This window comes from Chromobacterium sp. CCUG 30098 (genome assembly GCF_059916605.1).
Genome location: NZ_JAUCGS010000007.1, coordinates 141,009 through 252,670, shown reverse-complemented (window position 1 = coordinate 252,670; position 111,662 = coordinate 141,009). Strand labels below are relative to the sequence as shown.

At 65.3% G+C, this 111,662-nt stretch carries 111 protein-coding genes and 3 tRNA genes; 79 read left to right on the top strand and 35 right to left on the bottom strand.

From position 1 onward, the window contains the following. Positions 1–84 precede the first annotated feature (84 nt). From QUG03_RS17080 to QUG03_RS17070, 3 genes are all read left to right on the top strand, one after another. Complete coding sequence (locus QUG03_RS17080; RefSeq protein ID WP_019103838.1) at positions 85–612, top strand: RNA pyrophosphohydrolase; 528 nt, start codon at positions 85–87, stop codon at positions 610–612. A gap of 131 nt (positions 613–743) precedes the next feature. Beyond that, entirely contained in the window at positions 744–2,708 is a 1,965-nt protein-coding gene (gene parE, locus QUG03_RS17075) for a DNA topoisomerase IV subunit B (protein ID WP_107800332.1), read from the top strand. Positions 2,709–2,825: 117 nt separating this feature from the next. After that, positions 2,826–3,500, top strand: a complete 675-nt coding sequence (locus tag QUG03_RS17070) for a transporter substrate-binding domain-containing protein (protein WP_500820467.1) — start codon at positions 2,826–2,828, stop codon at positions 3,498–3,500. Between the two features lie 64 nt (positions 3,501–3,564). Here the strand turns inward: QUG03_RS17070 and QUG03_RS17065 are convergent, their stop codons facing one another. Beyond that, positions 3,565–4,164, bottom strand: a complete 600-nt coding sequence (locus QUG03_RS17065) for a short chain dehydrogenase (protein WP_500820465.1) — start codon at positions 4,162–4,164, stop codon at positions 3,565–3,567. A 106-nt stretch (positions 4,165–4,270) separates the two neighbouring features. Here QUG03_RS17065 and QUG03_RS17060 point away from each other — a divergent pair, with 106 nt between their 5' ends. The 4 genes from QUG03_RS17060 to QUG03_RS17045 all read left to right on the top strand — a co-directional run bounded on the left by QUG03_RS17060 (position 4,271) and on the right by QUG03_RS17045 (position 7,245). Next, complete coding sequence (locus QUG03_RS17060) at positions 4,271–5,149, top strand: LysR family transcriptional regulator (protein WP_500820464.1); 879 nt, start codon at positions 4,271–4,273, stop codon at positions 5,147–5,149. A gap of 95 nt (positions 5,150–5,244) precedes the next feature. Then, the gene (locus QUG03_RS17055) at positions 5,245–5,802 is read left to right on the top strand and encodes a chromate transporter (protein WP_235087073.1); all 558 of its coding nucleotides are present in this window, start codon (positions 5,245–5,247) and stop codon (positions 5,800–5,802) included. Continuing rightward, complete coding sequence (locus QUG03_RS17050; RefSeq protein WP_227104672.1) at positions 5,799–6,314, top strand: chromate transporter; 516 nt, start codon at positions 5,799–5,801, stop codon at positions 6,312–6,314. The genes QUG03_RS17055 and QUG03_RS17050 overlap by 4 nt, the downstream gene beginning before the upstream one ends. Before the next feature lie 85 nt (positions 6,315–6,399). After that, complete coding sequence (locus tag QUG03_RS17045) at positions 6,400–7,245, top strand: substrate-binding periplasmic protein (protein ID WP_199225917.1); 846 nt, start codon at positions 6,400–6,402, stop codon at positions 7,243–7,245. On the opposite strand, the gene QUG03_RS17040 is transcribed toward QUG03_RS17045, so the two are convergent. Further along, a complete protein-coding gene (locus QUG03_RS17040; protein ID WP_107800327.1) occupies positions 7,233–7,913 on the bottom strand; it encodes a Dph6-related ATP pyrophosphatase in 681 nt (226 codons plus the stop codon). The two genes, QUG03_RS17045 and QUG03_RS17040, sit on opposite strands and share 13 nt — an antisense overlap. A 108-nt stretch (positions 7,914–8,021) precedes the next feature. Between QUG03_RS17040 and hemE the strand changes: the two genes are divergently transcribed. The 28 genes from hemE to QUG03_RS16900 all read left to right on the top strand — a co-directional run bounded on the left by hemE (position 8,022) and on the right by QUG03_RS16900 (position 33,405). Then, a complete protein-coding gene (gene hemE / locus QUG03_RS17035) occupies positions 8,022–9,089 on the top strand; it encodes a uroporphyrinogen decarboxylase (protein ID WP_227104671.1) in 1,068 nt (355 codons plus the stop codon). 567 nt (positions 9,090–9,656) lie between these two features. After that, complete coding sequence (locus tag QUG03_RS17030) at positions 9,657–11,831, top strand: primosomal protein N' (protein ID WP_500820463.1); 2,175 nt, start codon at positions 9,657–9,659, stop codon at positions 11,829–11,831. A gap of 7 nt (positions 11,832–11,838) precedes the next feature. Continuing rightward, complete coding sequence (dacB, locus tag QUG03_RS17025; RefSeq protein ID WP_500820462.1) at positions 11,839–13,230, top strand: D-alanyl-D-alanine carboxypeptidase/D-alanyl-D-alanine endopeptidase; 1,392 nt, start codon at positions 11,839–11,841, stop codon at positions 13,228–13,230. Positions 13,231–13,328: 98 nt separating this feature from the next. Continuing rightward, the gene (grxC, locus tag QUG03_RS17020; RefSeq protein WP_107800323.1) at positions 13,329–13,586 is read left to right on the top strand and encodes a glutaredoxin 3; all 258 of its coding nucleotides are present in this window, start codon (positions 13,329–13,331) and stop codon (positions 13,584–13,586) included. A 132-nt stretch (positions 13,587–13,718) separates the two neighbouring features. Next, positions 13,719–14,171 (top strand): protein-export chaperone SecB, encoded by a 453-nt coding sequence (secB, locus tag QUG03_RS17015; protein ID WP_500820461.1) that lies wholly within the window; start codon positions 13,719–13,721, stop codon positions 14,169–14,171. Positions 14,172–14,184: 13 nt separating this feature from the next. Further along, positions 14,185–14,628, top strand: a complete 444-nt coding sequence (locus tag QUG03_RS17010) for an SH3 domain-containing protein (protein WP_500820460.1) — start codon at positions 14,185–14,187, stop codon at positions 14,626–14,628. A 9-nt stretch (positions 14,629–14,637) separates the two neighbouring features. After that, a complete protein-coding gene (locus tag QUG03_RS17005) occupies positions 14,638–15,642 on the top strand; it encodes an NAD(P)H-dependent glycerol-3-phosphate dehydrogenase (protein ID WP_227104668.1) in 1,005 nt (334 codons plus the stop codon). A 148-nt stretch (positions 15,643–15,790) separates the two neighbouring features. Next, positions 15,791–16,489: a class I SAM-dependent methyltransferase gene (locus QUG03_RS17000; RefSeq protein ID WP_235087086.1), complete on the top strand. Its 699-nt coding sequence runs from the start codon at positions 15,791–15,793 to the stop codon at positions 16,487–16,489. A 141-nt stretch (positions 16,490–16,630) separates the two neighbouring features. Continuing rightward, positions 16,631–17,359: a beta-ketoacyl synthase chain length factor gene (locus QUG03_RS16995; RefSeq protein ID WP_500820458.1), complete on the top strand. Its 729-nt coding sequence runs from the start codon at positions 16,631–16,633 to the stop codon at positions 17,357–17,359. Next, the gene (locus tag QUG03_RS16990; protein ID WP_235087090.1) at positions 17,346–18,128 is read left to right on the top strand and encodes a lysophospholipid acyltransferase family protein; all 783 of its coding nucleotides are present in this window, start codon (positions 17,346–17,348) and stop codon (positions 18,126–18,128) included. The genes QUG03_RS16995 and QUG03_RS16990 overlap by 14 nt, the downstream gene beginning before the upstream one ends. After that, positions 18,125–18,385 carry a phosphopantetheine-binding protein gene (locus tag QUG03_RS16985; protein WP_488906350.1) on the top strand — a complete coding sequence of 87 codons (261 nt, stop codon included), beginning with the start codon at positions 18,125–18,127 and terminating at the stop codon, positions 18,383–18,385. The genes QUG03_RS16990 and QUG03_RS16985 overlap by 4 nt, the downstream gene beginning before the upstream one ends. Positions 18,386–18,387: 2 nt before the next feature. Further along, complete coding sequence (locus QUG03_RS16980; RefSeq protein WP_166451946.1) at positions 18,388–18,633, top strand: acyl carrier protein; 246 nt, start codon at positions 18,388–18,390, stop codon at positions 18,631–18,633. Between the two features lies 1 nt (position 18,634). Then, complete coding sequence (locus QUG03_RS16975) at positions 18,635–19,201, top strand: COG4648 family protein (RefSeq protein WP_500820457.1); 567 nt, start codon at positions 18,635–18,637, stop codon at positions 19,199–19,201. Beyond that, the gene (locus QUG03_RS16970; protein WP_488906349.1) at positions 19,198–20,529 is read left to right on the top strand and encodes an AMP-binding protein; all 1,332 of its coding nucleotides are present in this window, start codon (positions 19,198–19,200) and stop codon (positions 20,527–20,529) included. Before QUG03_RS16975 ends, QUG03_RS16970 begins: the two co-directional genes overlap by 4 nt. A 19-nt stretch (positions 20,530–20,548) precedes the next feature. Further along, positions 20,549–20,908 (top strand): 3-hydroxyacyl-ACP dehydratase FabZ family protein, encoded by a 360-nt coding sequence (locus QUG03_RS16965; protein WP_166451949.1) that lies wholly within the window; start codon positions 20,549–20,551, stop codon positions 20,906–20,908. Beyond that, the gene (locus QUG03_RS16960; RefSeq protein WP_235087101.1) at positions 20,905–21,654 is read left to right on the top strand and encodes a glycosyltransferase family 2 protein; all 750 of its coding nucleotides are present in this window, start codon (positions 20,905–20,907) and stop codon (positions 21,652–21,654) included. The genes QUG03_RS16965 and QUG03_RS16960 overlap by 4 nt, the downstream gene beginning before the upstream one ends. Further along, on the top strand, positions 21,651–22,559 hold the full coding sequence (locus QUG03_RS16955; protein ID WP_500820456.1) for a lysophospholipid acyltransferase family protein: 909 nt from the start codon (positions 21,651–21,653) through the stop codon (positions 22,557–22,559). Before QUG03_RS16960 ends, QUG03_RS16955 begins: the two co-directional genes overlap by 4 nt. A gap of 48 nt (positions 22,560–22,607) precedes the next feature. Then, positions 22,608–24,146: an HAL/PAL/TAL family ammonia-lyase gene (locus QUG03_RS16950; RefSeq protein WP_500820471.1), complete on the top strand. Its 1,539-nt coding sequence runs from the start codon at positions 22,608–22,610 to the stop codon at positions 24,144–24,146. Next, a complete protein-coding gene (locus QUG03_RS16945) occupies positions 24,146–24,592 on the top strand; it encodes an acyl-CoA thioesterase (RefSeq protein WP_043590872.1) in 447 nt (148 codons plus the stop codon). The genes QUG03_RS16950 and QUG03_RS16945 overlap by 1 nt, the downstream gene beginning before the upstream one ends. A gap of 2 nt (positions 24,593–24,594) precedes the next feature. Further along, a complete protein-coding gene (locus QUG03_RS16940) occupies positions 24,595–25,224 on the top strand; it encodes a LolA family protein (RefSeq protein ID WP_166451951.1) in 630 nt (209 codons plus the stop codon). Further along, complete coding sequence (locus tag QUG03_RS16935) at positions 25,224–27,569, top strand: MMPL family transporter (RefSeq protein WP_500820455.1); 2,346 nt, start codon at positions 25,224–25,226, stop codon at positions 27,567–27,569. The genes QUG03_RS16940 and QUG03_RS16935 overlap by 1 nt, the downstream gene beginning before the upstream one ends. Beyond that, positions 27,563–28,114, top strand: a complete 552-nt coding sequence (locus QUG03_RS16930; RefSeq protein WP_488877947.1) for a DUF3261 domain-containing protein — start codon at positions 27,563–27,565, stop codon at positions 28,112–28,114. Before QUG03_RS16935 ends, QUG03_RS16930 begins: the two co-directional genes overlap by 7 nt. After that, on the top strand, positions 28,111–29,292 hold the full coding sequence (locus QUG03_RS16925; RefSeq protein WP_500820454.1) for a beta-ketoacyl-[acyl-carrier-protein] synthase family protein: 1,182 nt from the start codon (positions 28,111–28,113) through the stop codon (positions 29,290–29,292). Before QUG03_RS16930 ends, QUG03_RS16925 begins: the two co-directional genes overlap by 4 nt. Next, on the top strand, positions 29,289–29,747 hold the full coding sequence (locus QUG03_RS16920) for a hotdog family protein (protein WP_488906340.1): 459 nt from the start codon (positions 29,289–29,291) through the stop codon (positions 29,745–29,747). The genes QUG03_RS16925 and QUG03_RS16920 overlap by 4 nt, the downstream gene beginning before the upstream one ends. Then, complete coding sequence (locus tag QUG03_RS16915) at positions 29,744–30,469, top strand: 3-ketoacyl-ACP reductase FabG2 (protein ID WP_166451956.1); 726 nt, start codon at positions 29,744–29,746, stop codon at positions 30,467–30,469. The genes QUG03_RS16920 and QUG03_RS16915 overlap by 4 nt, the downstream gene beginning before the upstream one ends. Further along, positions 30,469–31,692 carry a beta-ketoacyl-ACP synthase gene (locus tag QUG03_RS16910; RefSeq protein ID WP_500820453.1) on the top strand — a complete coding sequence of 408 codons (1,224 nt, stop codon included), beginning with the start codon at positions 30,469–30,471 and terminating at the stop codon, positions 31,690–31,692. Before QUG03_RS16915 ends, QUG03_RS16910 begins: the two co-directional genes overlap by 1 nt. Positions 31,693–31,711: 19 nt before the next feature. Continuing rightward, entirely contained in the window at positions 31,712–32,179 is a 468-nt protein-coding gene (locus QUG03_RS16905) for a hypothetical protein (protein ID WP_500820451.1), read from the top strand. A 2-nt stretch (positions 32,180–32,181) separates the two neighbouring features. Continuing rightward, positions 32,182–33,405 (top strand): beta-ketoacyl synthase N-terminal-like domain-containing protein, encoded by a 1,224-nt coding sequence (locus tag QUG03_RS16900; protein ID WP_166451959.1) that lies wholly within the window; start codon positions 32,182–32,184, stop codon positions 33,403–33,405. 15 nt (positions 33,406–33,420) lie between these two features. On the opposite strand, the gene QUG03_RS16895 is transcribed toward QUG03_RS16900, so the two are convergent. From QUG03_RS16895 to QUG03_RS16845, 11 genes are all read right to left on the bottom strand, one after another. Continuing rightward, positions 33,421–33,852 carry an excinuclease ATPase subunit gene (locus QUG03_RS16895; RefSeq protein WP_227104641.1) on the bottom strand — a complete coding sequence of 144 codons (432 nt, stop codon included), beginning with the start codon at positions 33,850–33,852 and terminating at the stop codon, positions 33,421–33,423. 243 nt (positions 33,853–34,095) lie between these two features. Next, positions 34,096–34,371, bottom strand: a complete 276-nt coding sequence (locus QUG03_RS16890; protein WP_227104639.1) for a hypothetical protein — start codon at positions 34,369–34,371, stop codon at positions 34,096–34,098. A gap of 232 nt (positions 34,372–34,603) precedes the next feature. Next, positions 34,604–34,981, bottom strand: coding sequence for a hypothetical protein (locus QUG03_RS16885; RefSeq protein WP_500820450.1), 378 nt, complete (start codon positions 34,979–34,981; stop codon positions 34,604–34,606). A 118-nt stretch (positions 34,982–35,099) separates the two neighbouring features. Further along, positions 35,100–35,189 (bottom strand) — tRNA-Ser (locus QUG03_RS16880). 114 nt (positions 35,190–35,303) lie between these two features. After that, a complete protein-coding gene (locus tag QUG03_RS16875) occupies positions 35,304–36,536 on the bottom strand; it encodes a dicarboxylate/amino acid:cation symporter (protein WP_107800317.1) in 1,233 nt (410 codons plus the stop codon). Between the two features lie 354 nt (positions 36,537–36,890). Continuing rightward, the gene (locus tag QUG03_RS16870; RefSeq protein WP_107800316.1) at positions 36,891–37,169 is read right to left on the bottom strand and encodes a barstar family protein; all 279 of its coding nucleotides are present in this window, start codon (positions 37,167–37,169) and stop codon (positions 36,891–36,893) included. Further along, positions 37,160–37,612, bottom strand: coding sequence for a ribonuclease domain-containing protein (locus QUG03_RS16865; protein ID WP_235087120.1), 453 nt, complete (start codon positions 37,610–37,612; stop codon positions 37,160–37,162). The genes QUG03_RS16870 and QUG03_RS16865 overlap by 10 nt, the downstream gene beginning before the upstream one ends. Beyond that, positions 37,609–38,391, bottom strand: a complete 783-nt coding sequence (murI, locus tag QUG03_RS16860; RefSeq protein WP_235087122.1) for a glutamate racemase — start codon at positions 38,389–38,391, stop codon at positions 37,609–37,611. The genes QUG03_RS16865 and murI overlap by 4 nt, the downstream gene beginning before the upstream one ends. Positions 38,392–38,401: 10 nt before the next feature. Further along, positions 38,402–39,493 carry an iron-sulfur cluster carrier protein ApbC gene (gene apbC / locus QUG03_RS16855; protein WP_107800313.1) on the bottom strand — a complete coding sequence of 364 codons (1,092 nt, stop codon included), beginning with the start codon at positions 39,491–39,493 and terminating at the stop codon, positions 38,402–38,404. A gap of 150 nt (positions 39,494–39,643) precedes the next feature. Then, positions 39,644–40,981: a CoA-disulfide reductase gene (locus QUG03_RS16850; RefSeq protein WP_500820449.1), complete on the bottom strand. Its 1,338-nt coding sequence runs from the start codon at positions 40,979–40,981 to the stop codon at positions 39,644–39,646. 143 nt (positions 40,982–41,124) lie between these two features. Next, positions 41,125–42,519, bottom strand: a complete 1,395-nt coding sequence (locus QUG03_RS16845) for an L-cystine transporter (RefSeq protein ID WP_500820448.1) — start codon at positions 42,517–42,519, stop codon at positions 41,125–41,127. Positions 42,520–43,095: 576 nt separating this feature from the next. Between QUG03_RS16845 and QUG03_RS16840 the strand changes: the two genes are divergently transcribed. From QUG03_RS16840 to QUG03_RS16815, 6 genes are all read left to right on the top strand, one after another. Then, complete coding sequence (locus tag QUG03_RS16840; RefSeq protein WP_500820447.1) at positions 43,096–44,358, top strand: MFS transporter; 1,263 nt, start codon at positions 43,096–43,098, stop codon at positions 44,356–44,358. Between the two features lie 151 nt (positions 44,359–44,509). Next, entirely contained in the window at positions 44,510–46,570 is a 2,061-nt protein-coding gene (gene metG, locus QUG03_RS16835; protein ID WP_253314825.1) for a methionine--tRNA ligase, read from the top strand. Positions 46,571–46,825: 255 nt separating this feature from the next. Further along, on the top strand, positions 46,826–47,011 hold the full coding sequence (locus tag QUG03_RS16830) for a hypothetical protein (RefSeq protein WP_019103612.1): 186 nt from the start codon (positions 46,826–46,828) through the stop codon (positions 47,009–47,011). Between the two features lie 174 nt (positions 47,012–47,185). Continuing rightward, the gene (locus QUG03_RS16825) at positions 47,186–47,812 is read left to right on the top strand and encodes a VC0807 family protein (protein ID WP_227104622.1); all 627 of its coding nucleotides are present in this window, start codon (positions 47,186–47,188) and stop codon (positions 47,810–47,812) included. A gap of 425 nt (positions 47,813–48,237) precedes the next feature. After that, positions 48,238–48,314 (top strand) — tRNA-Met (locus QUG03_RS16820). A 148-nt stretch (positions 48,315–48,462) separates the two neighbouring features. Continuing rightward, a complete protein-coding gene (locus QUG03_RS16815; RefSeq protein WP_488906336.1) occupies positions 48,463–49,458 on the top strand; it encodes a 2-hydroxyacid dehydrogenase in 996 nt (331 codons plus the stop codon). A 254-nt stretch (positions 49,459–49,712) separates the two neighbouring features. Here QUG03_RS16815 and yaaA read toward each other — a convergent pair whose 3' ends face one another. Then, positions 49,713–50,486 carry a peroxide stress protein YaaA gene (gene yaaA / locus QUG03_RS16810; protein ID WP_107798427.1) on the bottom strand — a complete coding sequence of 258 codons (774 nt, stop codon included), beginning with the start codon at positions 50,484–50,486 and terminating at the stop codon, positions 49,713–49,715. Between the two features lie 135 nt (positions 50,487–50,621). Between yaaA and dtd the strand changes: the two genes are divergently transcribed. Further along, on the top strand, positions 50,622–51,074 hold the full coding sequence (gene dtd, locus QUG03_RS16805; RefSeq protein WP_500820445.1) for a D-aminoacyl-tRNA deacylase: 453 nt from the start codon (positions 50,622–50,624) through the stop codon (positions 51,072–51,074). Positions 51,075–51,077: 3 nt separating this feature from the next. After that, entirely contained in the window at positions 51,078–52,157 is a 1,080-nt protein-coding gene (locus QUG03_RS16800) for an FUSC family protein (RefSeq protein WP_500820443.1), read from the top strand. A gap of 55 nt (positions 52,158–52,212) precedes the next feature. Here QUG03_RS16800 and QUG03_RS16795 read toward each other — a convergent pair whose 3' ends face one another. Then, positions 52,213–54,024, bottom strand: a complete 1,812-nt coding sequence (locus QUG03_RS16795; RefSeq protein ID WP_500820442.1) for a lytic transglycosylase — start codon at positions 54,022–54,024, stop codon at positions 52,213–52,215. A gap of 314 nt (positions 54,025–54,338) precedes the next feature. After that, positions 54,339–55,103 carry a hydroxyacylglutathione hydrolase gene (gene gloB / locus QUG03_RS16790; protein WP_235087211.1) on the bottom strand — a complete coding sequence of 255 codons (765 nt, stop codon included), beginning with the start codon at positions 55,101–55,103 and terminating at the stop codon, positions 54,339–54,341. 13 nt (positions 55,104–55,116) lie between these two features. Between gloB and QUG03_RS16785 the strand changes: the two genes are divergently transcribed. The 13 genes from QUG03_RS16785 (at position 55,117) to QUG03_RS16725 (ending at position 68,289) form a co-directional block, all read left to right on the top strand. Continuing rightward, a complete protein-coding gene (locus QUG03_RS16785; protein WP_107798432.1) occupies positions 55,117–55,842 on the top strand; it encodes a class I SAM-dependent methyltransferase in 726 nt (241 codons plus the stop codon). Between the two features lie 46 nt (positions 55,843–55,888). Next, positions 55,889–56,332 carry a ribonuclease HI gene (gene rnhA / locus QUG03_RS16780; RefSeq protein WP_081550245.1) on the top strand — a complete coding sequence of 148 codons (444 nt, stop codon included), beginning with the start codon at positions 55,889–55,891 and terminating at the stop codon, positions 56,330–56,332. Between the two features lie 70 nt (positions 56,333–56,402). Then, positions 56,403–57,122, top strand: coding sequence for a DNA polymerase III subunit epsilon (gene dnaQ / locus QUG03_RS16775; RefSeq protein ID WP_227104610.1), 720 nt, complete (start codon positions 56,403–56,405; stop codon positions 57,120–57,122). Continuing rightward, positions 57,119–57,802: a 2-C-methyl-D-erythritol 4-phosphate cytidylyltransferase gene (gene ispD / locus QUG03_RS16770; protein WP_107798434.1), complete on the top strand. Its 684-nt coding sequence runs from the start codon at positions 57,119–57,121 to the stop codon at positions 57,800–57,802. Before dnaQ ends, ispD begins: the two co-directional genes overlap by 4 nt. A gap of 1 nt (position 57,803) precedes the next feature. Further along, complete coding sequence (gene ispF, locus QUG03_RS16765) at positions 57,804–58,280, top strand: 2-C-methyl-D-erythritol 2,4-cyclodiphosphate synthase (protein ID WP_107798435.1); 477 nt, start codon at positions 57,804–57,806, stop codon at positions 58,278–58,280. A gap of 106 nt (positions 58,281–58,386) precedes the next feature. Further along, positions 58,387–59,046, top strand: a complete 660-nt coding sequence (gene rpiA / locus QUG03_RS16760; protein WP_107798436.1) for a ribose-5-phosphate isomerase RpiA — start codon at positions 58,387–58,389, stop codon at positions 59,044–59,046. A gap of 113 nt (positions 59,047–59,159) precedes the next feature. After that, a complete protein-coding gene (gene phoU / locus QUG03_RS16755; protein ID WP_107798437.1) occupies positions 59,160–59,861 on the top strand; it encodes a phosphate signaling complex protein PhoU in 702 nt (233 codons plus the stop codon). Positions 59,862–60,059: 198 nt separating this feature from the next. Further along, the gene (gene ppx, locus QUG03_RS16750; RefSeq protein ID WP_449727711.1) at positions 60,060–61,547 is read left to right on the top strand and encodes an exopolyphosphatase; all 1,488 of its coding nucleotides are present in this window, start codon (positions 60,060–60,062) and stop codon (positions 61,545–61,547) included. A 7-nt stretch (positions 61,548–61,554) separates the two neighbouring features. Then, positions 61,555–62,634, top strand: coding sequence for a magnesium/cobalt transporter CorA (gene corA, locus QUG03_RS16745; protein ID WP_500820441.1), 1,080 nt, complete (start codon positions 61,555–61,557; stop codon positions 62,632–62,634). A gap of 429 nt (positions 62,635–63,063) precedes the next feature. Then, positions 63,064–63,654, top strand: coding sequence for a fimbrial protein (locus tag QUG03_RS16740; protein ID WP_500820440.1), 591 nt, complete (start codon positions 63,064–63,066; stop codon positions 63,652–63,654). A gap of 179 nt (positions 63,655–63,833) precedes the next feature. Next, positions 63,834–64,565: a fimbrial biogenesis chaperone gene (locus tag QUG03_RS16735; protein ID WP_500820439.1), complete on the top strand. Its 732-nt coding sequence runs from the start codon at positions 63,834–63,836 to the stop codon at positions 64,563–64,565. Between the two features lie 59 nt (positions 64,566–64,624). Further along, a complete protein-coding gene (locus QUG03_RS16730; RefSeq protein ID WP_500820438.1) occupies positions 64,625–67,165 on the top strand; it encodes a fimbria/pilus outer membrane usher protein in 2,541 nt (846 codons plus the stop codon). 299 nt (positions 67,166–67,464) lie between these two features. Further along, complete coding sequence (locus QUG03_RS16725) at positions 67,465–68,289, top strand: fimbrial protein (RefSeq protein WP_500820437.1); 825 nt, start codon at positions 67,465–67,467, stop codon at positions 68,287–68,289. A gap of 9 nt (positions 68,290–68,298) precedes the next feature. Here the strand turns inward: QUG03_RS16725 and QUG03_RS16720 are convergent, their stop codons facing one another. Continuing rightward, complete coding sequence (locus QUG03_RS16720) at positions 68,299–69,204, bottom strand: SAM hydrolase/SAM-dependent halogenase family protein (RefSeq protein ID WP_500820436.1); 906 nt, start codon at positions 69,202–69,204, stop codon at positions 68,299–68,301. Between the two features lie 207 nt (positions 69,205–69,411). Then, complete coding sequence (gene pncA, locus QUG03_RS16715) at positions 69,412–70,044, bottom strand: bifunctional nicotinamidase/pyrazinamidase (RefSeq protein WP_107798444.1); 633 nt, start codon at positions 70,042–70,044, stop codon at positions 69,412–69,414. Between the two features lie 142 nt (positions 70,045–70,186). On the opposite strand from pncA, the gene QUG03_RS16710 reads away from it, so the two are divergent. The 4 genes from QUG03_RS16710 to QUG03_RS16695 all read left to right on the top strand — a co-directional run bounded on the left by QUG03_RS16710 (position 70,187) and on the right by QUG03_RS16695 (position 73,606). Further along, positions 70,187–72,544 (top strand): heavy metal translocating P-type ATPase, encoded by a 2,358-nt coding sequence (locus QUG03_RS16710; protein WP_500820435.1) that lies wholly within the window; start codon positions 70,187–70,189, stop codon positions 72,542–72,544. A gap of 47 nt (positions 72,545–72,591) precedes the next feature. Beyond that, positions 72,592–72,801: a heavy-metal-associated domain-containing protein gene (locus QUG03_RS16705; protein WP_500820433.1), complete on the top strand. Its 210-nt coding sequence runs from the start codon at positions 72,592–72,594 to the stop codon at positions 72,799–72,801. Positions 72,802–72,941: 140 nt separating this feature from the next. After that, positions 72,942–73,250, top strand: coding sequence for a type II toxin-antitoxin system HigB family toxin (locus QUG03_RS16700; RefSeq protein WP_107798447.1), 309 nt, complete (start codon positions 72,942–72,944; stop codon positions 73,248–73,250). Next, positions 73,247–73,606, top strand: a complete 360-nt coding sequence (locus QUG03_RS16695) for a helix-turn-helix domain-containing protein (protein ID WP_107798448.1) — start codon at positions 73,247–73,249, stop codon at positions 73,604–73,606. The genes QUG03_RS16700 and QUG03_RS16695 overlap by 4 nt, the downstream gene beginning before the upstream one ends. A 43-nt stretch (positions 73,607–73,649) precedes the next feature. On the opposite strand, the gene QUG03_RS16690 is transcribed toward QUG03_RS16695, so the two are convergent. The 6 genes from QUG03_RS16690 to QUG03_RS16665 form a co-directional block, all read right to left on the bottom strand. Next, a complete protein-coding gene (locus tag QUG03_RS16690) occupies positions 73,650–73,970 on the bottom strand; it encodes a DUF190 domain-containing protein (RefSeq protein WP_107798449.1) in 321 nt (106 codons plus the stop codon). Between the two features lie 18 nt (positions 73,971–73,988). Further along, on the bottom strand, positions 73,989–74,756 hold the full coding sequence (locus QUG03_RS16685; RefSeq protein WP_500820432.1) for a 3',5'-cyclic-nucleotide phosphodiesterase: 768 nt from the start codon (positions 74,754–74,756) through the stop codon (positions 73,989–73,991). Between the two features lie 167 nt (positions 74,757–74,923). Continuing rightward, positions 74,924–76,816: a M14 family metallopeptidase gene (locus QUG03_RS16680; RefSeq protein WP_500820431.1), complete on the bottom strand. Its 1,893-nt coding sequence runs from the start codon at positions 76,814–76,816 to the stop codon at positions 74,924–74,926. Positions 76,817–77,047: 231 nt separating this feature from the next. Continuing rightward, on the bottom strand, positions 77,048–77,752 hold the full coding sequence (locus QUG03_RS16675; protein ID WP_233246649.1) for an amino acid ABC transporter permease: 705 nt from the start codon (positions 77,750–77,752) through the stop codon (positions 77,048–77,050). Then, the gene (locus tag QUG03_RS16670) at positions 77,734–78,474 is read right to left on the bottom strand and encodes an ABC transporter permease subunit (protein WP_253314845.1); all 741 of its coding nucleotides are present in this window, start codon (positions 78,472–78,474) and stop codon (positions 77,734–77,736) included. Before QUG03_RS16670 ends, QUG03_RS16675 begins: the two co-directional genes overlap by 19 nt. A 115-nt stretch (positions 78,475–78,589) precedes the next feature. Then, positions 78,590–79,393 carry an ABC transporter substrate-binding protein gene (locus QUG03_RS16665; protein ID WP_107798453.1) on the bottom strand — a complete coding sequence of 268 codons (804 nt, stop codon included), beginning with the start codon at positions 79,391–79,393 and terminating at the stop codon, positions 78,590–78,592. Positions 79,394–79,843: 450 nt separating this feature from the next. Between QUG03_RS16665 and QUG03_RS16660 the strand changes: the two genes are divergently transcribed. The 4 genes from QUG03_RS16660 (at position 79,844) to QUG03_RS16645 (ending at position 82,399) form a co-directional block, all read left to right on the top strand. After that, on the top strand, positions 79,844–80,452 hold the full coding sequence (locus tag QUG03_RS16660; protein WP_500820430.1) for a CDP-alcohol phosphatidyltransferase family protein: 609 nt from the start codon (positions 79,844–79,846) through the stop codon (positions 80,450–80,452). Then, positions 80,445–81,392, top strand: a complete 948-nt coding sequence (locus tag QUG03_RS16655) for a phosphatidate cytidylyltransferase (RefSeq protein WP_500820429.1) — start codon at positions 80,445–80,447, stop codon at positions 81,390–81,392. The genes QUG03_RS16660 and QUG03_RS16655 overlap by 8 nt, the downstream gene beginning before the upstream one ends. A gap of 7 nt (positions 81,393–81,399) precedes the next feature. After that, the gene (locus tag QUG03_RS16650) at positions 81,400–82,053 is read left to right on the top strand and encodes a lysophospholipid acyltransferase family protein (RefSeq protein WP_500820428.1); all 654 of its coding nucleotides are present in this window, start codon (positions 81,400–81,402) and stop codon (positions 82,051–82,053) included. Between the two features lie 157 nt (positions 82,054–82,210). Further along, positions 82,211–82,399, top strand: a complete 189-nt coding sequence (locus tag QUG03_RS16645) for a hypothetical protein (RefSeq protein WP_107798457.1) — start codon at positions 82,211–82,213, stop codon at positions 82,397–82,399. A gap of 62 nt (positions 82,400–82,461) precedes the next feature. Here QUG03_RS16645 and phnE read toward each other — a convergent pair whose 3' ends face one another. The 4 genes from phnE to lgt form a co-directional block, all read right to left on the bottom strand. After that, positions 82,462–84,036 (bottom strand): phosphonate ABC transporter, permease protein PhnE, encoded by a 1,575-nt coding sequence (gene phnE / locus QUG03_RS16640; RefSeq protein WP_500820427.1) that lies wholly within the window; start codon positions 84,034–84,036, stop codon positions 82,462–82,464. Beyond that, entirely contained in the window at positions 84,030–84,824 is a 795-nt protein-coding gene (locus QUG03_RS16635; protein WP_500820426.1) for a phosphonate ABC transporter ATP-binding protein, read from the bottom strand. Before QUG03_RS16635 ends, phnE begins: the two co-directional genes overlap by 7 nt. Next, complete coding sequence (locus QUG03_RS16630) at positions 84,821–85,663, bottom strand: putative selenate ABC transporter substrate-binding protein (RefSeq protein ID WP_253314851.1); 843 nt, start codon at positions 85,661–85,663, stop codon at positions 84,821–84,823. The genes QUG03_RS16635 and QUG03_RS16630 overlap by 4 nt, the downstream gene beginning before the upstream one ends. Before the next feature lie 146 nt (positions 85,664–85,809). Then, on the bottom strand, positions 85,810–86,661 hold the full coding sequence (gene lgt, locus QUG03_RS16625; RefSeq protein ID WP_107798460.1) for a prolipoprotein diacylglyceryl transferase: 852 nt from the start codon (positions 86,659–86,661) through the stop codon (positions 85,810–85,812). 197 nt (positions 86,662–86,858) lie between these two features. Here lgt and ilvD point away from each other — a divergent pair, with 197 nt between their 5' ends. Both ilvD and QUG03_RS16615 read left to right on the top strand, forming a co-directional pair. Beyond that, positions 86,859–88,715, top strand: coding sequence for a dihydroxy-acid dehydratase (ilvD, locus tag QUG03_RS16620; RefSeq protein ID WP_500820425.1), 1,857 nt, complete (start codon positions 86,859–86,861; stop codon positions 88,713–88,715). A 749-nt stretch (positions 88,716–89,464) separates the two neighbouring features. Continuing rightward, positions 89,465–90,544 carry a hypothetical protein gene (locus QUG03_RS16615; RefSeq protein WP_500820424.1) on the top strand — a complete coding sequence of 360 codons (1,080 nt, stop codon included), beginning with the start codon at positions 89,465–89,467 and terminating at the stop codon, positions 90,542–90,544. A 73-nt stretch (positions 90,545–90,617) separates the two neighbouring features. On the opposite strand, the gene QUG03_RS16610 is transcribed toward QUG03_RS16615, so the two are convergent. Then, a complete protein-coding gene (locus tag QUG03_RS16610) occupies positions 90,618–91,535 on the bottom strand; it encodes a LysR family transcriptional regulator (RefSeq protein WP_500820423.1) in 918 nt (305 codons plus the stop codon). Positions 91,536–91,727: 192 nt separating this feature from the next. On the opposite strand from QUG03_RS16610, the gene QUG03_RS16605 reads away from it, so the two are divergent. After that, positions 91,728–92,429: a pirin family protein gene (locus QUG03_RS16605; RefSeq protein WP_500820422.1), complete on the top strand. Its 702-nt coding sequence runs from the start codon at positions 91,728–91,730 to the stop codon at positions 92,427–92,429. Between the two features lie 208 nt (positions 92,430–92,637). Here the strand turns inward: QUG03_RS16605 and QUG03_RS16600 are convergent, their stop codons facing one another. After that, complete coding sequence (locus QUG03_RS16600; protein WP_500820421.1) at positions 92,638–93,225, bottom strand: hypothetical protein; 588 nt, start codon at positions 93,223–93,225, stop codon at positions 92,638–92,640. 295 nt (positions 93,226–93,520) lie between these two features. Here QUG03_RS16600 and glyA point away from each other — a divergent pair, with 295 nt between their 5' ends. From glyA to QUG03_RS16575, 5 genes are all read left to right on the top strand, one after another. Further along, complete coding sequence (gene glyA / locus QUG03_RS16595; protein WP_081550486.1) at positions 93,521–94,768, top strand: serine hydroxymethyltransferase; 1,248 nt, start codon at positions 93,521–93,523, stop codon at positions 94,766–94,768. A 127-nt stretch (positions 94,769–94,895) separates the two neighbouring features. Continuing rightward, positions 94,896–95,354, top strand: a complete 459-nt coding sequence (nrdR, locus tag QUG03_RS16590) for a transcriptional regulator NrdR (RefSeq protein ID WP_019100637.1) — start codon at positions 94,896–94,898, stop codon at positions 95,352–95,354. 59 nt (positions 95,355–95,413) lie between these two features. Next, on the top strand, positions 95,414–95,953 hold the full coding sequence (locus QUG03_RS16585; RefSeq protein ID WP_146176579.1) for a GNAT family N-acetyltransferase: 540 nt from the start codon (positions 95,414–95,416) through the stop codon (positions 95,951–95,953). 3 nt (positions 95,954–95,956) lie between these two features. After that, positions 95,957–97,081, top strand: coding sequence for a bifunctional diaminohydroxyphosphoribosylaminopyrimidine deaminase/5-amino-6-(5-phosphoribosylamino)uracil reductase RibD (gene ribD, locus QUG03_RS16580; RefSeq protein ID WP_500820420.1), 1,125 nt, complete (start codon positions 95,957–95,959; stop codon positions 97,079–97,081). A gap of 224 nt (positions 97,082–97,305) precedes the next feature. After that, the gene (locus QUG03_RS16575) at positions 97,306–97,953 is read left to right on the top strand and encodes a hypothetical protein (RefSeq protein WP_107798468.1); all 648 of its coding nucleotides are present in this window, start codon (positions 97,306–97,308) and stop codon (positions 97,951–97,953) included. 53 nt (positions 97,954–98,006) lie between these two features. Here the strand turns inward: QUG03_RS16575 and QUG03_RS16570 are convergent, their stop codons facing one another. Continuing rightward, entirely contained in the window at positions 98,007–98,396 is a 390-nt protein-coding gene (locus QUG03_RS16570) for a nuclear transport factor 2 family protein (protein WP_107798469.1), read from the bottom strand. Between the two features lie 291 nt (positions 98,397–98,687). Here QUG03_RS16570 and QUG03_RS16565 point away from each other — a divergent pair, with 291 nt between their 5' ends. Then, the gene (locus QUG03_RS16565; protein WP_500820419.1) at positions 98,688–100,181 is read left to right on the top strand and encodes a carboxypeptidase M32; all 1,494 of its coding nucleotides are present in this window, start codon (positions 98,688–98,690) and stop codon (positions 100,179–100,181) included. A gap of 302 nt (positions 100,182–100,483) precedes the next feature. On the opposite strand, the gene QUG03_RS16560 is transcribed toward QUG03_RS16565, so the two are convergent. The 3 genes from QUG03_RS16560 to QUG03_RS16550 all read right to left on the bottom strand — a co-directional run bounded on the left by QUG03_RS16560 (position 100,484) and on the right by QUG03_RS16550 (position 104,888). After that, positions 100,484–101,362 carry an alpha/beta fold hydrolase gene (locus tag QUG03_RS16560; RefSeq protein ID WP_500820418.1) on the bottom strand — a complete coding sequence of 293 codons (879 nt, stop codon included), beginning with the start codon at positions 101,360–101,362 and terminating at the stop codon, positions 100,484–100,486. Between the two features lie 200 nt (positions 101,363–101,562). Next, on the bottom strand, positions 101,563–103,179 hold the full coding sequence (locus QUG03_RS16555) for an MFS transporter (RefSeq protein WP_500820417.1): 1,617 nt from the start codon (positions 103,177–103,179) through the stop codon (positions 101,563–101,565). 92 nt (positions 103,180–103,271) lie between these two features. Further along, a complete protein-coding gene (locus tag QUG03_RS16550; protein WP_500820416.1) occupies positions 103,272–104,888 on the bottom strand; it encodes a GMC family oxidoreductase in 1,617 nt (538 codons plus the stop codon). Positions 104,889–105,050: 162 nt separating this feature from the next. Here QUG03_RS16550 and QUG03_RS16545 point away from each other — a divergent pair, with 162 nt between their 5' ends. Next, positions 105,051–105,974, top strand: a complete 924-nt coding sequence (locus tag QUG03_RS16545) for a LysR family transcriptional regulator (RefSeq protein WP_107798474.1) — start codon at positions 105,051–105,053, stop codon at positions 105,972–105,974. A 9-nt stretch (positions 105,975–105,983) separates the two neighbouring features. Then, positions 105,984–106,847 carry an AraC family transcriptional regulator gene (locus QUG03_RS16540; protein WP_486635699.1) on the top strand — a complete coding sequence of 288 codons (864 nt, stop codon included), beginning with the start codon at positions 105,984–105,986 and terminating at the stop codon, positions 106,845–106,847. An 82-nt stretch (positions 106,848–106,929) separates the two neighbouring features. Here QUG03_RS16540 and guaB read toward each other — a convergent pair whose 3' ends face one another. Further along, positions 106,930–108,393 (bottom strand): IMP dehydrogenase, encoded by a 1,464-nt coding sequence (gene guaB / locus QUG03_RS16535; protein ID WP_107798476.1) that lies wholly within the window; start codon positions 108,391–108,393, stop codon positions 106,930–106,932. Positions 108,394–108,553: 160 nt separating this feature from the next. On the opposite strand from guaB, the gene QUG03_RS16530 reads away from it, so the two are divergent. The 4 genes from QUG03_RS16530 (at position 108,554) to QUG03_RS16515 (ending at position 111,662) form a co-directional block, all read left to right on the top strand. Next, positions 108,554–108,988, top strand: coding sequence for a DUF4124 domain-containing protein (locus QUG03_RS16530; protein ID WP_158274239.1), 435 nt, complete (start codon positions 108,554–108,556; stop codon positions 108,986–108,988). Then, on the top strand, positions 108,989–110,794 hold the full coding sequence (gene uvrC, locus QUG03_RS16525; protein ID WP_235087272.1) for an excinuclease ABC subunit UvrC: 1,806 nt from the start codon (positions 108,989–108,991) through the stop codon (positions 110,792–110,794). Positions 110,795–110,906: 112 nt separating this feature from the next. Further along, positions 110,907–111,488 (top strand): CDP-diacylglycerol--glycerol-3-phosphate 3-phosphatidyltransferase, encoded by a 582-nt coding sequence (pgsA, locus tag QUG03_RS16520; protein ID WP_107798479.1) that lies wholly within the window; start codon positions 110,907–110,909, stop codon positions 111,486–111,488. Between the two features lie 98 nt (positions 111,489–111,586). Beyond that, positions 111,587–111,662, top strand: a tRNA-Gly gene (locus tag QUG03_RS16515).

The window sequence follows — 111,662 nt, the reverse complement described above, 5'->3', positions numbered from 1 at the left end:
TTGCCGGGCCGGCGATAGAGTCCATGGCAAGGCGGGGCGAAATGTGCAAAAATTCGTTCAACTAGATGAATTGCAGGTTTTCCAATGCTGGACCGGGACGGATACCGCCCCAATGTCGGAATCATCCTCATCAACGGCAAAAATGAGGTGTTCTGGGGCAAGCGAGTGCGAGAGCATTCCTGGCAGTTTCCGCAAGGCGGAATCAAGCCAGGCGAAAGTCCGGAAGCCGCGATGTATCGCGAGCTGCTGGAAGAGGTGGGTTTGCTGCCGCAACATGTGAAAATACTGGGACGCACCCGCGACTGGATGCGCTACGAGGTGCCCACCAATTGGGTGCGTCGGGAGTGGCGCGGCAGTTACAAGGGGCAGAAGCAGATTTGGTTTCTGCTGAAGCTGGTGGGGCGCGAGTGCGATGTCTGCCTGCGCGCCAGCAGCCACCCGGAGTTTGACGGCTGGCGCTGGAACGAATACTGGGCGCCGGTGGACGCGGTGATCGAGTTCAAGCGCGAGGTGTACGAGCGCGCGCTGGCCGAGTTGTCGCGCTTCCTGCGCGGGGTGGAGAGTCGGGAGGCCTATCTGGCCCGGCTTGGCCGCGCCCAGGAGCCGCATTGACGCGCAGCCGGGCGGCGGCGTCTGCGCGCGCGGCCTCGAAGCGACACGGCGGGCTTGGCCCGCTGTCTTTTTTTGCGCCGCGGCCGTGGCCGCGGCGTTTGGCGTAATTTGCTGAGCAACAAGATTCAAACATGACGCAACAATACGATGAGTCGTCGGTACGGGTGCTGAAAGGCTTGGAGCCGGTCAAGGAACGGCCGGGGATGTATACCCGCACCACCGACCCCACCCATATTTGCCAGGAAGTGATAGACAACGCCGCCGACGAGGCGCTGGGCGGCTTTGCGCGCAAGATCGCGGTGACGGTGCATCAGGACGGCTCGCTGTCGGTGGAAGACGACGGCCGCGGCATTCCGGTCGGCCTGCATCCGCAAGAAGGCGTGCCGGTGCTGGAACTGGTGTTCACCCGCTTGCACGCCGGCGGCAAATTCAACAAGAAGGACGGCGGCGCCTACGCCTTCTCCGGCGGTTTGCACGGCGTCGGCGTATCGGTGACCAATGCGCTGTCCACCCGGCTGGAGGTGGAGGTCAAGCGCGAGGGCGGCGTGCACCGCCTGGTGTTTTCCGGCGGCGACGTCATCGAGCCGCTGGCTCGGGTGGCGGATTGCGGCCCGCGCACCAGCGGCACCCGGGTCAGGGTGTGGCCGGACGGCAAGTATTTTGAAAGCCCGCGCTACTCCTTGCCGGAGTTGGAGCGTCTGCTGCGCGCCAAGGCGGTGTTGCTGCCCGGCGTGGCGGTTACCCTGGTGGTGGAGCGCCCCAGCGGCGACGAAGTCAAGGTTTGGCAGTACCCGGAGGGCTTGAAGAGCTATCTGGCGGAACTGTGCAACGGCGACGAGCCGGTGGCGCCCTTGTTCGCCGGCGAAGCCTATATCGGCGATGATCACGAGCAGTTCGCCAAGGGCGAAGGCGCGCAGTGGGCCATGGCCTGGTTTGAAGACGGCGCCAGCGGCGAAAGCTACGTCAACCTGATTCCGACCCCGGTGGGAGGCACTCACGAGGCCGGCTTGCGCGCCGGCGTGTTCGACGCGGTGAAGAGCTTCATCGATCACCACAATCTGTTGCCGCGCGGCGTCAAGCTGATGGCCGAGGACGTGTGGAGCCGCGTGCGCTTCGTATTGTCCGCCCGCGTGCTGGACCCGCAGTTTCAGGGGCAGACCAAGGACAAGCTGACCAGCCGCGACGCCTTGAAGCTGATTTCCGGCCTGGCGCGCGATCCGGTGGAGTTGTGGCTGAACCAGAACGTGGAGTCCGGCAAGAAAATCGCCGAGCTGGCGATACGCCAGGCGCAGTCGCGCTTGAAGTCGGTGAAGAAGGTGGAAAAGAAAAAAGGCTCCGGCGTGGCGGTGCTGCCCGGCAAGCTGACCGATTGCGAGAGCGAGGACATCGATCGCAACGAGCTGTTCCTGGTGGAGGGCGATTCCGCCGGCGGTTCCGCCAAGTTGGCGCGCGACAAGGAATACCAGGCCATCCTGCCCTTGCGCGGCAAGGTGCTCAACAGCTGGGAAACCGACAAGGATCAGCTGTTTTCCAATGCCGAGATTCACGACATCTCGGTGGCCATCGGCGTGGATCCGCACGGCCCTAACGACCGTCCAGACCTGTCCGGCCAGCGTTACGGCAAGATCGCCATCCTGTCCGACGCCGACGTGGACGGTTCCCACATCCAGGTGCTGTTGCTGACGCTGTTCTTCCGCCATTTCCCGCGCTTGATCGAAAACGGCAACATCTACGTGGCCCAGCCGCCGCTGTTCCGCGTGGACGTGCCGGGGCAGGGCAAGCATCGTCCTCCGCGCAAGCTGTACGCGCTGGACGAAGGCGAGATGACGGCCATTCTGGACCGGCTGCGCAGCGAAGGCGTGCGAGAAAACGCCTGGAGCATTTCCCGCTTCAAGGGCCTGGGCGAGATGAACCCGGAGCAGTTGAAGGACACCACGATGAATCCGGACACCCGCCGGCTGTCGCAGGTGCGGGTGCGCGTCGGCGAACTGGAGCAGACCCTGTCCACTTTCGTCATGCTGATGGGCAAGGGCGAGGCGTCCAGCCGCCGCAGCTGGATGGAGGCCAACGGCAACGCGGTCGAGGCCGACATCTGAGCGGCCGCGCCGGCGGTTCCGCTTGAAGGAAAGCCCCTGCGAGCCTTGCTTGCGGGGGCTTTTTCATTGCGGGCTATAGTGAGGCTAGGCGCGGCGTCTCAACTCAAGGGGAAAGGCATGGCCAAGCAATGGCGGGGACTGTTGGCGGGCTGGCTGGCGTTGCCCGCGCTGGCGGCCGGCTACCACTCTTCCAGCCAGGACATCGGCCCCTGGGGCGACGGCGCGAGCCAGGACGGCCTGGCGCTGACCCAAGACGTTCGGCCTCTGCCGCGGGTGATAGAAGAACTGAAGCAGGGCCGCAACGCCTTGGCGCTGGTGACCGCCTCGCCGGAGCGTTCGCGTTTCGCCGTGGAGTTGTGCCGGCCGGCGTCGATCCGCATCTCCGTGCTCTATCATCGCCGCGGCCTGGTGTCGCCCATCGGCCCGTCTTGGTTCCGCCAGCGCAGCCTGGGCGTCCTGCGCGGCACCCATACCCTGGACGGCTTTATCGCCCAAAGCGGCGCAGCGCCGGTGGAAGTGTCCGACATGCCGCAGGGTTTTCGTATGCTGCAAGCCGGCCGGCTGGACGCGATGATGTGCGTGCGTCCCGGCTGCGGCCACGCGCTGCGGCAGATGGGCGGCAGCCTGCCCAATCTGACCGAATATGCGCAGGGCGACGAACCGATGGCGCTCTACGTGTCCAAGCGCAGCGAGCTGGCGCGCGACGCCGCGATGCTGGGCAAACTGAAGGCCGCCTGTCTGTCCGCCGCCGGCAGGCGCGAAATGGCCGAATTGCTGACGATTTACGACTAAGGCGCTGTTCAAGGCCGTAGCGCAGACGCGCTACCGACATTGAACGGTTTCTAAGGCGCCGGGCTTACCAGACGCGCAACGTCTGACCGGTCTGCACGCCTTCCACGCTGCGCACATAGGCCAGCGCCGCGCGCGCCGCCGGCACCGCCTCGAAGCCGGGGAAGAAGTCCCGGTACTGCTCCCAGGATTCTTGCAGCACATTGGGGCTGACCACATTGATGCGACGCCCGCCGTCCAGTTCCGCCGCCGCGCCGCGGACAAAGCCTTCCAGCGCCGAGTTCACCGCGCTGGCGTTGCTGCCGAAGCGGATGGGTTGCTCGCTGACGATGCCGCTGGTCAGCGTGATGGAGCCGCCGGCGTTCAGATAGTGCTGGCCGACCAAGGCCAGTTCCACCTGGCCCATCAGCTTGTCCTTGAGGCCGACGCGGAACTGCTCGGCGCTCATTTCCGCCAGGGGGCCGAAATGCAGTTTGCCGGTGGTGCTGATGATGGCGTCCACCTTGCCTATGCGTTCGAACAGCGCGCGAATGCTGTCGCCGTCGGTCAGGTCCACCAGCGTGTCGCCGCGGCGGCTGCCGGCCTTGATCAGCTGATGATGGGACAGCGCCTGGCTGACGGCCTGGCCCAGCGTGCCGTGGGCGCCGACGATGAGAATCTTTTTCATGGGGGATCTCCCGGACAAGTACAAGACCCGGCCATTTTGCGCCCGCGCGGCGTCTTGATTAATCCGCTAAGATGAACAAGATTGAAAACTGTGGGTTATGAATGGCATGGATCGCCTATTGAGCATGGAGCTGTTCGTGGCGGTGGTGGAACGCGGCAGCTTCACCGCGGCGGCGGAGGCGCATGGTTTGTCCCAGCCTATGGTGGGCAAGCATATCGCCAGCCTGGAGCAGCGGCTGGGCGGCCGGCTGCTGGCGCGCACCACCCGCCGCCAGCAACTGACCGAATTGGGCTCGCACTATTTCCAGCGCTGCCAGTCCATTCTGGCGGAAATCCGCGCGGCGGAAAGCGGGGCCGAACTGATCAGCGGCGCGCCGCGCGGCGTGCTGCGCGTCAACGCCTCGGTGACTTTCGGCTCTCTGCGCCTGGCCGGCCTGCTGGCCGAGTTCATGCAAACCTATCCGGACATCACCGTGGACCTGAGTTTGTCCGACGAGCTGGTCGACTTGGTGGCCGACGGCTACGACGCCGCTTTTCGCATCGGCCGGCTGCCGGACTCCGGCCGGGTGGCGCGGCCCTTGCAGCCCTATCGGATGATGGTGGCGGCGGCGCCCGCCTATCTGGCGCGCAAGGGCGTGCCGCGCGCGCCGGCGGATCTGGCCGCGCATGATTGCCTGGGTTTCTCGCTGTGGCGCAAGGACGACGGCTGGGAATTGCTGGGCGCAGGCGAGTGGGCGGGCGCCAGCCGCTTTCAGTCCAATCACGGCCAGGCGCTGCGCATGGTGGCGCTGGCCGGCGGCGGCATCGTGCTGCAAGCCGAGGCCTTGCTGGGCGACGATGTGGCCGCCGGCCGGCTGGTGGAGGTGCTGCCGGGCTGTTTGCCGCCGCCCAAGCCCATGCATTTGATTTATCTGCAGGACCGCCGGCCTTTGCCCAAACTGCGAGTGTTCATAGACTTCATTCTGGAGCGCCTGGGCGCGCTGTGAGTTTTATTGACAGGGCCTGTCAGCGATTTTCGTTTGAGCTGCGGCGCGCATCGGCGTAGCGTGGACGCATGGCTGATTTGACGAGAGGAAAGGGCATGGAAGCGGATGTGCGGACGCCCAGCCGGCGTGATTTGTTCGCCGGCTTTTTCTCGATCGGGCTGACCGGTTTCGGCGGCGTGTTGCCGCAGGCGCACCGGATGATGGTGCTGCGCCGTCGTTGGTTGAGCGAGGCGGATTTCGCCGTGGTGCTGGGCCTGGGGCAAGTGCTGCCGGGCCCCAATATCGTCAATGTCGCGGTGGCGGTGGGCAGCCGCTTTCACGGCGTGAGCGGAGCCTTGGCCGCCATCGCCGGCCTGTTGCTGGCGCCCATGGTCATCGTGCTGCTGCTGGCGTCCTTCTACGGCCATTATCGGCAACTGCCGCTGGTGCAGAATGTGTTGCACGGCCTGGCCTCCGCCGCCGCCGGCTTGATCGCGGCGATGGGGCTGCGGCTGCTGGCGCGCATCGAGCGCAAGTTGTGGTGCGCGCTGGTGGCGGCGCTGACTTTCTGCGCCTTGGGCGTCTTGCAACTGCCCTTGCTGTGGTCGCTGGCCTTGCTGGCGCCCGTCGCCATCGGCTTGGCCTGGCGCGACCGGCCGAAGGAGGGCGCGTGATACTGCTGACGCTGCTATGGCAGTTTTCCTTGTTGTCGCTGATGGCGGTGGGCGGCGCCAATGTGCTGATACCCGAGCTGCAACGCCTGGTGGTGGAGCAGGGCTGGATGAACGCGCGCGAGTTCGCCGCGCTGTTCGCCATCGCCCAGGCCGCGCCCGGCCCCAATGTGCTGGTGGTCAGTCTGATAGGCTGGCAGGTGGCCGGGGTGCCGGGCGCTCTGGTCAGCATGCTCGGCATTTGCGGCCCGTCGTCGGTGTTGAGTTATTACGTGGCGCGCTGGTGGCAGCGTTATCAGCAGGCGCCGCTGACCCGGGCAATCCAACGGGGACTGGCGCCGCTGACCATAGGGCTGGTGGCGGCCAGCGCCTGGCTGTTGAGCCAGGCGGCCAATGCCGACGCGGGCGCTTGGCTGCTGTGCGGCGCGGTGGCGCTGACGGCGTGGCGCACTGCGATCAATCCCTTGTGGCTATTGTCGGCCGGCGCTTTGCTGGGCGGCTTGGGCTGGCTCTAAGCAGCGGCTCAATGAAGCGCGGCTGACTTTGAACCGCGTCTAAGCGGCGGCCATAATGAACAGGGTTTTCTCGGGAGGGCGCGTATTGACGCGAATCTTGATGCTGCTGCTGTGCGTACTGGCGCTGCCGGCGCAGGGGCAAACTTTGTCTATCCGCTACGCGCTGGTGTCCGGAGAGCAAGACCCGCATCTGCCCTATATGCAGGCTTTGCTGCAACTGGCGTGCAGCGAGGCCAAACTCAGTTGCGAGCTGAGCAGCGCGCTGGACATGAATCAGGGGCGGGCGCTGGAGCAGATGGCGCACGGCGACGCCGGCGTGGATCTGTTCTGGGGCATGAGCAGCCGCGAGCGCGAACAGAAGGCCCTGCCGGTGCGGATTCCCCTGTACAAGGGCTTGATCGGCTGGCGCGTGCCGCTGGTGTCGCAAAAGCGCGCCCGGCTGTTTGAAAAGGCGTTCACGCTGGCGGATTTGAAGACGCTGAGCGCCGGGCAAGGGCAGGATTGGCCGGATACGCAGATTCTGCGCGCCGCCGGTTTGCCGGTGGTGGCCAGCCCCTTGTACCTGCCGCTGTTCGCCATGCTGCGTCAGGGGCGTTTCGACTATTTCCCGCGCAGCGTGATCGAGGTGGGCCAGGAACTGGAGTCCGACGCCGCCAAGGGCCTGGTATTGGACCCTTACATTGTGTTGCACTATCCGGCGGCTTTTTATTTCTTCGTGTCGCCGCGCCGGCCGGAGTTGGCCAGGGCGCTGACTCAGGGCCTGGAAGCCGCAATCAAGGACGGCAGCTTCGACAAGCTGTTCCTGCGCTTCAACGGTCCGCGCCTGCGCGCCTTGAACCTGGCGCAGCGGCGCATCATCGAGCTGCCCAACCCCCTGCTGCCCAAGGAGACGCCGTTGCAGCGCAAGGAGCTGTGGTTCTATCCGCGTTGAGGGTCCAGCGGCAGCAAGTCCGTGAATACAAATCCGTCCCGCTCCACCGTCTCGCCCACCGCGTGCGGCACCGGGCGAAGGAACATCGGGCCGTCCCAGGCGAAGGAGTGGAATTCGCCGTATTCGCCGCAAGGGTCGGCGTCGGGCGGCAGCGCGTCCAGCAAGGCCTGGCCGAACTCGCGGCCGGCCAGTTCGCGCGGCAGCTTGCGCGGGTCCAGGCAGGTCAGCCTGGCCTTGAGCCCGCTGCGCAGCATGGTTTGCGCCAACTCGGCGGTGGGCAGGCCCCACAGCGGGAAGAGCGGCGCGATGCCGCTGCCGGCCAGGTTCTGCTCGCGGTAGGCGCGCACGTCCTCCAGGAACAGATCGCCAAAGGCCATATGGCTGACGCCGTCTGCGCGGCAGGCGTTGACGAAGTCGGCCATCCGGCTGGCGTAATCCTCGTTGCCGCAAGGGTAGGGGATGGCCAGCTGGCGCAGCGGCAGACCCAGCGCCGCGGCCTGCGCCTGCAGCAGTTCCACCCGCACCGCGTGCATGGCCACGCGCTGGAAAGCCTGATTGACGGTGGTGAACAGGCCGACGACTTCGACGTCGGGATCTTGGCGCAGCACATGCAAGGCCCAGGCGCTGTCCTTGCCGCTGCTCCAGGACAAGAGTACGGTTTTCTTCATGGCGCACAGCTTAGCCGCGCGGAGGCGCGCCGCCAAGCGGGGGGACTGGGCCGGGGGACTCGGGTATAATGACGCTCTATTTTTTCGTCATTCAGGACTGATTGCCGCATGACCCAGCTCAAGAACGATACCTTCCTGCGCGCGCTGCTTGGCCAGCCCGTCGAATACACCCCGATCTGGATGATGCGCCAGGCCGGCCGCTATTTGCCGGAGTACCGCGCCACCCGCAGCCGGGCCGGCAGCTTCATGGGTTTGTGCACCAGTCCCGATTACGCCACCGAAGTCACCCTGCAGCCGCTGGAGCGTTTCCCGCTGGACGCCGCCATCCTATTTTCCGACATCCTGACCGTGCCGGACGCCATGGGCCTGGGCCTGTACTTCGCCGAAGGCGAGGGCCCGAAGTTCGAGCGTCCTTTGCGCGATGAAGCCGCCGTCCGCGCGCTGACGGTGCCGGCGCTGGACAAGCTGGGCTACGTCTTCGACGCGGTGTCCAGCATCCGCAAGGCGCTGGACGGCCGCGTGCCGCTGATCGGCTTCTCCGGCAGCCCGTTCACCCTGGCCTGCTACATGATAGAAGGCGGCGGTTCCGACGATTTCCGCCACGTCAAGGCCATGCTCTACAGCCGTCCGGAACTGCTGCACCATATCCTGGACGTGAACGCCCGCACGGTGATCGACTATCTGAACGCCCAGATCGATGCCGGCGCGCAGGCGGTGCAGATTTTCGACACCTGGGGCGGGGCGCTGACCCAGGCGGCTTATCGAGAATTCTCGCTGGCCTATATGCGTCAGATCGTCGCCGGACTGAAGCGCGAGGCCGACGGCCGCCGCGTGCCGGTGATCGTGTTCACCAAGGGCGGCGGACAGTGGCTGGAAGAGATCGCGGCCATCGGCGCCGACTGCGTGGGCCTGGACTGGACCACGGATCTGGGCGCCGCGCGCGCCCGGGTGGGCGACAAGGTGGCCTTGCAGGGCAACTTCGATCCCAACGCGCTGTTCGCCGAGCCCGCCGCCATCGAGCGCGAAGTGGCGCGCATCCTGGCCAGCTACGGCGCCGGCAGCGGCCATGTCTTCAATCTGGGCCACGGCATCTCCCAGCACGTCAAACCGGAGCATGCCGGAGCCTTGGTGGACGCGGTGCACCGCTTGTCGCGCCCCTACCATGCCGCGGGCTGAAAAAGCGCTTTTCAAGCCGGCGGCATGTTTCTGCCGTCCCGGCGCGATACCCCCCGGCGGGCGCACCAAGTTGGCGCGGGCCGGCGGGCATTAAAGCCGGCTTTATCAGTGTCTAAATCCGGCATCAAGCTGCTGTTAGCGCGGCCGGCGGAAAAGGATTTGTTTTTTCAACAGAAAATTTAACTTTTCCCCTGAGGCCGTCCGCGCGTCGTCGGGGTATCCTTACCTGTCCGGCCAATGGTTCTCCTGCGGCCGGATTGTATTTTTACACTGGGATGAACAAGGATATTGACAAGGCGAACCGTAGTCGTTCTCGGAGTTATGCACATTTGCTAGTCAGAGTTCAGGTTCTTGTCAAGCCGATTGCTCATGTTTTTTTGATCAATTTAAGTCTTTGAAAACAAAGAGAAAAATAATTGATTAATTTTTGCGCAATCTAACGGAAATGTTGATCTGGGGCCGTTTCGACCTCAAGGCGACAGCTTGTTCACAAAGTTATCCACAGCATCTGTGCACAGTGGCCGCAAAGCCTTGTCACAACAGCATTTGTCTTCGGGGGCGCGCCGGATGGGGCAGCAAAGCATCGTGCAAGTGGCCGTGGACGTGCCGCTGCCAGGTACGTTCAGTTACCTGACCCAGTTGTCTGTCATGGCCGGGCAAAGAGTGGCGGTTTCCTTCGGGCCGCGCCGGCTGTGTGGCGTGGTTGTCACGGATATACCTCAGCAGGGTATCGCCCCGGCCAAGCTCAAGCCGCTGGAGTCCGTGCTGAGCGGACTGCCGCCGCTGCCGGCGGACTTCATGGCCCTGGTCCGCTTCGCCGCCGATTACTACCACCATCCGCTGGGGCAGGCGCTGTTCACCGCCTTGCCCACCGGTCTGCGCGAGCCCCGGGACATCGCCTTGCCGGATGAACGGCCGTACGCGCTGACGCCGCAAGGCGAGGCGGAAGCGCCGCCGGCCCGTCAGCGCGCCCGCTTGGCGCTGTGGCAGGCGCTGCAGGACGGCGCGTTGACGCTGGCCGCCGCCAAGGCGGTGACGCCGCAGGCGGGCAAGGTGCTGGCGGACTGGCTGGCGGACAAGAAGGTCCGCCGCGTGGAGCCGGAAGCCACGCCCTTGCGGGTGGCGGACAGTCCCGAACTGAACGAAGAACAACAGGCCGCGCTGGACGCCTTGCGCGGCCAGGCCGGCTACCAGCCCTGGTTGCTGCACGGCATTACCGGCAGCGGCAAGACCGAAGTCTATCTGCGGCTGATCGCCGACCATCTGGCCGCCGGCCGCCAAGTGCTGGTGCTGGTGCCGGAAATCAATCTGACCCCGCAGCTGATCACACGCTTCACCCAGCGCTTTCCGGACAGCCGCATCGCGGTGCAGCACAGCCATCTGGCCGACGGCGAGCGTCTGAGGGGCTGGCTGGACGGCTGGCAGGGGCGCGCCGACGTGATGATAGGCACTCGCTTGTCGGTGTTCACGCCGCTGCCGCGCCTGGGCCTGATCGTGGTGGACGAGGAGCACGACGGCTCCTTCAAGCAGCAGGACGGCTTGCGCTACCATGCGCGCGATCTGGCGATCTGGCGCGCGCGCCAGGCCGGCGTGCCCATCCTGCTGGGCTCGGCCACGCCCAGCCTGGAAACCATGGCCAATGTCGAGGCCGGCCGCTATCGCCGGCTGTCCCTGAGCCGGCGCGCTCATGGCGCGGCGCGGCTGCCGGAGGTGAAACTGGTCGACGTGCGCCGGCAAAAGCTGGCCGAAGGCCTGTCCGAACCGGTGATCCAGGCGCTGCGCCAACGCCTGGCGCGCGGCGAGATGAGCCTGGTGTTCATCAACCGCCGCGGCTTCGCGCCGGTGGTGGCCTGCACCGATTGCGGCTGGACCAGCGGCTGTCCGCGCTGCTCCGCCAAGCTGGTGGTTCATCTGTTGGAGCGCAAGCTGCGCTGCCACCATTGCGGTTGGGAAGAAGCGGTGCCGCGCGCCTGCCCGGATTGCGGCAATCCCGACATCAAACCCTTGGGCGAAGGCACCCAGCGGCTGGAGTCCGCGCTGACGCGCTTGTTTCCCGAGGCGCGCATCCTGCGCATAGACCGCGACACCACCAGCCGCAAGGAAGCCTGGGGCGAAATCTATCGCAAGGTCCATGCCGGCGAGGTGGACATGCTGGTGGGCACCCAGATGCTGGCCAAGGGCCACGACTTCGGCACCTTGTCGCTGGTGGTGGCGCTGGGCGCGGACGGCGGTCTGTACTCCGCGGACTTCCGCGCCTCCGAGCGCTTGTTCGCGCAGCTGATGCAAGTGGCGGGCCGCGCCGGCCGCGCCGACGCTCCAGGCGAAGTGCTGATCCAGACTCAGTGGCCGGATCATGAGCTATACCAAGCGCTGACGCGCCACGATTTCGACGGCTACGCCAAGACCCTGCTGGACGAGAGACGCATCGCCGGCTTCCCGCCCTGCGCCTATCAAGCGCTGTTGCGCGCCGACAGTCCCAGTCTGGAACTGGCCACCGCCTTCCTGGCCGAAGTGCGCCGGCTGGCCGAGCCGCTGGCGGCGGAGGTGCTGATCGCCGGCCCGGCGCCGGCGCTGATGGCGCGGCTGGCCAATCGCGAACGCGCCCAGCTGGTGCTGGAAGCGCCGCAACGGCAGGCGCTGCACGCTTTTTTGAACCCATTGCTGCCGCAGGTGGAAGCGGCGGCCAAACGCCATGGACGCGGCCTGCGTTGGTCGCTGGACGTGGATCCGCAAGACATGTGATCGCCCAATGAAAGCAAAAACGAAACAAACCCTGACGGCGGCTTGCCTGCTGCTGTCGGCATGGCCGGCCTGCGCGCTGGACCTGCACGGCCTCAAGCCGGAGGAGGTGGCCGTCTGGGCCGCGCCGGTGGAAAGCGGCAAGACGCTGGCCGGCCATCGCGCCGACAGCGCGGTCAATCCGGCCTCCATCATGAAGCTGATCACCAGCTGGAGCGCGCTGAACCTGCTCAAGCCCGGTTATCGCTGGCATACCGGGCTGTGGTCCGCCGCTCCGCTGCGAGACGGCGCGCTGCAAGGCGATCTTTACTGGCTGGGCGCCGGCGACCCGCGCTTCAACAACGACAGCCTGCTCAATCTGCTGTACGGCCTGCGGTTGCGCGGCGTGCAACGGATAGACGGCAAGCTGGTGTTGGACAAGAGCGCCTTCAAGGGCGTGTCCAGCGCCCGCGACTTCGACGAAGACGCCGGCCGCGCCTTCACCGTGGAGCCGGACAGCCATCTGACCAATCTGAAAGTGGCCTGGCTCAATTTCTACGTCGACGCCGACGGCGCGCGCGTGGCGCTGGACCCGCCGCTGGCCGGCGTCAGCGTCAACGCCAAGCTGCAGGCCGGCGGCCAGGGCGGCGCGAACGATTGCTCCGACGTGCGCCGCTACGTCAGCATCGCCAACGACGTGCGCTCAGTCACCGTCAGCGGCACCTTGCCGCCCAGTTGCGACGGCGCCAAGACCTTCGTCAACGTGCTGGACCACGACGCCTTCGCCAGTCAGGATTTCGCCGCCCTGTGGCAGGCGCTGGGCGGCGCCGGGCCCAAGGGCGCGGGGCTGGGGCGGGTGCCGGCCGGCGCGCGCGAACTGGCCGGTCACGATTCCCAGCCGTTGACCGTGGCGATCAGCGACATCAACAAATACAGCAACAACACCATGGCGCGCACCTTGTTCCTGACCTTGGGCAAGGAGGGCGGCGGCGGAGAGGACACCCGCGCCAACGCCGAGCACGCGGTGCGGCGTTTGCTGGCGGCCAACGCCATTTCCGATGAAACCCTGGTGTTGGAAAACGGCTCCGGCCTGTCGCGGCGGGAGCGGGTGAGCGCGCGCCTGATGGGGCAAGTGCTGCTCAACGCCGCGCGCGGCCCCTACGCCAGCGAATTCCTGGCCAGCCTGCCCATCGCCGGCGAGGACGGCACCTTGCGCAAGCGCTTCGCCGAGCAAGGGCCGCGGCTGCGGATGAAGACCGGCACCCTCAAGGACGTCAAGGCGCTGGCCGGCTACTGGCTGGGCGCGGACGGCCGCCGGCTGGCGCTGGCGGTGATCGTCAACAGCCCGCGCGCGCCGGAGATGGGCAAGGCGATGGACCAGATCGTCGCCGATCTGATCGACCGCTTCGAGGCGTCCAAGTAAGAACGTGGCGGATTGACGGTTTCGGCGCGCGCGGCGGGAGTATACTATCGGGTTTTGCGCGCTCCTCGCCGGAGCGCCCGATTCCGCGAGAGCCATCGATGAAACCTGTAACCATGTATACCACCGCGGTGTGCCCCTATTGCATCCGCGCCAAGCAAATCCTCTCCGCCAAAGGCGTGGCCGAGATCAAGGAAATCCGCATCGATCTGGACCCGGTCGAGCGCGACAAGATGATGGATCTGACCGGCCGCCGCACCGTGCCGCAGATCTTCATCGGCGACGCCCACGTCGGCGGCTGCGACGACCTGGTGGCGCTGAACCAGGCCGGCAAGCTGGACCTGCTGCTGGCCGATTGAGCCGGCTTGCCCGCGATCAAACCGCGCGCTTGCGGGCGGTTGGCCCTGAACCGCTTTCGTGCGATGATGCAGGCCTGTTTTAACCATTCCAAAACCGGCCGCTTGCGAGCGGCCTCCGTGTGAGACAAAGAGATGAGCGAACAACAAGAGCTGCAGCCGGCGTTTTCCATCGAGAAAATTTATGTGAAGGACATGTCCCTGGAAGTGCCTAGCGCGCCGCAGGTGTTCCTGGAGCAAGAACAGCCGGAAATCGATATGCAGCTGGCCAGCGAAGGCAAACAGCTGGACGACGGTTTCTACGAAGTGACCCTGACCGTGACCGTGACCGCCAAATTGCCGGAAAAAACCATGTTCCTGTGCGAAGTGGGCCAGTCCGGCATCTTCCAGATCCGCAACGTGCCGACCGAAGACATCGACCCCATCCTGGGCGTGGCTTGCCCCAACATCCTGTTCCCCTACGCGCGCGAAGCCGTGTCCAGCGTAGTGAACCGCGCAGGCTTCCCGCCGGTGCTGTTGTCCCCGATCAACTTCGAAGCCCTGTACATGCAGCAACGCGCGCAACAGGCCGAAGCCGGCAACGCCTGAGGCGACGCAAGCAATGAAACGCCTCGTATATCCGCTGGCGCTGAGCCTGGGCCTGCTGTCCCACGGCGCCGCCGCACTTGAGTTTCGCTCGGTGAAGGAAACCGGCGTGGCGCTGTACGAGGCGCCGACGCTCACCTCGAAGAAACTGTTCGTGGTGAGCCGCTATTACCCGGTGGAAGTGCTGAGCAGCCAGAAGGAATGGTCGCGGGTGCGCGACGCCACCGGCGGCATCGCCTGGATTCCGGCCGCCGCGCTGTCCAAGCAGCGCTGGCTGCTGATCACCGCCGACAAGGCGGAAGTGCGCACCGCGCCGGCCAACGACGGCCCGCTGGCCTACACCGTGCCCAAGGACGGCGTGGTGGAGCTGCAAGAGCCGCCCAAGGGCGGCTGGGTCAAAGTGCGCCACCGCGACGGCAGCATCGGCTATGCTCGTATTACCGACCTCTGGGGCTTGTAAGGGCTACGCATGAAACTGGCCATCCTGGGCGCTGGCGCATGGGGCACCGCCCTGGCCATCGCCTTCGCCCGTCACCATCAAGTCACGCTCTGGGCGCGCGACGCCAACCAGGTGGCCGAACTGGCCGCCAAGCGCGTCAATCAGCGCTATCTTCCCGATTGCCCGTTTCCGGACGCGCTCAAGCTGTCCGCGGAACTGCCGCGCGCCATCCACGACGCCGAACTCATCCTCATCGTCACGCCGATGGCCGGTTTGCGGCCCACCTTGCGGGCGCTGACCGCGCTGTCTTCGCAACTGCCGCCGCTGCTGTGGGCCTGCAAGGGCTTCGAGGCCGGCTCCAGTCTGCTGCCGCACCAAGTTGTGGCCGAGGAACTGCCGGCCAACCACCGCTGTGGCGTGCTGTCCGGCCCCAGCTTCGCCCGCGAAGTGGCCCAGGGCTTGCCGGCGGCGGCGGCCGTCGCCTCCGACGACGAAGCCTTCGCCCGGCAAGTGGCGCGCGATCTGCACAGCCCCTTGCTGCGTCTGTACGCCAACGCCGATCTGGTGGGGGTGGAAGTGGGCGGCGCGGTCAAGAACGTGATGGCCATCGCCACCGGCGTGGCCGACGGCCTGGAATACGGCATGAACGCCCGCGCCGCGCTGATCACCCGCGGGCTGGCGGAAATCACCCGCCTGGCCACCGCGCTGGGCGCCAGCCAGCACACCATGATGGGCCTGGCCGGCATGGGCGACCTGATCCTCACCTGCACCGGCGCGCTGTCGCGCAACCGCCAGGTGGGCCTGAAGTTGGCCGAGGGCAAGCCCTTGCAGCAAGCGCTGCAGGAGCTGGGCCATGTCGCCGAAGGCGTGGCCACCGCCCGCGAAGTGCTGACCATGGCGGAGCGGCTGGAAGTGGACATGCCGATCACCGCCGCGGTCTGCGGCCTGCTCTACCAGGGGCATGATCCGCAGCGGGTGGTGCAGGAGTTGCTGAGCCGTTCGCCCAAGTCGGAGGCGGGCGACTTGTTGCAGTAGTTCCCCCGGTTTGATTGAGTGCGACAACAGCCGCCTTGGCGGCTGTTTTTTGTCCTTGCGGCGAGCGCGCCCTTCCTTTTGCCCGAGTCGATGGGGCCTGGGGCGAGAGGCTGGCTGCTTTTGTTGGATACCTTGCTTGAATCTGAGAATGCAGAATACTTTTCCGTTTGTTGAAGAAACGCGTTTTGGCAATTGGTTCCTGAATACGGCCACCTGGAAAGTGCATGTGCTGCGGCGCGCGCTGAACGATCTGGAGCGGATGATGCCGCCGCGGCGCGCGTTTGCCCGGGTGCTGGACGTGGGGTGCGGGTTTGGACATTCCTTTGACGAACTGGCCCGCAGATTCGCGCCGGACGAGATCGTGGCGCTGGACGCGGACCCGGACATCGAGAAGCGGGCGCGTCCGGCCGCCGATCGTTGCTCGAGCGCAGTGACGCTGGCCTTCGGCAACGCTTCGCGCATGGAGTACGCCGACGAGAGCTTCGACATGGTGTATTGCCATCAAAGCTTCCATCATCTGGTGGAGCAGGAGGCGGCGATGCGGGAGTTTTTCCGGGTGCTGAAGCCGGGCGGGGTGTTGCTGTTCGCCGAATCGACCAAGCGCTACATCCACTCGCTGCCTATCCGCTTGTTGTTCCGCCATCCGATGGACATCCAGAAAACCGCGGACGAATACCTGGGCTTGTTGCGCGGAGCCGGTTTCGAGCTGCCGGCCGCGCGCGTGTCCATGCCCTATCTGTGGTGGAGCCGGCCGGACTTAGGGGCGCTGGAGTGGTTTGGCTTCAAAGTGCCGCAGAAGCGCGAGGAAACGCTGGTCAACGCGGTGGCGATCAAACCGGCCGTTTAATTCCGCGGGTGCGTTTTTGTTGCGCTTGCGACAAAATGGGACGGATTCGTAACCATTGTTTAATGCCGTATGCTTGTTTGCTTGTTGGCTGAGTGTGAACAATTTAGAATACGCTCCTTTTTTTGATTGACAGGCTTGTGGATGGCGGAAGTGACAATGAGCGGCGAACCGACGTTGGCGATACAGCGTTGGGCGGCTTGGATGCCGGGCCGCGAGTCGGCCGCCGACTGGGCGCAACGGCCGTTGCAGGCGGCCGAGGCGCCCATTGCGTATCCGGACTGCCGTTTCGTCGACGCGGCGCAGCGGCGGCGCTTGAGTCCGCTGGCGCGCATCTGTCTGCATTTGGCCCAAGCGTGCGCGGCGGACGCGCCGGCGGCGAAGCTGGTGTTCGCCTCTCGCCACGGCGAGGTCAACCGCACGCATTTGATGCTGGAAGACATCGCGGCGGACTCTCCGGTTTCCCCCACGGTGTTCGGGCTTTCCGTGCATAACGCGATTGCCGGCACGCTGTCCTTGTTGCGGCGCGACGAGTCGGCGGCGACGGCGGTGGCCGCCGGAGAACGCACATTGGGCTACGGCCTGCTGGAGGCGGCGCTGACGGCGGCGGAAGACCCCGCGCAACCGGTGCTGCTGCTGTTCGCGGATCTGCCCCTGCTTCCGTTCTATCAAGGCGCCGACGACGCACTGGACCAACCCCAGGGCTTGGCCTTGCTGCTGCGGGCCGGCGCGCCGCGCTGGAGTTTGCGGCAGGACGCGCGCGCGCGCGCGCCGGAAGGCTGGCCGCAGCCGGCCTGGCTGGCGCACGGGCTGGCCGGCAGACGGACGCAGCTGGAACTGAACGGCTGGAGGCTGAGCCGTGAGGGGGCTTAGTTACGGCTGGCGCTTGCTGATGACGGCCTTGGCCTTCTCCTTGTTCAGCGAGGGCGCTTTGCTGCTGACGCTGGTGGTGTTTCCGGCCTTGCGTCTGGTGCCCAATCGCAACGGCCGCCGCCAGCGGCTGGCGCGGGCCATCATCCAGCGCGCTTTCGCCTTGTTCATCGGCTTCATGCGCCTCAGCGGCATCATGAGGCTGAGCATGAGCGGCGAGGGGCGGCTGGAACAGGCGCGGGGCACGCTGGTGCTGGCCAATCATCCGACGCTGATCGATGTGGTGGCGATCATCGCCCGCATGCCCAACGCCAATTGCGTGGTCAAGGCCGCGCTGTGGGACAGCCCCTTTCTGGGCGGCGTGGTGCGCGCCGCCGGCTATATCCGCAACGACGATTCCGGGAGCTTGATCGCGGATTGCGCCGCCTCGCTGCGACGAGGCGACAATCTGCTCATCTTCCCGGAGGGAACGCGCACCGTGCCCGGGCGCGAACTCAAGTTTCAACGCGGCGCCGCCCATATCGCGCTGGCGGCTCAGGCTCCCATTCTGCCGGTGACACTGAGTTGCAGCCCGTCCACGCTGACCAAGGACAAGCGTTGGCATCAGATCCCGCCGCGGCGTTTCGACTTCGGCCTGGACACCGGCCGGCCGCTGGCCCTGGCGGAACTGTTGCCGGCCGAGACGCAGCCGTCGCTGGCCTCCCGCCGTTTGAGCGAGGCCTTGCAAGATTATTTCAGCCAAACATTGGCAAGGAAGGAAAGCTGGACATGAGTGCGCTGGAACATGAAATCAAGTTGTTGATCATTTCGGCCCTGGAACTGGAAGACATGGGCGCCGAGGATATCGACGCCGAAGCGCCGTTGTTTGGCGAAGGACTGGGCTTGGATTCCATCGACGCGCTGGAATTGGGCGTGGCATTGAAAAAGACATACCAGGTGAAGCTGGAAGCCAACGATCCCGCCACCAAGGCGCATTTCGCCTCGGTGGCCAGCCTGGCTCGCTTTGTCGCAACGCAACAGGAAGCATGAGAATGACCCGTGAGCAAATTCTGAATGAACTGAGGATCATTCTGCAGGACACTTTCGAAATCGAGCCGGAGCGTGTGACGGCGGAGGCCAATCTGTTCGTCGATCTGGAGCTGGACTCGATCGACGCGGTGGACCTGGCGATCAAGCTGCAGCAACTGACCGGCAAACGCATCAAGCCGGATGGCTTCAAAACGGTGCGGACCGTGGATGACGTGATCACCGCGGTCGAGCAGCTGCTGGCCGCCTGAGATGCCGGCGACGCGCCTGTTGGCGGCGCTGGGCGCTTGTTGTTATCCGCTCGCCGTTTTTCTGGGCCTGCAATATTTTCCGCCCCGCGCGGTGGGCGCCGCCTTGCTGCTGCTGTTCTTGCTGCGCTACCGGCGGCAAAGCCGCGCGCTGTGGCGAGACCTGGCCGCGGCCCAGCGCGGCGCCTTGCTGGGCATGATCGTCTTGTCCGCCCTGGTGGCCCTGACCGGCAGCGCCTTGCTATTGCGTTTGATGCCGGCGTTCATCAGCCTGTCCATGCTGTGGGTGTTCGCCCACTCGCTGCGTCATTCGCCCACGATGATTGAGCGCTTCGCCCGTCAGATCACGCCGGACTTGCCGCCGGAAGGCGTGGCCTACACCCGGCGCGTGACCCGCGTCTGGTGCGGGTTTTTCGTTTTCAACGCCGCGGTGGCCCTGTACACCGCCTTGCCGGCGGGGCAGGACTTCTGGCTCTGGTACAACGGCCTGGCGTCTTATCTGTTGATGGGCGCCTTGTTCGCCGTCGAATGGCTGTATCGGCGCTGGCGCTTTCCCGAGGCGCGGGCATGAGCGCGCTGGCTCTGGAGAGCGTGTTGATCGGCGGCCGCGACCCGGACAGGGTGGCGGCTTTGCGCGACGGGCGGCCCTTGACGTGGCGCGACTTCAGCGACGCGGTGGCCGGCGTGGCCGCCACGCTGGAACCCGGCCGGCGTTATGCGCTGATCGCCGCGGACGCCTGGCTGTTCGCCGTCGCGCTGTTTGCGGTTTGGCGCGCGGATGCGGAGGCGATGGTGCCCAACAACGCCTTGCCCGCCACCTTGAGCGGGCTGGCGGAGTCTTTCGACGAGGCGCTGGACGACGCCGCGCTGCGGGCGCGGATGGCTTCGCCGGGCGCGCCCGCAGCGGCGCGCCTGCTGGACGGCGAGCGCTGCCGGCTGACCTTGTTCACCTCCGGCTCCACCGGCGAGCCCAAGTCCATCGTCAAGCGCCTGCGGCAGCTCTCGGCCGAGGTGGCGGTGCTGGAGCGCAGTTTCGGCGCGCAAGCCGGCGACGCCTGCGTGCTGGCGACGGTGCCGCATCATCATATTTACGGACTGCTGTTCCGTCTGCTGTGGCCGTTGAGCGCCGGCCGGGTCTTCGAAGTGTCGCCGCATTTCCTGCCAGAGGATTTGCTGGAGGCCGCCGCGGGCTTGGGCGAGGTGACCCTGATCGGCAGCCCGGCGCAGCTGTCGCGGCTGCCCGAGCTGATCGATCTGCCGGCCTTGCTGTCCCGCACGCGGCTGTGCGTGTCTTCGGGCGGCCCGCTGCCGGCCGACGCCGCCGCGGCGTTTGCCGCGGCCGGGGGCCAGGCGCCGCTGGAGATCTTCGGCAGCACCGAGACCGGCGGCGTGGCCTGGCGCCGTCAAAGCGACGGCGACCGCGCCTGGACGCCGCTGCCCTCGGTGCGCTGCTCCGTCGGCGAGGAAGGCGCGTTGCGGATCGTGTCGCCCTTCCTGCCCGACGACGCGCCCTGGCTGGCGTCGGACGCCGCCGAGTTTTTGCCGGACGGCCGCTTTCTCTTGCAAGGCCGGCGCGATCGCGTGGTGAAACTGGCGGAAAAAAGGCTGTCGCTGGGCGAGCAGGAACAAAGACTGGCCGATCATCCGTGGCTGGACGCCGCCGCGCTGCTGGTGTTGCCGGCGCGGCGCGACACGCTGTGCGCCGTCGTCGCGCTGTCGGCGCAGGGGAGGGCGCAACTCGCCGCCCTGGGCAAGTTGGCGACGCAGCAGGCGCTGCGGCGCTATCTGGCGGCCTGGTACGAGCCGGTGCTGTTGCCGCGTCGCTGGCGCTTTGTCGATGTTCTGCCGCAGACCGAACGCGGCAAGCCGGACCGAGCGGCGATGCCGGGATTGTTTTGAATTGGAAGGTATTGGCGCAATGACCCCCTCGCAGGCTTTCACGCCCCCTTATTCCGTGTTGGAACAGACGGAGGACGCCTGCCGCGTGTCCATCCCGCTGGCGGCGGACGCGGCCTGCTTTGACGGCCATTTTCCCGGCTTCCCGGTACTGCCCGGCGTGGTGCAGCTGCATTGGGCGGCGCGCATCGCCGCCCGGACCCTGGGCAGCGCCGGCGTTTTCGCCGGCATGGATCAGATCAAATTCACCGGCATCGTCCGACCGGGCGACGCCTTGGAACTGGTGTTGCAACTGGACGCGGCCAATGGCCGCCTGAATTTCGTCTATGAAGTGGCGGGCCGGAAAATGTCTTCCGGCCGGCTGCGGATGCAAGCGCAATGAGCTTCCGTCCCTGTCTGATCATTCCCTGCTACAACCACGGCTCCACCATGGGCGGAGTCTTGGAGCGGCTGCGGCCTTACGGCGTGCCTGCCTGGGTGGTGGACGACGGCAGCGAGGAAGCCACCCGGCAGACGCTGGAGGCGCTGGCGCGCGCGGAGCCCTGGGTGCGTCTGCTGCGTTTGCCGCGCAACGGCGGCAAGGGCGCCGCGGTCATGCATGCGATGCGGCTGGCCTACCGAGAAGGCTACAGCCACGCTTTGCAAGTGGACGCGGACGGTCAGCACGCGTTGAGCGACGTGCCGCGTTTTTTGGCGCGGGCGGCGGAGCGGCCCGACGCGGTGATCGCCGGCCGTCCCTTGTACGACGCCAGCGTGCCCAAAGCTCGTCTATACGGCCGCTATCTGACCCATTTCTGGGTCTGGATTGAAACGCTGTCCTTCGATATCGCCGATTCCATGTGCGGCTTCCGCTGCTACCCGTTGGCGGCGACGGAGGCTTTGCTGCGGCGAACCCGCATTCCGCGGCGGATGGATTTCGACATCGAGATCATCGTGCGTCTGCATTGGGCCGGCGCGCCGGTGCTCAACCTGCCGACCAGGGTGACGTATCCGAGCGGCGGCCTCTCCCATTTCGACGCCCTGCGCGACAATGCCCGCATCAGCCTGATGCACACCCGGCTGGCCTTGGGCATGCTGCCGCGCGCGCCGCGCTTGCTGCGCCGTCGCTGGCGCGAGGCGCGCGCATGAGCTGGGCGGCCACCGCGGAGCGCGGCTCGCTGCTGGGCATGAAAATCCTGCTGGGCTTCTACCGCCTGCTGGGCGCGCGCTCGGTGCGGCTGCTGCTCTATCCCATCGTCGCCTATTTCTTTCTCACCGGCCGCGCCGCGCGCGTTGCCTCAAGGGATTTTCTGCGGCGCGCGCGCGCCGCCGACGGCGATCCGTCGCCCGTTCGCGCGCTGGACGTCTACCGCCATCTCTACAGCTTCGCCGAAGCCGCCGCCGACAAAATGGCGGCCTGGGCCGGAGGCCTGCCGCCGGAGGCGGTGGCGGCGCCGGGCAGCGACGATATGCGGGCGCTGTTGGCGAGCGGGCGCGGGGCGCTGCTGGTGGGCTCGCACCTGGGCAATCTGGAAATGTGCCGGGCGCTGGGACACGCGGCCGGCGCGCGCCGGGTCAACGCCGTGGTCTACACCCGGCACGCCGCGCGGTTTTCCCGTTTGCTGGCGGCGGCCAGCGGCGACTACGCCGTCAACCTGATCCAGGTGCAGGACATGGGCGTGGACACCGCCATCCTGCTCAAGGACAAGATAGACAACGGCGAGTGGGTGGTGATCGTCGGCGACCGCACCCCGGCCAGCGACAACGGACGAGTGCAGCGCGCCGAGTTCCTGGGCGGCTCCGCCGCCTTCGCGGAAGGGCCGTGGATTCTGGCCAGCCTGCTGGAGTGTCCGGTCTATTTGCTGTTCTGCCTCAAACGGCAGCGGCGTTACCACATTACGCTGGAGCCGTTCGAGGAACGGCTCCGCCTGCCGCGCCGCGAGCGCGGCGAGGCCCTGCGGTGGACGATTCAGCGTTACGCCGATCGCCTGGCCTGGCATGCGCGGCGCTCGCCGCTGCAATGGTTCAATTTTTACGATTTCTGGCGCGCTTAGCCGGAAGCGACAGCTGCCGCGTGGCGCGGCGAGAAAGAGTCCGTAGTGATGAAGAGCAAGGAGGCGCTCAGCGTGGGCGCCGGACGTTTGACGATTGAAGACGTGTGCGCGGCGGCGCAGGGACAAGTGCAAGTGGAGTTGGCCGGAGGCGCGTTTCCGGAACGCATCGAACGCGGCGCCGCCTTCCTGGCCGGCCTGCTGGCCGAGGGCGGCGAAGTCTACGGCGTCAACACCGGTTACGGCGACAACTGCACGGTGACGATTCCCGCCGCGCTGGTGGCGGAGCTGCCGCTGCATCTGACGCGCTACCACGGCTGCGGCCTGGGCGACTACCTGGACGAAGCGTCCACGCGCGCGGTGCTGCTGGCCCGGCTCAACTCCCTGTCCCAGGGCGTGTCCGGCGTACGCTGGCTATTGCTGCAAAGACTGGCCGCCTTGCTGCGGCACGATGTGCTGCCGCTGATTCCGGCCGAGGGCTCGGTGGGCGCCAGCGGCGATTTGACGCCGCTGTCCTATGTGGCCGCCGTCTTGTGCGGCGAGCGCGAAGCGCGCTACCGGGGCCAAGTGCGGCCGGCGGCGGCGGTGTTGGCCGAACTGGACCTGCCGCCGTTGACGCTGGCGCCGAAAGAAGGGCTGGCCTTGATGAACGGCACGGCGGTGATGACCGGCCTGGCCTGCCTGGCCTTCGCCCGCGCCGAATACCTGACCCGGCTGAGCGCGCGGCTGACCGCGCTGTCCTGCCTGGCCTTGAAAGGCAATCGCGGCCATTTCGCGCCGGAGCTGTTCGCGGTCAAGCCGCATGAAGGCCAGAACCAGGTGGCCGCCTGGATCTACGCCGATCTGGACGACGGCGGCGAAGCGCGCGAACAGATCCGCCTGCAAGACCGTTACTCCATCCGTTGCGCGCCGCACGTCATCGGCGTGCTGCGCGACGCCTTGCCCTGGCTGCGCCGCGACATCGAGAACGAACTGAACAGCGCCAACGACAACCCCATCATCGATCCGGACCTGGAGCGGGTGTTGCACGGCGGCCATTTCTACGGCGGCCATATCGCTTTCGCCATGGACGGCATGAAGAACGCGGTGGCCAATCTGGCCGACCTGATGGACCGGCAACTGGCGCTGCTGGTGGACACCCGCTACAACCACGGCCTGCCGCAGAATCTGTCCGGATCGCGCGGCGAACGGGCCGCGATCAACCACGGCTTCAAGGCGGTGCAGATCACCGCCTCGGCCTGCGCGGCGGAAGCCTTGAAGCTGACCATGCCGGCCTCGGTGTTCTCCCGCTCCACCGAATGCCACAACCAGGACAAGGTCAGCATGGGCACCATCGCCGCCCGCGACGCGCTGCGCGTGTTGCAGCTGACCGAACAAGTGGCGGCCTGCCTGACGCTGGCGGCGGCGCAGGGCGTGCGCTTGCGGCGGCAATCCGGCGAACTGGATATCAGCCGGCTGCCGCCGGCGCTGGGCGATTTCGTGGCCGAACTGGAGACGCTGTCCCCCTTCCTGGACGAGGACCGCCGTCAGGACGGCGAACTGCGCCTGGCGATAGAGCGGATTCAGCAACGCGCCTGGAGCTTGTATTGATGACGGCGGACCTTAAAGCGGCCGCGTCCTTGCCGGCGGCGGAGATCGAAATCGAGATTCCCTTCCACGACGTGGACGTGCTGCACGTGGCCTGGCACGGTCATTACGTGAAGTACTTCGAACTGGCGCGCACCGCGCTGCTGCGCAGCTTCGACTACGACTACCCGCAGATGCGCGATTCCGGCTACGCCTGGCCGGTGACCGAGTGCTATCTGAAATACGTGCGCCCGGCCCGCTACGGTCAGCGGGTGATCGCGCGCGCGCAACTGACGGAATACGAAAACCGCCTCAAGGTGGTTTACCAACTGCGCGACGCCCTCAGCGGCGAAAAACTGACTCAGGGCCACACCGTGCAAGTGGCCTTGGACCTGGCCGACGACATGGCGCTGCAGTTCGTCACGCCGGCGGTGTTGTGGAACAAACTGGGCATCCCATGCGAGGAATGACGATGTTGAAACCGTGGACGCGCCGCGCAGGCGGCTTGCTGGCGCTCTTGCTGGCTGGGCTTGCGCCGCTGGCGCAGGCCGAGGATTTGCTGAGCCAGATTTCCAGAAAGCTGGCGGCGAACTCGGTCTTGCACGCGGATTTCGCGCAGAGCCGGCAGATGGCCGCCTTGAAAAAGCCGCTGCAGTTGTCCGGACGCATGGTGTTGTCGCGTGAAAACGGCGTGATCTGGTCCATCGTCAAACCGTATCAACTGGGCTATGTGATGACGCCCAAGGGCGTGAGCGAACTGCTGCCCGACGGCAGCCGCCGCGAGCGGGCCAGCCGCGACATCCCCGGCATCGGCTCGGTGGAAGGCTTGTTCCGCGGCTTGCTGGCCGGGGACAGGAATTTGCTGCAACAGCACTTCGCGGTGGAGGCTAAGGGCAGTCCCGCCGCCTGGACCCTGTTGCTGAAGCCCAAGCCGGGGCCTTTGCAAAAAGGCCTGGGCGCGGTGGAGCTTGCCGGCGCCGCGCAGCTGGAACGCGTGTCGCTGACCGAGCCCGGCGGCGACAGCACGCAGATCCGCTTCAGCCGGATTGATGCGCAAAGCCCGCTGAGCGCCGAGGAAAGCCGCTTGCTGGGAGGGCGTTGATGCGCAAGCGCTTTTATGGCTGGCTGGCGCTGATGCTGCTATGCCTGGCCTCGCTGCTGCCCTATCTGGGGCGGCCCTTGCCGGTGCAGACCAATATGCTGGCGATGCTGCCGGACGACGCGCGCCAACCCGAGGTGGAGCGCGCCTTGACGCAACTGGCGGCCAAGGCGGGCGAGCGCCTGGTGGTGATGGTGGGGCATCGCGATCCGGCCCAGGCCAGCCGCCTGGCGGAACAGGCGGCCGCCCGGCTGCGCGTCCTGCCGGTCTTGCGCTCGGTGCAAGGGAAAATCGGCGACCTTGACCCGGCGCGCCTGTTGCGGCCTTACGCCCCTTACCGCCACGGCCTGTTGACCGACGCCGACCGCGAGGGGCTGCGGCAAAACCCGCAAGCGTATCTGGAAACCCTGTTGCTGCGCCGCTTGGGCCTGCCGGGACAGGGCGCTTTCGGCCTGCCGCTGGCGGAGGATCCCTTCGGCCTGTTCGGCAATGTGTTGGCCGCGCTGCCTATGGCCAAGTCGTCGTTGCAGATCAAGGACGGCTGGCTGGCGACGGAGCGAGACGGCGTGTCCTGGCGCTTGCTGAGCGCGCCCTTGAACGGCGACGCTTACGATCCGGCGCTGCAGCAAGTCCTGAGCCGCGAAGTGGCGGAACTGCGCACGCTGGCGGACGCCGGCGGCGGCCAGCTGGCCGCCACCGGCGCGGTGCTGTTCGCCGGCGAGGCGCGCGGCGGCGCCGAAGCGGAAATGAACAGGATAGGCAGCGTGTCGATGGCGGCCGTCATCGGCCTGATGTTGCTGGTGTTCCGCCGGCTGCGCCATCTGGCCTTGTCCGGCGCGGTGATCGCCGCGGGCACGCTGACGGCAGTGGCCGCCACCCTGGCGGTGTACGGCCAGTTGCACTTGCTGACCCTGGTGATGGGCGCCAGCCTGATCGGCGTGGCGATAGACTACTCGACCCATCTGTTCGCCAGCCAGTTGCAAGACGGGCCGGATTGGGACGTGGAGCGAGCGCTGGCCGCCATTCATCCGGCCATCCGCATGGGGCTGCTGACCACCTTGCTGGGCTACGGCGCACTGGCTCTGCTGCCGTTTCCGGGGCTGCGCCAGATCGCCTTCTTCTCCAGCGCCGGCCTGGTCGGCGCCTATCTGACCGTGCTGTGGTGCGTGCCTTGCTTTGTGCGTCAGGCCGCGCCGGCGTCGGCGCGGGGCATTCTGCCGCCGATAGGCCGCGCTTTCGGCCGTTACTGCCAATTCATGCGCGGCCGCCGCCTGGCCGCGCTCTTGCTGGCGCTGGGCGCGCTGTCGCTGCCGGGGCTGGCCCGATTGCAGGCGGACGACGATGTGCATCAGTTGATTCGGCCCTCGGCTGAGTTGCTGGCGCAGGAACACTTGATTCGAGAGCTGGCGGGGCAGGGCAATAGCCGCCAGTTCTTCCTGCTGGAAGCACCCAGCGAAGCCGCCTTGCTGCGCCTGGGCCGGCAGTTGGACGGCCGCCTAGACGCCTTGGTGAGCGCCGGCCAGCTGCAAGGCTATCAATCCTTGTCCAGCTTGCTGCCGCCGCCGGAGCGGCAACAGGCCGACCACGCGCTGCTGCAAGACGCGATGCGACGCGCCGGCCGGCAAGTGCTGCAGGACGCGGGCGTGCGCGACGAGATCGCCGGCGGCTATCTGGCCGGCCTGGCGCGGCCGGGGCCGTCCTTGACGGCGGAAACGCTGCTGGCTCAGCCGCTGGCCGCGCCGCTGCGCCACCTGTGGCTGGGACGGCACGACGGCGTCTGGCGCATGGCGGTGATGCCGGGCGATTTCCGCAAGCTGGACGCTTTGCGGCAAGCGGCCCAAGGGCTGGACGGCGTCACGCTGGTGGACAAGGCCGCCAGCGTGTCCGAACTGTTCCGCCAGTTCCGCGAGGCCTCCACGCTGATGTTCGCGTTGTCGCTGCTGGCCATCGTGGCGCTGATGCAGCGCCGTTACGGCTGGCGGCGCGCGCTGCTCTTGGCCGCTCCGGTCAGCCTGGCGGTGCTGTTCACCCTGGGCGCGCTGGGCTGGCTGGGCGTGAGCGCCAATCTTTTCGTCGTGCTCGGCTTCCTGATGGTGCTGGGCGTGGGCGTGGACTACGCGATCTTCGTGGAGGAGGGCCGCCGTCATCATCAGCAGGCGGCGTTGCTGGCGGTGGGGCTGTCGGCCTTGACCACCTTGCTGTCCTTCGGCTTGTTGGCCGCGAGCGCCACCCCCGCGGTCAGCAGCTTCGGTTTGACTCAATTGATCGGCGTGGGCCTGGCGGTGCTGCTGGCGCCTATGGTGACCCTGTTCAAGACCGGGGACGCGGGAAGGGCCGAGTCATGTTGAAACTGCTGCCCCTGCTGTTCTTGCTCGCCGCTTGCGCCGGCGGAGGCCATTGCGTCCGCCTGCCGCAAACCCCGGCCTACTGTCTGCGGCAACCCGCCGAGACTTATAACGCCAGCCAGTTGGTGACGGCGAGCGGCAGCGGTTTTCGCGAACTGTCCTTGCTGCAGCTGGAGGCCGATGGGCAGCGGCTGTCGCTGGCGGCCTTGTCGCCGCTGGGCCAGCCCTTGCTGAGCGCCGGCTGGGATGGCCGACGCTGGAGCGCGAGCTCGCCGTTCGGCCGCCGGGTCAGCGACCAGGGGCCGGCGATGCTGGCCCTGGCGCAATGGCTGCACCTGCCCGAGGCCGCCGTTCTGGACGGCTTCGGCCGTGCGCCCGCCTGGTGGCTGCACGCGGCGGACGGCCAGCGTCGGCTGATGAACGGCGATCAAACCCTGCTGATCGACGCGCCGACGCCCAAGGGGCGGCGCGTCCGGCTGCCGCAACTGGGCATGACGCTGGAGATCGAATCCTTGGCGGCGATGGCGCCGGAGGCGGAGGCTCAATGACGGTTTATCTGAACGAATTGGCGATGATCAACGCGCTGGGCCGCGAGCTGCCGGAGATCCACCGGCGCTTGCTGGCCGGCGACTGCGGCGGCATGTGCGAGGAGGCCGGCGCGGTGGTGGGCCGGGTGGCGGGCGCGCTGCCGGAGATCCCGGCGGAGCTGGCCCGCTACGACAGCCGCAACAACCGGCTGCTCCTGGCTGCGCTGGAGCCCTTGCGCGCTCGCGTGGAGGCGCTGGCCGCGCGTTACGGGCGTCATCGGATCGGCGTGGTGTTGGGCACCAGCACCTCGGGCATCCTGGAGACGGAGCTGGCGGTCGCCGCCGAGGCGGCCGGGCAGGCGCGGCCGGAGCGCTACGATTACGCACAGCAGGAAATGGGCAGCCCGGCTTTGTTCCTGGCCGAGCTGTTGCGGCTGGACGGCGTCGCCTATGTGGTCTCCACCGCTTGCTCTTCCAGCGCCAAGGCGGTGGCCGCCGCCGCCCGCTTGTTGTCGCAAGGGCTGTGCGACGCGGTGATTTGCGGCGGGGCGGACAGCCTGTGCCAGCTGACCCGGCAGGGCTTCGCCGCCCTGGAGTCCGTCAGTCCCGTCTTGTGCCAGCCGATGAGCGCGCGACGCCGCGGCATCAATATCGGCGAGGGCGCCGCCTTGTTCATCGCCAGCCGCGAGCCGGGCCCGGTGGCCTTGCTGGGCTACGGCGAAAGCAGCGACGCCTGGCATATGTCGTCGCCGCACCCGGAAGGCCGCGGCGCGGAGGAGGCGATGCGACGGGCCTTGCGAATGGCCGGCGCGGAGGCGGCCCAGGTGGGGTACGTGAATCTGCACGGTACGGCCACCGTCAAGAATGATGAAATGGAAAGTCTGGCGATGCGGCGGGTGTTTCCCGACGGCGTGCCGGCCAGTTCCACCAAGCCCTTGGTCGGCCACCTGCTGGGGGCCGCCGGCGCCACCGAGCTGGGCTTCGGCTGGCTGGTGCTGAGCGACAGCCGGCGCCGGCTGCCGCCGCATTTCTGGGACGGCGCGGCGGACCCGGCCCTGCCGGCGCTGAAACTGACGCAAGCCGGCGCTGCGCTGCCCGCGGGGCGGCCGCTGGTGATGAGCAACTCTTACGCCTTTGGCGGCAATAACGTGTCGCTGTTGCTGGCGGCAACAGCGACGGACGAGAACGAACACGCATGATGTTACCGGCTATCACCGAAGTCTTGCCGCACCGCGGCGGCATGTTGCTGCTGGAGGCGGTGCAACGCTACGACAGCGCAGGCCTGGAGGCGCTCGCCACGCCGGACGCGGCGGCATGGTACGCGGACGCCGCCGGCGATATGCCGGCCTACATCGGCATCGAACTGATGGCCCAGGCGGTGGCCGCCTGGGTGGGCCTGACGGCGCGCCAGGCGGGGCTGCCGGTCAAGCAGGGCGTGCTGTTGGGCACGCGTCGTTACCAGCCGGCCTGCGCGGCGTTCGCCGCCGGGCGGCCGCTGCGGGTGACCGCCAGCCCGGTCTATCGCGACGAGTCCGGCATGGGGTCCTTCCTGTGCGAGATCGCCTGCGGCGAAGACCGGCTGGCCGAGGCCACCATCAATGTGTTCGAACCGGAAGATTTCGCCTTATTTCTGCAGGAAAGCAGCGCACAATGAAAAAAAGAATCCTGATCACCGGATCCAGCCGGGGCATAGGCCGGGCAGTGGCCTTGCAACTGGCGAGAGACGGCTTCGACGTGGCCATCCACTGTCGCAGCCGCCGTGAAGAAGCGGAGGCCGTGGCAGCGGCCGCCCGCGCGGAGGGCGCGGCGGCGACGCTGATGCAATTCGACGTCAACGACCGCGAGGCCGCGCGCGCGGCCATCGAAGCGGACATCGCCGCCAACGGCGCGTTCTGGGGCGTGGTGCTGAACGCGGGCGTGACCCGCGACAACGCCTTCCCGGCGCTGGAGGGCGAAGACTGGGACCTGGTGGTGAACACCTCGCTGGCCGGTTTCTACAATGTGACTCATCCGCTGATTATGCCCATGGTCCGCGCCCGCAGCGGCGGCCGCGTCGTCACCCTGTCCTCCGTCTCCGGCGTGATGGGCAACCGCGGGCAAGTGAATTACAGCGCGGCCAAGGCGGGCTTGATCGGCGCCACCAAGGCGCTGGCGGTGGAACTGGCCAGCCGCAAGATCACGGTGAACTGCGTGGCGCCGGGCCTGATCGACACCGATATCCTGGAAGGCGCTCCGGTGGACGAGGCCCTGAAAATGGTGCCGATGAACCGGGTGGGGCGGCCGGAGGAAGTGGCCGCCCTGGTGGCCTTCCTGATGTCCGACGGCGCCGCCTACATCACCCGCCAGGTGATAGGCGTGAACGGAGGCATTGTCTGATGCGCCGCGTCGTGATCACCGGCATGGCGGGCATCACCAGCCTGGGCCATGACTGGCCCGCCATCGCGGCCAAGATCCGGGCCGGCCGCAACGGCGTGCGCGCCATGCCGGAGTGGGACGGCTTTCCGGATTTGAACACCCGCCTGGGCGCGCCGGTGGACGACTTCGCGCTGCCGGCCCACTATCCGCGCAAGATGTCCCGCGCGATGGGACGAGTGGCGCAAATGGCGGTGTGCGCCACCGAACGCGCCCTGCTGGACGCCGGCCTGCTGCAAGACCCCTGCATCAAGGACGGCCGCATGGGCGTGGCCTACGGCTCCTCGTCCGGCAGCGTGGCGCCGATACAGGCCTTCGGCCAGATGTTGGCCACCGGCTCCATGGCCGGCGTCACCTCCACCAGCTACATCCAGATGATGAGCCACACCGCCGCGGTCAATATCGGCTTGTACTTCGGCCTGACCGGCCGGGTGATTCCCACCGCCAGCGCCTGTACTTCCGGCAGCCAGGCCTTGGGCTACGCCTACGAAACCATACGTTTCGGCCGCTGCGACATGATGATAGCCGGCGGCGCGGAGGAAATGTCGGCCGGCGGCGCGGCGGTGTTCGACACCTTGTACGCCACCAGCCAGCGCAACGACGAGCCGGCGCATACGCCGCGGCCCTTCGACCGCGACCGAGACGGCCTGGTGGTGGGCGAGGGCGCTTGCACCCTGGTGCTGGAGGAGCGCGAGCACGCGCTGGCGCGCGGCGCCGCCATCTATGCCGAAATCTGCGGCTTCGGCACCAATTCCGACGGCAGCCACATCACCCAGCCGGAAGCGCCGACCATGGCGCGCGCGATGCGGCTGGCGCTGGACGACGCCGGCCTGTCCGCCGGCGCGATAGGCTACGTCAACGCCCACGGCACCGCCACCGACCGCGGCGACATCGCGGAAACCCAGGCTACCGCCGCCGTGCTGGGGCGGGCGCCGATCAGCTCGCTGAAAAGCTATTTCGGCCACACCCTGGGCGCCTGCGGCGCGCTGGAAGTGTGGCTGACGGTGGAAATGCTGCGTGAAGGCTGGCTGGCGCCCACGCTGAACCTGGATCGGGTGGACCCCGCCTGCGGCGAACTGGACTACCTGACCGGGGCCATCTGCCGGGCCGATGTCGAATACGCGATGAGCAACAACTTCGCCTTCGGCGGCATCAACACATCCCTGATTTTGAAACAGGCCGGTTAAAGCGGCCAGGAGAGAAAACATGCGTCAACTACGCGCTTATATTGCAGCCCTGCTTTTGGCGATGACCGCCGTTTCCGTGCAGGCCGCGCCGGCCAGCGTGCCGGTGCGCGACGTGACCGACCAACTGGTGGCGCGCATGGACGGCAAGCCGATGACCGCGGACATGCTGCGTCGCGCCATCATCGCCGGCGCCGGCAGCAAGGGCTGGGTGGTGGTGGCCGACGGCGAAGGCAAGCTGCTGGCCAGCCTGGACGTGCGCGGCAAGCATCAGGCCAAGGTGGCCATCAGCTACGGCGCGGACCGCTACAGCGTCAAATACCTGTCCGCCAACAACCTGAACGTGGAAACCAAGAGCGAGAACAAAAACTATAGCGGCGCCGCGGAAAAAGCGCCGGTAGGCACCGTGCTGATCCACCCCAACTACAACCGCTGGGTCTCCATCATGGTGCAAGAGATCCAGGCGTCGGCCAACCAGATCGCGCCTTGAACATGAAGCGTCGCGTCGTCGTCAGCGGCTATGGTCTGGCCAGCCCCATCGGCAACGATGAGGCAACGGCGCTGACGGCCTTGCGCAACGGCCGCAGCGGCGTCGCCGCGCGGCCGGATTTCGCCGAGCTCGGCATGAACAGCCGGGCGGCCGGCGCGCCGCGCCGCGACGACATCGCCTTGCCGCCGCGCAAGCTGCAACGCTTCATGGCGGACGCGGCCCTGTACGGCTGGCACGCCGCCCAGCAGGCGATTGCCCATGCGCGGCTGCCGGCTTCCGTCCTGCAACACCCGCGCACCGGCCTGGTCGTCGGTTCCGGTGTGGGCTCCACGGCCAAGCTGAGCGAGGCGATGGCGATTCTGGCCAGCCGCGGCATTCACCGGCTGACGCCTTATTACGTGCCGCAGATCATGGGCAACACCGTATCCGCCAATCTGGCCACCCATCTGGGCGTCCAGGGGCTCAGCCTGGGCGTGACCTCCGCCTGCGCCACCTCCGCGCACGCCATCGGCTACGCTTTCGAACAGATTCAGTTCGGCAAACAGGATGTGATGCTGGCGGGCGGAGCGGAGGAAGTGAGCTGGCAATCCGCGGTGCTGTTCGACGTGATGGGCGTGCTGGCCGACGGCGACGCGTCGACGCCGGACACCGCGTCTCGTCCTTATCACGCGGACCGCGACGGCTTCGTCATCGCCGGCGGCGCGGGCGTGCTGGTGTTGGAGGCGCTGGAACACGCGCTGGCGCGCAAAGCCCCCATCATCGCCGAACTGTCCGGTTACGCCGCCTGCAGCGATGGACACAGCATGGTGGCGCCCAGCGGCGCGGGCGCAGAGCGCTGCATGCGGCTGGCGCTGGCGGACGCCGGTCTGGAACGGGTGGACTACATCAATACCCACGCCACCGGCACGCCGCAAGGGGACCGCGTCGAAATCGAGGCCGTCCGGGCCGTGTTCGGCGCCGAGGCCGTGCCCGCCTTCTCCTCCACCAAGGGCCTGACCGGCCACGCGATCGCGGCGGCCGGCGCAATGGAAGCCATCTTCAGCTTGCAGATGATGCGCCATGGCTTTGTCGCCGCCTCGCCGCAATACGGCGAGCTGGACGATTGCCTGGCCGGCCTGCCGTTCGTTCGGCACGCTCGGCCGGCCCAGTTGGACAGCGTGCTGTGCAACAGCTTTGGTTTCGGCGGAGCCAACGCCTGTCTGGTGTTCTCCCGCGCGGGGCTTTGAGGCCCCGCTTCAGGCTTACTTGAGCACTTGCGCCTTCAGCGCCACGCCCGCCATCAAGAAGCCGCTGCCGCACATATACTCCTTGGCGTTGCTGATCTCCTCAGACTTGTAATAACTGCGGATATTGACCACGGCGGAGCCGCCTTCCTTGCGCGCGCGCTCCTGGAACTCCAGCAGCGCGGAAATGAAGGCGCGCTGGCAGGCGGCGGCGTTGTCCTTGCCGAAGCTATTGGTCTTTTTATTGCTCACCCATTCGCCCAGCACCTTGCCTTTGCCGCCGCGGGCAAAGCGAAAGGCGATGTTAGGGTCCAGCTTTTCCTTGGCCAGATCGCTGTTCAGCGCGTCTTCGATGGACAGCATCAGTTTTTCATCCGCGGCGTGGGCGACGGCGGGCAGCGCCAGCGCGCAGGCCAGCAGCAGAGGGGCGATTCGTTTGTGCAGAGTCATGGGTTTGGCGATTCGGCTGTTAAGAGGCTGATAAACGACGCCGGCGGCGCGTCTGCCGCGCCGCCGCGTCGAATCGAGGCCCCGCAGTGTACTCGCGCGCGCAGCCCATTCCAAAGACAGTATTAACATTGAAACGGCGCGTTTCCGGACGTGGCCTTACGCGCGCGCTGCCGCGGGGTCAGTCCTGCGCGGGCACTTTCAAGGCCGCGCCTGCAGCGCGTCCAGGCCGTGTTGCAAGCACTGCTACGCCGGCGCCAGCGTCAGATGCAGCACATTGCAGGGGCAGGGTTGTTCCTTGGCCTGCTCCAGCAGCGCCAATACCGCGCGCAGGCTTTCGTGTCCCTTGCGCAGGTCGCGTATGGCGCTGCGCAGACTTTGTTCGCGGGCGTACAGCCGGCTTTCCAGCCGTTTCAGCGAGGCCGGCGCCACGCTGTTGAACGGGCGCAATTCGGAGAGCAGCGTATTCAGGGGAAGAGAGGGAGACAGCAGGGCGCGATAGCGCCGGGTTTGGTGCGTCATCGGAAGGCTCCTATGGCTGGGCCTGCCTTCGCTGCTACGCGGGTACGGCAGGCGAATGACGAGGGTAGCAGACCGGCCATAGCTCCGGCAGGCGCACGAATGCGCCTCCCCGCCAGCGCCTGCCTTTGATAAGGCGGGGACTATGGCGAGGCTATGGCTTTATGAGCTGCTACACCCAAATACCGCAGAATGAGGCGGCACGCGGCGATTGTTACTGATTGGGGATGGAGGGTCAAGCCAGCGGCTTTGGCGGGGGGCAAGGCCTGCAAGCAGGCGCGGCCGGCGGCTCCGGAGAGAAGTAGCGCCGCCAGAAAGCTTCGCGGCAGGTGCTGTTGAAGCTGATATGGCCGGGCTGGATGGCGTCGCCGGGCGGCTGGCGGACGACTTCGTAACGAATCCAGCACTCGGCGCAGGCGGCCTCGGCCGGGTAATCGTCCTGTTCCGTCGTCCGCTGGATCATTGCGCCATCGTCGAAAACATAGGTGGACTGCTCTGCAACGACCGTATAACCCTGATCCGTCCAACGGTTCCGGCTTGAGCCGTCCAGGCGCGCGCGGCGCGGGGAGGGCGCGTTCAGGATGGCGTTGACGTAGTTGACCAGATGATTCATGCGGCGGCGGCTTGGACAGGTGCGGAAGGCTGTAATGGTAGGCGCAAACGGGACGGGGGAGAAGCGGAAGAACAAAACAAAAAAGCCCTTGATTTCTCAAGGGCTTAATTGCTTGGTCTGGCGGAGAGGGAGGGATTCGAACCCTCGGTACGCTCGCACGTACGCCTGATTTCGAGTCAGGTACATTCGACCACTCTGCCACCTCTCCGACTCAGAGTGGGGCATTCTATTGGGCAAGGGATTACCTGTCAATAGCCTTGTCGCAGCTAGCCATAAAAAACGCCGCCCGGAGGGGCGGCGCGTTCAACGGAGCAGACCATGCTCAGTGTTTTTTCAGCTCGCCTTCCCACTTGGCCACCACCGCGGTGGCGATGGAGTTGCCCACCACATTGGTGGCGGAGCGGCCCATGTCCAGGAAGTGGTCGATGCCCAGCAAGAGCAGCAGGCCGGCTTCCGGAATGTTGAACTGGGCCAGGGTGGCGGCGATCACCACCAGCGAGGCGCGCGGCACGCCGGCCATGCCCTTGGAGGTGAGCATCAGGATCAGCAGCATGGAGATTTCCTGCGCCAGCGTCAGATCGATGCCGTAAGCCTGGGCGATGAAGATGACGGCGAAAGTGCAGTACATCATCGAGCCGTCCAGGTTGAAGGAGTAGCCCATCGGCAGCACGAAGCTGGCGATCTTGTTGGAGCAGCCGAAGCGCTCCAGCTGTTCCAGGGTCTTGGGGTAGGCGGCTTCGGAACTGGCGGTGGTGAAGGACAGCAGCAGCGGTTCGCGCATCATGCCCATCAGCTTGAGCACGCGCGGGCCGATGAACATCGCGCCGGCCAGGATCAGCAGGCCCCACAGGATGCCGATGGACAGGTAGAACTCCGCCATGAACTTGCCGTAGGTGGCGAGGATGCTCAGGCCTTCCTTGGCCACGGTGGCGGCGATGGCGCCGAACACGGCCAGCGGCGCGAACAGCATCACGTAGCTGGTCACTTTCAGCATCACGTGGGCCACCACGTCAATGGTGTCGATCAGCAGCTTGGCGCGGTCGCCCAAAGCGGCCATCGCGCAGCCGAAGAACACCGAGAACACCACGATCTGCAGAATCTCATTGGTGGCCATCGCTTCAAACACGCTCTTGGGAATGGCGTGGGTGACGAAGTCCTTCACCGACAGCGCGCCGGCCTGGATGCCGCTGGTGGCGTGGGTGTCCGGCAGCGGCAGGTTGAGCGCCAAACCCGGCTTGAGCAGGTTGACCATGATCAGGCCCAAGGTCAGGGACATCAAGGACGCGCTGATGAACCAGAGCATGGTCTTGCCGCCAATGCGGCCCACGGTCTTGGCGTCGCCCATCTTGGCGATGCCAACGATCAGGGTGGACACCACCAAGGGCGCGATGATCATCTTGATCAGGCGCAGGAAGATGTCGGTCAGGATGGAGATATTGCTGGCGAAGGCTTTGATGTCGGCTTCGCTGGCGGCGTTCTCGCGATAGAGATAGCCGGTGATGATGCCCAGCACCAGGCCGATGAGGATCAGCCCTGTGAGTTTTTTCGACTGCATTGAGAAGTTCCTACCTGTATTTGAGAGCGTTTTGATAACAACACGGCAAGTTCGCAATGAAACAATGCCGGCGCCGGTCCGGTGGAGGGAGCAGCCGCTTCGTGTGTGTCAAGGTTGCCGATGTAGTGGCCTGCCTACGTTATTGTTGTTTGATTTTATTGGCATTGCTGCCAGTTGTAGGACAGTTGTTGACCTATTTAGGGGTGGGATTATAGTGAATTAGCGAACGCTTGTCTTTGTTGTATTTCGAGTCTTGAATTTCGCAGCGGAGTGTGTGTTGCGGAAACGAATGATGATGAACTTGCCATCGGGATGAAGGGCCGCCCCGGCGCCTTGCGGCGGCGGCCCGGTGTTTCAGTGGTGGATGTCCAGCGTGACGTCGCCGCGTTCCTCGGCCACGGTTTCCAGAATTTCCAGAATGGTGGCGTAAAGGTCCACGCCCAGCGCCTTGCGCGCTTCCTCGGTTTCGCGCCAGACGATCTCGAAGGGGCCCGTCACGTCTTTGGCCAGGCTGTCGTACAGCGCGTCCAGATTGCGGCCGAAGTGGGCCGGCAGGAGCAACTGGCGGCTCAGCTCGTCAAACAGCTGGTCCAGGCTCTTGATGTGGTGCAGTTCGCAAACTTTCACTGGCATGGTGGCACCTCGATGAAGCGGTTGTAGTGATCTACGGTGACGAAACGCTGGCCGGAACCGGAGAACACGATGCGGTAAGCGCCGCGCTTGCCCCCTTTATAGTTCAGATCGGCTTCCTGCCATTGCCCCTTGGGCAGACGTTTTTCGTAATTGCCGAAACGGTCGCCGCCTATGGATTTGCCGTTGAGGCCGGGCACGCTCCACAGGCTGCGGCCGGGCTGCCAGCCGGCGTTCTTGGCCTGGCGCTTGTTGATGAATTGCGCCGGCAGCTGGCCGTTCTTGCCCAACTGGCTCAGCACCGCGCTCAGCTCGTTCTGGTTGAGCTTGTTGCCGGCTTGCTGATTGACTTGGACCGCCACCAGCGAGCATTGCGGCAAGGCCCAGGCGGCGGGGGCAGCGATCAGACAGGCCAGTGCCAACAGGCGCGATAGACGTGGAATCATTGGGCTTGCTCCAGAGGCAGGGATTCAACCGGGTGGTCGGCGCCTATCAGCAGCGGCAGGATGCGGCGCATGCCGGCGCTGTCGGCGTCGGTGGTGATGAAGCGGTAGGCCGGGGCGACGGCGGGCGCGGCGTCCGGCAGCAAGGAGGCCACGCGCCGGGCGATGGCCTCGGCCGGGTCGTACAAGGCGATGCCGTCGCCGGTCAGTTCGCGGATCAGCGGCTCCAGAAACGGGTAATGGGTGCAGCCCAGCGCGATGTGGTCGATGCGCTCGTCAAGTAGCGGCCGCACTACGGCCGCCACCAGTTCGCGCGTGCGCGGGCTGTCCAGCTCGCCGGCCTCCACTTGCTCCACCCAGCCCGCGCCCACGCGGCGCAGCACTTCAACGTGGCCGGCGTGGGTGTCCAGCAGTTTGCGCACCCGCTCGCTTTGCAGCGTGGCCTGGGTGGCCAGCACGGCGATGCGGCCGGTGCGGCTCATGGCCGCAGCCGGCTTGATCGCCGGCTCTATGCCCACCAGCGGGATGGAAAGCTCGCGGCGCATGGCGGCGATGCCGGCGGTGGTGGCGGTGTTGCAGGCCACCACCAGCAGGGTGGCGCCTTGTTCTTGCAGATAGCGGCCCATTCTGACGCTGCGCTCGGCGATGTCGCTGTGGCTGCGTTGGCCGTAGGGGCAGTAGGCCTGATCGGCCAGATAGGTGATGCCCCAGCCGGGCAGCGCGGCGCGCACGGCCTTCCATACCGAAAGGCCGCCGAGGCCGGAGTCGAACATCGCGATCATGATGCGTTTGTCAGTTGTTCTGGATGACGATCTTGGGGAATTTGCCGGAGAAGTCCTGGGCTTTCTCGCCCACCTTCACCGCCACTTTGCGGGCGATGGCCTTGTACAGTTCCGCCACCTTGCCGTCCGGGTCGGCCGCCACCGTGGGGGTGCCGCCGTCCGCCGCCAGGCGGATGCCCATGTCCAGCGGCAGGGAGCCCAGCACGTCCACGCCGAAGTCCGCCGCCATCCGCGCCGCGCCGCCTTCGCCGAAGATGTGTTCGGCGTGACCGCAGTGGGAGCAGACGTGGATGGCCATGTTCTCCACCATGCCCAGGATGGGGATGCCCACTTTCTGGAACATGGTGACGCCCTTGCGCGCGTCCAGCAGCGCGATGTCTTGCGGAGTGGTGACGATGACGGCGCCGGTGACCGGCACTTTTTGAGACAGCGTCAGCTGGATATCGCCGGTGCCCGGCGGCATGTCGATCACCAGATAGTCCAGATTGTCCCAGCGGGTGTCGTTGAGCAGCTGTTGCAGCGCCTGGCTGACCATGGGGCCGCGCCAGACCATGGCCTGGTCCGCGTCCACCAGATAGCCGATGGACATGGTCTGCACGCCGTGGCTTTCCAGCGGCTTCAGGCTTTTGCCGTCCGGGGTTTCCGGACGCTGGCCCTGCAAGCCCATCATCAGCGGCTGGGACGGGCCGTAGATGTCGGCGTCCAGGATGCCGACGCGCGCGCCTTCCGCGGACAGCGCCAGCGCCAGGTTGGCCGCGGTGGTGGATTTGCCCACCCCGCCTTTGCCGGAGGCGACGGCGATCACGTTCTTGACGCCGGAGAGCAGCGGCACGCCGCGCTGGGCGGAGTGGCTGGTGATCAGGCTGCCCACGCGCACGCTGAGTTTGCGTTGCTCGGCCAGCGGCGCCAGCGCGGCTTCAAAGCGCAGGCGAACCGGTTCGTGCTGGCTGTTGGCCGGATAGGCCAACACCACGTCCAGCGACAGTTCGGCGTCGCTGATCTTGATGTTTTTCACCGCCTTGGCGGCGACGAAGGGTTTGCCGGTGTTGTCGTCGATCAGGCTGGACACGGCTTCCAGCACTTGAGCATCGCTGAGTGACATGCTGTTTTCGGTTCCCGGTGAGGACTGGAAAAGGCGGGTGAGCTTGGAGAGCATGGGGAGGACATCCGTTGAATCTTTGGCTGTCCGGCAGTTTACCCCAACTTGCCCGCGCTGGCATCGGCGCGGGCGGGCGGGGGCTGCCGGCCTGGCTTATTTGACCACGTTGCCGGCGACGTTGAGCACGTCCCAGGTGCGGGCGAAGGGCGGCGCGTAGCAGAAGTCCATCATGCCCAGTTCGCGCGCGCTGACGCCCTTGGCGATGGCCACCGCCAGCGCATCCAGCCGGTGCACCACATCGCCGTTGCGGCCTATCATCTGCGCGCCCAGCAGCCGCCGGCTGCCGGTTTCGTAGCAGAGTTTGACGTGGACTTCCGCCTGGCCCGGCACGTAGTTGGTGTGGTTATTGTCCTTGACCAGCACGCTTTGGCAATCAAAGCCGGCGGCGCGCGCCTGGGCTTCGGACAGGCCGGTGCGCGCGGCGTCCAGCGACAGCACCCGCACCGCGGCGGAGCCCAGGGTGCCCGGATAGGCCTGGCGGCCGCCGGCCAGGTTCTCGCCCACCAGCCGGCCCAGCTTGTTGGCCCCGGTGGCCAGCGCCACGTAGACCGGTTGGCCGGTCAGCTGATGCGGCGCGGCGGCGCAGTCGCCGGCGGCGTAGATGTCTGGCAGGCTGGTTTCGCCGTAGGCGTTGACCACGATGGCGCCGTTGCCCAGGCGCTGTAGGCCGGTGTCGGCGGCGAAGGCGGTGTTGGGGCGTATGCCTATGCTCAGCACCACCAGATCGGCCGGGTATTCGCCGCGCTCGGTGAGCACGCTTTGCACCGCGCCGTCGCCGCGCAGCGCGGTGACGGCCTCGGACAGGTGCAAGGCCACGCCGTGTTCGCGCAACTCCTGCTCCATCAGGCCGGTGATTTCGGCGTCGAAGGCGTCCGGCATCACCCGTTCCGCCAGCTGGATCAGCCGCACGCGCTTGCCCAGGCGGACCATGGCTTCGGCCAACTCCAGGCCGATGAAGCCGGCGCCGATGATGGCGACTTCGCGCACTTCCTCGCGGGCTGCGGCCGCGCGCAGCGCCAGGCCGTCTTCCATCACCCGCAGCGTATGCACGCCCGGCAAGTCCAGGCCCGGCAGCGGCGGGCGGATTTCGCTGGCGCCGGTGGCGATCATCAGCTTGTCGTAAGCGGCGTCGAAGGCTTCGCCGTCCGCCAGCCGGCGCACGCGCACCCGCTTGGAGGCGGGGTCTATGCTCAGCGCCTGGTGGCCGGTGTGCACGCGGATATTGCGCTTGGCGAAGTCTTCCACGCTGAATTCGGCCATATAGCCGGGCTCGTCGAACTCGCCGCCGACGAAGTAGGGCAGGCCGCAAGCGCCGAAGGAAATGACCTCGGACATCTCGTAGACGTCGATTTCGGCTTGAGGCGCGCTACGGCGCGCCTTGGCCGCCGCGCTCATGCCGGCGGCTTCGCCGCCGATGATGACGATTTTCATAGTGTGTTCCCGTCCGGGTTGTTGCTGTGCCGCATTGTGGGGCAGTTGGCGGCTTTAATGGAAAAACCGCCTAGTATGCTGGATTTACAGGTTGTAAATAGGCATTCCCAGGCGGTTTTCAAGGCGGAGTCTCGCGCCGCTTGTTAAGCCATTTCTTCGTCCAGATTGATCTCGCGGTCGCTATTGAACACCTGCATATCGGTCTGGCCCAGCAGACGGCTGGTCACGGTGCCGGCGGTGATGGAGCCGCTGACATTGAGCGCGGTGCGGCCCATGTCGATCAAGGGCTCGATCGAGATCAGCAGGCCGGCCAGCGCCACCGGGAAGTCCAGCGCGGACAGCACGATCAGCGCGGCGAAGGTGGCGCCGCCGCCAACGCCGGCCACGCCGAAGGAACTGATGGTGATGATGGCGATTAGCGGCACGATGAAGTGCAGGTCCATCGGATTGACGCCCACGGTGGGGGCGATCATCACCGCCAGCATGGCCGGGTAGATGCCGGCGCAGCCGTTCTGACCGATGGTGGCGCCAAAGGAGGCCGCGAAGTTGGCGATGCCGTCCGGAATGCCCAGCAGCTTGTTCTGGGTGGCCACGTTCATCGGGATGGAGCCGGCGCTGGTGCGCGAGGTGAAGGCGAAGGTCAGCACCGGGATCACTTTTTTAGTCCAGCGCAGCGGATTGACGCCCGCCAGGCCCACCAGCAGCAGGTGCACGGCGAACATCAGCAGCATCGCGCCGTAGGAAGCCAGCACGAAGTTGATCAGGTTGACGATGTCGGCCCAGCTGGAACCGGACACCACCTTGGTCATCAGCGCGAATACGCCGTAAGGGGTCAGGCGCAGCACCAGGGTCACCATGCGCATCACGATGGCCTGGGCCACGGCGATGAAATGGCTGAAGCTGGCGAACAGCTCGGGCTTTTTGCGGGCGATGCCGGTGGCGGACAGGCCGATCAGCACGGAGAAGATCACCACCGCGATGGTGGAGGTCTTGCGCGCGCCGGTCATGTCCAGGAAGGGGTTGGCCGGCAGGAAGTCCAGCACCAGCTTGCTGAAGGACAAGTCCTCCACCGTGCTCAGGTTCTTCACCAGCGATTCGCCGCGCGCCACCTCGGCGGCGCCGGCGGTCAGACCCTCGGCGCTGAGGCCGAACAGATTGGCCATCAGAATGCCGGCGCCGGCGGCGAGCATGGTGGTGAACAAGAGCACGCCCAGGGTGGCGGCGCTGATCTTGCCCAGCGAGGAGCCGCCTTCCAGCTTCAACAGCGCGGCGATGATGGACACCATGATCAGCGGGATCACGATCATCTGCAGCAGCTTGACGTAGCCGGAGCCGATGATTTCGCACAGTTCCAGGCAGGCGGCCAGCGCCGGCGAGCCGGGTTGGGCCAGCCATTGCAGCGCGGCGCCGAAGGCGACGCCCAGCACCAGGCCGGTGAAGACCCGCTTGGTGAAGGAGACGTGAGTGCGTTGCTGCTGCCACAGCAGCGCCAACAAGGCCAGCGTGACGGCTAGCGTGGCGATGACGGTCAAGGTCATGGGAAACCCCTTAATCTATTGGTTTTGTCGTCAGGTTCCGCTGGCCGCCCGGGCCGGCTTGGCGTCAAAGCGCAGGGGCGGGTTTTGGGGTGGGGCGGCGAGCTGGGCTCAGCGTAGCGACGGCGCGGCGTCGGCATTTTGAGCGAGGTCAGACGAGCTTGGAATCCTGATAAAAAAGCTTCGCCCGGCGGGGCGCCGCTGGCGGGAGCCCGCGCGGCCGCGCCGGGGGAATACGGCGAAAAGCGGCGATTTTACCGATATTCCCCGCGCTTTACTCATATTAATAAGCATAAGCTTATTGATTGTTTTTCTATCAATCGCGCCGTGGCGCCGAGCCGGAGCGATCAACGATGGCTTGGCCGGCGCCTGCGCGCTCGTCTCGTCTTTGCTTGGCGGGGTGTGGGGTGTTTGGGTTGCAAATTGCTGTTTTTATTGTGTTTGTGGCAAAAATTGCTTTGCGCGACAGGCTTTCTGCAGGTACAATTGCGCCCCTTTTTCGCTTTATTTGGCCCTTGTCCGTCCGGCCGCATGGGCAAGCGCGCTGCTTGCCGGTCTCAGAAAGGCTGCATCTCCCTAATGTCCGCTCTACACGCAAAGCTTAGCCGTTCCAATCTATTGTTTCCGCTGGCCCTGGTTCTGTTCGAATTCGCCGTCTACATCTGCAACGACATGGTGCAGCCGGCCATGTTGGCGGTCACCCGGGAATTCCTGGTCGACGCCTCCTGGGTGCCGGCGTCCATGACCGCCTTCCTGCTGGGCGGCGCGCTGCTGTCCTGGCTGACCGGACCTCTGTCCGACCGCATCGGCCGCCGGCCGGTGCTGCTGTTCGGCGTCGCCTACTTCACCGTGACCTGCCTGGCCACCTATCTGGTGAACTCCATCGAGGCCTTCATCGCGCTGCGTCTGCTGCAGGGCATTGGCCTGTGCTTCATCAACGCCGTCGGTTACGCCGCGGTGCAGGAAGCCTTTGAAGAAAAAGCCGCGGTCAAGGTCACCGCCTTGATGGCCAATGTGGCGCTGATCGCGCCGCTGGCCGGCCCGCTGGCCGGCGCCGCGCTGATGGAGCTGGCGCCGTGGCGCACCAGCTTCCTGCTGATCGCCGCGCTGTCCTTCCTGGCCTTGCTGGGCCTGATCTGGAAAATGCCGGAAACCACCCAGCCCAGCCACGAGAAACTGCCGCTGGCGCAGATGGGCCGCGATTATCTGAAAGTGTTCGGCAACGGCCGCTTCGTGCTGTCCGCGCTGTGCATCCCGCTGCTGGCGCTGCCGCTGATGGGCTGGATCGCCATGTCGCCGGTGCTGCTGGTGAATGATCTGCACATGAGCGCGCTGGAATACGGCCTGATGCAGCTGCCGGTGTTCGGCGGCCTGATCGCCGGCAATCTGGCGCTGGTGCTGGTGGCCGGCCGCTGGCCGCTGGGCCGTTCCGCGCTGATCGGCATGTGGCCCATCGTGATCGGCCTCAGCCTGATGCTGTCCGGCGTGCTGTTGTCCGCGCATCCGCAATACTTCATGGTGGCCGGCATGACGCTGATGGCTTTCGGCGAAGGCCTGGCGTTTGGCGTGCTCTACCGTTTTGCGCTGATGTCCTGCGACGCCGCCGGCAAGGGCACGGTGTCCGCCAGCATGAGCATGCTGTCCATGGCCGGCTACGCGCTGGGCGTGGAGCTGTTCCGCATCGCTTACCAGCAGGCCGGCATGCTCGGCTTCGCCTGCCTGTCGCTGGCCTTCTCGCTGGCCTATGTGCAGGTGGCGCGCCGCACCGTGCGCGGGGCCATGCTGGAGCGCGCGAAGCAGGCCGAGGCCAAGCAGCCGGAACTGGCCAATCAGGCTTCCTGAGCCCGAACCCGTCCCCGCTGGCACAGCCCGGCCCGCATGCGCGGCCGGGCTTTGTCTTGATGGCCGCCGTTTCCCGGATATCCGTCGTGACCGCCGGGGGCGACTGCCTCTATAATCGATCGTTTCAGATCGCACCTTTGGAACAATCCTAATGAGCAAACGCAAGATTCTGGTGACCAGCGCACTGCCTTACGCCAACGCGGGGCTGCATCTGGGTCACATGCTGGAACAGATTCAGACCGATATCTGGGTGCGCTTCCAGAAGATGCGCGGCCACGAATGCTATTACGTCTGCGCCGACGACACCCACGGCGCCCCCATCATGCTGGCGGCGGAAAAACAGGGCATCACCCCGGAGCAGTTGGTGGACAGCGTGCGCGAACTGCACCTGGCGGATTCCCAGGGCTTCCTGATCGGCCACGACAACTACTACAGCACCAACAGCCCGGAGAACAAGGCGCTGGCGGAGCAGGTGTATCTGGCCTTGAAAGCCGACGACAAGATCGCCTGCCGCACCATCGAGCAGCTGTTCGACCCGGAAAAGCAGATGTTCCTGCCGGACCGCTTCGTCAAGGGCGAATGCCCCAAGTGCAGCGCCAAGGATCAATACGGCGACAACTGTGAAGTCTGCGGCGCCACTTACAACCCCACCGAACTGAAGAACCCGTACTCGGCGGTGTCCGGCGCCAAGCCGGTGCTGAAAACCTCCGAGCACTATTTCTTCCGTCTGGGCGAGTGCGCCGACTTCCTCAAGCAATGGACCGGCGGCAGCAGCGTGCGCGCCGACGGCGCGACCCAGCCGCATTTGCAGCCGGAATCGCTGAATAAGATGAACGAGTGGATTTCCGGCGGCCTGCAGGACTGGGACATCAGCCGCGACGCGCCGTACTTCGGCTTCGAAATCCCCGGCGCGCCGGGCAAGTACTTCTATGTGTGGCTGGACGCGCCCATCGGTTACATGGCCAGCTTCAAGAACCTGTGCGATCGCAGCGGCCTGAATTTCGACGAGTGGTTCGGCAAGGACAGCCGTACCGAGATGTACCACTTCATCGGCAAGGACATCCTGTACTTCCACGCGCTGTTCTGGCCGGCGATGCTGAACTACTCCGGCCTGCGCGCGCCCACCGGCGTGTTCGCCCACGGCTTCCTCACCGTGGACGGGCAGAAGATGTCCAAGTCGCGCGGCACCTTCATCCAGGCCAAGAGCTATCTGGATTGCGGGCTGAATCCGGAGTGGATGCGCTATTACATCGCCGCCAAACTGAACGGCCGCATCGAAGACATCGATCTGAACCTGAACGACTTCGTCGCGCGGGTGAATTCCGATCTGGTGGGCAAGTTCGTCAACATCGCCAGCCGCTCCGCCGGCTTCATCGCCAAGCGCTTTGACGGCATGCTGGCCAGCCAGGTTAGCGACGGCGACATCCTCGCCAAGCTGCAGGCCGCTGCCGATGAACTGGCCGCCGCCTTCGAGGCGCGCGAATACGCCAAGGCGCTGCGCGACGTGATGGCGCTGGCGGACGTGGTCAACGCCTACGTGGACGCCAACAAGCCGTGGGAACTGGCCAAGCAGGAAGGCCAGGACGCGCGCTTGCAGGAAGTCTGCACTGTGTTGATCAACGCCTTCCGCCTGCTCACCATTTACCTGAAGCCGGTGCTGCCCAAGCTGGCCGAAGGCGTGGAAGCCTTCCTCGACGTGGCGCCGCTCGCCTGGAGCGACGCCGCCAACCTGCTGCTGGGCAAGAAGATCCACGCCTACCAGCACCTGATGCAGCGCATCGACCCGGTGCTGATCGACAAACTGATAGAAGCGAACAAACAGAATATGCAAGCCACCGCAGACACCCCGGCCGCCGCTCAATACGAGCCGCTGGCCGAAACCATCAAGATCGACGACTTCGCCAAGCTGGACCTGCGCATCGGCAAGGTGCTGGAGTGCAACTTCGTCGAAGGCTCGGACAAACTGCTGCAGTTCACCGTGGATATGGGCTTTGAGAAGCGCAACATCTTCTCCGGCATCCGCAAGGCTTATCAGGAGCCGGAAAAACTGGTGGGCCGCAATGTGGTGGTGGTGGCCAATCTGGCCGAGCGCAAGATGCGCTTCGGCGTGTCGCAGGGCATGATCGTCTGCGCTTCCGGCCAGGACGACAGCGAAGGCCTGTTCCTGCTGGACGCCGATCAAGGCGCCAAGCCGGGCATGCGCATAGGCTGAGCCGGTAGTTCCTAATCCTGACTGTTCTTTTTACTAGTTGGGTCCCGCGGCCCCTGCTGTCATATTGGCATGCAGGGGCCGCGTCATTTCGCGGCCCCGAAACCTTCACCGGGCTGTCATCTGAGGCTGTTACATTCACTGCAAGCCAAATGCGAAACATTCTCGTCCGGCTGGCGGAACTTTTGAAAATATGGTATGTCTCTAGATGAAATGAATTTTGAACAACCCAAAAAAAAGAAAAAGGAATGAACCATCATGAAAATTTCTCAACTGAAACCCGGCTACAAAATCCTTGAGCACAAGGACAGCGGCTCTACCATGCATTACGAAGTGGTCAGCATTCGACAGGTTGGCAAGATGTTTGAAGTGACTTTCAAGTCCGCCTTGGGCTTGGCCAGCGCCTTGTATCCCGCCAACGCCTTCATTCAGGCGGCCGCCTGATGCCACTCCCCTGCGTTTGTCCATTCCATTGCGCAGATTACAGATGAAGCCCCGCAAAATGCGGGGCTTTGTTTTTGGCCCGTCCTTTTTCTCCCCCTGCGAAAAACTCAAGTCAGGCAGTTGACGTTTCGATGCAAATTGTTCATGCTTTTTGCATTTGAAGGCGGAGGCGCCGTGCCGAAACGCGCAAAACTGATACTGGAAATCATCGTCAATTTCCTGCTGCCCTGGTTGTGCTACCGCTATGGCGAGCCGCGCTGGGGCGAAGCCGGCGCGTTGATGTTTTCCGCCTTGCCGCCGGTGCTGTGGAGCGTGATCGAGCTGTTGCGTTTCCGGCGCGTGGACGCTTTGAGCCTGCTGGTGTTGCTGGGCATAGGCTTGTCCTTGCTGGCCATGCTGCTGGGCGGCGACGCGCGCCTGCTGTTGCTGCGCGAGTCCCTGATCACCGGTTTGATCGGCTGCGGCTTTCTGCTGTCCTTGGCGCTGCGCCGGCCGCTGGTCTTCTATCTGGCGCGGGCGACCTTGGCGCGGGAGTCGGAGCAGGGGCGGGAGCGGTTCGAACAACTATGGCGCGCGGATGGCTTCAGGCGCGCCATCCAGCAAATGACGCTGTGGTGGGGCTTGGGTTTGAGCCTGGAGGCAGGCGGGCGCGCTTATCTGGCTTGGACCTGGCCGGTAGAGCGTTTTCTGCTGGTGGCGCCCTTCATCAGCTACGGCGTGATGGGCGGGCTGTGCCTGATGACCTTGCTGTATAGGCGGAAGATGCGCCGCGAAGCCGCCGTGGCCATGGCCGCGCTTTGAAGCGGATCTCGGGCGAATAGACAAAAAAAAGGGCCGCAAAAGCGGCCCTGAAGTTCCGTGATGAACACTTAGGAGGAAAGACACGGCTGCTTGTTTTGCGGCTTCGCTGGCAGTCGAAACCGCAGCGGCAATGTCTTCCAAAATGCACAAGATCGCGCCCGCATCGGCAGCGCCTGTTGGCAGACAGGCGGCTGACTTCTCGGGCCGCAATCGCTCGGGGAGAACGACTGCGCTGACCTTGAGTTCACTTTAGACGGTCTTTGTTGATCAGGTGTGTGGTAGTAAAGATCAACTGTTAACAAGTATGAATCGTCTTGGTGCGAACTTTCCCCGCATCAAAAATCTTTTTTCCCAAAACGCTTGACCAGAAAAACGGGGCGGGGTATAGTTCGCTCCTCTGCACGAAACACAGCAGACAGATCAGACGCGGGGTGGAGCAGTCTGGTAGCTCGTCGGGCTCATAACCCGAAGGTCGTAGGTTCAAATCCTGCCCCCGCAACCAAGTTAAAAAACCCGAAGCCAAACGGCTTCGGGTTTTTTGCATTTCCGTTCCCGCCCGTGAGGGCCGGAGTTGCTTGCACGCTAGGCTTTTAGTTGGGAGAAGAGCTGCTTTATAGTGGTCTCATCCATCCGCATTCAGGAGCCGCAGCATGCGCATTGCCGTTTTCGACGCCAAGAATTACGACCGCCACGCGCTGGAGGCCGCCAATCAAAGCCACCATCATCAATTGCAGTTTTTCGAACCGCGCCTGAATCTGGACACCGTGGGCCTGGTTCAGGACGTGGACGCGGTCTGCCCCTTCGTCAACGACAGGCTGGACGCGGCGGTGGTGGCCAAGCTGGCGGCAGCGGGGGTGAAGCTGGTGACCTTGCGCTGCGCCGGCTACAACGGCGTGGATCTGGCGGCCTGCCGCCAGCACGGCATCGCGGTGACCCGGGTGCCGGCCTATTCGCCGCACGCGGTGGCCGAGCACGCCTTTGCCTTGCTGCTGGCGGTGGTGCGCCGCATCCACAAATCCTATACCCGGGTGCGGGAGATGGATTTTTCCTTGGACGGACTGGTGGGTTTCGATTTGCACGGCAAGACCATGGGCGTGTTGGGCGCCGGCCGCATCGGCCAGGCCACGATGTCCATCGCACGCGGCTTCGGCATGCGTGTGCTGGCTTACGATCTGTATCCCAACGCCGAGCTGGCGGCGAGCCTGGGCTGCGAGTTCGTGTCCTTGGAGGAGGTCTGGCGGCAGGCGGACGTGATCAGCCTGCATCTGCCGCTGACGGCGGAGAGCCGGCATGTGGTCAATCGCGAGACGCTGGCGCGGATGAAGCCGGGCGCGGTCTTGATCAATACCAGCCGCGGCGGCCTGATCGATACCGCAGCCTTGCTGGAGGCCTTGAAGGCCGGGCGCTTGTCCGGCGTGGGCCTGGACGTGTACGAGATGGAAGAGGGCGTGTTTTTCGAGAACCTGTCGGAAAGCGGGCTGCAGGACGATCAGCTGGCGCGGCTGCTGACTTTCCCCAATGTGCTGGTGACTTCGCACCAAGGCTTTCTGACGCGCGAGGCGCTGATGAATATCGCCGACACCACCTTGGGCAATGCCGGCGCTTTCGAGCGGGGAGAGGCGCTGGTCAACGCCGTCTCCGCCTAGTTGGGGCTGCTAAGAAAACTGCACAGAGAAGCTGAGCCAAGGCGCGCCGACGCAGGCAGTACAAGTGGTACGACAAGGAGGCGCAACGCAGGGTCAGCGATGCTGTTAGCGGGTCTTAGCGTCTGTTTACGATTTCGCGAGCCAGAGCGAGACAAGGCGTTGAGGCTGAGAAAGCGGAATGTACGGGGGTACATGAGCATTTCGAAGGGGTTTTCAACGCCGTATCGCTGAAGCGCAGCAGACTTTAGAGGTTCTTAGGGCAGGTCGCGGCGGAACACCCAGTTGAGCTCGCTGGAGGCCGCCGCATCGAAGGCGTAGCCGGCGCTGTCGAAGTGCTTGAGCTGCTCCGGCTGGCTGACCTGATGCAGCGCGGCCCAGCGCGCCATCATGCCGCGCGCGCGCTTGGCGTAGAAGCTGATGATTTTGTACTGGCCGTTCTTGCGGTCCTGGAACACCGGGGTGATCAGGCTGCCGTTGAGCTTGGCCGGCTTCACCGCCTTGAAGTATTCCTCCGAGGCCAGGTTCACCAGCACCGGGTCTTTTCTTTGCTCCAGCACCGCGTTCAGCGCGTGGGTGACGGTGTCGCCCCAGAACTCGTACAGGTTTTTGCCGCGCGGGTTGCTCAGGCGGGTGCCCATCTCCAGCCGGTAGGGCTGCATCAGGTCCAGCGGCCGCAGCGCGCCGTAGAGGCCGGACAGGATGCGCAAATGGTTTTGCAGATAGCTCATCTGCCCCGGCTCCAGGCTGGCGGCGTTCAGGCCTTCGTAGACATCGCCCTTGAAGGCCAGCACCGCCTGTTTGGCGTTGGCCGGGCTGAACGGCGCTTGCCAGTCGTGGTAGCGGCCCACGTTCAATTGCGCCAGCGCGTCGCTGATGCTCATCAGCTTGCCGATTTCCAGCGGGCTCTTGGCGCGCAGCACCTGAATCAGTTCGGCGCTGTGATGCAGAAAGTCCGGCTGGGTGTAGTGATCGGTGGCGGCGGGGGTGTCGAAGTCCAGCGTCTTGGCTGGGGAGATGACCATCAGCATGAGGCGAATCCTTATTGAGCAGCCGTCATTGTACTGGACTGCGCCGGGCTTGGCCCGTCGTCGTGACCGGCGGCGCGCTTGGCTCTAGAATGCAGGCCGGGATTTGAATCTATGATGGTCTGGCAAGGAGAGGACATGCGGGTATTGGTGCAAAGGGCGAGGCAGGCGTCGGTGATGGTGGAAGGGCGCGTGACCGGGGAGATCGGTCCCGGCCTGCTGTTGCTGGTGGGGATTGAGGAGGAAGACGGGGAGGAGGATATCGCCTGGCTGACGCGCAAGCTCAGCCAACTGCGGATCTTCAACGACGAGGCCGGCGTGATGAACCGCTCGGTGCTGGATTGCGGCGGCGAGGTGTTGGCGGTCAGTCAGTTCACCCTGTTCGCCAGCACCAAGAAGGGCAATCGGCCGTCGTATTCGCGCGCGGCGCGGTCGGAGCGCTCTAGCCCCCTGTTCGATCAATTTGTCGCCTCGATGGCGCAGACCTTGGGCAAGCCGGTGCCCACCGGGGTGTTTGGCGCGGACATGCAGGTGGCGCTGGTCAACGATGGTCCGGTGACGATCTGGCTGGACAGCAAGACGATGGAGTGAGAGATGGAAGGCAGCCGCTGGCGCTCCTGGCGCATTCTGCTGACGCCGTATTATCTGAACCTGTACGCCAGGCAGGCGCATGTGCTGCGGGTGGCCGCGGCGTTTTTGGTGGGTTTGGCCTTGAACCTGTTGTTCGAGATACCGCATGGCAGCTGGATGCTGGTGACCATTCTGATCGTGCTGGGCAGCGTGCCGCACTGGGGCGGGGTAAGGCGCAAGGCCTTGCAGCGCATGGGCGGCTCTTTGCTGGGGGCGGCGGCCGGCCTGGTGGCCATGGCCTTGTATCGCCATTCGCCGCTGTCCTGCTATCTGTGGATGACGGCGCTGGTGATGCTCAGCGCCTGGTTCGCGCTGGGCAAGGGCGAGTATCTGGCGCTGCTGGTGGGGCTGACCATGGTGATTGTCGCCGGCCTGGGCAACGAGCCGGTGGAGGCCGCGCTGTGGCGCGGCTTCAATGTGCTGGCCGGTTCCCTGCTGGGCTTGGTGGCCGCGGGCCTGTTTCCTTTGCGGGCGATAGACAGCTGGCGTTTTTTGCTGGCGGACAATTTGCGCGAAGCGGCCACCCTGTACAGCAAGATCGCGCGGCGGCGCGAGGTGGACGCCGGCTTGGCGCTGGAGCGTTTCAACAGCCGCTTGATCCGGATGCGCTCCTTGGTGGCGGCGGCGGTGCAGGAGTCCGGCCTGCCCGCGGCGGGTTTCGACGCCATCCAGCGGCGTCAGCGCGCGCTGTGCAGCTTGCTGGACCGTATGGGCGAGGTGGCCCTGAACACGCCGGCCCTGAGCGACGGCGCCGAGCAGCGCCGCGCCATCGTGCGCACGCTGATGCGCGCCGCTCACGGCATGCGTTTCAATCAGCCGGCGATGCTGGCGGAGGTGCTGAGCGAGGCGGTCAGTCCGCTGGCGCTGGACAAGCCCTCGTATTGCCACTGGCTGACCGCGGAGTTCAATCTGGTCGCCGAGCATTTGCGCGAGGATTTGGCGCTGCTGCTGCCCAGCCTGATGCAGGTGCCGCCGCCCAGCCGCGGGGTGCTGCTGATGGTGTGGCACTGGCTGAGCAGCGCCAGCCAGGGGCGCAGTCGCTAGCGACGGGCATGAAAAAAGCCAGGGCTCGCCCTGGCTTTTTTTGCGGCCCAAGTCCTTACAGGCCCTGGATGCGCACTTTCTGGCCCGGCTGCAGCCGGGTCAACTGGCGGGAATCGTTCCAGCGCTGGATGTCGTTGTGATTGACGCCGAAGCGGCGGGCGATGCTGAACAGGGTGTCGCCGCGCTGCACCACGTATTCCGCCGGCACGCTGCCGGTGGCGCGCTGGTTTATCTGCAGGCCGCTGACTTTCAGCAAGGCGTCTTGCTGAGCCTGGCTGGCGCGGCTGTCCGCCAGCAGGGTCGCGCTCTTGTCCAGGGTTTTGTTGACGTTGAGCACCTGGCCGACCAGAACGGTGTTGGAATCCAGCTGATTGGCCGTTTTCAAATCGTCCAGACTAAGGTTGAAGCGACGGGCGACGCTGTACAGGGTGTCGCCCGCGGCCACGGTGTAATTGCCGTCGGCGTCGGCCGTGGCCGTTGTCGCGGGCGCTGCCGCCACGAGGACGGTTTTGGCCGGGGCCGGCGGGGCTTCCGGCGCTGCCGCCAGGGCGGGAGCGGGCTGGACGGCGGCCGGCGGCGTCTGAACCTGAGCGACGGGGGTGGCTTGCGGGACGGCTTGGGCCGAGGCGACCATCACCGCCGGCGCGGCGCGCGGTGTTTCCGCCTGCGCCAACAGGGTGGCGCTGTCGCCGCTTTCCGGCAAGGCGGTGTCGGTGGCGTCCAGCGGACGGATGTCGCGCTGATCCTTGCTCATCGCCACCAGCACCGGCTGGCCGGCCTTGAGCGAGCTGCTGCTCAGATTGTTGGCGCTCATCAATTGGCCGGCGCTCATGCCGTGCTCGCTGGCGATCAGGCTGACGTTGGCGTCCGCGGGCGGAGTGTAGACTTCCCAAGTGAGCAGCGGCTTGTCCCACTTGGCCAGATTGGCTTGGAACTTGTCGGCCTTGGCCGCCGGGATCAGCATCTGGCGGCCGTTTTTGTGCGCGTATACCGGCAGGTTGAAGGCCGGGTTCAGTTCTTTGAATTCCCCGATGGACACGCCGGCCAGCTTGGCGGCGATGTCGATATTCATGTGCTTGCCGGTGGAAACCGCGACGAAATAAGGCTTGTTGGGGAATTTGTCCAGGCGCACGCCGAACTTGGCCGGATCGTTGAGGATGTTGCGCACCGCCAGCAACTTGGGCGCGTAGTTGCGCGTTTCGTTGGGCATGCGGATGTTTTCGTACGTCACTTCCTGACCGCTGGCCTGCAGCCGGGCGATGGCGCGGGAGACGTTGCCCTCGCCCCAGTTATAGGCGGCCAAGGCGATATTCCAGTCGCCAAACTGTCCGTACAGGTTTTCCAGATAGTCCAGCGCGGCGCGGGTGGCTTCCATCACGTCGCGGCGGCCGTCGTACCACCAAGTCTGTTCCAGACCGTAGTGGCGGCCGGTGGCCGGCATGAATTGCCACAGGCCGGAGGCGCCGACATGGGATTTCGCGGTGGGAACGAAGGCGCTTTCCACCAGCGGCAGCAGCGCCAGTTCGGTGGGCATGCCGCGGCGCTCCACCTCGTTCATGATGTGAAACAGATATTTTCTACTGCGGTCCAGCGTGCGGCGGAAGTATTCCGGCTTGCTGGCATAAAAGCGTTCCTGGCGGCGCACGATGTCGGCGTTCACTTCCGGCAGTTGGAAGCCTTCGCGCGCGCGCTCCCAGACATTGTCGCCGTTGCGAAGCAGGCTGGAGTTCAGCAGCATCATGTCCAGGCCGGAGGCCAGGCCCTCGTCCACGCCGACGGATTGGCGAAACGCCCCGTCCGCGTGCGCGGCGGAGGCAAATAAAAAAGCAAATGACAGCGAAAGTGCCAACGGGGTGAAGCGATTCATTTGGCGGGCCCGGAATTCTGATTTCGGCTGATGCTAAACAGCCAACATAGGGGTGTCAACCAAAAAACCAAATAACTTCATGTGCTTTGCTGACATATAGGCCATGCAGACTGTCCTGCGCCAGTTATTTTTAACAGTGGCACTCAGGATTCAGTTCCTTGTCATGGTTTGAGGGGCCGTTCGCGGTAGGCCGCGCGTATGCGATACGGCCTTGAAAACCGTTTTGAAATACGAATGGACAGCGACGCGCCTTCCGTTTTTCCCGTCGTTTTCGCCGTGTTTCGCCTTGGCTCGCAAGATTGTGAACAAATCCCTCAGAAGCGATTTTTCCACTCGCGCAGCGCGGAAAAGACCTCGACAACATCATTAAGCGGCTGGCCGCTCCAGTGCGCGGCGGACTGACGCACCGCCGGTTCATGCGCGCGCAGAAAGGGATTGCTGGCGCGTTCCAGGCTGATGGTGGAGGGCAGGGTGGGCAGGTTCTGCTCGCGCAGCTTCAGGTCTCGGCTCATGCGGATGGCCAGCACCGGGTTGCCCGGCTCCACCGTCAGCGCGAAGCGCAGATTGGCCAAGGTGTATTCATGGGCCGGATAGACCTTGGTGGCGTCCGGCAGCGCGGCCAGCTTGGCCAGCGAATCGTGCATTTGCCGCGGCGTGCCTTCGAACAGCCGGCCACAGCCGGCGCCGAACAGGGTGTCGCCGCAAAACAGCGCGTCGTCGATCACATAGGCCAGGTGGTTCAGCGTGTGGCCCGGAACTTCCAGCACCGCGGCCGCGCCGAAGGAGAGCTCGACGCGGGCACCGTCCATCACCGGGCGGGAGACCGAGGCGATGTCGGCCGGGCCGTAGACGGCGGCGTCCGGCCAGCGCGCGGACAGCTCGGCCACGCCGCCGATGTGGTCGGCGTGGTGATGGGTGATCAGGATGGCTTCCAGTTGCAGTCCTTCCCGTTCCAGGAAGGCGGCCACCGGCGCGGCTTCGCCCGGGTCGACCACGACAGCGCGGCCGCTGTGATGCAAAACCCAGATATAATTGTCACTGAAGGCCCCTACCGGGCTGACGGTGTATTTGGCTGGCATAAGGCTTCTCTCGATGAAGAATTCGTTTAGCGACTGGCTGAGCTCCAGCGAATTGGGCTGTTATCTGCTGGAGCGCGAGCAGGCTTATTTCGACCGCGCCGTCGCCGACGTGTTCGGCTTTCATGCGGTGCAGCTGGGTTTGCCGGAAGTCGATTTCCTGCGTGCCAACCGCATTCCCTGGCAGTGCCGCGTTTCGGACTCCGGACCGGCGCAGATTCTGTGCGCTCCGGAGCAACTGCCGTTCGAAAGCCGCAGCCTGGACCTGCTGGTGATGCCGCATGTGCTGGATTTTACCACCGTGCCGCATCAGGTACTGCGCGAAGCCGAGCGCGTGCTGATGCCGGAGGGCCGCCTGATCCTCACCGGCTTCAATCCGGTGTCGCTGTGGGGCGTGCGCCGACTGGTCCAAGGGCGCGAGAACGCGCCGTGGAGCGGCAACTTCCTGTCGCTGGTGCGCATCAAGGACTGGCTGACCCTGCTGGAGCTGGAGCCCGCGAGCGGAGGCTTCATGGGCTACGCGCCGCCGTTCTCCCGCTGCGACTGGGTGCAGCGTTTCCGCTTCATGGAGCGGGCCGGGGACCGCTGGTGGCCGCTGGCCGCCGGCGTGTACGGCATCGAGGCGATCAAGCGCCAGCGCGGCATGCGCTTGATCCTGCCCAATTGGAAGCAGGGCAAGGCCAAGGCCGGCCTGGCGGTGGCCGCCGGCAACGAGCGTCATCACAGCCACCGGGAACCATGAAACAACACAGCAAGCGGGGCGCGAGCCCCGGCAATGACGAGACAGCATGACGACTGAAGACAAGGTAGAGATGTATACCGACGGCGCCTGCAAGGGCAATCCGGGACCGGGCGGCTGGGGCGCTTTGCTGCGCTTCAAGGGCAAGGAAAAGGAAGTGTGCGGCGGCGAGGCCAACACCACCAATAACCGCATGGAGTTGCTGGCGGTGATCAAGGGCCTGGCCACCTTGAACCGGCCGTGTCAGGTGGTGGTGTACACCGACTCCCAATACGTGCAAAAAGGCATTTCCGAATGGATCCACGGCTGGAAGGCGCGCGGCTGGAAGACCGCGGCCAAGGAGCCGGTGAAGAACGCCGATCTGTGGCAGCAACTGGACGCCGAACGCAACCGCCATCTGCATGTGGAGTGGCGCTGGGTCAAAGGCCACGCCGGCCATGAGTTCAACGAAAGGGCCGATCAGCTGGCCAACCGCGGCGTAGAGCTGGCCTGAGCCGGCCGCGCCCGCCCTTCTTCTGGAGTCAGAGCGACGCCGCCGCCGGCGGCCGTCGCCAGGATAGCGCATGAGACAAATCATTCTCGATACCGAAACCACCGGTCTCGAACACGCCCAAGGCCATCGCATCATCGAATTCGCCGGCCTGGAAATGATCAACCGCAAGCTGACCGGCAAGCATCTGCATCTTTACATCCACCCGGAGCGAGACATCGATCCGGACGCCCAGCGCGTGCACGGCATCTCGCTGGAGTTCCTGGAAGGCAAGCCCAAGTTCCGCGAGGTGGCCGAGGAAATGGCCGACTTCCTGCGCGACGCGGAACTGATCATCCACAATGCGCCGTTTGACGTCGGCTTCCTCAACGCCGAATTCGAAAGAGTGGGCCTGCCGTCGATCAAGAACCTGTGCGCCAATGTGATTGACACCCTGCGCGAGGCGCGCGACCAGTTCCCCGGCAAGCGCAACAGCCTGGACGCCTTGTGCGACCGCTTCGAGATCGACCGCTCCAACCGCACCTTGCACGGCGCGCTGGTGGACTGCGAGCTGCTGTCCGAAGTCTATCTGTGGATGACCCGCGGCCAGGAAAGTCTGGTGATGGACATCGACGTCGATCTGCCCGGCGGCCAGCACGGCGCGATGGATTTCGAGCGCAAGCCGCTGATCGTCAAGCGCGCCAACGAGCGGGAGCTGGCCGATCATCAAAGTTATTTGAACGATCTGGACAAGTCGGTGAAGGGCAGCTGCCTGTGGCGCAGCCTGGAGACGCCGGCCGGAGAGGGCGCGTGAGCCGCTATCTGGCCTTGGTGCCGGCCGCCGGCCACGGCAGCCGCTTCGGCGCGCCCAGCCCCAAGCAATACCTGCAATTGAACGGCAGGCCGCTGATGTGGCACACCCTGCAGGCGCTGGCCGCGGTGCCCGCCGTGGAGACGGTGGCGGTGGTGATCTCTCCTTGCGACGAGTGGTTCGACGATTTCGACTGGGACATCCCCAAGCTGCAAGTGTTGCGCGCGGGCGGCGTCAGCCGCGCCGAGAGCGTGCGCAACGGCCTGGAGGCGCTGGACTGCGCCGACGACGACTGGGTGCTGGTGCACGACGCCGCGCGCTGCTGTCTGACCGCGGACGCGGTGGAGCGGCTGCTGGCCGAGGTGGGCGACGATCCGGTGGGCGGCCTGCTGGCCCTGCCGGTGCCGGACACCGTCAAGCGCGCCGACGCCGAACAGCGCGTGGCGGTCACCGTTTCCCGCGCCGGCCTGTGGCTGGCGCAAACTCCGCAGATGTTCCGCCGCGGCAAATTGCGGGAAGCGCTGCAAGGCGGGGATCTGGCGGATGTGACCGACGAAGCCTCCGCCATTGAGCGCTGCGGCGGCAAGCCGCGGCTGGTGGAGGGCGACGCCCAGAATTTCAAAGTGACTTATCCGCGCGATCTGGCCTTGGCGCGCGCGGTGCTGGCGGCAAGAAAGGATTGATATGTTTCGAGTTGGACAGGGCTACGACGTGCATCAGATGGTGGCCGGCCGGCCGTTGATCCTGGGCGGCGTGCGCATTCCGCACGATAAGGGCCTGTTGGGCCACTCCGACGCCGACGCCTTGCTGCACGCGATTACCGACGCCTTGCTGGGCGCGGCGGCGCTGGGCGACATCGGCCGCCATTTTCCGGACACCGATCCCGAATTCAAAGGCGCGGACAGCCGCGCGCTGCTGCGCGAAGCGGCCAAGCGCGTGCGCGCCGCCGGCTGGCGCCCGGTGAACGTGGACAGCACGCTGATCGCGCAGCAGCCCAAGCTGGCTCCGTACATCGACGCGATGCGCGCGGCCATCGCCGAAGACCTGGGCCTGGAGATCGGCGCGGTCAACGTCAAGGGCAAGACCAATGAAAAGCTCGGCTATCTGGGCCGCTGCGAGGCGATAGAGGCGCAAGCCGCCTGCCTGCTGATGCCCGTGTAAAACCGCGCCGAGATTCGCCGTTCGAGATTGATGACAGGTGTCCGGCGGCCCGCCCCGTGCCATAATCCGCCCGGCGCAATACCATCCCAACACAGGAGGCATTACCATGTTGACTCAGGACCAACTGAAGCTTGCCGTGGCCAAGAAGGCCATCGAATTCGTGCCGGACGACAGCATCGTCGGCGTCGGCACCGGCAGCACCGTCAATCTGTTCATTGAAGAGCTGGCCGCCATCAAGGGCCGCATCCGCGGCGCGGTGTCCAGCTCGGACGCCTCCACCGCCCGCCTCAAGGCCCACCACATCCCGGTGTTCGACCTGAACGAAGTGGACGCGCTGCCGGTGTACATCGACGGCGCCGATGAAATCAACCACCACCTGCACATGATCAAGGGCGGCGGCGCCGCGCTGACCCGCGAGAAAATCGTCGCCAGCGTGGCCGATCAATTCATCTGCATCGCCGACGAAAGCAAATACGTCGCCATGCTGGGCGGCTTCCCGTTGCCCATCGAGGTCATTCCGATGGCGCGCAGCTATGTGGCGCGCGAACTGGTCAAGCTGGGGGGGCACCCGGAACTGCGCCAGGGCGTGAGCACCGACAACGGCAACGTGATCCTGGACGTGCACGGCTTGAAGATCCAGAAGCCGGTGGAACTGGAGGAGATCATCAACCATCTGGCCGGCGTGGTCACCTGCGGCCTGTTCGCGCGCCGTCGCGCCGACGTGCTGGTGTTGGGGCGGCAAAGCGGCGTGGAAGAAATCCGTTAAGGGCCGTTCGCCTTCGAGCAGGCCGCCCGCAGGCGGGCAGATGAATTGTCACATCGGCGTCATCTGCCCGCATTAACATAGCGTTTTTTGACTGGTTTTGGTTTGGGGCAGACATGGCAGAGCATATTTCCAAACAGTTCGATATGGAGCTGGAAACCATCCGCACCCGCGTCCTGCAGATGGGCGGACTGGTGGAGCAGCAGATTTTGTCCGCGGTGGAAGCCCTGCTGGCCGGCGATATTGACAAGCTGGACAAGGTGATCGCCGAGGATGCGCTGGTCAATGCGATGGAAGTCACCATCGACGACGACTGCCTGCACATCATCGCCCGCCGCCAGCCGGCGGCCAGCGACTTGCGCATCGTGTTCACCGTGATCAAGGTGATCACCGATCTGGAGCGCATCGGCGACGAAGCCAAGAAGATCGCGCGCATGGGCAAGACCATCTACCAGTCCGAACGCTATCAGGTGCCGCGCTTCCGCGAGATCGAGAAAATGGCGGACGCGGCGCTGGGCATGCTGCGCCGCGCGCTGGACGCCTTCGCCCGCCTGGACACCAGCGCCGCGCTGGAACTGGCCGAAGCTGACCAGGAGCTGGACGAAGACTTCGCCGCCGAACTGCGCCAGCTGATCACCTTCATGATGGAAGACCCGCGCACCATCAGCATGTCCATCGACACCTTGTTCATCTCCAAGGCGATAGAGCGCATCGGCGATCACGCCACCAATATTTCCGAATACGTGGTTTACCTGGTCAAGGGCAAGGACATCCGCCACACCACGCTGGAAACCAAGAAGCGCGAAACCCTGGGCTGAGCCGGCCCGCGCCGGCCACGGCGACTTGACATGACGGTTTGCCTAAAATGGCGGTAACATTCGGTGTTACCGCCATTGTTGCGTCCGGCGTCCGTGCCAGTCCCCCGGCGATCCAACCTGATGATGAATCCCCCCGTTTCCGCCGGCGCCGCCGCGCGGGCGCGGGCCTTGATAAAGAGAGAAGGGGTGTCTTTGACACTGACCACGCCCCCAAACAACGTGCTCGCCACCATCGATATGGGCTCCAACAGCTTCCGCCTGCAAGTGTCGCGGGTGGTGGACGACCAGCTGTACGCGCTGGACGTGATGAAGGAGACCGTGCGCCTGGGCGCGGGCCTGACCGCCGACAAACAACTGGACCAGGAAACCCAGGACAAGGCCCTGGCCTGTCTCGCCCGCTTTGGCGAGCGCCTGCGCGGCTTCACCCCGGCGCAAGTGCGCGCGGTGGGCACCAATACCCTGCGCGTGGCCAAGAACGCGGCGGACTTCATCGCCAAGGCCGAGCCCTTGCTGGGCTTTCCCATCGAGGTGATCGCCGGCCGCGAAGAGGCGCGGCTGATCTATCTGGGCGCCGCCCATTCGCTGCCGGACACCAAGGAGCGGCGCATGGTGGTGGACATCGGCGGCGGCTCCACCGAGTTCATCATCGGCAGCCATTACAAAGCCCTGGTCACCGAAAGCCTGCCCCTGGGCTGCGTCAGCTACACATTGCGCTATTTCGGCGACGGCAAGCTGACCCAGGCCAATTTCCGGGACGCCATCCTGGCCGCGCGCAACGAGATTCAGCGCATCGCCCACCAATACCAGCGCGAAGAATGGCAGCTGGCGGTGGGCACCTCCGGCACCGCGCGTTCCCTGCGCGACGTGCTGGAAATCAACGACTGGAGCACGGCCGACATCACCTTGTCCGGCATGGAAAAGCTCAAGGCGCTGCTGATCCGCCAGGGCGGCATCGCCGCCATCGACGTCAATGGCCTCAAGGCCGACCGCGCGCCGGTGCTGGCCGGCGGCCTCGCCATCATGATCGCGGTGTTCCAGGAACTGGCCATCGACAAGATGACGGTGGCCGAAGGCGCTTTGCGCGACGGCGTGCTATACGATCTATTGGGCCGCCAGCGTGAAAAGGACATGCGCGATACCACCGTCACCCAGTTCAAGCGCCGCTACCATGTGGACACCGCCCAGGCCGAGCGCGTCACCGCACTGGCCGAGCGCCTGTACCGGATGGTGGCCGGCGAGGACGTGGACCAGGCCATGCTCAAGCGCCTGCTGTGGGCGGCCAAGCTGCACGAGATCGGGCTGACCATCTCGCACACCGCCTATCACAAGCACTCGTCCTACATCCTGCAGCACGCCGACATGCCCGGCTTCTCCAAGCGCGAACAGGCCACGCTGGCCGCCATCGTGCTGGGCCACCGCGGCGACATGGGCAAGATGCGGCAATACATGGAAGACTCCAGCCTGTGGCAGGCGGTGGTGTCGCTGCGGCTGGCGGTCTTGTTCCACCGCAGCCGCAACAGCATCGCGCTGCCGGAAATGCTGGACCTGCGCCAGCATGCCACCGGCTTCGCGCTGACGCTGAACAAGGTCTGGCTGAAGGGCAGCCCGCTGACGGCGAGCGGCTTCAAGCAGGAGATCGGCCAGTGGAAGAACGTCGGCTTCGTGCTCGACATCGTGCAAGTGTGATCCGCCCATGCGCCACGCCACGCTGAAAAAACGCATTCCCACGCTGGGCGAGGCGCCCGGCACCCTGCTGTCGGTGGGCGAGGCGAAATTGCCGGAAGCCTCGATCTCGCTGTTCGAATACGGCCCGGAGCAATTGCAGGAAACCGTGTTCCAGACCGTGGCCGAGGGCCTGGCCCACCAGCCCGGCGGCGGCGTCTTGTGGCTCAACGTCTACGGCCTGCACCAGCCCGAGGTGATGCGCGCCATCGGCCAGCGCTTTGGCCTGCATTCCCTGGTGCTGGAAGACATCATGAACGCGCGCCAGCGGCCCAAGGTGGAGGACTACGGCGATTATTTGTTCGTCGCCAGCCGGGTGTTCGATTACCACCAGCACAGTGAAAACGGCGCCGGGCGCTTGTTGTCCGATCAGATCTATCTGGTCATCGGCCGCCGTTTCGTGCTGAGCTTTCAGGAGCGCCCCACCGGCGTGTTCGAGGAGGTGCGGGAACGGCTGCGCCGCGGACGCGGCCTGCTGCGCCACAAGGACGCCGACTACCTGGGCTATTCCTTGCTGGACGCGATGATAGACGACTACTTCGGCGTGCTCACCGAGTTCAACGAAAAAGTGGAGCGCATGGACACCATGCTGCTGCGCGGACGCGATCAGGGCGTTTTGCTGCAGATCCAGAGGCTGAAGCGCGATTGCCTGAAGCTGCGCCGCGCGCTGATGCCGATGCGGGAAATGCTGATTTCGCTGAACCGCGGCGAGCATGGCTTTTTCAAGCCGGAGACCTTGGTCTATCTGCGCGACGCTTACGATCACACCATGCATGTGATCGAATCGCTGGAGATGTCGCGCGAGATGGTGGGCGACATGCTGGACCTCTACCTGTCCACCCAGTCCCATCGGCTCAACCTGCAAATGCGGGTGCTCACCGTCTTGACCATGATCTTCATGCCGCTGACGCTGATCGCAGGCATCTACGGCATGAACTTCGAATACATGCCGGAGCTGAAATGGCATTACGGCTATCACCTGGTGCTGTTGGCGATGCTGGGCATCGCCGGCGGGCTGGGGTGGTTGTTCTGGAAGCGGCGCTGGCTCTGAGACGCGGTCCCGCCTAGGCTGGACCAGCCCAGCGTATTCCCTGAGAAACGGCAGACGCCTGTACGGCGGCTGCCGTTTTTTTTCCGCCCGCGCGTTACGCACTTGAAAAGCGCGGCGAGTCCTCTTTCGGCCCAGCTTGCCTTGGGGTTTTCTCCTTCCCCTGAGGGGGATTTATTTTTGTATGGAGTTTCCCAATAAAAATCCATTAATTTCGCATATTAATATTATGCGATTTTAAGATGATTACCTTATGGTTAGCATTTCATATAACCATATGACAATAAAATAGGATAAATCCTATATTTCATAAGTATTTGAAAACCTAAAATCCTCTTCAGATTGTTTGACAATCTTGGCGTTGGCGTGTTTTCGCCATTCGAACGTCGCAGGCTTTGGTCTGCGGCTTTTTCAATCTGAGGGAGGTTTTGCATGAAATTGTTAAACAGCAAGCAAGGGAAATTCGTTGTGGCGGCGCTGGCCGCCTTTGCCGTCAGTCCGGTCTTTGCCGATACCCTTTCCGGCCAGATCGACTTTACCGGCCGAGTGATTTCCGATTCTTGCCGGCTCAGCTCGCCCAATGGCGACGCCAACAGCATCAAGGTGGACATGGGCACGGTGTCGGTGGAGGACATCGGCACGCTGGCCAATCCCAAGTTCACCGGCGCCGGCAGCCGGCAGGTGAACTTCAACATCATTTGCAAAACCGCCAGCAAAGTGACGATGAAGCTGGCCGGCGCGGCGCCGGAAGTGATGAGCGGCAACAACATCCTGCGCGTCAACAACGGCACCTCGTCTCCGGGCTTTGCCCGGGGCGTCGGCATCGCGGTGTTCGACAGCGCCGCGGTGGCCAACCCCTCCGCCTACAACCTGACCAGCGGCGTTCTCTTGCAAGAGGACCAGCCGGGTCAGCCCGATGATATCCGTCGCGTCAGTTTCGCCGCCGCCTATGTCGGCTCCGGCGGGGCCATGTCGCCCGGCATCGCCAACGCCAGCCTGCCGTTTACCCTGACTTACGACTAAAGCGCCGGCGCGGCGTCGTCAGGCGTCCGCGCCATGCCGCGGCGCGGGACTGGCCGCGCCGCGGGCTCTCCTGAACAGGCTCTGCCAGGACGACGGCGCGCCGTCCTCCCTTTCCTCATCGCGTTCCCGGCCGCGTCAGCCGCCTTGGGACCATTGTTGGATATCTCGTGGCCTCACTCATGAAAATCATTCTGTTCCTCTCCCTGGCCTTGCTCATCAGTCCGGTTTGGGCCGGCATCGCGCTTAACGGCACCCGCGTCATCTTTGACGGCAATGACAAGGAGGCCTCCATCATCGTCAGCAATCTGGGCGAGGAGATCCTGGTCCAGTCCTGGCTGGAGTCGGCGGAAGGCCAGCCGGACGAACTGCCGTTCGCGGTGACGCCTCCGCTGGCGCGCTTGCCGCTTAAACAGCAGCAGTTGCTGCGGGTGTTGTACGAGGGCGCCGGAGCGGCGCTCGACCGGGAGTCGGTATTTTGGCTGAACGTGCAGGAAATCCCCCAGGCGGCGCGCGGAGACAATGTGCTGCAACTGGCGGTGCGCCAGCGCGTCAAGGTGTTCTTCCGGCCTCAGGGGCTGGGCAGCGACGCCGCCTTGCAAGCGCCGGAAGGCTTGCGCTGGAGCCTGCTCCAGGCCGACGGCAGGCCGGCCTTGCGCGTGGATAACCCCAGCCGCTATCACGTGACGGTGGTGGACTTGACGCTCAAGGCCGGCGCCGGAGCGCAGGAGCTGGCGAGCGCCTATATGGTGGCGCCGGGCGGCAGCGGGCAATGGCCGCTGAAACCGTCCGCCGCCGGCAGCGCGCAACTGCGCTACGGCATCATCAACGACTTCGGCGGGCTTGTGGAGTACGAGGTCGCGCTCGAAGCCGGCCGGGAAGGCCGCCCTCAGCAGCGCCCCCAGGAACCTTGACCATGTCGCTTCCATCTTCCTCGGCCATCTGCCGGATCCCCTCCGTATAAAGCCCAATCATGCGCATACGTCCAAATCGTCAGCCCTGGAATAAAACCTCGATCCGACGCCGTTCCGCGCTGAAGCCCGGCTGCCTGGCCCTGTTGATGGCGCTGGCGGAACTGGCCCGGGCGGAGGCGGCGGAAGGAGAGGCGCAGTCCGCGCCTGTCTTGCTGGCCTTCAACACCAACTTCATCAACGGCTCCGGCCGGATGCCGGATTTGAGCGCGGTGCTCAGCGCCGGCAACGCCTTGCTGCCCGGCAACTATCGCGTGGACGTGCTGGTCAACGGCAATCTGACCGGCCGCCGCGACGTGCTGTTTCGCCAGGCGGCCAGCGGCAAGGTGGAAGCCTGCATCGACGCCGGTTTGCTGCAGGCGGCCGGCGTGCAGCTGCAAAGCCTGACGCCGCCCTTGTCCGCGGACGATCCGGCCTGCCTGGACCTGCCGGCGCTGATGGACCTGGCGGCGGCGGACTACGACGCCAATCGGCTGCAACTGAGCTTGAGCATTCCCCAGGCCTTTCTCAGCCGCGGCGCGCGCGGTTATATCGACCCGGCGCTCTGGGACGCCGGCGTGGCCGCCGCCTACGTCAACTACCAGTTCAACGGCAATGAGAGCCGCAGCAGCGAGCCGGGCGGGGTCAACCGCCGCAACGTCTTCCTTGGCCTGCAAAACGGCGTCAATCTGGGCGCTTGGCGTTTGCGCAACGACAGCACCTTCAACTGGGCCGACGGCCAGTCCATGAGCGCGCGCAGCAACCGCAGCGTGTTGCAGCGCGACTTGATTGGCTGGAAAAGCCAGCTGGCGCTGGGCGAGCAATACGCAGACTCCACCTTGTTCGACAGCGTGCGCTTCCGAGGCGCGCAGCTGGCCAGCGACGACGCGATGCTGCCGGACGGCGAGCGCGGCTACGCGCCGGTGGTGCGCGGCCAGGCGCAGAGCAACGCGGTGGTGGAAGTCCGCCAGAACGGCTATACGCTGTACCGCGCCAATGTGCCGCCGGGGCCGTTCGAGCTGAGCGATATTTTCCCGTCCGGCTCCAACGGCGATCTGGAAATCACCGTCACCGAGGCCGACGGCAGCAAGCGGGTGACGCAGCAGTCCTTCTCCAGCCTGCCCCTGATGCTGCGCAAGGGCCGTTGGCGCTACAGCGCCGCCTTCGGCGAGTATCAGGGCAGCCAGGACGTGCATCCCAGTTTCGCCGCCGGCACGCTGGTCTACGGCGCGGGCGACGACAGCACGGTGGCGGCGGGCTTCCAGCTCACATCGAATTTTCAGGCCGTCAACCTGGGCGTGGGCGCCAACACCCCGCTGGGCGCGCTGTCCTTGGACTTCACCCAGTCCAACAGCCGGGTCAGGGGCGCGCGGCGGCAAGGGCAGAGCTTGAGACTGCTTTACGCCAAAACCTTTACCCGCACCCTGACCAACCTGACGCTGGCCGCGTATCGCTATTCGACCTCCGGCTATCGCAGTTTCAACGACCACGCCAACGATCTCGCCGGCAATAGCCAGGGACAGTTCGGCCGCAGCCGCTCGCGTATCGATCTGAGCACCCAGCAGGACCTGGGCCGCGAGCGGCGTTTCGGCAGCCTGTATCTGAATCTGAGCCAGCAAAGCTACTGGGGACAGAACGGCAGCAGCGGCAGCGTGGGCCTGGGCTACGGCAACAACTGGAAACTGCTGGGCTACAACTTCACCTTGAGCCGGAGCCGCGACAGCCGGCCCGGCGGCGTCAGCAGCAACCAGGTGATGCTGACCTTTACCGTGCCGCTGGGGCCCAAGCCGCGCTCGCCGCGGATGTACGCCAACCTGAGCCACACCTCCGGCAACGGCTCCACGCTGCAAACCGGGGTCAGCGGCCATCTGGGCGAGAACACCAGCTATTCCGTGCAGCTTGGCCATGCCGGGCGCAACGGCAGCACCTCGGGCGGGCTCAGCGTCAACCACAACGCCGATTTCGTGCAATTGAGCGCGGCCTACAACGCGGCGCGTCATTACCAGTCCGCCAGCGTCGGCCTGTCCGGCGCCATTGTCGCCCATGGCGGCGGCGTCAACCTGAGTCGTCCGGTGGGCGACACTTTCGCGCTCTTGCAAGTGGACGGCGTGACCGGACCGGCGCTGCGCACCGGCAACGGCGGCGAACTGGGGCGCAACGGCTACGCGGTGCAACCCTACGCGCAGCCCTACCGCGTCAACACCCTGAGCCTGGACACCCGGCAGCTGGGGGCCGACGTGGAACTGGACGACACGGTCAAGCTGGTGGTGCCGCGGCGCGGCGCCGTGGTCAAGGGCGTGTTCAAGGCCAGAAGCGGCCAGCGCGCCCAGTTCACCCTGCTGCGGCAGGACGGTGCTCCGGCGCCGTTTGGCGCCAGCGTGGAGGACGCCGACGGCAAACCGCTGGGCATCGTCGACCCCAGGGGCAAGGTGCTGGCCTTGCTGAAGCGGGAGACCGGCCGGCTGACGGTGAAATGGCGGGGAGGCCAGTGTACGGCCGATTACCGGCTGCCGCCGGCCAAGGCCGGCCGCTATTACCAGCGGCGGACGCTGAACTGCGGCTAGTTTGCGGGAGCGGGCCGACTTTGCAATATGATCGAGTGGAGCATCAGCGAATGAAGCACATCAAAATCCGGCGGAGCATCGGCGTCATGCTGCTGAGCTTCCTGCTTGGAGGCATGGCCAATGCGGGGCCTTGCGAGCCTACAGGCTCGGTTCCCCGGTTCAGTTTCGCGTTTAACCGGACTTTTACCTCGCCGGATGACAATGCGGCGGGGGCCTTGTACCCGAACGCCCATAGATGGGAGTTGGGCGATACTTATGTGGCGCGCTGCGCTTGTGCCGGGGCGGAGACACCTTTCAAGGTGTTCTACACCACCAGGACCGAGCTGCCCAAGGGGGAGCGCAGAACGGTCAATGGCGTGCCGTTGCAGTTCTATGTCTTGAACCGCAATCTGCAAGTGGGGGTGGAGGTCTTTCTCGCCGGGGAGGTTCGACAGTATAAAGCGGTGCCGTGGGACAGTTTGAGCAATGAGATGACTGGTCAGCGGCGCTGTAGAAACGGCGAGTCAATCGACTCGCGGCCCTTTGAGACCGGCAGCCGGGGGCGAGTGCATTTGCTGATCAGCCGCCCGTTTGTCGGCACTTTGAATGTGCCTGAATTCAAAGTGCTGGATGTGTTCGGCGTGCAAGGTTACGCCACTGCGCCGGGCAGCGTCCCCATGGTCAGCTTGTTCATGAGCATGGGCGTGACGGTGCCGCAGAACTGCAAGCTGGCCGCGGGGCAGCAAACCACTATCGATTTCGGCCCCTTGATCGCCGGGCAATTGGCCCGTTCCGGCGCGGCCAGGCAAAGCGCGGTGAGCCGCACTTTCCAGATTCAATGCACCAATATCTCCGCCGGGGTCAAGATCAATCTGGCGCTGGAAGGACGGCCGCACGGCCGGGACGCGCGCTATCTGGAAACCACGCATCAGAACGTGGCGGTGGCGATGGAGAGCGCCGGCAAGCTGGTGCCGCCCAGCCTGCCTGGCGGGACGCCGGCCGGCGGGCAATTGATTCCGATCGCGCTGGATTACGACAATCTGCGCGCCTTGTTCGGCTTGACCGCCTGGCCGGTCAAGATGGTGGAGAACCCGACGCCGGGCGGGTTCCAGGGCAGCGCCACTTTGAAATTCGATTTCGAGTAGCGGCGGCGTTCAGGGCCGGCTCAGCTCCACCGACCACTCCGGTCCGGAGCCGATGCCGCGCTTGGCGGCGTAGTTGTCCATATTCAGCGCCAGCGACACGTCCAGCAGGCTGTTCAGATAGACCAGCGGCTGGCCGCTGGGCACTTCGCCGAAGGTGCGGCGATAAGGCGCCACCACCTCGTCCACCGGCTTGCCCTGCTTGAAGATGCGCACTTTCACCGCGTCGCCGGGGCGGAAGCCCTGGGCTTCGAACAAGGTTTTGGGGATATTGGTCCACACATTGCCGTATTGCGGGTCCAGCACCGGGATCATGCCCTTGAGCCGTCCATTGGCGGCTTCCGCGCGCTGATAGGACAGCTTGACCACGGCGGATGCCGGCAGCGACGGGCCCACGTCCTCGAAACGGATCTTGCCGGCGGCCAGCCGCGCGCCGGTGTAGGCGTAGACGTCGCGGCCATGGAAGGTGTAGGAGTCGGCCGAACCCTGCAAGCGGTTGGTTTTCTCGTCTATGCGGCGCAGTTCGGCCACGCCGTCGCGTTCAGCGATCAAGGTCAGCAGGCCGTTGTTGGGATTGACGAAGTAGCGGCCGTCCCGTGTTTTCAGCACCACGGACTGGCGCTCGGTGCCGACGCCCGGGTCCACCACCGACACGAACACCGTGCCCTTGGGCCAGTAGTTGGCGGTCTGGTACAGCCGGTAGGCGCCGCTCCAGATATCGTAATCGGGGATCTCGTGGGTCAGGTCGGACAGCGTCAGCTTGGGGTCCACCGAGTAGGCGACGCCGCGCATCGCCGACACCGCGCCGTCCTTGAGGCCGAAGTCCGTCATCAGCACCAGTGGCGCGTCCGCGCGCGCCAGCCCGGCCAGCAGCAGGCCGGCGGCCAGCCAGAGGCGGGCGTGTTGGAATAGCTTCATTCTTTTTCTCCTAAGTGTTTTTGTTTCCAGGCGCCTGCCAGCGCCGGGCTTGCTTAGCATCTGCCCACGATCTCGCGAGCCAGAGCGAGACAAGGCGTTGCGGCTGAAGAAGCGGAATGTACATACGGTACATGAGCATTCTGAAGGCGGTTTCAACGCCCTTGTCTAAGCAATCCCGCCGACGCGCAGCAGATCGTAAACAGCTTCTTACACCTCGTCCGAGCGCAGCCTCTGCACGCCGGCGGCCAGCATCTGCGCCCAGGCGCTACTCAGCGAGCCGTTCAGATTGATGCCGCGGCAGGCGTCGTCCACCACCGTGGTTTCCAGGCCGGCGGCGCGCGCGTCCAGCGCGCTCCAGGCCACGCAGTAGTCGGTGGCGAGCCCGGCCAGCCATACCCGCTTGACGCCGCGCTCGGCCAGGTAGCCGGCCAGGCCGGTGGGGGTTTGGCGATCCGCTTCGACAAAGGCGGAATAGCTGTCCAGAGCCGGGTTGCAGCCCTTGCGGATGATCAGTTGGGCCTGGCTGGTGTCCAGCTCCGGGTGGAATGCCGCGCCATGGCTGCCGGCCACGCAGTGATCCGGCCACAGCGTCTGCTCGCCATACGGCAGCTGGATGCTGTCGAAAGGCTGCTTGCCGGCATGCTGGCTGGCGAAGGACACATGTTTGGCCGGGTGCCAGTCTTGGGTCAGGATCACCCGGTTGAAGAACTGCATCATGTGGTTGATCAGCGGCACGACCTGATCGCCGTCGGCCACCGCCAGTTCGCCGCCGGGACAAAAACTGTTTTGCACGTCCACCACGATCAAGGCGCAATCGTCGCCGTAGCGTTTCAGGGGCATAGCGTTTTCCTGCAAGGGTTCTCAGCCTATCTTGTTACCACGCGGCCGCCGGCGTGGTAAAGCCCGCCACGGTGACAAGAGTGAAAAAAGGGTTTGCCACAAATACCCTGTGGGGGTATATAATTCGGCTCAGGAGGTCATCATGACAGCAAGCACCGTGGATTTGCCGATTGAGGGCATGAGTTGCGCGGCCTGCGCCGCCAGGATTGAAAAACAGTTGAACCGGCTGGACGGGGTGGAGGCGGCGGTCAACTTCGCCAGCGAATCGGCCAAGGTCTCGTTCGACCCGGTCAAAACCCCGCCGCAAACCTTGGTGGACACCATCGCCAAGACCGGTTTCGCCGTGCCGCGCCGGCAGGCGGAACTGGACATCCAGGGCATGACCTGCGCCGCCTGCGCCGGCCGCATCGAGAAGGTGCTGAACCGGTTGCCGGGCGTATCCGCCCAGGTCAACTTCGCCAGCGAGAGCGCGCGCGTCGATTACGTGGCTGGGCTGGCCGACGAGGCGGCGCTGATCGCCGCGGTCAGCCGCGCCGGCTACCAGGCCGCGCCCAAAGCCGGGCCGGGCGACGACACCCTGGCCGCCGAGCATGCGCGCCGCTACCGGCGCGAGCGGCTGTGGTTCGCGTTTTCCGCTCTGTTGACGCTGCCTTTCGTCATTGAAATGGCGGCGATGTTCAGCGGCGGCCACCATGGCTGGCTGCCGCGTTACTGGCAGCTGGCTTTGGCCACGCCGGTGCAGTTCGTCGTTGGCTGGCGTTTCTACAAGGGCGCCTGGGCGGCGCTGCGCGGCGGCGGCGCCAATATGGACGTGCTGGTGGCTCTGGGCACCAGCATGGCCTGGCTGTTGTCGGCGGCGGTGACGTTGTTGGGCCTGGAGGACCAGCATATTTATTTTGAAGCCAGCGCCTCGGTGATCACCCTGGTGCTGCTGGGCAAGCTGCTGGAGGCGCGCGCCAAGGGCAAGACTTCGGCGGCGATCGAAGAGTTGATCCGGCTGGCGCCCAAGACCGCTCGCGTGGAGCGCGAGGACGGCCGGGTGGAAGAGGTGGCGGTCACCGCGCTGCGCCAGGGCGATGTGGTGGTGGTGCGCCACGGCGAAACCCTGCCGGTGGACGGCGAGGTGGTGGACGGCGCGGCGGCGCTGGACGAAAGCATGCTCACCGGCGAAAGCCTGCCGGTGGCCAAGCGGGTGGGCGACAGCGTCTACGCCGCCACCCGCAATCAGGACGGCATGCTTAAAGTGCGCGCCACCGGCGTGGGCGGCGACACCCAACTGGCCGAGATCGTGCGTCTGGTCAGCGCGGCCCAGGGCTCCAAGGCGCCGATCCAGCAATTGGCGGACGTGATTTCCGGCGTGTTCGTGCCGGTGGTGGTGGGCATCAGCCTGCTGACCTTCGTCGTCACCGGCCTGTGGCTGCAGGACTGGTCGGCGGCGCTGATCCACGCGGTGGCGGTGTTGGTGATCGCCTGCCCGTGCGCCTTGGGCCTGGCCACGCCGACGGCGGTGATGGTGGGCGTGGGCAACGGCGCGCGGCGCGGCATTCTGTTCCGCAACGCCACCGCGCTGGAACTGGCCAGCCAGGTGGGGGTGTTGCTGGTGGACAAGACCGGCACGCTGACCGAGGGCAAGCCGCAAGTGAAACAAGTGCTGCCCTTGGAGGCGGACGCGGACCTGGTGCTGCAACTGGCCGCCAGCGTGGAGGCCGGTTCGGAACACCCGCTGGCGCGCGCCATCCTGCAGCAGGCGCAGCAGCAGGGCCTACCCTTGCTGCCGGTCAGCGGCTTCGCGGCCCAGGTGGGGCAGGGGGTGCAGGCTGAGGTGGCCGGCCACGGCCTGGTGCGCGCCGGCGTGCCCGGCTGGCTGGGCGAGCAGGCGCTGTCCGCCGCCTTGCCCCTGCAGCAGGCGGGCAACACCGTGGTGGCGGTGGCGCGCGGCGAGGAGCTGCTGGGCCTGTTGGCGATCGCCGACCGCATCCGCCCCAGCTCGGCCCAGGCGGTGGCGCAGTTGCAGGCCATGGGCATACGGGTGGCGATGCTGACCGGCGACAACCCGGCCACTGCCGCCGGCATCGCCGCGGAAGCGGGCATCCGCGATTACCGCGCCGAGGTGAAGCCGCAGGACAAGGCGGCGGAGGTGCGGCGCTGGCAGGCGCAGGGTTTCAAGGTGGCGATGATGGGCGACGGCGTCAACGACGCGCCGGCGCTGGCCGCCGCCGACGTCAGCCTGGCGATGGGCGCCGGCTCGGACGTGGCGATCGAGGCCGCCGACATCACGCTGATGCACGGCGACCTGATGCACGCGGTGGACGCGATCCGGCTGTCGCGCGCCAGCCTGCGCAAAATCCGGCAGAATCTGCTGTTCGCCTTCATCTACAACGTGATGGGGATACCGCTGGCGGCGCTGGGCATGTTGAACCCGGTGATCGCCGGCGCGGCGATGGCGATGAGTTCGGTATCGGTGGTGAGTAATTCGCTGTTGTTGCGGCGCTGGAAATAGGGCGGCATCGGCGCTAGCGAAGTTTTGAATTTTTTCAGGAGAAAGCAATGTCCGAATTGATCATGAAAGTGGATGGCATGACCTGCCAGGGTTGCGTGAAAAGCGTCAGCGGCGTGCTCAGCGGCATGGCCGGCGTCAGCGAGGCCGAGGTCAGCCTGGAGGCCAAGCAGGCCAAGGTGATGTACGACGCGGAGATCGTGTCGCCGGAGGAGTTGGCGGCGGCGGTGGAGGACGCGGGTTTCGACGTGACGCGCTGAGCCTTAAACGGCGACGTAGCGAAACAGGGCATGGCTTGCGGGCCGTGCCCTGTTTCTTTGGGCGCCAGCATGTGGCCAAAGGATGCGGCCAGTCTTCTGCTTGGCTTGTTATGGTCCCGTATCGGGACTATCATGCAGCCATGAAGATCATCGCCACGCGCGCCTTGAAGACTTTTTGGGCGCTGCATCCCCCTGCCGAGCAAGCGCTGAAAGCGTGGGTGGATGAGGCGAGCCAGGCGTGCTGGACCTGTCCGCAAGACATCAAGGACCGTTACCGCAGCGCCAGCTTCGTCAGGGCCAATCGGGTGGTGTTCAATATCAAGGGCAATGACTACCGCTTGATCGTTGCCGTTGCTTACCGGGTGGGCATCGTCTACATCAAGTTCATCGGCACTCACGCTCAGTACGATGCCGTCGATGCCGCCACCGTGGAAATGGAGTCTCCATGAATATCCGTCCTATCCGCAGCGAAGCCGACTATCAGGCCGCGCTCAAGGAAATATCCGTACTGGTGGAGATGGACCCGGCGCTGGATTCGCCGGAAGGCGAGCGTCTGGACATTCTGGCCACGCTGGCCCAGTCCTATGAGGCCAAGCACTTTCCCATCGATTTGCCGGACCCGATCGAGGCGATCAAATTCCGTATGGAGCAGGGCGGTTTGACGGTGGCGGACATGCAGGTTTATCTGGGCAAGCGCAACCGCGTCTATGAAGTGTTGAATCGCAAGCGGCCGCTCAGCCTCGCGATGATCCGCCGCTTGCATGAAGGCTTGCATATTCCCGCCGAGGTGCTCATCCGCGGTTGATCGATTCGAACCGTCTTCCTTTCTGCTGAGACGGGGCAGGTTCTTATTCCTCCTCCCCCAGCACGCCGAACTCCACCGGCGTCTTCACGTAAAACACCTTGATACCGGCGGCGGCGAGCGCGGCCAGCAGTCGTTCGGCCTCGTCGGCGCTGAGCGCCAGCGTGACTTCCTCGGGCTGGTCCGCCAGTTCGAAGAAGTGAGCGGAATGCAGCCGGCGGTGGCGGCCGTAACCTTCGCTGGCGGCAAACAGCGTGGCGCCGCGGACGCCCATCCGCCGCGCCTGTTGCAGTATCCATTCCGCCAAGGGCAGGCCGTCGTGGCTGTGGCCCTGCTGAGTGAAGAAAGAGAGTTGATAGCCTTGCATGGCGCGGGTCTCCTGCGGCTACAGTTCGATCACCATGCCTTCGCGCAGCGGGCAGACGCGCAGGCCGTTGGGGTATTCCGAGCGCAGCTGTTCCAGCAGGTGCTCGCGGCAGCCGGGGTCGATGTGGCTGATCCACAGATGGGTGTTGGCCGGCAGCTGCGGCAGGAAGGGCAGCAGCAGCAAGGGCGTCATATGGCCTTGGCGCGCGGCCTCGCCCTGGCGTTCGTCGGTGTAGGTCAGTTCGCAGATCACGTCGGTCAGCGAGGGCACATTGGACACCCATTGCCAGAAAGCCGGGCAGGGGCCGCTGTCGCCGCTGAAGGCCAGTGCGCGCCAACTGCCTTCTATCAGCCAGCCCAGCGCCGGCACGCTGTGATTGGCCGGCAGCGCGGTGGCCAGGCCTTCGCCCAGCGGCAGCGCGTAGCCGGGTTCCACCGCCTGCAGCCGCAGCCAGGGCTGCTCGACGCTGGGCTGGCGGGTGTAGTCCGGCCACAGCTCGCCGTTGAACAGGTGGGCGCGCAGCGCGTCCAGGGTTTCCTGCTGGCTGTAAACGGTGAGGCCGGGCCCGCGGCGGCTGGCGTGGACGTCGGCCAGCAGCGGCAGGCAGCCGCAGTGATCGGCGTGGCTGTGGGTGAGCAGCACCTGACGGATGGACAGCATTTCGTCCGGGCGCAGGCTGGTGACGCCGGTGCCGCAGTCTATCAGGGTGTCCTCGTCGATCAGGAAACTGGTGGTGTGATGGGGATGGCCAATGCCGGCGGCGGCGCCGAGAATCTTGATGTGCATGGGTTTCTCCTGGTTGCGGCCGTTGACCGGCCTGGCCGGTCCGCCGCTGCAAACATGGAAACGATCTGCTGCCCGCCCCGCCTTGAGTGGGCGCCTGCGCCGTGAGGTCCGGCCGGCTTTAATCTATTCATTGTAGACAAGCCGGCGGACGCTTGCGCGGGACGGGATCAGCGCACGATGCCTACCGGGTAGAGGAAGCGGTTGCTGTCGGCGAACGGGGTCTGCTCATAGAACCAGTTAAGCCGGGCGTTGCGGTCCTTGGCGAACTTGGGGTCCTTGAGCCTGGCCTGGAAGGCTTGGCGCAGGGCCGGGCTTTCCGCCAGCATGCGCCGCGCCATCGGCTCCATCACATAGGCTTCCGGCGCTTCCGCCGAGGTGAGGTTGGCGTTGAAGAAGCCCCAGTGCAGGAAGGAGTCCGGGCTGGCGGGTTCCAGCAGCAGCATCGCCAGCGTGCCTAGCGGCTGTTGCGGGTCCACCACCACGGAACCGGCCGGATAGGTGACTTTGCGCTGCAGCGGGCTGGGCTTGCCGTCTATCAGCAAGCGGCCTTCATAGCCGGGGATCTTGTCGGCGGATTCGCGATCGGGCTCGAACGGGGTGCCCAGCTTGATGTCGTCCAGCCGGTAGACGGTGACGTCCAGGGTTTCCGGCCGGCTCAGTTCGCGTAGCTGGATGCCGTGGGCGCGCAGGCGGGCGATCACCTCATGCCATTGCGCCGGCACCACATAGGCCTTGGGCCGCGCGGCGATCAGGTCCGGCACGGTCAGCGGGGTGATGGGCAGGCGGTAGTCGCGCGGCTGATTGCTCCAGCGCATGATTTTGTCGCCGGTGACGGGGGAGGGCACTTTGTCGAATTTGACGCCCTTGAAGTCCACCAGCTTGGGCTTGCCCTCGGCCTCCTTCCAGGTCAGCGTCACCGGGTCCGGCCGCGCGGCGCGGTCCTTGGCGATGGCGGCGCGCAGGCCGTCGTAATGGCGGGCCACGCTGTCGAAGATGGCGCGGTAGAGCACGTAGTTGCCCAGCACTTGCTGCTTGTAGGGCTTGAGCGCGTGCAGTTCCACCAGGATGGCGGGGATGCCGCGCGCGTCCGCGTATTGGTTGGAGAAGCGCGCCAGATCGCTGTAATACGGGTAATAGCCCTTGTCGGGGTTCTCGTTGTCGTTCATCGAGATGCAGACATTGGGCTCGTGGCCGTTGCGGCGCAGTTCGCGGTAGACCTCGGGCGTCATCACCTGGTCCATCCAGCGGCTGGACGCGGGCGACCAGCCCTGGCCGTTATTGCAATAAGTGACGTCGTACTGGTAGTTGACGCCGTCGGTGCTGTGGGTGTCGATGAAGAAGTCCGGCTGGTAGTCGTTGAGCGCGCGCGCCACATTGCGGATTTCCGGGCTGTCCAGCTTGGTGAAGTCGCGGTTCAGATTGAGGTTGCGGCCGTTGACGCGCCAGCCGGTCTGTTCTGGCCCGTTCTGGTTGATGCGGCCGTATTTGCCGTAGCGCATGTCGCCGTCCACGTTGACGGTGGGGACGAAGAGCAGGTTGACCTTGGACAGCAGCGCGTCGTCGCGGATCAGCAGGTCGCGGATCAGCATCAGTCCGGCGTCCTTGCCGTTGGCTTCGCCGGGGTGGATGCCGGCTTGCACATAGATCAGCGGCTTGCCGCTGGCGCGCAGGCCCTGCGGCGATTTATCGGCGGCGGCGGATACCACCGCCATCATCATGTCGCGGCCCTGGTCGGTTTTTTCCGTCATCGGGCTGAGCTTGAGCAGCGCCGGCTTGGCGGCGGCCAGCTTTTGCAGGTAGGCGATGGTTTCCGGATAGGCCGGTGTGTGCTTGAAGCCGCTGGCTTCCAGCGGGGTGGCCCAGGCGTCGTCCGCCTTGGCGGCGAAGCGCTGGCTGTCGCCCTGCCAGGGGATGTCCGGCGGCAACACCCGCTGGCGCGCGGCGGACAGGTATTGGCTGTCGTCTACATAGTCCGGCGCGGCCGGCATGGCGTGCGCGGGCGGGCTGAGGTGCAGGGCGGCGAAGGCGGAAACGATGGCGAAGCGTAGCGGCAAGTGCATGATGATGATCCTGATTGTCCGAGACCGAAACAGGCTACGCCCGGCGGCCCGGCGGACGCACGGGCTGTTGAGAGGCGGCTTGACGCGGATCAAGCGCTTGCTCGCCGCGTTTCCCGCCGGAGCGCATCCAGTTCAAATCCAAAAGCCGGAGCCCCGCGCTACAGGACTCCGGCTCCTACTCTGTTCTGCTCGATGAGGTCGGCTCCAGCGCCGGGGCGGTTTTCCCCGGGCTCAGGCCCGGGCCGGCAGGCTCCAGCGCTTGTCGCTCCAGCGGCCCAGCAACTGCAGGCCGCCGCAGACCAGGAAATAAGCCAGCGCGATGAAGGCGAAAATCTCCAGCGGGTAGACCTGCTCGCGGTTGTTGACCTGGGTGGCGACGAAGGTGAATTCGGCCACGCCCACCACATAGGCCAGCGAGCTGTCCTTGATCAGGGTGATCCACTGATTGACGAAGGAGGGCAGCATCATGCGCAGCGCCTGCGGCAGCACGATCAGCCGCAGCGTCTGCCAGCGGTCCAGCCCCAGAGACAGTCCGGCCGCCCATTGGCCGGGGCCGATGGCGGCGATGCCGGCCTGCACCGACTGGCTCAGATAGGCGGCGTTGATCAGCGCCAGTGCCAGCACCACGGTGAGCACGCCGGGGATGTCCACGCCGAACAGGATGGGCAGTAGGAAATAGCACCAGAAGATCAGCATCAGCACCGGGATGGCGCGCAGCAGCGCCACCAGCGCGCCCAGCGCGCGGCGCGGGCCGGGCCCGCCCATCACCAGGGCGATGCCGCCGGCCAGGCCCAGCAGGCTGGCCAGCACGCCGGCGGCGGCGCTGATGGCCAGGGTCAGCAGCAGGCCGCCGGGCTCGCCGTTGGCCAGATTGCCCCACAGCAGATAATCGAGATTGTCCTGAATCACCGGCGGCATCATCGCGGCGCCCTCCATGCCGGCTCGCCGCGCTGGCTCAGCGCCTGGGTCAGCAACACCAGCAGCAGATAGGCGGCGGTGGCGACGGCGAAGGCCTGGAAGGCGAGCAGGGTTTCGGTTTCCACCTGACGCGAGGTGTAGGACAGCTCGGCCACGCCTATGGCCATCGCCAAGGAGGTGTTCTTCACCACCGCGGTGTATTGGCCGACCAAGGGCCGGCGCGCCAGCGCCCAGGCCTGCGGCAGCACCACCCAGCGGAATTCCTGCCAGCCGTTCATGCCCAGCGCGCGCGCGGCCTGGCGCTGGCCGGCGGCGACGCCGCGCAGCCCGGCCTGCAGTTCGCCGCAGATGAAGCTGGCGCTGTACAGGGTCAGGCCCACCAGCGCGGCCAGGAATTCGAAGGACGGCCACGGCAAGGCCAGACCGCCCGGCAAGGGCAGGCTGCGCGGGGTGTTCAGCCACAGCATGGCGGCTTCAGGCAGCAGGCCGGCCACGCCGAAATACCACAGCAGCAATTGCACCATCAGCGGAGTGTTGCGGTGCAAGCTGACCCAGAGGCCGACGCCGCGGCCGAGCGCGCGCCAGCGCGACTCCAGCGCCGCGGTCAGCAGCATGCCGAGCGCGGTGGCGGCGGCGCAGACCAGCAGGGCCAGCCAGCCGGTGAGCAGCGCGCCCTTGAGCAGCCAGCCCAGGTAGTGGGGCTCCAGCCAGTGGTGGCCGAGCCAGGAGGGGGGATTCATTGCTTGCTGTCCTGTATGGCGATTGCGCTCCGCCTTTCAGCGCCGGCGGCGTCTGAAATGGCGAAACCGCCGGGCGCGCCCGGCGGCTGGGGATACGGATGGGAAAACGCGGGTCTTAGCTGGCTTCGCCGATCTTGAAGTCCCTAGGCAGCGGTGCCTTGGTGGCCGGGCCGAACCACTGATTGTAGATCTTGGCGGCCTGGCCGGACTTCTCCAGCTCCAGCAGGCTGTCGTTCACCGCTTTCAGCAGACGCGCTTCGCCCTTGGGCAGGCCGATGGCCTGGTATTCGCGAGTCAGGGTGAACGGCGCCAGTTCGAACTTAGCCTTGTCCGGCGCATTGGCCAGCAAGGCGGCCAGCTTGGAGCCGTCCTGGCTGATGGCCTGGACGTTGCCGTTGCGCAGCGCGGTGAAGGCCAGCGGGGTGTCGTCGTAAGCCACCACGGTGGTTTTCGGGTATTTGTCGCGCAGATTCACTTCCTGGGTGGTGCCCTTGTCCACGCCCACGCGCAGGCCGGCCAGTTGTTCCGGCTTTTGCAGCGATCCCTTGCGGGCGATGAACTGCTGGCCGGAGGCGAAGTAGGGCAGGCTGAACGCCACTTGCTTCTTGCGCTCGTCGGTGACGGTGAAGTTGGCGGCCACCAGATCGGCCTTGCCGGACACCAAGAGCGGCACGCGGTTGGCCGGATTGGTGGGGATCAGGCTGAGTTTTACGCCCAGTTTCTTGGCGATGTGTTGGGCCACGTCCACGTCCAGGCCGGAAATCTGACGGGTCTTGGCGTCGAGGAAGCCGAAGGGCGGGTTGCTGTCGAAGGCGGCGACGCGCAGCACGCCGGCTTTCTTGATGTCGTCCAGGCGGTCGGCCCAGGCGGCGGTGGCGGTGGCGCTCAAGGCGATGGCCAATGCGATGGCGTGTTTCATGATGATGCCCCTAGTCTGAAGACGCACCGTGGGTTTCGATCGCGCCTGTTGGCGGCGCGGTTTCAGAAGATGCCGGCGCATCGTGATTCTGAGAAATTTTCTGCCATGGATAAACCCATGACATGCGATGAGCTGATGCTAAGGCATCTTGCAAATTCTTGGAAATTATTAAAAATTAGTCTTATATATTAATTTGTTTTGATTGTGTGATTTTCCTCATTGGAACAATGCTTTGTCCGCATTGAGGCCGCGGCGGCGGCGGGCCGGTATTTTTGTTCGAGGTAGGATTGCCAAACAATTTCCTTTGCCGCGCTTTTCTGCAATCGGCATAATCGCGTTTTCCGTGCGTTCCCCATTGGCGGACGCGTCGACGGATTTGCAACTTTTCTTGACGACTGTGATGACTGGCGCGAAAGCGCGTCGGGACGAAGCAGACAAGCCGAAGCCGAAATGCCCAGCATCTATCAACTCAAATCCCGTTTTCAGGACCTGCTGCGCCCCTTGCTGCGCGGTCTGGTTTCCCTTGGCGTCACCGCCAACCACGTCACGCTCGGCGCCATGCTGGCCTCCATCGCCTACGGCGGCTGGCTGGCCTGCCGGCCGGATCAGGCCTTGCCCTGGCTGCTGCTGCCCGTCTTCCTGTTCCTGCGCATGGCCTTGAACGCCATCGACGGCATGCTGGCGCGCGAGCACGGCCAGAAGTCGCGCTTGGGCGGCATTCTCAACGAGGTGGGCGACGTGGTGTCCGACGCGGCGCTCTATCTGCCCTTCGCCCTGCTGCTGGCCCAGCCTGCCTGGGCGGTGCTGGCGGTGGCGTTGGCGCTGCTGACCGAGTTCGTCGGCGTGCTGGGCCCTAGCCTTGGCGCGAGCCGGCGCTACGACGGGCCGATGGGCAAGAGCGACCGCGCCTTTGTTTACGGCGCCTACGCGCTGCTGCTGGGCCTGTGGCCGCAGGCGGCGGCCTGGGGCGGCTGGGTGTTTGGAGTGAGTGCCGCCTTGATGGCGCTGACCTGCGTCAACCGGGCGCGGGCCATTTTGAAAGAGGGCGAAGATGTTTAAACCGCTGTTGCCGCAAGCATTGATCTGGGCGCTGGGCGCCGTATTCGCGCTGCTGGTGATCGCCAGCGTCGCCATCCGCGTGCTGGAGAGCCGCTCGCCGCAGAAAAACTGGCTGGAATTGAAGCTGCGCATCCGCACTTGGTGGTGGATCGTTGCCTGCTTCTCGCTGACCTTGCTGGGCAATGTGCCGCTGGCGCTGGTGGTGTTCGCGCTGATCAGCTTCCTGGCGCTGAAGGAATACCTGACGCTGTGCGCCACCCGCACCGCCGATCACGTGGTGCTGTTCTGGGCCTATCTGAGCATCCCGCTGCAGTATTACTGGTTGGGCGTTCACTGGTACGGCATGTTCATCATTTTCATCCCGGTCTACATCTTCCTGTTCCTGCCGATGCGCATGGTGCTGATCGGCGAGACCCAGGGCTTTCTCAAGGCCGCCGCCTCGCTGCAATGGGGCTTGATGATTTGCGTGTTTTGCCTGAGCCATATGGCCGCGGTGCTGACCCTGCCCCAGCTGACCCATATCGGCGAACCGGCCCAGGGCGCGATGCTGCTGTTCTACCTGGTGGCGCTGACCCAGCTCAACGACGTGGCGCAATACCTGTGGGGCAAGGCCTTCGGCCGGCGCAAGGTGTCGCCCAAGGTGTCGCCCAACAAGACGCTGGAGGGTTTCCTCGGCGGCGCGCTGACCACCTGCCTGCTGGGCTGGTTGCTGGGGCCGCTGCTGACGCCGTTCTCGCCGCTGCACGCGGCGCTGGCCGGCCTGCTGATCGGGGTGATGGGCTTTATCGGCGACATCGTGATTTCCGCGGTGAAGCGCGACATCGGGGTCAAGGACTCCGGCCGCCTGTTGCCCGGCCACGGCGGGGTGCTGGACCGGCTGGATTCGCTGACCTATACCGCGCCGCTGTTCTTCCACTATGTCCATTACTTGTACTTCTGAGCCGATGATGAGCCGATTGCTGCGCATTCTGTTCGTACTGCTGCTGGCCCGGCCGGTGGTGCGTCTGTGGCTGGGGGTGACGGTGCGCCACCAGGAACGGCTGCCCTTGCGCGGCCCGGCCATCGTGGTGGCCAACCACAACAGCCACCTGGACATCCTGGCGCTATACAGCCTGTTTCCGCTGGGCCGCATCCCCGAGGTGCAGCCGGCGGCGGCGGCGGACTACTTCCTGAAAAACCGCCTGTTCGCCTGGTTCGCCACCCAGGTGGTGGGCATCATCCCGGTGGTGCGCGGGGGCGTGGCCAAGGGTCTGGACCCGCTGGAAGGCTGCCGCGAGGCGCTGCGCCAGGGCCGCATCCTGATCCTGTTTCCGGAAGGCTCGCGCGGCGAGCCCGAGGTGCTGTCCGAGATCAAGTCCGGCATCTGGTATCTGAGCCGGGATTTCCCCGAGGTGCCGGTGGTGCCGGTCTATCTGCACGGCCTGGGCCGGGCGATGGGGCGCGGTCAATGGCTGCCGGTGCCCTTCTTCGTCGACATCGCCATCGGTCGGCCGTTACAGTGGCTGGAAGAGAAAGCCGCTTTCCGCGACCGTATCCGCGAAGCCTTGTTGTACTTGAAGCAAAAAACGCTGCCCGCCGCACCGGCGGAGCAGGAGGGCTGAGACGCCGCCGTCCGCCCCTTGGCGGGCTTGGGGGAGACGCCCTATTGCGGCCGCCGGCCATGGCTGGCAATCTGAACGGGCGACGTTCGTGGACGTCGCCTGGCGAGGCAGGCTGGAACAATAAGAAGATTCGATGTGTGGGAAGAGGAGAAACGTGATGAGCAAGAAAGGATGGTATCTCGGCTCCTTGTGCATGGCCGCGGCCGCTTGCGCGGTGGCTTTGCTGGGCATGGCGTTGGCGGACGCCGGCTCGGCGGCGTGGCCGTTCGTCTTGGCCAAGGGGCTGGCTTTCGCCGCGCTGGCGATGTTTCTCTGCGGCCTGGCCGCGTGCAGGGAAGCTCGATAGACGTGGGATGAAGGCGCGAGACGACGGGGCGGCAGGCTTAGGCTTGCCGCCCCGTCCTCGTTTCAGCCCATGCGCCGGCGCAGCGCGCGGCTCAGCTGTTCCACGCCCCAGGACAGCGCCACCATCGCCAGGATGACGGCCGCGGCGGCTTGCTGTTGGAACAGCGACAGCGCCAGATACAGCTGCTGGCCCAGGCCGCCGGCGCCGACGATGCCGAGCACGGTGGCGATGCGGATATTGTTTTCCCAGCGGTACAGCGTATAGGCCAGCCATTGGCTGGCCACCATGGGCAGCGGCCCGTAGCAGAAGGCTGCGATGCGGCCCGCGCCGGCGTTGAGCAGCGCCTGTTCCGCTTGCGGCGGCGCGTTTTCCAGCGTTTCCGCGAACAGACGGCCCAGCACGCCGGCGGTGTGCATTGCCAGCGCCAGCACCCCGGCGGCCGGCCCCAGGCCTAACGCCAATACCGCCAGCGCCGCCCACAGCAGATCCGGAATGCCGCGCAGCATATTCAGCAACAGCCGCGTCGCGCGCTTGGCGGCTGCGCCCAGCCGGCCGGCGGCCGGCAGCGCCAGCGGCATGGCCAGCAAGGCGGCCAGCACCGTGCCCAGCGCCGACATCGCCAGGGTTTCCACCACGCCTTGCCCCAGTGGCCGCAAGTTTGGGGCGGAGAGGTCCGGAGGCAGGAATTCCATGGCGAAGCGCGGCAGGCCGCGCCAATCAAAGCCGTTGGCGCGCCAATCCGGCCACAGCCAGCACAGGCTGAACGCGGTCAGCGCGCCGCCGGCCAGCAATAGGCGGCGTCCGCCGCCGTCGCGCTCCAGCGCGCGCCGCGACCAGCGGCTGACGCCTTCGCTCAAGCCCACCAGCAGCAGGAATACCAGGAGCAGGGCGCCGACCTCGCCGCCGTTGAGCATTTTCAGGCTGCTGTCCAGCAATTGGCCGATGCCGCCGGCGCCGACGAAGCCCATCACCGCCGATGCGCGGATCGCGCATTCCCAGCGGTAAACGCTGTAGCTGATCAATTCCGGCAGGGCTTGAGGCCACAGCGCCCAGCACAGCCGTTGCCAGCGGCTGGCCCCGGCCGCCGCCAGCGCTTGGGCCGGCGCGCGCGGCTGGGATTCCAGGATCTCCGCGTAAACCTTGCCCAGCATGCCGCCGTAGGCCAGGCCCAAGGCCAGTACCGCCGGCAGACTGCCCAGGCCGGCGGCGCGGACGAAGAGCAGCGCCCAGACGATGTCCGGCACGCCGCGCAGCCACACCATCAGCCCGCGCAGCAGGCTTTGCGCGGCTAGGACGGCGCGGCGCGGCCGGACCGCGGTGAGCTGGTGATCGTCCAGCGCGCGGCTGGTGGCGAAGGCCAGCGGCGCGCCCAGCAGCATGGCCAGGCACAGGCCAGCGCTGGCCACCGCCAGCGTGGTGGCGGTTTCCTTGGCCACTTCTTTCAGAAAGCCGCCGTCGTGGGCCGGCGGCAGAAAGCCGGCGGCGAAACGCGCCAGGCTGAGCCAGGTGTCGCCGTTGAACAGCGTGCTCAGCGTGAACTGGGTCAGCGGCAGCGTCGGCAGCAGCAAGGCCAGGGTCAGCAGCAGCCAGCCCAGCCGCGCGCGGGCGGCCGGGTCGCGCGGCGCGGGTCTCAGCATTGCAAGCCTCTGAGCGCGGCGGGCGCGGCCGGCTCCACCGCGGTCTCGGGCATCTCGCCGGCGTAGAGCTCGGCCAGCAGGGGGGCGTCGACTTGTTCGCGCGGCAGATCGAAGGCGACGGCGCCGTCGCGCAGGCCGATGATGCGCGGGAAGTGCGCCAGCGCCAGCTGTACCGAGTGCAGGCTGGCCAGCAGGGTGGCGCGGCGGGCGCGGGCGTCCTCGCACAGCAGGCGTATGCTGTCGTCGGCCAGCCTGGGGTCCAGCGCCGACACCGGCTCGTCGGCCAGCATCAGGTCTGGCCGCTGGTACAGCGCGCGGGCGATGCCGACGCGCTGACGCTGTCCGCCGGACAGCTGATCGCAGCGCTGCCATAGTTTGTCGGCCAGACCCAGCCGTTCCAGCTCGGCGGCGACGCTGGCGGCGTCGTCCGGCCACAGCAGGCGGCGCAAGGCCGCCAGTTCGCCGCCCTGGCCCAGCCGGCCGGCGGCCACCGCGTGGATCACGCGCTGGCGCGGCGGCAGCGGCGGCGTCTGGTAGACGCTGCCGATGCGCGCGCGCAGCGCGCGCAAGGCGCGGCGCGGCAAGCGCCAGGGATCGGCGTCCAGCAGCCGGACCGCGCCGCAGTCCGGGCGCAGGCCGGTGTTGGCCAGCAAGAGCAGGGTGCTTTTGCCGGCGCCGGACGGGCCGATCAGGGCCGCCTGTTCGCCGGCGGCAAGTTGCAGATTGATGCCGCGCAGGATGACGGCGCCGTCCAGGCTCAGGCCGACACCGCGCAGCTCCAGGCTCATTTCAGCAGCCCGGCGGCCGCGGCGGCGGCTTCTATGCCCTTATAGTTGTCCGGCTTGGTGGGGATGAAGCGGCTGGCGCGTTGCAGATCCAGCACGGCTTTCTGATCCGGGTTCTTGGCGTCCAGCTTGAGGAAGGCCTGGCGGATCTTGTCCTGCAAGCCCTTGTCCATGCTGCCGCGCACCGTCCAGTTGTAGTCGTAGTAGGCCGGGGTGGTGGCGATCACGCGCACCTTGGCGGTATCCACCTTCTTGCTTTCCACCAGCTTCTGCCACACCGAGCTGTTCAACACGCCGGCCTCCACCTTGCCGGCGGCCACCCAGGCCACGGTGGCGTCGTGAGCGCCGGAATAGGCGACGTTCTTGAAGAAGCTTTCCGGCTTGAGGCCGTCCTTCTGCATGAAATAGCGCGGCATCAGGTGGCCGGAGGTGGAGGAGGCGGAACCGAAGGCGAAGCTGTCGCCCTTCAGCTCCTTCAGGCTCTTGGCCGGGCCGCTGGTGATGAAGGTGGAGGTGAACTTGCTGTCCTCCTCGCGCTGCACCAGCGGCACCACCTTGCCGCGCTGGCTGGCCTGCACATAGGTGAAGCCGCCCAGCCAGGCCATGTCCAGCTTGTCCGAGGTCAGCGCGGTGACCACGCCGGCGTAGTCCGACACCGGCACGAACTGCACCGGGATGCCCAGCTCTTTTTCCAGGTATTGGCCCAGCGGCGCGAACTTGCGCTGCAGCTCGGTGGGGGATTCGTCCGGGATGGCGGAGACCTTGAGCACGGTCGGGGCGGCGTTGGCCAGGGCGGCGGCGGCCAACAGCGCGCCGGCCAGCGTCAGTTTGATGGCGGTCATGGCAGTGTTTTCCTCTATTGCGGACGAAAAGCCGCAAGGGCTGGCGCCGGCGGGCCGGCGATTCAAAAAGGCCAGTCATTAAGACTGGCCTTGAAGCGGCGGACTAAAAACCGCCGCGTATAGCAAGCATTCTAGCCTAGCCCGGCTCAGGCCGCCTTGCGCTTGCCGAACAGGTAGAACAGCGCCAGGCCGATCACGATCATCGGCAGGCTCAGCCACTGGCCCATGCTGATCACGTCGGACTGGCCGAAGATGCCGGCGTCCGGGGTGCGGAAGTATTCACTGCCGAAGCGCGCCAGGCCGTAGCCCATCAGGAACAGCGCCGACACCTGGCCGCGCGCGCGGGTCTTGGCGCTGAAGCACCACAGCAGCGCGAACAGCGCCAGGCCTTCCAGCGCGAACTCGTACAGCTGCGACGGGTGGCGCGGCAGGCCGCCGTATTTCAGCAGGGTCACCATCAGGTCGGACGATTGCTGCGCCTGGATCAGATCGTCCATCTTGGCCTGCGGAAACAGCATCGCCCACGGCAGTTGGGGATCGGCCACCCGCCCCCACAGCTCGCCGTTGATGAAGTTGCCGATGCGGCCGGCGGCCAGGCCCAGCGGCACCAGCGGCGCGATGAAGTCGGTGACTTCCCAGAAGCTGCGGCCGTGCTTGCGCGCAAACAGCGCCACGCCGATCAGCACGCCGATGAAACCGCCGTGGAAGGACATGCCGCCTTTCCACACCATCAGAATCTCCAGCGGATGACTAAAATAATAGCCGGGCTGGTAGAACAGCACCTCGCCCAGGCGGCCGCCCAGCACCACGCCGACGGCGCCGTACATCAGCAGATCGTCCAGCAGCTTGGAGGTGAGGAAAGCGTGGCCGCGCTTGATGCGGTAGTTGCCCAGGATCAGGAAGCTGGCGAAGCCCAGCAAGTACATCAGGCCGTACCAATGAATGGCCAACGGGCCCAGCTGGATGGCCACGGGGTCGAACTGCGGATGAATGATCATTTGTCAGCCGTGTGCGTTTGCGGTAAAAGAATGTGGACGGATTATATGGGAAAGCGTTCCCACGCGTCGCGCGGCCCACCCGCCGCCCGACGCATTTTTGCCTTGAGCTCCCCGGCACCCGGAGCCAGGCGGCCCGGCCTTAAAGCAGGCCAGGCCCGGAGCGCCTTTCCCCTCATGTAGAAATTAAGGAATCAGCAATGCCCCAATACCGCTCCCGCACTTCCACCGCCGGCCGCAATATGGCGGGTGCCCGCGCCCTGTGGCGCGCCACCGGCATGAAGGACGACGACTTCGGCAAACCCATCATCGCCATCGCCAACAGCTTCACCCAGTTCGTGCCCGGGCACGTGCACCTGCACAATATGGGTCAACTGGTGGCGCGGGAAATCGAACGCGCCGGCGGCGTGGCCAAGGAATTCAACACCATCGCCATCGACGACGGCATCGCCATGGGCCACGGCGGCATGCTCTATAGCCTGCCCAGCCGGGACCTGATCGCGGACAGCGTGGAATACATGGTCAACGCCCACTGCGCGGACGCGCTGGTGTGCATCTCCAACTGCGACAAAATCACCCCCGGCATGTTGATGGCCGCGATGCGTCTGAACATCCCGGTGGTGTTCGTCTCCGGCGGCCCGATGGAAGCGGGCAAGGTGCAATGGGGCAACGACATCCGCAAGCTGGACCTGGTGGACGCGATGGTGGAAGCCGCCAACAGCGCGGTGTCCAACGAGGACGTCGAGCGCGTGGAGCGCTCCGCCTGTCCCACCTGCGGCTCCTGCTCCGGCATGTTCACCGCCAACTCCATGAACTGCCTGACCGAGGCCTTGGGCCTGTCCCTGCCCGGCAACGGCAGCCTGGTGGCCACGCACGCGGACCGCAAGGAATTGTTCCTGCGCGCCGGCCGCCTGATCGTGGATATCACCAAGCGCCATTACGAACAGGACGACGCCAGCTTGCTGCCGCGAGCCATCGCCTCCAAGGCCGCGTTCGAGAACGCGATGAGCCTGGACGTGGCCATGGGCGGCTCCACCAATACCGTGCTGCACCTGCTGGCGGCGGCGCAGGAAGCCGGCGTGGACTTCAAGATGGCGGACATCGACCGCATTTCGCGCTCGGTGCCGTGTCTGGCCAAGGTGGCGCCGGCCACCCAGAAATACCATATGGAAGACGTGCACCGCGCCGGCGGCGTGGTGGCTATCCTGGCCGAGCTGGACCGCGCCGGCCTGATCCGCCGCGAAGTACCCACCGTGCATAGCGCCACGCTGGGCGAAGCGCTGGAAGCCTGGGACATCTGCCGCCACGGCGAAGACAGCGAAGCGCGGCGCTTCTACCGCGCGGCGCCGGGCGGCGTGCCCACCACCATCGCCTTCTCGCAGTCCATGCGTTACCCGACGGTGGACGACGACCGCGCCGAGGGCTGCATCCGCGACCGCGAGCACGCTTATTCCCAGGACGGCGGCCTGGCCGTGCTGTCCGGCAATATCGCCGAGCGCGGCTGCATCGTCAAAACCGCCGGCGTCGACGACTCCATCCTCAAGTTCAACGGCCGCGCCCGCATCTTCGAAAGCCAGGACGCGGCGGTGGAGGCCATCCTGGCCGACCGCATCGTGGCCGGCGACGTGGTGGTGATCCGCTACGAAGGCCCCAAGGGCGGCCCCGGCATGCAGGAAATGCTCTATCCCACCAGCTATCTGAAATCCAAGGGCCTGGGCAAGGACTGCGCCTTGCTGACCGACGGCCGCTTCTCCGGCGGCACTTCCGGTCTGTCCATCGGTCATGTGTCGCCGGAAGCGGCCGAGGGCGGCGCCATCGGCCTGGTGGAAGAGGGCGACCGCATCGAGATCGACATCCCCGGCCGCTCCATTCGTCTGGCGATCAGCGATGAAACCCTGGCGGCGCGGCGCGCGGCGATGGAAGCCAAGGGCCGCGACGCCTGGAAACCGCTGGGCCGCGACCGCGTGGTCAGCCCGGCCTTGCGCGCCTACGCGGCGATGACCACCAGCGCCGACACCGGCGCGGTGCGCGACGTGACGCAAGTCGAACGCCGTTGATATTTGTCATATTTCCTTAACCGGTTTCTGGATAGGATTCGGGCCGTGCGGTTTTTTGCCGCGCGGCCCATTGTTTTTTGGGGCGCAGCAACCATCTGCTCCTCATTCGTCCGCCGCTGCTTTCCACTGGCGCGGCCCCGTCTCTCCCCAGCCTCCCGGTTTTCGGCGGCGTCTTAGTCTTGTTCATTTGTTTTCGAATCCAACAGTTCCTTCCCGCTTGCTTTCCTAGATTTTCACAAACGAAATCCGTTCTAATGCCATTAATCATATGCTTGGTCTGTTTAAATCTAAATGGCATTGTTTGAGACTAAGATTCGGCTGGGGCGGGGCAGGGGCGAGATGGGGGTGAAGAAGAAAACGGAGACGCTGATCGGCGCCGGCAGGCAAGTTCCCTAGCTACACGGATTTTAATAATTCTATTGATTTAACAGAAGCTTAGCGTTTGCTTAGCATGGGGCGTCGCCGGAAAAAGGCAAAAAAAATGCGCGGTACCGTTAGGTCCGCGCCAAGTCTACAAAGGAGAAATAGAGGAGAAACTATCAAGAAGCAATTGCTGCATCTCAACGAGAACGAATTATCCAGATTGCGGTATCGAGTGTCAACATGTTGTTTTTCGCAAATGTGTGAAATTATAATTTTCTGTCGCGCATCTGGTACATCGCGGCCGAGGCCGCCGCTGTCGCGGCGCACCATGGCTGTCACAGCTGTGCCAAAATAGCGGTTTTCCGATTGCCGCAGGATTCCCCTTCATGGACGCCGTACGCCACACCCTTCCCGATCCTCGCCAGTACCACCCGCAAGTGGCGCTGACCAATATGCTGATCCACAACGCCCAGTCGGCGTTGAACGCCAAGACCGAGTCCGATCGGGAAATGTGGTTCTCCGCGGTGCGCGACGCGATGGCCGAGATGCTGGCGCGCGGCGAACTGCTGTCCATCTCGGTGGCGCTGGCCATGGTGCCGTCTCAGCAATGCTATCAACTGGTGTGGGACGCGCTGCGCGACGCGGTGGAAAACACCGGCGGCGGCTGCGCCATCGTCTTCGCCATGCCGCTGGTGCTGGTGGCCGGCAGCAAGAACCAGACCACGCTGCCGGGCGAGATCGCAGATGTGGCCGGCCTGAACCAATTGCTGCGCGAGCACGGCGTGTTCGCCGCCGACGCCGACGTCGCCCTGGGCGGCGCGCTGCTGCACCCGGACAGCGTGGTGGGGCTGGACTCCGCCCAGCTCTATAAGCTGAACCGCGATCCGGCCCATGCGCGCGCGCTGCTGCCGCAACAGCCGGCGCCGGTCACGGTGAAGGAAGAGGGCGTGTTCCTGCGCTACCTACTGGGCGTCGCGATCCAGCCGGAAGGCGCCGAGCCGCCGCTGCGCCTGGGCGGCGCGGTGGGCGCTTGGGGCATGCCGCTGATGAAATTCCTGGGCGAGCAATTGAAGGCCGAGGGCGTGACGCTCTTCCCTATCGCCCGCCCGCCGATGCCGGCGATGCAGGCGATGGTGGCCGGCAACTACGCTCGCTTCGAGGTGGCGATGCAGGTATTCGCCAGCAGCCAGATCCGCAGACTGCGCGAACTGAACAAGGAGCCGGTGGCCATCCTGTCCGCCCACGACAACGGCGAACTGCACATCACCCTGTCCGCCGAAGGCGACGAGCGCAACTGGGAAGCCTTCGTCTGGCCGCTGGCGGCGCTGGACACTGTGCCGCTGATCGAGGAAAGCTTCCGCGAACTGATGGCGGAATGCCATGTGCGCGAAGTGCATGTGCTGGCCGAGCTGCATCCGGACAGCAAGGACGGCGTGCCGCTGTTCTTCACCGCCGACGATTTGTAAGCCTCGTCCCGCCTTGTTCGGTGATCACGCCCCGCCTCGAGCGGGGCTTTGTCATTGCGCTTATCGTTAGCCGCTAACGGCAATCCGCCCACGGCGCGACGGCCAGCCGCGCCGCCAGGTAGTCGATCAAGGCCTGCACCCGCGCCGGCCGGCTGCGGCCCGGCGGCGTCAGGATGTAGAGCGCGATCGGGTCCACCTGCCAATCCATCATCACGGTTTCCAGCTCGCCGGCCTGCAAGTCCCGCCAGGCCAGAAACTCTGGCTGCAAGGCCAGGCCCAGGCCGGCGCGCAGCGCCGGCGTCAGCGCCTCGGCGTTGTTGACCCGCAGCGTCGAAGGCATTTCCAGCGCGAATTCGCCTTGCTCCGCGTGGCGAAAGCGCCAGAACTCACCGCCGGGCGCGTTGCTGTACAGCAGCGCGCGATGCGCGGACAGCTCGCGGGGATGGCTGGGCCGGCCGTGGCGCGCAAAATACGCTGGCGAGCCCACCAGCAAGATGCGCACTGAGCACAGGCGACGCGCCAGCAGGCTGGAGTCGGCCAGCGAGGCGATGCGCAGCGCCAGGTCCAGGCGCTTGGTCATCAGATCCACTTGTTCGTCGCTGAAATGGAAATCCAGCTCCACTTCCGGATGCCGCGCCATGAACTCTGGCAGCAGCGGCGCCAGGTGGGACAGCCCGAAGGACATCGGCGCGGTCACCCGCACCGGCCCGCGCAAGCTGGTGGATTGCTCGGCGATGTCCGCCTCCACCGCCTCGCCTTCCGCCAGGATGCGGCTGGCCCGCTCCAGCGCGGCGTGGCCGGCCTCGGTCAAGGACAGCCGCCGCGAGCTACGGTGCAACAGCATGGTTTTCATCCGGGCTTCCAGGCGGGAAATCGCCTTGGACACCGTGGCCTGGGACAGCGTCAGCTCCGCGGCGGCGCGGGCGAAGGAGCCGCATTCCGCCACCTTGGCGAAAATCGCCCAGGCTTCCAGATCGGGCAGTCGTTTCATAAGTAGGCAGGAGTTGGATAGATTGATTCCAATTTTAGCGTTCAAAAATCAGTATGGCGCATTGATTGCATCAAAAATGGAAAGAATGCTATTCGATCCCTCGGCTTATCAGCCCCTGGCCCGCTGCGTATAGTGGCTGCATCGGACGCGTCGCCGCGCAGGCGGCGCCTCGCCACAATATCGGAGGACCATATGATCGAGCATCGTCCCTTCGCCGCCTTGGGCGGCGCCCATCATGGCTGGCTGGACGCCAAGCACCATTTCTCCTTTGCCGAATACCACGACCCGGCGCGCATGCACTGGGGCGCGCTGCGGGTCTGGAACGACGACGTCATCGCGCCGGGCGCCGGCTTCCCGCCGCATCCGCACGCGGACATGGAAATCGTCACCTATGTCCGCGAAGGCGCGATCAGCCACCGCGACAATCTGGGCAACCAGGGCCGCACCGAGGCCGGCGACGTGCAAGTAATGAGCGCCGGCCGCGGCATCGTGCATTCCGAATACAATCTGGAAGCCGTCGACACCCACATCTTCCAGATCTGGATCATGCCGGAGCGGCGCGGCGGGGACCCGTCCTGGGGCAGCAAGCCCTTTCCCAAGGCGGACCGCTCTGGCGCCTTCGTCGCGCTGGCCAGCGGCATGGACGGCGACGATCAGGCCTTGCCCATCCGCGCCGACGCCCGCGTGTTGGGCGCCACCCTCAAAGCCGGCGAAAGAGCGGACTATCCGCTGGGCGCGGAGCGCCGCGGCTACCTGGTGTTGGCCCGCGGCCGGGCGGAAGTCAACGGCGTGGCGCTGCAAGCCCGCGACGGCGCAGCGATTAAGGATGAAGCGCTGTTGCGCATCGTCGCCAGCGAAGACGCCGAGCTGATTCTGGTGGATAGCCGAGAGTGAGGGAATGAAAGACAAAGCGCCGGGTGTCCGGCGCTTTTTTCAAACCACGCGCAGTTTGCGCGTTGGCGGTTTCTTCGATGATGGTGGGTTGGATTCCACCTTGACTACAGTTCCTTTGGAACAAGCCTCACCGAGATCATGGCTTAGCTTAGCCAAGCTGTGGGCGGTGCTCTGGGACACATAGACCCGCTTCTTGGCATTGGGTGATTTAACGCTGTTTTTCATAGCCGATATACCCCGTATCCTCAAGCCCCGCGTTGTGGATGGCGCTAAAACCCAGTTCTTGTATGAGCAGGTGATTACAGTGACAAACTCTATCATAGAACCTGCCAAGCCCCGGAGCCGGCTTGTAAAAGTACTGCCTTGTTTCAGATACAAGCCGACTATGGTAGACAACAATTTCAAGTAAATGTTGCCCAAAACTGAAAATTTGGCGGGGGTTGTCCAGGCGCCATGAGGCCGGCTCGTAGATATGGTCGCGGCTGATAGCGTCGGCTCGCATGAACTTTACCAACCGGCTTGTGCGTATATCGGGTTCAAAGTCATGCGCCCAAGTCCGGATAAAGTCACGTACCTCCTGCTCATCGTCTCCAGGCACTTCTCCCGCCAGGCTGGCAAAATACATTAGGTAGCGGTAGGCGCTAAAAACAAATGGCACGACTTCGAAGAAGCCATCGGCATGATGGGCTAAGGGGACACGGTAGATATTCCCCACCCACGCGGAGCGCTGATCCGGCGTGGGCGCACCTGCGAACCACTCCGTGGGCATGGCTTGGTTTTGCTCCAGCCAAAACATTCATCTTTCTCCACTGAGACGAACCATTGGAAGAGGGCGCTTGCCACAAGAGTGAGATGCAAGCAAGGTCGTAGCCCTTGCAAAGCGATCCATGGGCGCTTGGCATTGTTGCTTTATCCAATGCTGGGCTGCAAATCGCTGTGGCTTTGTCCCTTTATCGGTGGGGTGTGGGGGCGATGGAAGTGGCGCGCAGGGGCTTGTCGTTGCCTCTCGCAATTGCTTCACGTTAAGGATTTCGCTCCGGCATTTCGTGTAGAATGCCCGCATCGTTAACCCTTTGATGGATGAGTCAAAGATGTTCGCTGCTGACCAGACGATTGCCAAATTCGACCCCGAACTCGCCGCCGCCATTGCGGCCGAGTGTCAACGCCAGGAAGATCACATCGAGTTGATCGCCTCGGAAAACTACACCAGCCCCGCGGTGATGGAAGCCCAGGGCTCCCAACTGACCAATAAGTACGCCGAAGGCTACCCGGGCAAGCGCTTCTACGGCGGTTGCGAACACGTGGACGTGGTGGAACAGCTCGCCATCGACCGCGTCAAGCAGCTGTTCGGCGCGGAATACGCCAACGTGCAGCCGCACTCCGGCAGCCAGGCCAACCAGGCGGTGTACTTCTCCATCCTGAAGCCGGGCGACACCGTGATGGGCATGAACCTGGGCCACGGCGGCCACCTGACCCACGGCTCCCCGGCCAACCTGTCCGGCAAGATGTTCAACATCGTCGCCTACGGTCTGAACGACAAGGAAGAAATCGACTACGACGACATGGAACGCGTAGCGATGGAAACCAAGCCCAAGCTGATCATCGGCGGCGCTTCCGCTTACGCGCTGCGTTTCGACTTCGAGCGCATGGGTCAGATCGCCAAGAAATGCGGCGCTTACTTCATGGTGGACATGGCGCATTACGCCGGTCTGATCGCCGCCGGCGTTTACCCGAACCCGGTGCCGTTCGCCGACTTCGTGACCTCGACCACCCACAAGACCCTGCGCGGTCCGCGCGGCGGCATCATCCTGGCCAAGGCCGAGTTCGAGAAGAGCATCAACAGCAATGTGTTCCCGACCCTGCAAGGCGGCCCGCTGGAGCACGTGATCGCCGCCAAGGCCGTGGCCTTCAAGGAAGCGCTGCTGCCCGAGTTCAAGGTGTATCAGGAACAAGTGCTGAAGAACGCCGCCATCATGGCCAAGACCCTGGGCGAGCGCGGCGTGCGCATCGTATCCGGCCGCACCGAGAGCCATGTGTTCCTGGTGGACCTGCGCGCCAAGGGCCTGACCGGCAAGGCGGCCGACGCGCTGCTGGGCCGCGCCCACATCACCGTGAACAAGAACGCGATTCCGAACGACCCGGAAACCCCGTTCGTGACCTCCGGCATCCGCATCGGCTCCCCGGCCATCACCACCCGCGGCTTCAAGGAAGCCGAAGCCATCCAGGTGGCCAATCTGGTGGCGGACGTGCTGGACAACCCGAACGACGACGCGCTGATCGCCCGCGTGGCCGAGCAAGCCACCGCGCTGTGCCATCGTTTCCCGGTGTACTCCAAATAAGCCAAGCTGGTCTCGGCCGCTGAAAGACGCCCCCAGGGGCGTCTTTTTCATGGGCGGGCGATAGCGGCATTAACTTGACTGCGCATTGCTGATAACATCCCTACATTGGAACCCTTAGGATTAAGTCATGAAATGCGCGTTCTGCGGCAATGCCGATACTCAGGTAATCGACTCCCGCGTCAGTGAGGACGGCAGCAGCATCCGGCGGCGGCGGCGCTGCCCGGTGTGCGAGAAGCGTTTCACGACCTTTGAAACCGCCGACGTGCGTATGCCGCAGGTGGTGAAAACCGCCGGCCACCGTTCGGAATTCGACATCGAGAAAGTGCGAACCAGCTTCCTGCGCGCGCTGCACAAGCGCCCAGTGCCCACCGCCTTGGTGGACGAGGCGATAGACCGCATCTGTCACAAGCTGCTGCAATTGGGCGAGCGCGAAGTCTCCAGCCGCGAGATCGGCGAAATGGTGATGAACGAACTGGCGCGCCTGGACAAAGTGGCTTATGTGCGTTTCGCCTCGGTGTACCGCAGTTTTCAGGATGTGTCCGAGTTTTCCGACGCCATCAAGGAAATCCAGAAGTCTTCGCATTGACCGACCGGCGGGCGGCTGGAGTAGACTGCTCTATTCTTCCGTCATCGCAGGTGCCCTCCATGGTAGAACCCCTGCCTTCCAATGTTTCGCTGCGCGCGCCGGAGCTGTCCGACGCGCCGGCGCTGTTCGCGCTGATCAACGCCAACCGCGACGCGTTGCGGCCGTGGATGCCGTGGGAGCCCCTGACCCGCTCCGAGGCGGACTCCCGCGCTTTTCTGGAATCCGCCGCCGTCGGCCGTCAGATCGGCAAGGCCTATACTTGGCTGGTATTGCGCGACGGCGCGCTGGCTGGCGTTTGCGATCTGCACGCCATCGACGATTTGAACCGCCACGCCTTCGTCGGCTATTGGCTGGACCGCCGCCAGGTGGGGCAGGGCGTGATGCAGGCGGCGCTGCGCCTGTTGCTGGCCGAAGCCTTCGGCCCCTTGGGTCTGCACCGGGTGGCGATAGACGCGGCGGCGGACAATCATCGCAGTTGCGCGGTGGCGGAGCGGCTGGGCTTCCGCTACGAAGGCGTGCTGCGCGAGTACTTGTTGTTGCAGGGCCGCTATTGCGACGCCAGGCAGTACAGCCTGCTGGCTCAAGAATGGAAGCAATGAATCATGAATTATTCCGCCGATGACCATCGTCACATGCAGCGCGCGTTGCGGCTGGCCGCCGCGGCCACCCGCCGCGCCGCGCCCAACCCGGGCGTGGGCTGCGTGCTGGTGCGCGACGGCGCGGTGATCGGCGAGGGCGCCACCCTGGAAGTGGGCGGCGATCATGCGGAAATCCAGGCGATCAAGGACTGCCTGGCGCGCGGCCTGTCCCCGCGCGGCGCCACCGCCTACGTCACGCTGGAGCCGTGCAGCCACCACGGCCGCACCCCGCCGTGCGCGCGGCGTCTGATCGACGAGGGCGTGGCCCGGGTGGCCGCGGCGATGGTGGACCCCTACCATGAAGTGGCCGGCCGCGGCCTGGCCATGCTGCGCGCCGCCGGCATCGCCGCCGACGCCGGGCTGATGGAAGCCGAGGCGCGGCAAGTGCATCGCGGTTTTCTGTCGCGCGTCGAGCGCGGCCGCCCCTGGGTCATGCTCAAGGCCGCCGCCACGCTGGACGGCAAGACCGCCTTGCTCAACGGCCGCAGCCAATGGATCACCGGCCCGGAGGCGCGGCGGGATGTGCATCGCCTGCGCGCCGAGCATTGCGCGGTGCTCACCGGCAGCGGCACCGTGCTGGCCGACGATCCGCAACTGACGGTGCGGGAAGTCCCCTGCGAGCGCCAGCCGCTGCGGGTGGTGCTGGACAGCGATCTGCGCACGCGGCCGGAACAGCGCATCTATCAGGACGGCGCTACCTTGCTGGCCACCTGCGATCACGAGGCTGCGCGTTTGGAGCCCTACCGCGCCGGCGCGGAGCTTCTGAGCTTGCCGCGGCTGGCCGACGGCCATGCCGATCTACCGGCTTTGCTGGCGGCCTTGGCGCAACGCGGCGTCAATATGCTGATGGTGGAAGCCGGAGCCGGCCTCAACGGCGCGCTGCTGCGCGCCGGGCTGGTGGACGAGATCGTGCTCTACCTGGCGCCGTCGCTGGCTGGCGATGCCGCGCGCGGTCTGTTCGCCTGGCCGCCGCTGGAAGACCTGGCCGACAAGCAGCGGTTGAGCATACGCGACGCGCGCATGGTGGGTGCGGATTTGCGCCTGAGCCTGACGCCGGTCTTGGCGGCTGCTCAAGGTCCCGCGAACTAGGGCGAGACAAGGCGAGGATGGCCTCCGCGCTTGGGAAAATGACCACGTCGCCGCGAATCCCGTCTGGAGTCTGCAACATTTCTGTCCGAAAATAAGAGCAGTTCGCCCGCTGTGCGCATGACGTGTGACGGTGGGCGCGAACGCACGCTCAGGACGGGCCGCCAAGAACGGCTCGCTTTCGCATTCGGGGCAGTCGCGGCATCCGGGAGGGCTGGGGAAAGGGCATGAGCGATTTGAAGGCGGCGCTGGAAGCTTATATGCGATTGTTGGCGCGTCAGGGTGCGCCGGCTCAGGTGATCGACGAAAGGCGTCGCATTCTGGAACTGCTGTTGCCCTGGCTGGACGGCGTCGAGCGCAACGCGGAAGGCTTCCGCGGTCCTTGTGAACGCCTGCTGCAGGCCTGCTCGCCGGACGAGCAGGTGCTGGCGCTGACCTGTACCCGCGAGTTCTATTACTTCTGGCTGGGCGATACCAAGAAAGTGGTGGAGATCACCGCGCGCAGCGGTTTTTCGGTGCGCAATGTGCGGGTGTGGCTGGAGACGGATTGGGAAGGGCTGCTGACGCGGATGGAGCGCGACGGCTTCTCCCGCTTCCCGCCGTCGCTGGGCCTCTACCTGGGCAAGCTGTTCGAGGACGGCATGTCCGAGCCGGACATCCATCTGCGCGAGCGCCTGCTCAAATCCCTGCTCTATCTATTGGACGGCCAGCCCATCCAGGGCGACAGCTTCCGCATGATGGTGGACGCGGTGTTATTGCATCTGCGCGAGGCGGAGCTGAAAAACACCTTTTTGCTGCTGGTGCGCGAGTACTTCTATTACTGGCACCAATTCCCGCAAGCCCAGGCGCGCAACGCCGGCCAGCCGGCGGCTTGAGGCGGACTGACGGGCCCGCTATTTCATCCCCCAACGCTTCCGTTCCCGCGGCCTCAAGCCGGCTGCGCGGCTTCCAGCCTGGCCCGGCCCGGCAAGCCCGCGCGCCAGGCCGGCGGCGCTTCGGCGCTGGCCCAGTATTCCTCGATCTGGCTGATCAGCCCGTGTTCCAGCGTGAACAGGGAATTGGCGAAGAAGCGCGCCTCGCCGTGGTCCACCTGCGCCACCACGTGCCAGCGGCCGTCGGCCAGTAGATTGTCCTGCAGCAGGCGTATGCTCCAGCCCTCCGGATAAACGCGGTTGACGTGGACGATGGCGTCCGCGCCGCGGAAGCACTCGCCGCTGCAGTGCCACAGCATCACGGCGTCGTCGCGCAGCAGGCGGCGCGCGCGTTCCCAGTCGCGGTCCTGGTAGGCGAGAAAGAGTTGGGCGGCGATGGATGGCATGATTTTACCTCATGCTAGTCATGGGGTTTTGATAATGTACAAAATCAAAACTCTTGTCAATACGCGGCTTTGGCGGGTTTTTGGGCGGAAGTTGTCAGATCAAATAGTCTGATGGCATCATGCTTTGGCAAGTGGAGCGTGTTTACGATCTCGCGAGCTGGGGCGAGACCAGGCGTTGTGGCTGAGAAAGCGGAAGGAGTAGCGCTAGATGAGCATTCTGCAGCGGTTCTCAACACCGTACCGCCGACGCGCAGCAGATCGTAAATCGGTTCTTTATAGAGAGGAGACAAGATGACGCACACATCCGCCTACCAGGCTTTAACCCACACTTTCGCCCGCCTGCACCGCTTTAACCACCTCGGCGCCATCGCCGGCTGGGATCAGGCGGCGATGATGCCGAGCAAGGGCAACGACGCCCGCGCCGCCGCGCTGGCGGAGCTGGGGGTGCTGACCCACGGCATCATCACCGCGCCGCAGCTGAAGGAGCAGCTGGACGCGGCGGAGCAGGAAAACCTGGACGAGCTGCAACGCGCCAATCTGCGCGAGATGCGCCGCGAATGGGCGCAGGCCAATCTGCTGCCGGCGGAGCTGGTGGAGGCCAAGACCCTGGCCGGCGCGCGCTGCGAGCACGCCTGGCGCAGCCAGCGCCCGGCCAATGACTGGAAGGGCTTTCTGGAAAACCTGCGCGAGGTGGTCAAGCTGTCGCGCGAAGAGGGCCGCTTGCTGGCCGAGACCAGCGGCGGCGGCCGTTACGACGCGCTGATGGACAAGTACGAGCCGGGGATGAAGAGCGCGGAGATCGAGCGCATTTTCACCGAGGTGAAGTCCTGGCTGCCGGGCCTGATCGAACGCGCGCGCGCCAAGCAGGCGTCGGAAACGGTGATCGAGCCGGTGGGGCCGTTCGCGGTGGCGCAGCAGCGCGCCTTGGGCGTGGAGGCGATGAAGCTGCTGCGCTTCGACTTCGACGGCGGCCGGCTGGATGTCAGCAGCCATCCCTTCTGCGGCGGGGTGCCGGAAGACGTGCGCATCACCACCCGCTACCGCGACGATGATTTCGTCCAGAGCCTGATGGGCATTGTTCACGAAACCGGCCACGCTCGTTACGAGCAGAACCTGCCCAAGGACTGGCTGGAGCAGCCGCTGGGCCGCGCGCGTTCCATGGGCATTCATGAGAGCCAGAGTCTGTCCTTCGAGATGCAGCTGGGCCGCAGCCCGGCCTTCCTGCAGTTGATCGCGCCGCTGATCCGCAGCCATTTCGGCGAGCAGCCGGCGTTTGCGCTGGAAAATCTGCAAGGCCTGTACAGCCGGGTGCAGCCGGGTTACATCCGCGTGGACGCCGACGAGCTGTGTTATCCGGCGCATGTGATTCTGCGTTTCGAGATCGAGCGCGCGCTGATGGACGGCGAGATCGAGGCCGAGGACATCCCGGCGCTGTGGGACGAGAAGATGATGGCCTATCTGGGCGTGGACACCCGCGGCAATTACCGTAACGGCTGCATGCAGGACATCCACTGGACCGACGGCGGCTTCGGCTATTTCCCCAGCTACACGCTGGGCGCGATGTATGCGGCGCAGTATTTCGCCAGCCTGCGCCGCGCCGAGCCGGAGCTGGACGCGCAGGTGGCGGCCGGCAATCTGGAGCCCATCTTCAACTGGCTGAACACCCATATCTGGAGCCAGGGCAGCCGCTGGAGCACGGACGAACTGGTGCGGCGCGCCACCGGCGAGACGCTGAACCCGGCGCATTTCAAGGCGCACCTGGAGCGGCGTTATCTAGGCGTTTGAGTTTGTGGAAGGCAGATGAAAAGCGCGGCTTGGCCGCGCTTTTTTTTGATCCGCTAATCAAACCCCTGATCCTGCGTTGCGCCTCCTTGTCGTACCACTTGTACTGCCTGCGTCGGCGCGCCTTGGCTCAGGTTCTCTGCGAGGTTTTCTTAGAACGTGTTTACGATCTCGCGAGCTAAGGCGAGACAAGGCGAAAACGGCTGAGAAAGCGGAATGTACTCGTGGTACATGAGCATTTCGAAGCGGGTTTCAACGCCGTATTGCCGACGCGCAGCGGAGCGTAAACAGGTTCTTAGCGGCTCTTATTGGGGCTGACTGAAAAACGCGTGGATCGCCGCCGCTAGCGCTTCCGGCTGCTCCCATTGCAGCATGTGGCCGGCGTCGGCGATCACGGTTTCCTGGAGTTGGGCGAAACAGGCGCGCCGCTGCGTCATGCTGGCGGCCACGCTCTTGGCCAGCGGGTGGTCGTCGGTGTCGCCGCCCAGCGCCCACAGCACCGGCGCGCTGATGCGCTGCCAGCAAGCCATCGCTTCTTCCAGCCGGTACAGCACCGGGTTGACCATTTTGTGGCGCGGATCGGCGCGGTAGTAGAGGCCGTTGTCGCGCTGGCGGGTCAGTTCGCGCGCCAGCCATTGGGCGCGCTCCGGCGTCAGCCTGGGGTTGCGTTCCAATAGTTTGGCGGCCACGGCGTCCAGCGACTGTAAATCGCCGAACTCCGGCGCGGTGCGGGTTTCGCGCAGCCAGCGCGCATAGCGGCCCGGCGCTTCCGCCGGCTTGGTGGCGGCCAGGCCGAAGCCTTCGGCCAGCACCAGCTTTTCTATGCGTTCGGGGCGGATGCCGGCGTAGATGCCGGCAATCATAGCGCCCATGCTGTGGCCCAGCAGCTTGACCGGCTGTTGCGGCGACAGCGCGTCCAGCAGCGCGTCGAGATCGGCCAGGTAGTCGGGGAAGTAGTAGCTGCCGTCGTTCCAGTCGCTGTCGCCAAAGCCGCGCCAGTCCGGCGCCGCCACTTGCCAGCCGTCCGGCAGCGCGTCCACCAGGAATTGGAAGGTGGCCGAACTGTCCATCCAGCCGTGCAGCAGCACCAAGAGCGGCGCGTCGCGCGGGCCCCAGCGACGCAGATGATAGCGGTGGCGGTTGAGGGTCAGGGTTTCGGACTGGCTGAGGCGTTGAATCGGCATGGCGGCGCGGGTGTTGGGATGAAAGCCCCAGTCTACCCAGAAACACGGCGAACCGGGAGGTTCGCCGTGCGGATGGGAAGGGCGCTTAGAGTCGCTAACAAAACCGCGCAGCGTACCTGAGCCAAGGCGCGCCGACACAGGCAGTACAAATAGTACGACAAGGAGGCGCAACGCAGGGTCAGGGGTTTTGTTAGCGAGTCTTATTGATGGATGTCGGCCTTATGAGTCTCCTTCAAGCCCAACAGGCAGACGATGAAGCTGACGCTGTAGACGATGACCGGATACCACAGGCCGTAGAGGATGTCGCCGGTGTAGACCACCAGCGAGAAGGCCACGGTGGGGAACAGGCCGCCTATCCAGCCGTTGCCGATGTGGTAGGGCAGCGACATCGAGGTGTAGCGGATGCGGGTGGGGAACAATTCCACCATGGTGGCGGCCAGCGGGCCGTAGACCATGGCGGCGATCAGGCTGAGCAGCACCAGCACGGCCACCACCATCGGGTAGTTGATCTTGTCCGGGTCGGCCTTGTCCGGATAGCCGGCCTGCTTCAGCGCGGCCAGCAGCGCTGCCTTGTTGAAGCCGGTCAGCGTTTGTTCGCCCACCTTGATCTGGGTTTCGCCGCCGGCGGGCGCCGCCTGGCGCTGGTAGGGCACGCCGTTCTTGGCCAGCAGGGCCTTGGCCTGGTCGCAGCTGCTGCTGAGCTTGGCCTTGCCCACCGGATCGAACTGGAAGCGGCAGCTGGCCGGGTCCGCCACCACCACCACCGGCGCCTGGCGCGCGGCGTTGGCGATGTCCGGGCTGGCGTAGGCGGTCAGCCATTTGAAGGCGGGAAAGGTCAGCAAGGCCGCCAGCAGCAGGCCGGTCAGCATCACCGGCTTGCGGCCAATGCGGTCGGACAGATAGCCGAAGTACAGGAATAGCGGCGCGGCGATCAGCAGCGACATCACCAGCAGCTGGGTGGCGATCTGCGAATCGACCTTGAGGATCTGGGTGAGGAAGAACAGCGAGTAGAACTGCGCGCAATAGAAGGTGACCGCCTGGCCGCCGTTGATGCCGAACAGCGCGGTGAGCACGATGCGCAGGTTCTTCCAATTGGTGAAGGATTCGGTCAGCGGCGCTTTGGAATGCTTGCCCTCGGCCTTCATTTTCAGGAAGGCCGGCGATTCGTGCATGGACAGCCGGATCCAGGTGGAGATGGCCAGCAGCGCCAGCGACAGCAGGAAGGGCAGGCGCCAGCCCCAGTCGTCGAAAGCCGGGCCGGTGAGTTTGCGGCAGGCCAGGATCACCAGCAGGGACAGCAGCAGGCCGGCGGTGGCGGTGACCTGGATCCAGCTGGTGTAGGCGCCGCGTTTGTGATCCGGCGCGTGTTCGGCCACGTAGATGGCCGCGCCGCCGTATTCGCCGCCTATCGCCAGGCCCTGCAGCATGCGCAGCACCACCAGCAGGATGGGCGCGGCGATGCCTATGCTGGCGTAGCCGGGCAGCAGGCCCACCAGGAAGGTGGACACGCCCATGATCAGGATGGTGGCGAGGAAGGTGTATTTGCGGCCTATCATATCGCCCAGCCGGCCGAACAGCAGCGCGCCGAAGGGGCGTACCAGGAAGCCGGCGGCGAAGGTCATCAAGGCGAAGATGAAGGCGGTGGTTTCATTGACGCCGGCGAAGAACTGCTTGCTGATCACCGCCGCCAGCGCGCCGTACAGGAAAAAATCGTACCACTCGAAAACGGTGCCCAGCGACGAGGCGAAGATCACTTTGCGCTCGGAGCCGCTGATCGCGTGTCCCGCCGTGGCGGCGGGCGTCAGGGTGCTGCTCATGGTGCTGTCTCCTCTTGGTGTGGCTTTGCGACAAGTTGTGGGGCGGGAAGTGGGCTTCCTCTGTTTGGATGGATTCCGATGTCGCGCGGCGCTCAGTCCTGCGCGGCGCGGTCTTGCAAAATCATGCGGGCGGCTTTTTCCGCGATCATCAGCGTGGGCGAGTTGGTGTTGCCCGAGGTGATGGCGGGCATGATGGAAGCGTCCGCCACTCTCAATCCGGATAGTCCGTGAACGCGCAGTCTGGCATCGACCACCGCCTCGGTATCCTGTCCCATTTTGCAGGTGCCGACCGGATGAAAGATGGTGGTGCCGATGCGGCCGGCGGCGGCGGCCAGCTCCGCATCGCTCTGGGCGGCGAGGCCGGGCAGGTATTCTTCCGGCCGGTAGCGCGCCAGCGCCGGCGCGGCGACGATGCGCCGGGTCAGCCGCAGCGCGGCCACCGCGACGGCGCGGTCCCGCGGGTGGCTGAGGTAGTTGGGCTGAATCAGCGGCGCGGCGTCCAGGCCGGCGCCGCCAATGGCGACCCGGCCACGGCTGAGCGGACGCAGGTCGCACACCGAGGCGGTGAAGGCGGGGAAGGGGTGCAGCGGCTCGCCGAAGCGTTCCAGCGACAGCGGCTGCACATGGTATTCCAGGTTGGCGCGCGTCTGTTCCGGCCCGGATGCGGCGAAAGCGCCCAACTGACTGGGCGCCATCGCCAGCGGGCCGCTGCGCCGCCACAGGTATTCCCAGCCCATGGCCAGCTTGCCGCTCCAGCTATTGGCCAACTGGTTCAGCGTGCGCGCGCCGCTGACCTTGAACACCATGCGTAGTTGCAGATGATCTTGCAGATTGGCGCCGACCCCTGCCAGCGCGTGGCGCACGGCGACGCCGTGCTCTTGCAGCAGCGCGGCCGGGCCGATGCCGCTGCGCTGCAACAAAAGCGGGGAGCCGACGGCGCCGGCGGCCAGGATGATTTCGCCGCGGCAGCGCGCCTGCCAGCGTTGCCGCTGTTGCAGGAATGCAATACCGGTGGCGCGGCCGTCCTCCAGCAGCAGGGTTTCCGCCTCGGCATGGGTCAGCACGGTGAGGTTGGGGCGCTGGCGCACCGGGCGCAAGAAAGCCTTGGCGGTGTTCCAGCGCAGGCCGCCGCGCTGATTGACTTCGAAATAGCCGCAGCCGGCGTTGTCGCCGCCGTTGAAATCGTCCACCGGGGCGATGTCGCTCTGCTCCGCGGCGTCGCGGAAGGCGTCCAGGATCGCCCAGGACAGCCGCTGCCGTTCCACCCGCCATTCGCCGCCGTGGCCGTGCTGGGCGCGGGCGCTGTCGAAGTGGTCCTCCATGCGCAGGAAGTCCGGCAGCACCTCGTCCCAGCTCCAGCCGGAGCAGCCCTGCGCCGCCCAGCCGTCGTAGTCCGCGGCCTGGCCGCGCATATAGATCATGCCGTTGATCGAGGAGCAGCCGCCCAGCACCTTGCCGCGCGGGTAGTTGAGGCTGCGTCCGCCCAGGCCGGCCTCGGGCGCGGTGCGCAGGCACCAGTCGGTGCGCGGATTGCCGATGCAGTAGAGATAGCCGACCGGGATGTGTATCCACGGATAGTTGTCCTCGCCGCCGGCTTCCAGCAACAGCACGCGGTGCTGCGGATTGGCCGACAGGCGGTTGGCCAGCAGGCAGCCGGCGCTGCCCGCGCCGACGATGATGTAGTCGAATGTGTCCGCCAATGCCTGCATGCCGCGCTTTCCTATGACGTCTGTATCGCCACCATATAAGATCAAGCCGGGCCGGCCTGGAAATAGCCAGAGTGGAACAACAGCTGTTAGTTTTCTAACAGCCGCGCAATTGAAGCCTGTCATATTTGTGTGCAAGCGCACCATAAACACGGGGAGGGCTTGATGTTCGACTGGAACGACATCCGTTATTTTCTGGCCTTGCAGCGCAGCGGCAAGCTGCTGGCGGCGGCCCGGCAGCTGCGCACCACGCATGCGACGGTGGCCCGGCATATCGAACAGTTGGAGCGGCAGCTGGGCCAGCCGCTGTTCGTGCAGCAGCCGGACGGTTATCAATTGACCGCGGCCGGCCGGCAGTTGCTGCCCCTGGCCGAGCAATTGGAAAACACCGCGTCGCGGATGCAGGACGAGGCGCGGGTGGGTCATGTGGAGGTGGCCGGCCTGGTGCGGCTGGGCGCGCCGGAGGGCTTGGGCTCGCTGTTTCTGGCGCGGCACCTGCCGCGGCTGACGGAGCGTTACCCGGCGCTGGAGATCGATCTGGTGTCGGTGCCGCGCTTTGTCAGCATCACCAACCGCGAGGTGGACATCGCCATCGCGCTGGAGCGGCCGCAGGCCAATATGGTGGTGACGCGCAAGCTGACCGATTACTGCCTGGGCCTGTACGCGACGCCGGCCTATCTGGACGCGCATGCGCCCATCCGCGAGCGCGAGGACCTGGCCGGGCATCCCATCGTCGGCTATGTCGACGATCTGCTGTTCTCGCGCGAACTGATGTTCCATCGCGGCCTGTGCCGCAACCCCTTGATCCCTCTGCGCTGCACCAGCGTGGTGGGCCAGCAGCAGGCGGCGCTGGCCGACGGCGGCATCGCGGTATTGCCGTATTATCTGACCTACGACGACGCGCGGCTGCGCCAGTTGTTGCCGGAACTGCGCATCATCCGCTCTTACTGGATCAGCGGCCGCAGCGACATCCGCCGCACGCTGCGCTACCGCGTGGTGTGGGACTACGTGGTGGAGCTGTGCCAGCGCATGCAATGGTTGCTGCTGCAACAGCCAACTCAGCAAAACGAATCAATCGATGCGGGATAAGCTCACTTCATGAGAACGCTCTATCGCAACGGCGGCCCGGATTCGCCGTATTTGTGGCGGATGCTGCGGGTGCTGGACTATCTGTGGCGCCATCTGGATGGGCCGGTGCCGCTGGAAAGATTGGCGGAGGAGGCCTGCTTGTCGCCCTTTCACTTTCACCGCGTGTATCGCGGCCTGATGGCCGAAACGGTGGGAGAGACCCGGCAGCGGCTGTTGCTGCATCGCGCGGCCGGGCAGTTGGACGGCGGCTCGCTGCCTTTGTCTAGGGTGGCGACGCGCGCCGGCTACGGCGGCACCGCGGCCTTCGTCCGGGCCTTCGCCAGGGCTTACGGCGAGAGTCCGGGCCGCTATCGCCAGCGCAGAGCGTTCATTTCTAGGCAAGACTGGGAGACCGTTATGCATGAAGTGACATTGCTCAAGCAGGATAAGGGGCTGAAGGTGCTGATGCGCCGCCATATCGGCAGTTATATGGAGATCGGCCAAGCCTTCGGCGCTTTACAGGCCATCAGCCCGGCTTGCGCGGCCGGCGACGCGCCAGGCCGCACATTCGGGATGTATCTGGATGATACGGAACAGACGGAGGAAGCCAAGCTGCGCTCCATCGCCTGCGTGACGGTGCCGGACTCCTGGCAGGACCGGACGCTGCCGGATGGGTTTGAATGGGGGGAGATCCCAGCCGGAGAGTACGCTTGCGTGACGCATCTGGGACCGTACGCGGAACTGTCCACGGCCTGGTCCTGGCTGTACCGGCACTGGCTGCCCGGCAGCGGGCGCGCGCTCGGCGAGGTGCCGTGCGTGGAAGAGTATTTGAATTCGCCTTACGACAATCCGCCCACCGCCTTGCGCACTCGGCTGATGTTGTCGCTGGCCTGACCGCGCTTGTGGTTCAGCCATGAAAAAACCCGCGCCGTTTGGCGCGGGTTTTGCCGTAAAGGATGCCTGACGACGTCGGGTCTTAACGGGATACGTGGTAGTTCGGCGCTTCCTTGGTGATCTGCACGTCGTGGACGTGGGATTCCTGAATGCCGGCGGAAGTGATTTCCACGAACTCCGCTTTGGCGTGCATGTCGGCGATGGTGGCGCAACCGAGGTAGCCCATCGAAGAACGCAGGCCGCCCACCAACTGGTGGATCACCTGGCCGATGGAGCCCTTGTACGGCACGCGGCCTTCGATGCCTTCCGGCACCAGTTTTTCCACATTGCCTTCGTTGTCCTGGAAGTAGCGGTCGGACGAGCCCTGGCTCATCGCGCCCAGGCTGCCCATGCCGCGGTAGGACTTGTAGGAACGGCCCTGGAACAGCTCGACTTCGCCCGGGGCTTCCTCGGTGCCGGCGAACATGCCGCCCAGCATCACGCAATTGCCGCCGGCGGCCAGCGCCTTGGAAATGTCGCCGGAGAAGCGGATGCCGCCGTCGGCGATCATCGGCACGCCGGTGCCCTTCAGCGCTTCGGACACATTGTGGATGGCGGTCAGCTGCGGCACGCCCACGCCGGCTACGATGCGGGTGGTGCAGATAGAGCCGGGGCCGATGCCGACCTTGACGCCATCGGCGCCGGCGTCAACCAGCGCCATTGCGGCGGCGGCGGTGGCGATGTTGCCGCCGATTACGTCCACTTCCGGGAAATTCTTCTTGACCCAGCGCACGCGCTCGATCACGCCCTGGCTGTGGCCGTGGGCGGTGTCGACCACGATCACGTCCACACCGGCCTTCACCAGCGCGATCACGCGCTCTTCGGTGTCGCCGCCGGTGCCGACCGCGGCGCCTACGCGCAGACGGCCCTGGTTGTCCTTATTGGCGTTGGGGTGTTCGCTGGTCTTGATGATGTCTTTGACGGTGATCAGACCCTTCAACTCCCAGGCGTCGTTGATCACCAGCACGCGCTCCAGGCGGTGGGTGTGCATCAGCTCGCGGGCTTCGTCGATGCTGGCGCCTTCCTTGACGGTGATCAGGCGCTCGCGCGGGGTCATGATGGAGCCGACGCTCTGGTCCAGACGGGTCTCGAAGCGCAGATCGCGGTTGGTGACGATGCCGACCACTTTGCCGTCTTCGATCACCGGCAGACCGGAAATCTTGTGATGGCGGGTCAGCAGCACCAGATCGCGCACCAGCATGTCCGGGGCGATGGTGATGGGGTCCTTGACCACGCCGCTTTCATGGCGTTTCACCTTGGACACTTCGCTGGCCTGTTTCGCGGGATCCATGTTTTTGTGCACGATGCCGATGCCGCCTTCTTGAGCCATGGCGATGGCGAGACGGGCTTCGGTCACCGTGTCCATGGCGGCGGACACCAGGGGCAGGTTCAGGGTGATGTTGCGGGTAAGCTTGGTGGAGAGAACTACGTCGCGCGGCAGAACTTCAGAATGGGCCGGGACGAGGAGAACGTCGTCGAAAGTATAGGCTTTCTCGATGATACGCATCTTGGCGTTTCCTTTGCGGCAAAGCGGCATTATACCGAGGCATTGTCGCTATTGCAAAAAAAGGGGCTTTCCGCCCGCAACCCTGTTACCTTTTTGCTCGCAGGCCGCGCAGGCCTTACAATTTGAGTATCTGCAGCGCATTCGGGTCAGGGAGTCGATGATGAAGTCAACCTTAGTATGGACCTTTTTGCTGGCTTTGCTGGGCTCCTCCGCCGCCAGCGCGGAAGTCTATGTATGGAAGGACGAGGCCGGAAAAACCGTGTATTCGGACCAGCCGCCGGCCAGCGTCAACGCCCGCCGCATGAATACGCGCGCGCCGGCGCCGGCATCGGCTCCGGCCAAGGAAAGCAAGAAAGCGTCGGGCAAGGACGCCGGCGGGGAAAACGCCAAGATCGCGGCGGAAAACGCCAAGATCGTGGAGGCCAACGCCAAGATCCGCGAGCAGAATTGCCAGAACGCGCGCAATCAGCTGGCCTCGGTGCAGACCAATAGCCGCATCCGCATGCCGGGTTCCAATGCGCTGGCCACCGACGCCCAGCGCAACGAGCTGATTACCCAGGCGCAGGCCAATGTGCAAACCTGGTGCGGAAAATAAGTGACGAAACCGGTTTTTGACTACAAGGCGGTACTGGCTTCCCTGCCCAATCTGCCCGGCGTGTATCGAATGCTCGACGCGTCGGGCAGCGTGCTTTATGTCGGCAAAGCGATAGACTTGAAACGTCGAGTCAGTTCCTACTTTCAGAAAAACGACCAGTCGCCGCGCATCCAGCTGATGGTGCGCCAGATCGCCAGCATCGAGACCACGGTCACGCGTTCCGAGGCGGAAGCGCTGATTCTGGAAAACAACCTGATCAAGGCGCTGACGCCGCGTTACAACATCCTGTTCCGCGACGACAAGTCCTATCCCTATCTGATGCTGAGCGGTCACGTCTTCCCGCAAATGGCCTATTACCGCGGCGACCCTAAGCGGCCGCACCAGTACTTCGGCCCCTATCCCAACGGCTACGCCGTGCGCGAGAGCATCCAGATCCTGCAAAAGGTGTTCCGGCTGCGCACTTGCGAGGACGCGGTGTTCGCCAATCGCTCCCGTCCCTGTCTGCTGTATCAGATCAAGCGTTGTTCCGGCCCCTGCGTCGACCATATCTCCAAGGACGATTACGCGCGCGACGTGGCCAGCGCGGTGGCCTTCCTGCAAGGCCGTCAGAGCGAGCTGATCGACGGCCTGACCCAGCGCATGATGACGGCGGCCGAGGCGATGGAGTTCGAACAGGCGGCGGAGCTGCGCGACCAGATCCAGGCGCTGGCGCGGGTGCAGGAGAAGCAGTTCGTGTCCAGCAACTCCAGCCAGCAGGATTGCGACGTGGTGGCCGCGGTGCAGCAGGAGGGCATGCTTTGCGTCAATCTGGTGATGATACGCGGCGGCCGGCATTTGGGAGACAAGAGCTTTTTCCCGGTCAGCGGGGAGGAGGGGGAGCTGGCGGACAGCCTGGAAGCCTTCCTGGCCCAGCATTATCTGGGCGCGCCCTTGCCGCCGGCCATCATTATCAACGGCGAGATTTCCGAGACCCTGCGCCAGCATCTGGAGCGGCAGGCCGAGCGCAAGCTGGCCATCGCCAGCAATCCCATCGGCGAACGACGGGTGTGGCTGGAAATGGCGGAGAAGAACGCCGCGCTGGCCATCATGCAGCGGGCTAGCAGCAAGGCCACCCAAAACCAGCGGCTGGCCCAGCTCAACGAGGTGCTGGAATTGGAGGGCGCCGGCCGTTTCGAGTGCTTCGACATCAGTCACACCATGGGGGAGGCCACGGTGGCGTCCTGTGTGATCTACGACAAGGGCGCGATGCAGCCCGGCGAATACCGGCGCTACAATATCGAAACCGCCAAGCCCGGCGACGATTACGCGGCGATGCGCGAAGTGTTGTCACGTCGCTACGGCAAGCTGGCGGCGGGCGACGGCAAATTGCCGGACGCGGTGTTCATCGACGGCGGCAAGGGGCAGGTGGGCGTGGCTTTGGAAGTGTTCGCCGAAATCGGCCTGAACCTGCCCATCGTCGGCATCGCCAAGGGCGAGGAACGCAAGCCGGGCCTAGAGACCTTGATCCTGCCTTATCTGGACAAGAGCCTGCAGCTGCGGCAGGACCATCCGGCGCTGCATCTGATTCAGACGGTGCGGGACGAAGCCCACCGCTTCGCCATCACCGGCCACCGCGCGCGGCGCGCCAAGGCGCGCACCGCGTCCACGCTGGAGGAGATTCCGGGCGTGGGCGCCAAGCGCCGGCAACAGCTGCTGATGCGCTTTGGCGGCCTGCGCGGCGTGACCGCCGCCAGCATGGACGACCTGGCCCAGGTGGACGGCATCAGCCGCACCCTGGCGGAGAAGATTTACAACGCGCTGCATTGATTGCCGGCGCGCCATCGTTTATACACTGTAACCATTGCCGTGCGTCCCGTTGTGGCTTGGGGCGGACGCGCAGTTTTTGACCGAGCCGCAAACAATAAGATTACTGACACCGATGCCCTTCAATTTGCCGATATTCCTAACCTGGCTCAGGGTTGCCCTGATCCCCATCTGCGTAGCGGTCTTCTTTTTGCCGGATTCCGTGCTGCTGCTGGAAAGCCGCAACCAGGTAGGCGCCGCCATCTTCGCCTTGGCGGCCATCACCGATTGGCTGGACGGCTATCTGGCGCGCAAGTTGGGTCAGACCTCGGCCTTCGGCGCTTTCCTGGATCCGGTGGCGGACAAGCTGATCGTCGCCGCGGCCTTGATCCTGCTGGTGCAGATGGGGCGTACCGAGGGCTGGATGGCGATGATCATCATCGGCCGGGAGATCGCCATCTCCGCGCTGCGGGAATGGATGGCGGAGATGGGCACCCGCAAAAGCGTGGCGGTGGCCTATATCGGCAAGTTGAAAACCGCGGCGCAAATGGTGGCGATTCTGCTGTTGCTGTATGCCGGCCCGCTGCTGCCGGGGGTTTCGACATTAATTTTGGGCAATGCCTTCATGGTGGTGGCGGTGATTTTGACTTTGTGGTCAATGGTTTATTACCTGAGGATGGCCGCCAAGGAGTTTTCCGGGAAAAAAATTGATGTTTGAAGTGTTGACAGTGACTGATAAATCCTTATAATTCGCATCTCTCAGCGCTGCTCCAGCGGCAGCGAAGAGAAAGCAGAAGTATTGCAGCAGTTTTGAATGCGGGAATAGCTCAGTTGGTAGAGCGCAACCTTGCCAAGGTTGAGGTCGCGAGTTCGAGCCTCGTTTCCCGCTCCA

Coding starts and splice junctions, on each gene's coding strand:
- parE (WP_107800332.1), top strand. CDS start 744: ATGACGCAACAATACGATGAGTCGTCGGTACGGGTGCTGAAAGGCTTG.
- QUG03_RS16540 (WP_486635699.1), top strand. CDS start 105,984: ATGAGAACGCTCTATCGCAACGGCGGCCCGGATTCGCCGTATTTGTGG.
- QUG03_RS16830 (WP_019103612.1), top strand. CDS start 46,826: ATGAAAATTTCTCAACTGAAACCCGGCTACAAAATCCTTGAGCACAAG.
- QUG03_RS17080 (WP_019103838.1), top strand. CDS start 85: ATGCTGGACCGGGACGGATACCGCCCCAATGTCGGAATCATCCTCATC.
- QUG03_RS16970 (WP_488906349.1), top strand. CDS start 19,198: ATGAGCGCGCTGGCTCTGGAGAGCGTGTTGATCGGCGGCCGCGACCCG.
- QUG03_RS16845 (WP_500820448.1), bottom strand. CDS start 42,519: ATGACCTTGACCGTCATCGCCACGCTAGCCGTCACGCTGGCCTTGTTG.
- QUG03_RS17055 (WP_235087073.1), top strand. CDS start 5,245: ATGGAAGCGGATGTGCGGACGCCCAGCCGGCGTGATTTGTTCGCCGGC.
- ispF (WP_107798435.1), top strand. CDS start 57,804: ATGTTTCGAGTTGGACAGGGCTACGACGTGCATCAGATGGTGGCCGGC.
- yaaA (WP_107798427.1), bottom strand. CDS start 50,486: ATGCTGATGGTCATCTCCCCAGCCAAGACGCTGGACTTCGACACCCCC.
- grxC (WP_107800323.1), top strand. CDS start 13,329: ATGAAACCTGTAACCATGTATACCACCGCGGTGTGCCCCTATTGCATC.
- rnhA (WP_081550245.1), top strand. CDS start 55,889: ATGACGACTGAAGACAAGGTAGAGATGTATACCGACGGCGCCTGCAAG.
- QUG03_RS16840 (WP_500820447.1), top strand. CDS start 43,096: ATGTCCGCTCTACACGCAAAGCTTAGCCGTTCCAATCTATTGTTTCCG.
- QUG03_RS16870 (WP_107800316.1), bottom strand. CDS start 37,169: ATGCCAGTGAAAGTTTGCGAACTGCACCACATCAAGAGCCTGGACCAG.
- gloB (WP_235087211.1), bottom strand. CDS start 55,103: ATGCCAGCCAAATACACCGTCAGCCCGGTAGGGGCCTTCAGTGACAAT.
- QUG03_RS16905 (WP_500820451.1), top strand. CDS start 31,712: ATGCGTCAACTACGCGCTTATATTGCAGCCCTGCTTTTGGCGATGACC.
- QUG03_RS17040 (WP_107800327.1), bottom strand. CDS start 7,913: ATGAAGAAAACCGTACTCTTGTCCTGGAGCAGCGGCAAGGACAGCGCC.
- QUG03_RS17010 (WP_500820460.1), top strand. CDS start 14,185: ATGAAACGCCTCGTATATCCGCTGGCGCTGAGCCTGGGCCTGCTGTCC.
- QUG03_RS16660 (WP_500820430.1), top strand. CDS start 79,844: ATGCCCAGCATCTATCAACTCAAATCCCGTTTTCAGGACCTGCTGCGC.
- QUG03_RS16685 (WP_500820432.1), bottom strand. CDS start 74,756: ATGCACATCAAGATTCTCGGCGCCGCCGCCGGCATTGGCCATCCCCAT.
- QUG03_RS16655 (WP_500820429.1), top strand. CDS start 80,445: ATGTTTAAACCGCTGTTGCCGCAAGCATTGATCTGGGCGCTGGGCGCC.
- QUG03_RS16875 (WP_107800317.1), bottom strand. CDS start 36,536: ATGCAGTCGAAAAAACTCACAGGGCTGATCCTCATCGGCCTGGTGCTG.
- nrdR (WP_019100637.1), top strand. CDS start 94,896: ATGAAATGCGCGTTCTGCGGCAATGCCGATACTCAGGTAATCGACTCC.
- QUG03_RS16850 (WP_500820449.1), bottom strand. CDS start 40,981: ATGAAAATCGTCATCATCGGCGGCGAAGCCGCCGGCATGAGCGCGGCG.
- QUG03_RS16560 (WP_500820418.1), bottom strand. CDS start 101,362: ATGCCGATTCAACGCCTCAGCCAGTCCGAAACCCTGACCCTCAACCGC.
- QUG03_RS16550 (WP_500820416.1), bottom strand. CDS start 104,888: ATGCAGGCATTGGCGGACACATTCGACTACATCATCGTCGGCGCGGGC.
- QUG03_RS16610 (WP_500820423.1), bottom strand. CDS start 91,535: ATGAAACGACTGCCCGATCTGGAAGCCTGGGCGATTTTCGCCAAGGTG.
- secB (WP_500820461.1), top strand. CDS start 13,719: ATGAGCGAACAACAAGAGCTGCAGCCGGCGTTTTCCATCGAGAAAATT.
- QUG03_RS16895 (WP_227104641.1), bottom strand. CDS start 33,852: ATGACTCTGCACAAACGAATCGCCCCTCTGCTGCTGGCCTGCGCGCTG.
- QUG03_RS16940 (WP_166451951.1), top strand. CDS start 24,595: ATGTTGAAACCGTGGACGCGCCGCGCAGGCGGCTTGCTGGCGCTCTTG.
- QUG03_RS16890 (WP_227104639.1), bottom strand. CDS start 34,371: ATGACGCACCAAACCCGGCGCTATCGCGCCCTGCTGTCTCCCTCTCTT.
- QUG03_RS17065 (WP_500820465.1), bottom strand. CDS start 4,164: ATGAAAAAGATTCTCATCGTCGGCGCCCACGGCACGCTGGGCCAGGCC.
- QUG03_RS16920 (WP_488906340.1), top strand. CDS start 29,289: ATGATGTTACCGGCTATCACCGAAGTCTTGCCGCACCGCGGCGGCATG.
- QUG03_RS16740 (WP_500820440.1), top strand. CDS start 63,064: ATGAAATTGTTAAACAGCAAGCAAGGGAAATTCGTTGTGGCGGCGCTG.
- QUG03_RS16730 (WP_500820438.1), top strand. CDS start 64,625: ATGCGCATACGTCCAAATCGTCAGCCCTGGAATAAAACCTCGATCCGA.
- QUG03_RS16785 (WP_107798432.1), top strand. CDS start 55,117: ATGAAGAATTCGTTTAGCGACTGGCTGAGCTCCAGCGAATTGGGCTGT.
- QUG03_RS16680 (WP_500820431.1), bottom strand. CDS start 76,816: ATGCACTTGCCGCTACGCTTCGCCATCGTTTCCGCCTTCGCCGCCCTG.
- QUG03_RS16985 (WP_488906350.1), top strand. CDS start 18,125: ATGAGTGCGCTGGAACATGAAATCAAGTTGTTGATCATTTCGGCCCTG.
- dtd (WP_500820445.1), top strand. CDS start 50,622: ATGCGGGTATTGGTGCAAAGGGCGAGGCAGGCGTCGGTGATGGTGGAA.
- QUG03_RS17005 (WP_227104668.1), top strand. CDS start 14,638: ATGAAACTGGCCATCCTGGGCGCTGGCGCATGGGGCACCGCCCTGGCC.
- QUG03_RS16925 (WP_500820454.1), top strand. CDS start 28,111: ATGACGGTTTATCTGAACGAATTGGCGATGATCAACGCGCTGGGCCGC.
- QUG03_RS16735 (WP_500820439.1), top strand. CDS start 63,834: ATGAAAATCATTCTGTTCCTCTCCCTGGCCTTGCTCATCAGTCCGGTT.
- QUG03_RS16915 (WP_166451956.1), top strand. CDS start 29,744: ATGAAAAAAAGAATCCTGATCACCGGATCCAGCCGGGGCATAGGCCGG.
- phoU (WP_107798437.1), top strand. CDS start 59,160: ATGGCAGAGCATATTTCCAAACAGTTCGATATGGAGCTGGAAACCATC.
- QUG03_RS16945 (WP_043590872.1), top strand. CDS start 24,146: ATGACGGCGGACCTTAAAGCGGCCGCGTCCTTGCCGGCGGCGGAGATC.
- QUG03_RS16705 (WP_500820433.1), top strand. CDS start 72,592: ATGTCCGAATTGATCATGAAAGTGGATGGCATGACCTGCCAGGGTTGC.
- QUG03_RS16545 (WP_107798474.1), top strand. CDS start 105,051: ATGTTCGACTGGAACGACATCCGTTATTTTCTGGCCTTGCAGCGCAGC.
- QUG03_RS16795 (WP_500820442.1), bottom strand. CDS start 54,024: ATGAATCGCTTCACCCCGTTGGCACTTTCGCTGTCATTTGCTTTTTTA.
- QUG03_RS16955 (WP_500820456.1), top strand. CDS start 21,651: ATGAGCTGGGCGGCCACCGCGGAGCGCGGCTCGCTGCTGGGCATGAAA.
- QUG03_RS16565 (WP_500820419.1), top strand. CDS start 98,688: ATGACGCACACATCCGCCTACCAGGCTTTAACCCACACTTTCGCCCGC.
- QUG03_RS16670 (WP_253314845.1), bottom strand. CDS start 78,474: ATGAATCCCCCCTCCTGGCTCGGCCACCACTGGCTGGAGCCCCACTAC.
- QUG03_RS16710 (WP_500820435.1), top strand. CDS start 70,187: ATGACAGCAAGCACCGTGGATTTGCCGATTGAGGGCATGAGTTGCGCG.
- QUG03_RS16650 (WP_500820428.1), top strand. CDS start 81,400: ATGAGCCGATTGCTGCGCATTCTGTTCGTACTGCTGCTGGCCCGGCCG.
- QUG03_RS16645 (WP_107798457.1), top strand. CDS start 82,211: ATGAGCAAGAAAGGATGGTATCTCGGCTCCTTGTGCATGGCCGCGGCC.
- QUG03_RS17030 (WP_500820463.1), top strand. CDS start 9,657: ATGGGGCAGCAAAGCATCGTGCAAGTGGCCGTGGACGTGCCGCTGCCA.
- QUG03_RS16570 (WP_107798469.1), bottom strand. CDS start 98,396: ATGCCATCCATCGCCGCCCAACTCTTTCTCGCCTACCAGGACCGCGAC.
- ribD (WP_500820420.1), top strand. CDS start 95,957: ATGAATTATTCCGCCGATGACCATCGTCACATGCAGCGCGCGTTGCGG.
- rpiA (WP_107798436.1), top strand. CDS start 58,387: ATGTTGACTCAGGACCAACTGAAGCTTGCCGTGGCCAAGAAGGCCATC.
- QUG03_RS16615 (WP_500820424.1), top strand. CDS start 89,465: ATGGACGCCGTACGCCACACCCTTCCCGATCCTCGCCAGTACCACCCG.
- QUG03_RS16585 (WP_146176579.1), top strand. CDS start 95,414: ATGGTAGAACCCCTGCCTTCCAATGTTTCGCTGCGCGCGCCGGAGCTG.
- QUG03_RS16950 (WP_500820471.1), top strand. CDS start 22,608: ATGAAGAGCAAGGAGGCGCTCAGCGTGGGCGCCGGACGTTTGACGATT.
- corA (WP_500820441.1), top strand. CDS start 61,555: ATGCGCCACGCCACGCTGAAAAAACGCATTCCCACGCTGGGCGAGGCG.
- QUG03_RS17060 (WP_500820464.1), top strand. CDS start 4,271: ATGGATCGCCTATTGAGCATGGAGCTGTTCGTGGCGGTGGTGGAACGC.
- dacB (WP_500820462.1), top strand. CDS start 11,839: ATGAAAGCAAAAACGAAACAAACCCTGACGGCGGCTTGCCTGCTGCTG.
- glyA (WP_081550486.1), top strand. CDS start 93,521: ATGTTCGCTGCTGACCAGACGATTGCCAAATTCGACCCCGAACTCGCC.
- metG (WP_253314825.1), top strand. CDS start 44,510: ATGAGCAAACGCAAGATTCTGGTGACCAGCGCACTGCCTTACGCCAAC.
- QUG03_RS16530 (WP_158274239.1), top strand. CDS start 108,554: ATGAAGTCAACCTTAGTATGGACCTTTTTGCTGGCTTTGCTGGGCTCC.
- QUG03_RS16635 (WP_500820426.1), bottom strand. CDS start 84,824: ATGAGCCTGGAGCTGCGCGGTGTCGGCCTGAGCCTGGACGGCGCCGTC.
- QUG03_RS16605 (WP_500820422.1), top strand. CDS start 91,728: ATGATCGAGCATCGTCCCTTCGCCGCCTTGGGCGGCGCCCATCATGGC.
- QUG03_RS16980 (WP_166451946.1), top strand. CDS start 18,388: ATGACCCGTGAGCAAATTCTGAATGAACTGAGGATCATTCTGCAGGAC.
- QUG03_RS16935 (WP_500820455.1), top strand. CDS start 25,224: ATGCGCAAGCGCTTTTATGGCTGGCTGGCGCTGATGCTGCTATGCCTG.
- QUG03_RS16865 (WP_235087120.1), bottom strand. CDS start 37,612: ATGATTCCACGTCTATCGCGCCTGTTGGCACTGGCCTGTCTGATCGCT.
- QUG03_RS16900 (WP_166451959.1), top strand. CDS start 32,182: ATGAAGCGTCGCGTCGTCGTCAGCGGCTATGGTCTGGCCAGCCCCATC.
- pncA (WP_107798444.1), bottom strand. CDS start 70,044: ATGCCCCTGAAACGCTACGGCGACGATTGCGCCTTGATCGTGGTGGAC.
- QUG03_RS16630 (WP_253314851.1), bottom strand. CDS start 85,663: ATGACCGCCATCAAACTGACGCTGGCCGGCGCGCTGTTGGCCGCCGCC.
- QUG03_RS16815 (WP_488906336.1), top strand. CDS start 48,463: ATGCGCATTGCCGTTTTCGACGCCAAGAATTACGACCGCCACGCGCTG.
- QUG03_RS16690 (WP_107798449.1), bottom strand. CDS start 73,970: ATGCAAGGCTATCAACTCTCTTTCTTCACTCAGCAGGGCCACAGCCAC.
- QUG03_RS16575 (WP_107798468.1), top strand. CDS start 97,306: ATGAGCGATTTGAAGGCGGCGCTGGAAGCTTATATGCGATTGTTGGCG.
- QUG03_RS16910 (WP_500820453.1), top strand. CDS start 30,469: ATGCGCCGCGTCGTGATCACCGGCATGGCGGGCATCACCAGCCTGGGC.
- QUG03_RS16695 (WP_107798448.1), top strand. CDS start 73,247: ATGAATATCCGTCCTATCCGCAGCGAAGCCGACTATCAGGCCGCGCTC.
- murI (WP_235087122.1), bottom strand. CDS start 38,391: ATGATCGCGATGTTCGACTCCGGCCTCGGCGGCCTTTCGGTATGGAAG.
- QUG03_RS16555 (WP_500820417.1), bottom strand. CDS start 103,179: ATGAGCAGCACCCTGACGCCCGCCGCCACGGCGGGACACGCGATCAGC.
- QUG03_RS16700 (WP_107798447.1), top strand. CDS start 72,942: ATGAAGATCATCGCCACGCGCGCCTTGAAGACTTTTTGGGCGCTGCAT.
- QUG03_RS16995 (WP_500820458.1), top strand. CDS start 16,631: ATGGCGGAAGTGACAATGAGCGGCGAACCGACGTTGGCGATACAGCGT.
- QUG03_RS16885 (WP_500820450.1), bottom strand. CDS start 34,981: ATGAATCATCTGGTCAACTACGTCAACGCCATCCTGAACGCGCCCTCC.
- QUG03_RS16930 (WP_488877947.1), top strand. CDS start 27,563: ATGTTGAAACTGCTGCCCCTGCTGTTCTTGCTCGCCGCTTGCGCCGGC.
- QUG03_RS16665 (WP_107798453.1), bottom strand. CDS start 79,393: ATGAAACACGCCATCGCATTGGCCATCGCCTTGAGCGCCACCGCCACC.
- hemE (WP_227104671.1), top strand. CDS start 8,022: ATGACCCAGCTCAAGAACGATACCTTCCTGCGCGCGCTGCTTGGCCAG.
- QUG03_RS17070 (WP_500820467.1), top strand. CDS start 2,826: ATGGCCAAGCAATGGCGGGGACTGTTGGCGGGCTGGCTGGCGTTGCCC.
- QUG03_RS17000 (WP_235087086.1), top strand. CDS start 15,791: ATGCAGAATACTTTTCCGTTTGTTGAAGAAACGCGTTTTGGCAATTGG.
- guaB (WP_107798476.1), bottom strand. CDS start 108,393: ATGCGTATCATCGAGAAAGCCTATACTTTCGACGACGTTCTCCTCGTC.
- QUG03_RS16600 (WP_500820421.1), bottom strand. CDS start 93,225: ATGTTTTGGCTGGAGCAAAACCAAGCCATGCCCACGGAGTGGTTCGCA.
- lgt (WP_107798460.1), bottom strand. CDS start 86,661: ATGATCATTCATCCGCAGTTCGACCCCGTGGCCATCCAGCTGGGCCCG.
- QUG03_RS16975 (WP_500820457.1), top strand. CDS start 18,635: ATGCCGGCGACGCGCCTGTTGGCGGCGCTGGGCGCTTGTTGTTATCCG.
- dnaQ (WP_227104610.1), top strand. CDS start 56,403: ATGAGACAAATCATTCTCGATACCGAAACCACCGGTCTCGAACACGCC.
- QUG03_RS16675 (WP_233246649.1), bottom strand. CDS start 77,752: ATGGAGGGCGCCGCGATGATGCCGCCGGTGATTCAGGACAATCTCGAT.
- ilvD (WP_500820425.1), top strand. CDS start 86,859: ATGCCCCAATACCGCTCCCGCACTTCCACCGCCGGCCGCAATATGGCG.
- QUG03_RS16965 (WP_166451949.1), top strand. CDS start 20,549: ATGACCCCCTCGCAGGCTTTCACGCCCCCTTATTCCGTGTTGGAACAG.
- QUG03_RS16720 (WP_500820436.1), bottom strand. CDS start 69,204: ATGAAGCTATTCCAACACGCCCGCCTCTGGCTGGCCGCCGGCCTGCTG.
- apbC (WP_107800313.1), bottom strand. CDS start 39,493: ATGTCACTCAGCGATGCTCAAGTGCTGGAAGCCGTGTCCAGCCTGATC.
- QUG03_RS16800 (WP_500820443.1), top strand. CDS start 51,078: ATGGAAGGCAGCCGCTGGCGCTCCTGGCGCATTCTGCTGACGCCGTAT.
- phnE (WP_500820427.1), bottom strand. CDS start 84,036: ATGCTGAGACCCGCGCCGCGCGACCCGGCCGCCCGCGCGCGGCTGGGC.
- pgsA (WP_107798479.1), top strand. CDS start 110,907: ATGCCCTTCAATTTGCCGATATTCCTAACCTGGCTCAGGGTTGCCCTG.
- QUG03_RS16960 (WP_235087101.1), top strand. CDS start 20,905: ATGAGCTTCCGTCCCTGTCTGATCATTCCCTGCTACAACCACGGCTCC.